The sequence below is a fragment of the Streptomyces sp. NPDC019937 genome (assembly GCF_040631655.1).
In the GTDB taxonomy this organism is placed as follows: domain Bacteria; phylum Actinomycetota; class Actinomycetes; order Streptomycetales; family Streptomycetaceae; genus Streptomyces.
Genome location: NZ_JBEYAL010000004.1, coordinates 168563 through 281568, shown reverse-complemented (window position 1 = coordinate 281568; position 113006 = coordinate 168563). Strand labels below are relative to the sequence as shown.

99 protein-coding genes and 2 pseudogenes (2 of these 101 running past the window's edge) are annotated in these 113006 nt (G+C 72.2%); 54 read left to right on the top strand and 47 right to left on the bottom strand.

The features are described from left to right. Positions 1-623, bottom strand: partial view of an SDR family oxidoreductase gene (locus tag ABZ562_RS05570; protein ID WP_361474432.1) — the 5' portion only. It extends 307 nt beyond the left edge of the window; the window shows 623 of its 930 coding nt (coding positions 1-623); it begins with the start codon at positions 621-623; its stop codon lies off the left edge, out of view. A 150-nt stretch (positions 624-773) separates the two neighbouring features. On the opposite strand from ABZ562_RS05570, the gene ABZ562_RS05565 reads away from it, so the two are divergent. Beyond that, the gene (locus tag ABZ562_RS05565) at positions 774-1292 is read left to right on the top strand and encodes a DUF4240 domain-containing protein (RefSeq protein WP_361474555.1); all 519 of its coding nucleotides are present in this window, start codon (positions 774-776) and stop codon (positions 1290-1292) included. A gap of 3 nt (positions 1293-1295) precedes the next feature. On the opposite strand, the gene ABZ562_RS05560 is transcribed toward ABZ562_RS05565, so the two are convergent. Continuing rightward, on the bottom strand, positions 1296-1826 hold the full coding sequence (locus ABZ562_RS05560) for a GNAT family N-acetyltransferase (RefSeq protein ID WP_361474430.1): 531 nt from the start codon (positions 1824-1826) through the stop codon (positions 1296-1298). 68 nt (positions 1827-1894) lie between these two features. Here ABZ562_RS05560 and ABZ562_RS05555 point away from each other — a divergent pair, with 68 nt between their 5' ends. The 4 genes from ABZ562_RS05555 to ABZ562_RS05540 all read left to right on the top strand — a co-directional run bounded on the left by ABZ562_RS05555 (position 1895) and on the right by ABZ562_RS05540 (position 5901). After that, the gene (locus ABZ562_RS05555) at positions 1895-2791 is read left to right on the top strand and encodes a TIGR01777 family oxidoreductase (protein WP_361474427.1); all 897 of its coding nucleotides are present in this window, start codon (positions 1895-1897) and stop codon (positions 2789-2791) included. 183 nt (positions 2792-2974) lie between these two features. Beyond that, the gene (locus tag ABZ562_RS05550; RefSeq protein WP_361474424.1) at positions 2975-4303 is read left to right on the top strand and encodes an NAD(P)/FAD-dependent oxidoreductase; all 1329 of its coding nucleotides are present in this window, start codon (positions 2975-2977) and stop codon (positions 4301-4303) included. Between the two features lie 34 nt (positions 4304-4337). Next, complete coding sequence (locus ABZ562_RS05545; protein ID WP_361474552.1) at positions 4338-5090, top strand: nucleotidyltransferase domain-containing protein; 753 nt, start codon at positions 4338-4340, stop codon at positions 5088-5090. A gap of 49 nt (positions 5091-5139) precedes the next feature. Continuing rightward, entirely contained in the window at positions 5140-5901 is a 762-nt protein-coding gene (locus tag ABZ562_RS05540; RefSeq protein ID WP_361474421.1) for a helix-turn-helix domain-containing protein, read from the top strand. Between the two features lie 145 nt (positions 5902-6046). Here the strand turns inward: ABZ562_RS05540 and ABZ562_RS05535 are convergent, their stop codons facing one another. Then, positions 6047-7567: a regulator gene (locus tag ABZ562_RS05535; RefSeq protein ID WP_361474419.1), complete on the bottom strand. Its 1521-nt coding sequence runs from the start codon at positions 7565-7567 to the stop codon at positions 6047-6049. A 190-nt stretch (positions 7568-7757) separates the two neighbouring features. Between ABZ562_RS05535 and lipB the strand changes: the two genes are divergently transcribed. From lipB to ABZ562_RS05515, 4 genes are all read left to right on the top strand, one after another. Next, positions 7758-8576, top strand: coding sequence for a lipoyl(octanoyl) transferase LipB (lipB, locus tag ABZ562_RS05530; protein WP_361474416.1), 819 nt, complete (start codon positions 7758-7760; stop codon positions 8574-8576). Between the two features lie 147 nt (positions 8577-8723). Continuing rightward, entirely contained in the window at positions 8724-9668 is a 945-nt protein-coding gene (gene lipA, locus ABZ562_RS05525) for a lipoyl synthase (RefSeq protein WP_361474413.1), read from the top strand. 233 nt (positions 9669-9901) lie between these two features. Further along, positions 9902-10099, top strand: coding sequence for a hypothetical protein (locus tag ABZ562_RS05520; RefSeq protein ID WP_179933831.1), 198 nt, complete (start codon positions 9902-9904; stop codon positions 10097-10099). A gap of 10 nt (positions 10100-10109) precedes the next feature. Continuing rightward, positions 10110-10790: a DUF4191 domain-containing protein gene (locus ABZ562_RS05515; RefSeq protein ID WP_055550980.1), complete on the top strand. Its 681-nt coding sequence runs from the start codon at positions 10110-10112 to the stop codon at positions 10788-10790. Between the two features lie 104 nt (positions 10791-10894). On the opposite strand, the gene ABZ562_RS05510 is transcribed toward ABZ562_RS05515, so the two are convergent. Next, positions 10895-11362 carry an RDD family protein gene (locus ABZ562_RS05510; protein ID WP_361474409.1) on the bottom strand — a complete coding sequence of 156 codons (468 nt, stop codon included), beginning with the start codon at positions 11360-11362 and terminating at the stop codon, positions 10895-10897. 187 nt (positions 11363-11549) lie between these two features. Between ABZ562_RS05510 and glnA (ABZ562_RS05505) the strand changes: the two genes are divergently transcribed. After that, entirely contained in the window at positions 11550-12959 is a 1410-nt protein-coding gene (glnA, locus tag ABZ562_RS05505; RefSeq protein ID WP_361474406.1) for a type I glutamate--ammonia ligase, read from the top strand. 89 nt (positions 12960-13048) lie between these two features. Here the strand turns inward: glnA (ABZ562_RS05505) and ABZ562_RS05500 are convergent, their stop codons facing one another. Continuing rightward, positions 13049-13639 carry an Ig-like domain-containing protein gene (locus tag ABZ562_RS05500; RefSeq protein WP_361474403.1) on the bottom strand — a complete coding sequence of 197 codons (591 nt, stop codon included), beginning with the start codon at positions 13637-13639 and terminating at the stop codon, positions 13049-13051. Between the two features lie 327 nt (positions 13640-13966). Then, a complete protein-coding gene (locus ABZ562_RS05495) occupies positions 13967-14695 on the bottom strand; it encodes an SDR family oxidoreductase (RefSeq protein WP_361474400.1) in 729 nt (242 codons plus the stop codon). 87 nt (positions 14696-14782) lie between these two features. On the opposite strand from ABZ562_RS05495, the gene ABZ562_RS05490 reads away from it, so the two are divergent. Both ABZ562_RS05490 and ABZ562_RS05485 read left to right on the top strand, forming a co-directional pair. Beyond that, a complete protein-coding gene (locus ABZ562_RS05490) occupies positions 14783-15316 on the top strand; it encodes a MarR family transcriptional regulator (protein WP_361474397.1) in 534 nt (177 codons plus the stop codon). 262 nt (positions 15317-15578) lie between these two features. After that, a complete protein-coding gene (locus ABZ562_RS05485; RefSeq protein WP_361474550.1) occupies positions 15579-17372 on the top strand; it encodes an ABC transporter ATP-binding protein in 1794 nt (597 codons plus the stop codon). Positions 17373-17382: 10 nt separating this feature from the next. Here the strand turns inward: ABZ562_RS05485 and ABZ562_RS05480 are convergent, their stop codons facing one another. Together ABZ562_RS05480 and ABZ562_RS05475 are read right to left on the bottom strand one after the other, a co-directional pair. Beyond that, the gene (locus ABZ562_RS05480) at positions 17383-17871 is read right to left on the bottom strand and encodes an inorganic diphosphatase (RefSeq protein WP_361474394.1); all 489 of its coding nucleotides are present in this window, start codon (positions 17869-17871) and stop codon (positions 17383-17385) included. Positions 17872-17924: 53 nt separating this feature from the next. Continuing rightward, on the bottom strand, positions 17925-18593 hold the full coding sequence (locus ABZ562_RS05475) for a TetR/AcrR family transcriptional regulator (protein WP_361474391.1): 669 nt from the start codon (positions 18591-18593) through the stop codon (positions 17925-17927). A 123-nt stretch (positions 18594-18716) separates the two neighbouring features. Between ABZ562_RS05475 and ABZ562_RS05470 the strand changes: the two are divergent. Continuing rightward, positions 18717-19229, top strand: a pseudogene (locus ABZ562_RS05470) (zinc-binding dehydrogenase); the annotation flags it as partial. 72 nt (positions 19230-19301) lie between these two features. Further along, positions 19302-19928 (top strand): GntR family transcriptional regulator, encoded by a 627-nt coding sequence (locus tag ABZ562_RS05465; protein ID WP_055550963.1) that lies wholly within the window; start codon positions 19302-19304, stop codon positions 19926-19928. Positions 19929-19966: 38 nt separating this feature from the next. Here ABZ562_RS05465 and ABZ562_RS05460 read toward each other — a convergent pair whose 3' ends face one another. From ABZ562_RS05460 to ABZ562_RS05450, 3 genes are all read right to left on the bottom strand, one after another. After that, positions 19967-20380 (bottom strand): cupin domain-containing protein, encoded by a 414-nt coding sequence (locus ABZ562_RS05460; RefSeq protein WP_361474388.1) that lies wholly within the window; start codon positions 20378-20380, stop codon positions 19967-19969. Further along, positions 20377-21183, bottom strand: coding sequence for a carbon-nitrogen hydrolase family protein (locus ABZ562_RS05455; RefSeq protein ID WP_361474385.1), 807 nt, complete (start codon positions 21181-21183; stop codon positions 20377-20379). Before ABZ562_RS05455 ends, ABZ562_RS05460 begins: the two co-directional genes overlap by 4 nt. Before the next feature lie 92 nt (positions 21184-21275). Then, the gene (locus tag ABZ562_RS05450) at positions 21276-22631 is read right to left on the bottom strand and encodes an MFS transporter (RefSeq protein WP_361474382.1); all 1356 of its coding nucleotides are present in this window, start codon (positions 22629-22631) and stop codon (positions 21276-21278) included. Positions 22632-22799: 168 nt separating this feature from the next. Here ABZ562_RS05450 and ABZ562_RS05445 point away from each other — a divergent pair, with 168 nt between their 5' ends. Further along, the gene (locus ABZ562_RS05445; RefSeq protein ID WP_361474379.1) at positions 22800-23513 is read left to right on the top strand and encodes a DUF2848 domain-containing protein; all 714 of its coding nucleotides are present in this window, start codon (positions 22800-22802) and stop codon (positions 23511-23513) included. 109 nt (positions 23514-23622) lie between these two features. On the opposite strand, the gene ABZ562_RS05440 is transcribed toward ABZ562_RS05445, so the two are convergent. Further along, positions 23623-24063: an SPW repeat protein gene (locus ABZ562_RS05440; RefSeq protein ID WP_361474376.1), complete on the bottom strand. Its 441-nt coding sequence runs from the start codon at positions 24061-24063 to the stop codon at positions 23623-23625. A gap of 199 nt (positions 24064-24262) precedes the next feature. On the opposite strand from ABZ562_RS05440, the gene ABZ562_RS05435 reads away from it, so the two are divergent. Further along, a complete protein-coding gene (locus tag ABZ562_RS05435) occupies positions 24263-24394 on the top strand; it encodes a hypothetical protein (protein WP_257231808.1) in 132 nt (43 codons plus the stop codon). Between the two features lie 137 nt (positions 24395-24531). Then, positions 24532-25134 (top strand): winged helix-turn-helix domain-containing protein, encoded by a 603-nt coding sequence (locus ABZ562_RS05430; RefSeq protein WP_361474547.1) that lies wholly within the window; start codon positions 24532-24534, stop codon positions 25132-25134. A gap of 64 nt (positions 25135-25198) precedes the next feature. Here ABZ562_RS05430 and ABZ562_RS05425 read toward each other — a convergent pair whose 3' ends face one another. Further along, positions 25199-27394, bottom strand: coding sequence for an MMPL family transporter (locus ABZ562_RS05425; protein ID WP_361474372.1), 2196 nt, complete (start codon positions 27392-27394; stop codon positions 25199-25201). Positions 27395-27648: 254 nt separating this feature from the next. On the opposite strand from ABZ562_RS05425, the gene ABZ562_RS05420 reads away from it, so the two are divergent. The 4 genes from ABZ562_RS05420 to ABZ562_RS05405 all read left to right on the top strand — a co-directional run bounded on the left by ABZ562_RS05420 (position 27649) and on the right by ABZ562_RS05405 (position 34992). Further along, positions 27649-28926 (top strand): sensor domain-containing protein, encoded by a 1278-nt coding sequence (locus tag ABZ562_RS05420; protein ID WP_361474369.1) that lies wholly within the window; start codon positions 27649-27651, stop codon positions 28924-28926. 85 nt (positions 28927-29011) lie between these two features. Then, complete coding sequence (locus tag ABZ562_RS05415) at positions 29012-29680, top strand: response regulator transcription factor (protein ID WP_361474366.1); 669 nt, start codon at positions 29012-29014, stop codon at positions 29678-29680. Positions 29681-29782: 102 nt separating this feature from the next. Next, positions 29783-32920, top strand: coding sequence for an alpha-N-acetylglucosaminidase (locus tag ABZ562_RS05410; RefSeq protein ID WP_361474363.1), 3138 nt, complete (start codon positions 29783-29785; stop codon positions 32918-32920). A gap of 95 nt (positions 32921-33015) precedes the next feature. Continuing rightward, the gene (locus tag ABZ562_RS05405) at positions 33016-34992 is read left to right on the top strand and encodes a hypothetical protein (protein ID WP_361474361.1); all 1977 of its coding nucleotides are present in this window, start codon (positions 33016-33018) and stop codon (positions 34990-34992) included. A gap of 6 nt (positions 34993-34998) precedes the next feature. On the opposite strand, the gene pulA is transcribed toward ABZ562_RS05405, so the two are convergent. The 5 genes from pulA to ABZ562_RS05380 all read right to left on the bottom strand — a co-directional run bounded on the left by pulA (position 34999) and on the right by ABZ562_RS05380 (position 42177). Continuing rightward, positions 34999-37653, bottom strand: a complete 2655-nt coding sequence (pulA, locus tag ABZ562_RS05400) for a pullulanase-type alpha-1,6-glucosidase (protein ID WP_361474358.1) — start codon at positions 37651-37653, stop codon at positions 34999-35001. Between the two features lie 39 nt (positions 37654-37692). Further along, positions 37693-39096, bottom strand: coding sequence for an alpha-amylase family protein (locus ABZ562_RS05395; RefSeq protein WP_361474355.1), 1404 nt, complete (start codon positions 39094-39096; stop codon positions 37693-37695). 23 nt (positions 39097-39119) lie between these two features. After that, the gene (locus ABZ562_RS05390) at positions 39120-39950 is read right to left on the bottom strand and encodes a carbohydrate ABC transporter permease (RefSeq protein ID WP_361474352.1); all 831 of its coding nucleotides are present in this window, start codon (positions 39948-39950) and stop codon (positions 39120-39122) included. A gap of 5 nt (positions 39951-39955) precedes the next feature. Next, complete coding sequence (locus tag ABZ562_RS05385; protein WP_361474544.1) at positions 39956-40831, bottom strand: sugar ABC transporter permease; 876 nt, start codon at positions 40829-40831, stop codon at positions 39956-39958. A gap of 71 nt (positions 40832-40902) precedes the next feature. Further along, positions 40903-42177 carry an extracellular solute-binding protein gene (locus ABZ562_RS05380; RefSeq protein WP_361474349.1) on the bottom strand — a complete coding sequence of 425 codons (1275 nt, stop codon included), beginning with the start codon at positions 42175-42177 and terminating at the stop codon, positions 40903-40905. 267 nt (positions 42178-42444) lie between these two features. Between ABZ562_RS05380 and ABZ562_RS05375 the strand changes: the two genes are divergently transcribed. From ABZ562_RS05375 to ABZ562_RS05355, 5 genes are all read left to right on the top strand, one after another. Then, positions 42445-44106 carry a glycoside hydrolase family 13 protein gene (locus ABZ562_RS05375; protein WP_361474346.1) on the top strand — a complete coding sequence of 554 codons (1662 nt, stop codon included), beginning with the start codon at positions 42445-42447 and terminating at the stop codon, positions 44104-44106. 25 nt (positions 44107-44131) lie between these two features. After that, positions 44132-45157 carry a LacI family DNA-binding transcriptional regulator gene (locus tag ABZ562_RS05370; protein ID WP_055550944.1) on the top strand — a complete coding sequence of 342 codons (1026 nt, stop codon included), beginning with the start codon at positions 44132-44134 and terminating at the stop codon, positions 45155-45157. 94 nt (positions 45158-45251) lie between these two features. Then, positions 45252-46130: a phosphatase PAP2 family protein gene (locus ABZ562_RS05365; RefSeq protein ID WP_361474343.1), complete on the top strand. Its 879-nt coding sequence runs from the start codon at positions 45252-45254 to the stop codon at positions 46128-46130. A gap of 180 nt (positions 46131-46310) precedes the next feature. Continuing rightward, positions 46311-47111: a Cof-type HAD-IIB family hydrolase gene (locus tag ABZ562_RS05360; protein ID WP_361474541.1), complete on the top strand. Its 801-nt coding sequence runs from the start codon at positions 46311-46313 to the stop codon at positions 47109-47111. 85 nt (positions 47112-47196) lie between these two features. Then, complete coding sequence (locus ABZ562_RS05355; RefSeq protein WP_361474340.1) at positions 47197-47853, top strand: PAS domain-containing protein; 657 nt, start codon at positions 47197-47199, stop codon at positions 47851-47853. Between the two features lie 6 nt (positions 47854-47859). Here the strand turns inward: ABZ562_RS05355 and ABZ562_RS05350 are convergent, their stop codons facing one another. From ABZ562_RS05350 to ABZ562_RS05340, 3 genes are all read right to left on the bottom strand, one after another. Then, entirely contained in the window at positions 47860-49437 is a 1578-nt protein-coding gene (locus ABZ562_RS05350; protein WP_361474337.1) for a hypothetical protein, read from the bottom strand. Next, positions 49434-51587: a hypothetical protein gene (locus tag ABZ562_RS05345; protein WP_361474334.1), complete on the bottom strand. Its 2154-nt coding sequence runs from the start codon at positions 51585-51587 to the stop codon at positions 49434-49436. The genes ABZ562_RS05350 and ABZ562_RS05345 overlap by 4 nt, the downstream gene beginning before the upstream one ends. A 105-nt stretch (positions 51588-51692) precedes the next feature. Beyond that, positions 51693-52370 carry a response regulator gene (locus ABZ562_RS05340; protein ID WP_361474331.1) on the bottom strand — a complete coding sequence of 226 codons (678 nt, stop codon included), beginning with the start codon at positions 52368-52370 and terminating at the stop codon, positions 51693-51695. Between the two features lie 159 nt (positions 52371-52529). Between ABZ562_RS05340 and ABZ562_RS05335 the strand changes: the two genes are divergently transcribed. From ABZ562_RS05335 to ABZ562_RS05315, 5 genes are all read left to right on the top strand, one after another. Continuing rightward, positions 52530-53525 (top strand): tripartite tricarboxylate transporter substrate-binding protein, encoded by a 996-nt coding sequence (locus ABZ562_RS05335; RefSeq protein ID WP_361474538.1) that lies wholly within the window; start codon positions 52530-52532, stop codon positions 53523-53525. 53 nt (positions 53526-53578) lie between these two features. After that, positions 53579-54061 carry a tripartite tricarboxylate transporter TctB family protein gene (locus ABZ562_RS05330; RefSeq protein WP_361474535.1) on the top strand — a complete coding sequence of 161 codons (483 nt, stop codon included), beginning with the start codon at positions 53579-53581 and terminating at the stop codon, positions 54059-54061. A gap of 3 nt (positions 54062-54064) precedes the next feature. Next, positions 54065-55558, top strand: a complete 1494-nt coding sequence (locus ABZ562_RS05325) for a tripartite tricarboxylate transporter permease (RefSeq protein WP_361474328.1) — start codon at positions 54065-54067, stop codon at positions 55556-55558. A 55-nt stretch (positions 55559-55613) separates the two neighbouring features. Next, entirely contained in the window at positions 55614-56162 is a 549-nt protein-coding gene (locus ABZ562_RS05320) for a GNAT family N-acetyltransferase (RefSeq protein WP_361474325.1), read from the top strand. An 88-nt stretch (positions 56163-56250) separates the two neighbouring features. After that, positions 56251-56880, top strand: a complete 630-nt coding sequence (locus ABZ562_RS05315; protein WP_361474322.1) for a maleylpyruvate isomerase family mycothiol-dependent enzyme — start codon at positions 56251-56253, stop codon at positions 56878-56880. Between the two features lie 23 nt (positions 56881-56903). Here ABZ562_RS05315 and ABZ562_RS05310 read toward each other — a convergent pair whose 3' ends face one another. Beyond that, positions 56904-57581: a histone-like nucleoid-structuring protein Lsr2 gene (locus ABZ562_RS05310; RefSeq protein WP_361474319.1), complete on the bottom strand. Its 678-nt coding sequence runs from the start codon at positions 57579-57581 to the stop codon at positions 56904-56906. After that, positions 57578-62311 (bottom strand): RHS repeat-associated core domain-containing protein, encoded by a 4734-nt coding sequence (locus ABZ562_RS05305; protein ID WP_361474316.1) that lies wholly within the window; start codon positions 62309-62311, stop codon positions 57578-57580. The genes ABZ562_RS05310 and ABZ562_RS05305 overlap by 4 nt, the downstream gene beginning before the upstream one ends. A 134-nt stretch (positions 62312-62445) precedes the next feature. On the opposite strand from ABZ562_RS05305, the gene ABZ562_RS05300 reads away from it, so the two are divergent. The 3 genes from ABZ562_RS05300 to ABZ562_RS05290 all read left to right on the top strand — a co-directional run bounded on the left by ABZ562_RS05300 (position 62446) and on the right by ABZ562_RS05290 (position 67998). Then, entirely contained in the window at positions 62446-63528 is a 1083-nt protein-coding gene (locus tag ABZ562_RS05300) for a hypothetical protein (protein WP_361474314.1), read from the top strand. After that, positions 63525-64649 carry a hypothetical protein gene (locus ABZ562_RS05295; protein WP_361474312.1) on the top strand — a complete coding sequence of 375 codons (1125 nt, stop codon included), beginning with the start codon at positions 63525-63527 and terminating at the stop codon, positions 64647-64649. Before ABZ562_RS05300 ends, ABZ562_RS05295 begins: the two co-directional genes overlap by 4 nt. 130 nt (positions 64650-64779) lie before the next feature. Beyond that, positions 64780-67998: a bifunctional [glutamine synthetase] adenylyltransferase/[glutamine synthetase]-adenylyl-L-tyrosine phosphorylase gene (locus tag ABZ562_RS05290; protein WP_361474310.1), complete on the top strand. Its 3219-nt coding sequence runs from the start codon at positions 64780-64782 to the stop codon at positions 67996-67998. Between the two features lie 64 nt (positions 67999-68062). Here ABZ562_RS05290 and ABZ562_RS05285 read toward each other — a convergent pair whose 3' ends face one another. The 3 genes from ABZ562_RS05285 to ABZ562_RS05275 form a co-directional block, all read right to left on the bottom strand. Then, positions 68063-68455 carry a universal stress protein gene (locus tag ABZ562_RS05285; protein WP_361474307.1) on the bottom strand — a complete coding sequence of 131 codons (393 nt, stop codon included), beginning with the start codon at positions 68453-68455 and terminating at the stop codon, positions 68063-68065. Between the two features lie 45 nt (positions 68456-68500). Then, the gene (locus tag ABZ562_RS05280; RefSeq protein WP_361474304.1) at positions 68501-69919 is read right to left on the bottom strand and encodes a sugar porter family MFS transporter; all 1419 of its coding nucleotides are present in this window, start codon (positions 69917-69919) and stop codon (positions 68501-68503) included. A 91-nt stretch (positions 69920-70010) separates the two neighbouring features. Continuing rightward, positions 70011-71042, bottom strand: coding sequence for a sugar phosphate isomerase/epimerase (locus tag ABZ562_RS05275; protein WP_361474302.1), 1032 nt, complete (start codon positions 71040-71042; stop codon positions 70011-70013). A 383-nt stretch (positions 71043-71425) separates the two neighbouring features. Between ABZ562_RS05275 and ABZ562_RS05270 the strand changes: the two genes are divergently transcribed. Then, positions 71426-72409, top strand: coding sequence for a LacI family DNA-binding transcriptional regulator (locus ABZ562_RS05270; protein ID WP_361474299.1), 984 nt, complete (start codon positions 71426-71428; stop codon positions 72407-72409). Positions 72410-72451: 42 nt separating this feature from the next. Here the strand turns inward: ABZ562_RS05270 and glnA (ABZ562_RS05265) are convergent, their stop codons facing one another. Further along, positions 72452-73813, bottom strand: coding sequence for a type I glutamate--ammonia ligase (gene glnA / locus ABZ562_RS05265; protein WP_361474296.1), 1362 nt, complete (start codon positions 73811-73813; stop codon positions 72452-72454). Between the two features lie 277 nt (positions 73814-74090). Further along, a complete protein-coding gene (locus ABZ562_RS05260; protein ID WP_361474294.1) occupies positions 74091-74228 on the bottom strand; it encodes a hypothetical protein in 138 nt (45 codons plus the stop codon). A 27-nt stretch (positions 74229-74255) separates the two neighbouring features. Between ABZ562_RS05260 and ABZ562_RS05255 the strand changes: the two genes are divergently transcribed. Both ABZ562_RS05255 and ABZ562_RS05250 read left to right on the top strand, forming a co-directional pair. Then, positions 74256-75911: a multicopper oxidase family protein gene (locus tag ABZ562_RS05255; protein ID WP_361474291.1), complete on the top strand. Its 1656-nt coding sequence runs from the start codon at positions 74256-74258 to the stop codon at positions 75909-75911. 86 nt (positions 75912-75997) lie between these two features. After that, entirely contained in the window at positions 75998-77758 is a 1761-nt protein-coding gene (locus tag ABZ562_RS05250) for an NAD+ synthase (RefSeq protein WP_361474288.1), read from the top strand. Positions 77759-78396: 638 nt separating this feature from the next. Here ABZ562_RS05250 and ABZ562_RS05245 read toward each other — a convergent pair. After that, on the bottom strand, positions 78397-78993 hold the full coding sequence (locus ABZ562_RS05245; protein WP_361474285.1) for a helix-turn-helix domain-containing protein: 597 nt from the start codon (positions 78991-78993) through the stop codon (positions 78397-78399). 80 nt (positions 78994-79073) lie between these two features. Between ABZ562_RS05245 and ABZ562_RS05240 the strand changes: the two genes are divergently transcribed. Next, positions 79074-80006, top strand: coding sequence for an NADP-dependent oxidoreductase (locus ABZ562_RS05240; protein WP_361474282.1), 933 nt, complete (start codon positions 79074-79076; stop codon positions 80004-80006). Positions 80007-80054: 48 nt separating this feature from the next. Here the strand turns inward: ABZ562_RS05240 and ABZ562_RS05235 are convergent, their stop codons facing one another. The 4 genes from ABZ562_RS05235 to ABZ562_RS05220 form a co-directional block, all read right to left on the bottom strand. Then, on the bottom strand, positions 80055-81260 hold the full coding sequence (locus tag ABZ562_RS05235; RefSeq protein ID WP_361474280.1) for an MFS transporter: 1206 nt from the start codon (positions 81258-81260) through the stop codon (positions 80055-80057). A gap of 139 nt (positions 81261-81399) precedes the next feature. Next, positions 81400-82425, bottom strand: coding sequence for an endonuclease/exonuclease/phosphatase family protein (locus tag ABZ562_RS05230; protein ID WP_361474277.1), 1026 nt, complete (start codon positions 82423-82425; stop codon positions 81400-81402). Positions 82426-82654: 229 nt separating this feature from the next. Next, a complete protein-coding gene (locus tag ABZ562_RS05225) occupies positions 82655-83257 on the bottom strand; it encodes a TetR/AcrR family transcriptional regulator (protein ID WP_361474274.1) in 603 nt (200 codons plus the stop codon). Then, a complete protein-coding gene (locus ABZ562_RS05220) occupies positions 83254-84849 on the bottom strand; it encodes a DHA2 family efflux MFS transporter permease subunit (RefSeq protein ID WP_361474272.1) in 1596 nt (531 codons plus the stop codon). Before ABZ562_RS05220 ends, ABZ562_RS05225 begins: the two co-directional genes overlap by 4 nt. A 189-nt stretch (positions 84850-85038) precedes the next feature. Here ABZ562_RS05220 and panB point away from each other — a divergent pair, with 189 nt between their 5' ends. From panB to ABZ562_RS05205, 3 genes are all read left to right on the top strand, one after another. Continuing rightward, positions 85039-85899 (top strand): 3-methyl-2-oxobutanoate hydroxymethyltransferase, encoded by an 861-nt coding sequence (panB, locus tag ABZ562_RS05215; RefSeq protein WP_361474269.1) that lies wholly within the window; start codon positions 85039-85041, stop codon positions 85897-85899. Between the two features lie 119 nt (positions 85900-86018). Then, positions 86019-87041 carry an ATP-binding cassette domain-containing protein gene (locus tag ABZ562_RS05210; RefSeq protein WP_361474266.1) on the top strand — a complete coding sequence of 341 codons (1023 nt, stop codon included), beginning with the start codon at positions 86019-86021 and terminating at the stop codon, positions 87039-87041. Then, the gene (locus tag ABZ562_RS05205; RefSeq protein ID WP_361474264.1) at positions 87038-87862 is read left to right on the top strand and encodes an ABC transporter permease; all 825 of its coding nucleotides are present in this window, start codon (positions 87038-87040) and stop codon (positions 87860-87862) included. Before ABZ562_RS05210 ends, ABZ562_RS05205 begins: the two co-directional genes overlap by 4 nt. An 8-nt stretch (positions 87863-87870) precedes the next feature. On the opposite strand, the gene ABZ562_RS05200 is transcribed toward ABZ562_RS05205, so the two are convergent. Continuing rightward, the gene (locus tag ABZ562_RS05200; RefSeq protein ID WP_361474261.1) at positions 87871-91242 is read right to left on the bottom strand and encodes a BTAD domain-containing putative transcriptional regulator; all 3372 of its coding nucleotides are present in this window, start codon (positions 91240-91242) and stop codon (positions 87871-87873) included. Between the two features lie 197 nt (positions 91243-91439). Between ABZ562_RS05200 and ABZ562_RS05195 the strand changes: the two genes are divergently transcribed. Further along, positions 91440-92237, top strand: a complete 798-nt coding sequence (locus ABZ562_RS05195) for a site-2 protease family protein (RefSeq protein WP_361474259.1) — start codon at positions 91440-91442, stop codon at positions 92235-92237. Here the strand turns inward: ABZ562_RS05195 and ABZ562_RS05190 are convergent. The 6 genes from ABZ562_RS05190 to ABZ562_RS05165 all read right to left on the bottom strand — a co-directional run bounded on the left by ABZ562_RS05190 (position 92227) and on the right by ABZ562_RS05165 (position 97686). After that, a complete protein-coding gene (locus ABZ562_RS05190; protein WP_361474256.1) occupies positions 92227-92427 on the bottom strand; it encodes a hypothetical protein in 201 nt (66 codons plus the stop codon). The genes ABZ562_RS05195 and ABZ562_RS05190 overlap by 11 nt on opposite strands. Positions 92428-92538: 111 nt before the next feature. Then, on the bottom strand, positions 92539-93276 hold the full coding sequence (gene npdG, locus ABZ562_RS05185) for an NADPH-dependent F420 reductase (protein WP_361474253.1): 738 nt from the start codon (positions 93274-93276) through the stop codon (positions 92539-92541). A 24-nt stretch (positions 93277-93300) separates the two neighbouring features. Further along, positions 93301-94179 (bottom strand): carbohydrate ABC transporter permease, encoded by an 879-nt coding sequence (locus tag ABZ562_RS05180; RefSeq protein WP_361474532.1) that lies wholly within the window; start codon positions 94177-94179, stop codon positions 93301-93303. Positions 94180-94301: 122 nt separating this feature from the next. After that, positions 94302-95246, bottom strand: coding sequence for a sugar ABC transporter permease (locus ABZ562_RS05175; RefSeq protein WP_361474251.1), 945 nt, complete (start codon positions 95244-95246; stop codon positions 94302-94304). Further along, complete coding sequence (locus ABZ562_RS05170) at positions 95243-96580, bottom strand: extracellular solute-binding protein (protein WP_361474248.1); 1338 nt, start codon at positions 96578-96580, stop codon at positions 95243-95245. The genes ABZ562_RS05175 and ABZ562_RS05170 overlap by 4 nt, the downstream gene beginning before the upstream one ends. Further along, on the bottom strand, positions 96577-97686 hold the full coding sequence (locus ABZ562_RS05165) for a sialidase family protein (protein WP_361474245.1): 1110 nt from the start codon (positions 97684-97686) through the stop codon (positions 96577-96579). The genes ABZ562_RS05170 and ABZ562_RS05165 overlap by 4 nt, the downstream gene beginning before the upstream one ends. Positions 97687-97906: 220 nt before the next feature. On the opposite strand from ABZ562_RS05165, the gene ABZ562_RS05160 reads away from it, so the two are divergent. From ABZ562_RS05160 to ABZ562_RS05150, 3 genes and pseudogenes are all read left to right on the top strand, one after another. Then, positions 97907-98515, top strand: a complete 609-nt coding sequence (locus tag ABZ562_RS05160; protein WP_361474242.1) for a hypothetical protein — start codon at positions 97907-97909, stop codon at positions 98513-98515. Between the two features lie 177 nt (positions 98516-98692). Beyond that, a pseudogene (locus tag ABZ562_RS05155) lies at positions 98693-99971 on the top strand (IS701 family transposase). 127 nt (positions 99972-100098) lie between these two features. Next, the gene (locus tag ABZ562_RS05150; protein ID WP_361474239.1) at positions 100099-100236 is read left to right on the top strand and encodes a hypothetical protein; all 138 of its coding nucleotides are present in this window, start codon (positions 100099-100101) and stop codon (positions 100234-100236) included. Positions 100237-100238: 2 nt separating this feature from the next. Here ABZ562_RS05150 and ABZ562_RS05145 read toward each other — a convergent pair whose 3' ends face one another. Genes ABZ562_RS05145 through ABZ562_RS05135 form a run of 3 tightly spaced genes read right to left on the bottom strand, consistent with a single transcriptional unit; the run spans position 100239 to position 101556 of the window. Continuing rightward, the gene (locus ABZ562_RS05145) at positions 100239-100979 is read right to left on the bottom strand and encodes an NUDIX domain-containing protein (protein WP_361474236.1); all 741 of its coding nucleotides are present in this window, start codon (positions 100977-100979) and stop codon (positions 100239-100241) included. After that, entirely contained in the window at positions 100976-101317 is a 342-nt protein-coding gene (locus ABZ562_RS05140; RefSeq protein WP_361474233.1) for an aldo/keto reductase, read from the bottom strand. The genes ABZ562_RS05145 and ABZ562_RS05140 overlap by 4 nt, the downstream gene beginning before the upstream one ends. After that, on the bottom strand, positions 101287-101556 hold the full coding sequence (locus tag ABZ562_RS05135; RefSeq protein WP_361474230.1) for an aldo/keto reductase: 270 nt from the start codon (positions 101554-101556) through the stop codon (positions 101287-101289). The genes ABZ562_RS05140 and ABZ562_RS05135 overlap by 31 nt, the downstream gene beginning before the upstream one ends. Positions 101557-101662: 106 nt before the next feature. Here ABZ562_RS05135 and ABZ562_RS05130 point away from each other — a divergent pair, with 106 nt between their 5' ends. Then, on the top strand, positions 101663-102973 hold the full coding sequence (locus ABZ562_RS05130) for an MFS transporter (protein WP_361474227.1): 1311 nt from the start codon (positions 101663-101665) through the stop codon (positions 102971-102973). A 33-nt stretch (positions 102974-103006) separates the two neighbouring features. Here ABZ562_RS05130 and ABZ562_RS05125 read toward each other — a convergent pair whose 3' ends face one another. Further along, positions 103007-103231: a hypothetical protein gene (locus ABZ562_RS05125; RefSeq protein WP_361474224.1), complete on the bottom strand. Its 225-nt coding sequence runs from the start codon at positions 103229-103231 to the stop codon at positions 103007-103009. A gap of 59 nt (positions 103232-103290) precedes the next feature. Between ABZ562_RS05125 and map the strand changes: the two genes are divergently transcribed. The 6 genes from map to ABZ562_RS05095 all read left to right on the top strand — a co-directional run bounded on the left by map (position 103291) and on the right by ABZ562_RS05095 (position 109299). Further along, positions 103291-104148, top strand: a complete 858-nt coding sequence (gene map, locus ABZ562_RS05120) for a type I methionyl aminopeptidase (RefSeq protein ID WP_361474221.1) — start codon at positions 103291-103293, stop codon at positions 104146-104148. Positions 104149-104223: 75 nt separating this feature from the next. Further along, positions 104224-104883, top strand: coding sequence for a biliverdin-producing heme oxygenase (locus ABZ562_RS05115; protein WP_361474218.1), 660 nt, complete (start codon positions 104224-104226; stop codon positions 104881-104883). 154 nt (positions 104884-105037) lie between these two features. Next, a complete protein-coding gene (gene efeO, locus ABZ562_RS05110) occupies positions 105038-106171 on the top strand; it encodes an iron uptake system protein EfeO (RefSeq protein WP_361474216.1) in 1134 nt (377 codons plus the stop codon). A 9-nt stretch (positions 106172-106180) separates the two neighbouring features. Further along, positions 106181-107437 carry an iron uptake transporter deferrochelatase/peroxidase subunit gene (efeB, locus tag ABZ562_RS05105; protein WP_361474213.1) on the top strand — a complete coding sequence of 419 codons (1257 nt, stop codon included), beginning with the start codon at positions 106181-106183 and terminating at the stop codon, positions 107435-107437. A gap of 31 nt (positions 107438-107468) precedes the next feature. Next, positions 107469-108440, top strand: a complete 972-nt coding sequence (efeU, locus tag ABZ562_RS05100; RefSeq protein WP_361474210.1) for an iron uptake transporter permease EfeU — start codon at positions 107469-107471, stop codon at positions 108438-108440. Then, the gene (locus ABZ562_RS05095) at positions 108391-109299 is read left to right on the top strand and encodes a hypothetical protein (protein WP_361474529.1); all 909 of its coding nucleotides are present in this window, start codon (positions 108391-108393) and stop codon (positions 109297-109299) included. Before efeU ends, ABZ562_RS05095 begins: the two co-directional genes overlap by 50 nt. Before the next feature lie 9 nt (positions 109300-109308). Here the strand turns inward: ABZ562_RS05095 and ABZ562_RS05090 are convergent, their stop codons facing one another. Further along, entirely contained in the window at positions 109309-110040 is a 732-nt protein-coding gene (locus ABZ562_RS05090) for a bifunctional DNA primase/polymerase (protein WP_361474207.1), read from the bottom strand. Between the two features lie 169 nt (positions 110041-110209). Between ABZ562_RS05090 and ABZ562_RS05085 the strand changes: the two genes are divergently transcribed. After that, the gene (locus tag ABZ562_RS05085; RefSeq protein WP_361474205.1) at positions 110210-111121 is read left to right on the top strand and encodes a glycerophosphodiester phosphodiesterase; all 912 of its coding nucleotides are present in this window, start codon (positions 110210-110212) and stop codon (positions 111119-111121) included. Here ABZ562_RS05085 and ABZ562_RS05080 read toward each other — a convergent pair. Further along, entirely contained in the window at positions 111108-111713 is a 606-nt protein-coding gene (locus ABZ562_RS05080) for a TetR/AcrR family transcriptional regulator (RefSeq protein ID WP_361474202.1), read from the bottom strand. The two genes, ABZ562_RS05085 and ABZ562_RS05080, sit on opposite strands and share 14 nt — an antisense overlap. 46 nt (positions 111714-111759) lie before the next feature. Between ABZ562_RS05080 and ABZ562_RS05075 the strand changes: the two genes are divergently transcribed. Then, on the top strand, positions 111760-112764 hold the full coding sequence (locus ABZ562_RS05075) for a small ribosomal subunit Rsm22 family protein (protein WP_361474199.1): 1005 nt from the start codon (positions 111760-111762) through the stop codon (positions 112762-112764). Position 112765: 1 nt separating this feature from the next. On the opposite strand, the gene ABZ562_RS05070 is transcribed toward ABZ562_RS05075, so the two are convergent. Then, positions 112766-113006, bottom strand: the 3' portion of a protein-coding gene (locus ABZ562_RS05070; RefSeq protein WP_361474526.1) for a serine hydrolase domain-containing protein. It continues 785 nt past the right edge of the window; the window shows 241 of its 1026 coding nt (coding positions 786-1026); the start codon falls outside the window, past its right edge — the gene reads right to left on this strand; the stop codon is at positions 112766-112768.

The following is a 113006-nucleotide window of genomic DNA, read 5'->3' as shown; positions in this document are numbered from 1 at the left end:
GAGAGGCACACCGCCGTGGCGTCGAACTCCTTCAGCTCCTGGGCCAGCCCGAACGCCGTGCGGATGGGGGTGTTCTTGGTGATGTCGAAGAAGAGGTTGATGCGGAATTCCTTGTTGAACTCCTCGTTCCCGTCGGTGATCTCGACCACCAGGCCACCGGGGTTCCGGACCAGCAGCGGCAGCGCGTAGTAGTGGGTGATCAGGTGGGTCTCGATGCCGAGCCGGAGCATCCGCAGCCCGCTCGTCAGGTTCGTCTCCCAGGTCTTCTTGTCGAACTCGATCAGCCCCTCACCGCCCCACACGTCGTTGACCAGGACGTCCAGCCGCCCCTGCTCCCGGTCGACGCGCTCGATGAGCGCCTTGACCTGCTCCGGCTCCAGGTGGTCGGTCGGCACCGCGTACCCCGTGCCACCCGCCGCGGTGATCAGTTCCGCGGTCTCCTCGATGGTCTCCGTGGCCCGCCCGACCTCGCTGACCCCGTTCCGGGTGGTGCGCCCCGTCGCGTAGACGGTGGCGCCCGCCGCGCCCAGCTCGACGGCCATCGCCCGGCCAGCGCCCCGCGTCGCGCCCGCGACGAGTGCGACCTTGCCCGCCAGTGGCCCCTGTGCGCCCTGTGTGCTCACGTACGTGTCCTCTCCGTGGAGCCGTCATCAGTGACGCGTTCGACCATCGCAAGGAAACCCGACATCTGCTGTCGCATATAACAAGAGGGCCGCATCTGGGTCGCTCCACGTGCGGGGGTGGGCCCGAGGGCCGATGCTGGTCCCGTGATGATGGACGAGACGGAGTTCTGGGGGCTGGTCGACAGCGCTCGGGAGGCCGCCGAGGGCGACCCCGAGGACCAGTCCGACCTGCTCGTCGAGAAGCTGTCACAGCTCGACCCGGACTCCGTGCTGGACTTCGCCCGGCACTTCGAGGCCCGCGCCAACCGGGCGTACCGGTGGGATCTGTGGGGCGCCGCGTGGGTGCTGCTGGGCGGCGTCAGCGACGACGCCTTCGAGGCGTTCCGCTACTGGCTGATCGGCCAGGGCCGGGACGTCTTCGAGGGCGCGCTGCACGACCCGGACGCCCTGGCCGAACTGCTCGAGGACTTCGACGAGCAGGTGGACGGCGACTGCGAGGACCTGGGGTTCGCGGCGGACGAGGCGTACGAGCAGCTGACCGGCGCGGTGCTGCCGGAGCTGGCGCTTCCGCCGCGGCCGGAGGAGCCGATCGGCACGACGGTCGACTTCGAGGACGACGCGGTGCTGGCGGAGCGCTATCCCCGGCTCTGGGAGCGCTTCCGAGGCTGACGCTCAGCCGGTGAGGGCGCGGCCCATCAGCACGTCGTCCACGTATCCGCCGTCCAGCAGGAACTCCCCCGGCAAGACGCCCTCGACCACGAAGCCCTCCGACTCATAGAGCCGCCGCGCCGGGAGGTTGTGCCCGAGCACCCGCAGGGTGATCCGGCTCGCACCCTGCCGCTGCGCCTCCTCGTACGCCGCGTTCAGCAGCGCCCGCGCGACGCCCCGGCCGCGCGCCTCCGGGGCCACCGCGAGCCCCTGTATCTGGCGGACGTGGGCGTTGCTGGCCAGCTGCGTCGGCGGGACGAGCCGCAGATAGCCGACGGGGCGGCCCTCCAGCTCGGCCACCGTGACGTGCACCGGGCGGTTGCGGTGGGTGAAGAACGCGTCGTACGGCGGCTCGGGGGCCGGCTGTACGGAGTGCAGCGTGGACCAGGTACGGCGCTCCAGGGCGACCAGCGCGTGCTCGTCGTCGAGCACGGCGCGCCGGATGAGCGGCACGGGCGGGGCCGATGGCTGGGGCGGGGCGGAGGACTCGGACATGCCGGCCACTCTGCCACGCGCTCCCCGACGTCCGACATCCCCCGGAAGATCGGGGGCAGGATGGGGCCATGCGCATCGCGGTCACCGGTTCCACCGGGCTCATCGGCACGGCCCTCGTCCACTCTCTGCGCCGGGACGGCCACCAGGTGGTGCGGCTGGTGCGGCGAACTCCCCGCGAGGAGGCGGAGGTCGAGTGGGATCCGCACCGGCAGTGGGTGGACACCGCCGGGCTGACGGGGTGTGAGGCCGTCGTCCACCTGGCGGGCGCGGGCATCGGCGAGCACCGCTGGACGGCGGCGTACAAGAAGGAGCTGCGGGACAGCCGGGTGCTGGGCACGGCCGCCATCGCCGAGGCCGTGGCCTCCCTGGACACCCCGCCCCGGGTGCTGATCAGTGGAAGCGCGGTCGGGTACTACGGGGACACGGGGGAGCGCGCGGTCGATGAGAGCGCGCCCCCTGGGCACGGTTTCCTACCCGACCTGTGCCAGGACTGGGAGGAGGCGGCCGCCGCGGCGCAGGAGGCGGACGTGCGCACGGTGTTCATCCGCAGCGGTCTGGTGATCGCGCCCGAGGGCGGGGCGTGGGGCCGCCTCTTCCCGCTGTTCAAGGCGGGCCTCGGCGGACGGATGGGCAACGGCCGGCAGTACTGGAGCTTCATCGCCCTGCACGACCACATCGCCGCGCTGCGCCACATCCTGGACACGGCGGACCTCAGCGGCCCCGTCAACCTCACCGGCCCCTCCCCCGTGACCAACCGTGAGATCACCGAGGCCATGGGCCGGGTGCTGCGCCGTCCCGCGCGCCTCCATGTGCCCGCCCCGGCCCTGCGGATGGCCCTGGGCGAGATGTCCACCGACATCCTCGGCAGCGTGCGGGCCCTCCCCCGCAAGCTGCTGGACTCCGGCTTCTCGTTCACCTATCCGCATATCGACGAGGCCCTGAAGGCGGCGGCCGGACGGCGCTGAGAATCCGCCGCCGGTCCAGCCGAGACGTTCACGAGGGCCCGAGAGGTCATCGACAGGCCGCACCCGATCAGCGTGCGACCGTTGTGCGCCCGTGCTCGGTCGATGCGCGTCTGTCATCGACCGTTTTTGCCCCTACCGTCGTGACCGTTCCGATCCGCTCCATCCCGTTCCCGGGGAGGGCATGTGTTCAGCAGCGCGCACCGCACGGACGTCGTCATCGTGGGAGCCGGACTCGCGGGGCTGGCCGCCGCCCAGCTGCTGACCGGCGCGGGGATGGAGGTCACCATCCTGGAGGCCGCGCCCCGGGTGGGCGGACGCATGACGACCGATACGGTCGACGGCTTCCGGCTGGACCGCACCGGGCAGCTGGTCAACACCTCCTTCCCCGAGCTGCGGCACACCCCGGGGCTCGACGCCCTCGCCCTGCGCCCCTTCTCCCAGGGGGTGCTGGTGCACGGCGACGGCCGCACGCAGCGGATCGGCGCACCCCGCGGCCCCCGGAGCACAAGGGGCGCATTCACCACGGCGCGCGCTCTCGCGAGCGCCGCCCGTGCGCCGCTGGGCGGCGGACTCGATCAGGCCCGACTCGGTGCCGCGCTCGGCAGGCTCGCCGCCCTGCCCGCGGACCGCCTCCTCGCCCGCCCCGACCGGCCGGTCCACGAGACCCTGGCGGGGCGGGGCCTTCCCGCTCGTACCGTCGAGAGCGTGCTGCGCCCGCTCCTCGTCTCGCTGCTGAGCGACCCGGGCCTGAACACGTCCAGCCGCTGCGCCGACTTGGTGCTGCGCGGCTACGCCCGCGGCCGGCTGTGCCTCCCGGCGGGTGGCGCCTCCACCGTCCCCGAGCTGCTGGCCGCCACGCTGCCGCCGGGGACGGTGCGCACCGACGTACGGGCCACCTCGGCCGCCACCACCACCGTGACCACCGCCGGACACGGCGAGATCCGCTGCCGCGCGGTGCTGGTGGCCACCGGGGCGCACGACGCCGCCGAACTCCTCCCCGGGCTGCGGCTGCCCGCCTTCCACCCGGTCACCGTGCTGCACCACACCGCCGATCAGCCGCCGCTGCGCGAACCCGCCCTGATCCTCGCCGCGGGCGGCCAGGGCCCCGTCGCGCACACCACGGTCGCGAGCGAGGTCGACCCCTCGCGCACCCCGCCCGGCCGGGTGCTGATCACCTCCACCGTGCTGGGCGCCGCCGCGGGCCTGCCGACCACCGAACTCGACCGGCAGGCCAGGGCCCAGCTCGCCGCGGTCTACGGCACCTCCACCGCCGGCTGGGAGCTGCTGGCCGCCCACCACGATCCGCACGCGGTGCCCGCCATGCCCGCGCCCCATGACCTGCGGCGCCCGGTGCGGCTGCTGTCCGGGCTGTACGTATGCGGCGACCACCGCGACGCCAGCACCGTGCAGGGGGCCCTCGTCTCCGGCCGCCGCGCCGCCCGCGCGGTGCTCCAGGACTTCGGCGCCACCCCCGGCTCCGACACCCCCGCCGTTCCCGCCGCGGCGGCCTGACCGCCGGGGCGCACGATCGGATTTCATGGCTCTCATGACCGACGACGACACCTTCCTCGACCACGCCGCCGACCGGCTGGCCGCCCTGCCCGGCGTGCACGCCGTCACCCTCGGCGGCTCCCGCGCCCAGCACACCCACACCCCGGACAGCGACTGGGACCTGGCCCTCTACTACCGGGGCGGCTTCGACCCGGCCGAGCTGCGCGCGCTCGGCTGGGAGGGCGAGGTCTCGGACATCGGGGACTGGGGCGGCGGCGTCTTCAACGGCGGCGCGTGGCTCACCATCGACGGCCGCCGCGTCGACGTCCACTACCGCGACCTCGACGTCGTGGAGCACGAACTCGCCGAGGCCCGGCAGGGCCGCTTCCACTGGGAACCGCTCCTCTTCCACCTCGCGGGCATCCCCAGCTATCTGGTCGTCGCCGAACTCGCCATCAACCGGGTGCTCCGCGGCGCCCTGCCCCGCCCCGCGTACCCGGAGGCGCTGCGCTCGGCGGCTCCCCCGTTCTGGCGCGACCGGGCCGCCCTGACGCTCCGGTACGCCGAGGGCGCGTACGTCCGGCGCGGCCAGGCGACCGAGGTCGCGGGCGCGCTGGCCACCGCGGCCCTGCAGACCGCCCACGCGGTGCTGGCGGCACGCGGTGAGTGGGTCACCAACGAAAAGCGGCTCCTGCGGCGGGCGGGCCTGGGCCACCTCGACACGATCATGGCCGGACTGCGGCCGGAGCCCGAGGCGCTGGCACAGGCGATCGCCGAGGCGGAGGAGGTGTTCGACGCCGCCGGGTGAACGCAACACTTCGCCGGGCGCCGAAGCGACCGCGTCCTAGGCTGGACTCATGGCCGCCTCCCCTGCCTCCCCCGCCCACGACGCGGACATCGCCCGCGCCGCCACCGCCCTCGCGGACGCCTCCCGCGCCCGGATCCTGCTGGCGCTGGCGGAGGGGCGGGCGCTGCCCGCGAGCGTGCTGGCCACCGAGGCGGGGGTGAGCGCGTCCACGGTGAGCGGTCATCTGGCGAAGCTGCTGGAAGCCGGTGTCGTACGCGTCGAACGGCAGGGGCGGCACCGCTACTACCAGTTGACCGGCCCCGCCGTCGGCGAGGCCATCGAGGCGCTGGCCAGGATCGCGCCGCCGCTGCCCGTCACCTCGCTGCGGGCGGCCACCCACGCGGGCGCCCTGCGCCGGGCCCGCACCTGCTACGACCATGTCGCGGGCGGCCTGGGCGTGGCGCTGATGGGCGCCCTGCTGGAGCGCGGCGTGCTGACCGGCGGCGACGGACGCCACCACCCGGAGACGGCCCGGAGCGACCGGCTGTCCGCCCCCGGCAACGACACCCCGTACCGGCTGACCGACCAGGGGCGGGCCGAGCTGGCCGCGTTCGGCGTGCACACCGACCGGCTCCGCGGCCGCCGCCCCCTGATCCGCTACTGCGTGGACTGGACCGAACAGCGCCACCACCTGGCGGGCGCCCTCGGCGCCGCGATCACCGACCGCCTCTTCGAGCTGGACTGGATCCGCCGGGGAACGCGGCGCCGGGCGATCGACGTGACGAAGGCGGGCACGGCGGGCCTGGCGCGCACGTTCGGGGTGACCGCCTAGGGGGTGTCGTGTGGATCAGGCCGGATCAGCGAGCGCGGGGCCGCGAGGTGCCGCCCGCCGCGGCAGCGGCTGATGTCACAGCGGCGTCGGGAGCCCGGCATGATCCACACGACACCCCCTGGACCCCACAGCGCGCTCGGCGGAGCTACCCCAGCGCCGCGACCCGCTCGCGGTAGCCGCGCACCGGGGCCGCGTCGCGGTACGGCTCCAGCCGGCGTTCGAAGTCGCGTACGTAGTCCAGCGCCCGCGCCGACCGCATCTCGGAGGCCTGCTGCGCCGCCTCCGCGCCCAGCGTGCACGCCTGCTCCAGCTCGCCGAGGCCCAGCCGGGCCGTGGCCAGCACCACCCGGCTGAAGAGGCGGCTGCGGGCGAATCCGGCGCCGCGCAGCCGCAGCGAGCGCTCCGCGTGCTGGGCGGCGGCCCGGTACTGCTGGAGGTCCCGGTGGCAGTGGCCGAACTCGTCGGCCAGCTGCGCCTCGTCGAAGGCCCGCGCCCAGTACGGCACGTCGTCGCCCGGCCGCGACGTCTCCAGCGCCCGCTCGGCGCGGGCGAGCGAGGCGGTGCAGGCCCGTACCTCGCCCAGCACCGCGTGCCCCCGCGCCTCGACCGCGTGCAGCAGGGACTGGAGCACCGGCGGGGCACCGCCGCCCACGCCCTGCTGGGCCACCCGGGCGAGCTGGACGGCCTCCCGGCCGTGGCCCAGGTAGACGGCCTGGCGGCTCATGGTCACCAGCACGTAGCTGCCGTACGGCCGGTCCCCGGCGGCCTGGGCGAGCCGCAGCGCCTGCACGAAATACCGCTGGGCCAGACCGTGCGCGGCGATGTCGTACGACGTCCACCCGGCCAGCCGGGTCAGGTCGGCGATGGCGCCGAACAGCCGCCGCCCGGTCGTCTCGCCGTAGGTGCCGCGCAGCATCGGCTCGCCCTCGTGCTCCAGGTAGCGCACCAGGGCCTGCCGGGCGTGGCCGCCGCCGTACGTCTGGTCCAGCGTCCGGAACAGCTCGCTGACCGAGCGCAGCGCCGCGATGTCGCCCGGGGTCACCCGGTGGCCGGGCCCGCGCTGGACCCGGTCGGCCTGCCGCTGCCGGGGCACGGGTGCCCGTTCGGCCCGGTCGGGGGTGGCCGCCCGGCCCGCGGCGGCTCCACGGCCGGTGGCGGGGCCCCGGCCGCCCTGGGCGGGGACCGTCGGGCCGCCGGTGGCCGGGGGCTCACCGCGCGCCACCCGGTCGTCGGGCCGCCCGATCAGCCAGTCCCGGCTGGGGACGACCAGCCCGGCCGGGGTGAAGGCGATCTTCCGCAGCTCCGCGTGGCTGCCGGAGTCCTTCCGCCACAGCCCGCTGACGATGTCCACCGCCTCCTGCGGGGTGGCGGCGAACTCCAGCCCCGCGTAGACCGGCGCACAGGCGTCGAGGCCCAGGTCCTGGGCGGTCAGCCGGCGGCCCAGGCGCCGGGTGAAGACCTCGGCGATCAGCGCGGGCGTGGTGCCGCGCGGCTGCTGGCCGCGCAGCCAGCGGGTCACCGATGTCTTGTCGTACCGCAGGTCGAGGCCGTGCTCGATGCCGAGCTGGTCCACCCGCCGGGCCAGCCCGGCGTTGGAGAAACCTGCCTCGGAAATCAGCGCGGCGAGCTGACGGTTGGGGATGCGCTGCGGGGGTCGTTCCGTCATCAGCCTGCCGGTCTCCCTGATTCGCTCTCTGGAACGGCGTGAATTTAACTGGCTGTAGCGGGCTGATCGCGCTCGTCGGACTCCTTTCATCCGATCGTGTGAGAACGAGCCGGATACGGGTCGGAAAGCGCGCGGTCGTACAGTGGCGGAGGCACCGCCCACTGTTACGAGGTCCGAAAAGGAGCTTGCCGTGACCGCAACGTCCCCGGGGACGACCCCCGCTTCGCAGCTGCGACTGCGCTACGTCCATCTGGGGTTCGGGGCGAACGCCGTCGACTACGAGGAGGCGTGGCAGGAGCAGCGGCGCGTGCACGCGGCCCGCTTCGCGGACGAGATCCCGGACACCTGTCTGCTGCTCGAGCACCAGGCCGTCTACACGGCGGGGCGGCGCACGGCCGACAACGAACGCCCGCTGGACGGCACCCCGGTGGTGGACGTGGACCGCGGCGGCAAGATCACCTGGCATGGGCCGGGGCAGCTGGTGGGCTATCCGATCCTCAAGCTGCCGCGCCCGGTGGACGTCGTCGCGCATGTCCGGCGGCTGGAGGAGGCCATGCTGCTGACCTGCGCCGATTTCGGCGTGGAGGCCACCCGGGTGGAGGGCCGCAGCGGGGTGTGGGTGCTGGGCGACCCGGTCGACCGGCGCCCGGCGCTCGGCGGGCTGAAGCTGGACTTCGACCCGCGGGTGGAGGACGAGGAGTTCGACCCGCGCCTCAACGGCCCGGAGTACGCCCCGTCCAACGCCGGGCAGCGCCGCGAGGACCGCAAGCTCGGCGCGATCGGCGTGCGGGTCGCCAAGGGCGTGACCATGCACGGCTTCTCGTTCAACTGCAACCCGGACAACACCTCGTACGACCGGATCGTGCCGTGCGGCATCCGGGACGCCGGGGTGACCTCGCTCTCGGCGGAGCTGGGCCGGGACGTGACGGTCGCCGAGGTGACCCCGGTGGTCGAGAAGCATCTGCGGGCGGTCCTGGAGTCCTCCGTCCCGCTGCCGCGCGCCGTGTAGCGGCGCCGCCGCCCCGGGGGAATGCGCCCCCGAGGTCGCCGGTTGCCCTGGACGTAAATCCGTACGAATGACGGGCGTACCCTGGTGACCGCCGACGATTCGAAAGCCGCGCCACCCAGACTCGCCAAGCAAAGAGGAGTGCCGGACGTGTCCGCAGTCGCACCCGACGGACGCAAGATGCTGCGTCTGGAGGTCCGGAACAGCCAGACCCCCATCGAGCGCAAGCCCGAATGGATCAAGACCCGGGCGAAGATGGGCCCCGAGTACACCGAGCTGCACGGCCTGGTGAAGCGGGAGGGCCTGCACACGGTGTGCCAGGAGGCGGGCTGTCCCAACATCTTCGAATGCTGGGAGGACCGCGAGGCCACGTTCCTCATCGGCGGCGACCAGTGCACCCGGCGCTGTGACTTCTGCCAGATCGACACCGGCAAGCCACAGCCGCTGGACCGCGACGAGCCGCGCCGGGTGGCCGAATCCGTGCGGACGATGGAGCTGCGGTACGCGACGATCACCGGCGTCGCCCGCGACGACCTCGACGACGGCGGCGCCTGGCTGTACGCCGAGACCGTACGGCAGATCCACTCCCTCATGCCGGACACCGGCGTCGAGCTGCTGATCCCGGACTTCAACGCGGACCCCGACCAGCTCGCCGAGGTCTTCTCGTCCCGTCCCGAGGTGCTCGCCCACAACGTCGAGACCGTGCCGCGGATCTTCAAGCGCATCCGCCCCGGCTTCCGCTACGAGCGCTCGCTCGAGGTCATCACCAAGGCCCGCGAGGCGGGGCTCGTCACCAAGTCCAACCTGATCCTGGGCATGGGCGAGGAGCGCGAGGAGATCAGCCAGGCGCTGCAGGACCTGTACGACGCGGGCTGCGAGCTGATCACGATCACCCAGTACCTGCGCCCCTCCGCCCGGCACCACCCGGTGGAGCGCTGGGTCAAGCCGCAGGAGTTCGTGGAGCTGCAGGAGGAGGCGGAGGAGATCGGCTACGCCGGTGTCATGTCCGGCCCCCTCGTCCGCTCGTCGTACCGCGCGGGACGCCTGTACCAGCAGGCCATCGACCAGCGGGAGAGCACCGCGCAGGCGGTGTGACGCCGGACCGGCGATGGCCGGTGTGACCAACACGCTGTGTGAGTACGGGCACACCGGCCACCCTGCCCGTTTCGGAAAGCCGCAGGTCACGGGTGCGATAGAAGCCCCACTAAAGGCTTCATCGGTGTTTGACCGGCCGGTCACACACTGGTAACACCATTGGGTAACGATAAAACCACGCACCGCTCACGGCCGCGTGTTTCGTGATAATCCACCGCTCCCGAGGGGTACCCATGCCGGCTGCGCCCGTACGCCCGTCCGTGACCGACGCGCTGCTCGCCCTGGAGGGACTGCTGCTGCGCGGGGGCCAGCGCACGGCCCGGCGCAACGCCTGGACCGCGGTCCTGGAGGACCGCCGCCGCGCCAAGGACCGGACCGAGGCCCAGCACGTACTGGAGGCCGTGTCCACCGGGGCTTCCCAGGCCACGTAAACTTCGCCTTATGGCGCGGAAGGAAACATCCGAGAACCCCGGGCGACTGAAGCAGATCGCCCTGACCTACAAGATGACCAAACGGGTCGACTCGAAGGTCGGCCTCGTGGTTGCCGGCGTGGGGATCATCACCTTCGGTGTCCTCCTCGCCATCGGCTTCCTGGTCGGTCACCCTGTCTTCCTGGGCATCCTGGGCTTCGTCCTGGCCTTCCTCGCGATGGCGATCATTTTCGGCCGCCGCGCCGAGCGGGCGGCCTTCGGCCAGATGGAGGGCCAGCCGGGCGCGGCCGCCGCCGTTCTGGAGAACGTGGGCCGCGGCTGGTCGGTGACCCCGGCGGTGGCGATGAACCGCAACCAGGACGTCATCCACCGGGCCGTCGGCAAGGCGGGCATCGTGCTCGTCGGCGAGGGCAACCCGAACCGGCTCAAGGGCATGCTGGCCGCCGAGAAGAAGCGCATGGCCCGCATCGTGTCGGACGTCCCGGTCCACGATGTGATCGTCGGCTCCGGCGAGGGCCAGGTGGAGATCAAGAAGCTCCGCACCAAGCTGCTGAAGCTGCCGCGGGTGCTGCCCGGCGCGCAGGTGACGGTCGTCAACGAGCGGCTGCGGGCGCTGGGCGACCTCATGAGCAACATGCCGATCCCGAAGGGCCCGATGCCCAAGGGCATGCGCATGCCGAAGGGCCGCTGAGCCACCGGGCGCACCGGGCGCCCACGGACGCCGAGACACCACACCATGTGACAAAGGCGGCCCGGGACACGAGTCCCGGGCCGCCTTTCGTATGCAATACGGGCTCAGACCCGGATCTGCACCGCCCGGGAGAGCCGGTCGTGCAGCCCGCGGGTGTCGCGGTCGAAGACGACCGCGGGGATGACGAGCACCAGCAGCACGCTGCGCAGCACGGCCCGCGGCAGGCTGAGCCGCGCCCCGCCCTCGCCGACCACCCGCAGCCTGAGCAGCAGCTTCCCGGGGGTCGCGCCGACGGTGCCCACGGTCAGCAGGCTGAGCACGAGGAAGACCAGCAGCGCCCAGTTCCCGGCGGCCTGCGGATTGCGGTCGGCCAGCAGCGCGTACGAGACGAGCACGCACAGGGCCCAGTCGATGAAGATCGCCCCGAAGCGGCGCCCGAGCGGTGCGGTCGCGCCCGGTCCGCTCTCGGGCAGTCCCAGCCCCTGGCCTCGGTAGCCCAGGTCGACACCCATCTCCTCGGCGGCCGCGCGGGGGCCGGAAAGCCAGGATCCGATTGCTTGCCTCTTGTCCACCCCTCATACGTTACTGGGGCCGCCCGCATACGCCCGTAACGGCCCCTGACCCGGTTAACCTGGGTGAAACAAATGGGTCATGCCCGGGAAATCCCGCCTGCTTATCGTCGGCGACAGCGCGCCATGCACACGGACCGCGCGACCGAACAAATCCCCGTCCCCCCGCGGCCGGGCTAGGAGGAGTTGGATGTTCCAGAACGCCGACGACGCTCGGAAGTTCATCTCGGACGAGGACGTCAAGTTCGTCGACGTCCGGTTCTGTGACCTTCCCGGCGTCATGCAGCACTTCACCGTACCGGCGGAGGCGTTCGACCCGAACGAGGAGCTGGCCTTCGACGGCTCGTCGATCCGCGGCTTCCAGGCGATCCACGAGTCGGACATGGCGCTGCGTGCCGACCTGTCGACGTCGCGTGTCGATCCCTTCCGCCGCGACAAGACGCTCAACATCAACTTCTTTATCCACGACCCGATCACGGGCGAGCAGTACAGCCGCGACCCGCGCAACATCGCCAAGAAGGCCGAGGCCTACCTCGCCTCCACCGGCATCGCGGACACGGCGTACTTCGGTCCGGAGGCCGAGTTCTACGTCTTCGACAGCGTGCGCTTCGAGACCAAGGCGAACGAGGCCTTCTACCACATCGACTCCGAGGCGGGCGCCTGGAACACCGGCGCGCTGCAGGACAACCGTGGCTACAAGGTCCGCTACAAGGGCGGCTACTTCCCGACCCCGCCGGTCGACCACTTCGCCGACCTGCGCGCCGAGATCAGCCTCGAGCTGGACAAGGCCGGCCTCCAGGTCGAGCGCCAGCACCACGAGGTGGGCACCGCCGGCCAGGCCGAGATCAACTACAAGTTCAACACGCTGCTGGCCGCGGCCGACGACCTGATGCTGTTCAAGTACATCGTCAAGAACGTGGCGTGGAAGAACGGCAAGACCGCGACCTTCATGCCGAAGCCGATCTTCGGCGACAACGGCTCGGGCATGCACGTCCACCAGTCGCTGTGGCAGAACGGCTCCCCGCTCTTCTACGACGAGCAGGGCTACGCGGGCCTGTCGGACACCGCCCGCTACTACATCGGCGGCATCCTCAAGCACGCCCCGTCGCTGCTGGCCTTCACCAACCCGACGGTGAACTCCTACCACCGCCTGGTCCCGGGCTTCGAGGCGCCGGTCAACCTGGTGTACTCGCAGCGTAACCGCTCGGCCGCGATGCGTATCCCGATCACGGGCTCCAACCCGAAGGCCAAGCGCGTCGAGTTCCGCGCCCCGGACTCCTCCGGCAACCCGTACCTGGCCTTCTCCGCGCTCCTGCTCGCGGGCCTGGACGGCGTCAAGAACAAGATCGAGCCGGCCGAGCCGATCGACAAGGACCTGTACGAGCTGGCCCCCGAGGAGCACGCGGGCGTCCCCCAGGTCCCGACCTCCCTCCCGGCCGTCCTCGACGCGCTCGAGTCCGACCACGAGTTCCTCCTCCAGGGCGGTGTCTTCACCTCCGACCTGATCGAGACCTGGATCGACTACAAGCGCACCAACGAGATCGCGCCGCTGCAGCTGCGTCCGCACCCGCACGAGTTCGAGCTGTACTTCGACGTCTAAAGACCCCGCGGGTCCTCGACGAGTGACTGAGCCCCGCCACTGCCCCTCGGGCGGTGGCGGGGCTCAGTGCTGATGGACCCGGGCCGGGGTCAGGAGGCGGGGATCACCGTGTGGGTGTCGATACCGGAGGACGGCAGGAAGCTGGAGTCACCGGTGTAGATGGCGACCACGGGGTGGGTCCCGACGCCCAGGGTGGAGAGGGTCAGGGTCGCCACCCCGGCCGTCACGGGCTGGGCGAAGATGCCGCCGCCCGAGCCGCCGATGACGAAGGTCATCGTGCCGGTCGGGGCGCCGGCGCCGGGGGCGACCGGGGTGACCGTGGCCGTGAACGTCACCGGGGCACCGAGGGTCGACGGGTCCGGGGTGGAGGTCACCGAGGTCGTCGTCGCGGACTGGATGACCGCGACGACGGTGGTGCCGGTGGAGGAGAGGAAGTTGGTGTCGCCGCTGTAGGTGGCGACGACGGGGTGGACACCGGCGCTCAGCCCGGAGACGGTGACCGAGGTGGTGCCGCCCGACAGCGTTCCGGTCAGGATGGGGCCGCCGGTGACGGTGAAGGTGACGGTGCCGGTGGGGGTACCGGGGCCGAGCGGGAGCACGGTGGCGGTGAGTGTGACCGTCTGCCCGAACGTCGACGGGTTCGGCGTCGCCGTCACCAGGGTGAGGGTGGGGGTAGCCATGATGGGCCCTCCAAGTGAGGTGAGGTGGTGGGCCGTTGGTCGCCAGGGCGGCGCCTTCGTCGGGCGCGGCGGCGCATCGGATACCAGGGGGTGCACACTTACGGCGATCGACGCCGGGGCCTGCCCGCGTCACCGTCCCCCGGCAGATGTGGAACCCACCGGTCTGTAGCACCAGTAGGCACGCGGGTGGTGGCACAACGCCAGGTACGAGGGGGCGAATTGCCCTGAATGGCGCAGCGCTCAGCGGCTCGCGCCGTGTGCGCCGCGCGTACCGTCGAGCGCGGGCGCGGCGGCACGGAGGGAGTCCGTACCGCCGCGTCGGCGCGGTCATCGCGTGGTGAAGGCCCCGCCGTTGACGTGGATGGTCTGCCCGGTGATGTGCCGGGCGCCCGGGGAGGCGAGGAAGCCGACCGTGCGGGCGATGTCATCGACCGTTCCCGGCCGCTTGTTGTGGGTCTCCTCCACGAGCGCGCGGCGCCGGTCATCGGTCATCTGGCCGCGGAAGAAGTTGGTGGCCTCGATGTATCCCGCGGAGATGACGTTGCAGGTGACGCCCTTCGGGGCGAGTTCGGCGGAGAGCGAGGCGTTCCACGCGGCGAGCGCGGCCTTGGCCGCTCCGTACGAGCCGCCTTTGCGCTCGGCGCCGATCGAGCCGATGCTGATCACGGAGCTGTCGCCGGAGAGCCCATCCCGCACCGAGGCGGTGGTCAGCACCGCGGTGAGCAGGTTCTGCGTCAGGCTGGAGTGCCACTGGGCGCGCAGCTCCTCGAGGGGCGACGCCTCGCCGGATCCGGCGTCGGGGAGCCCTCCGGCGGCGTTGACCAGGACGTCCAGTTCTCCGACGCGGGCGGCGAGTTCGGCGGCCTGCCCGGGGTCGGCCGCGTCGCAGACGACGCCGTGGACGACGCCGTGGGCGCTCAGCTCCTCGGCGGTCCGGGCGACGGTGTCGGAGTGGCGTCCGGTGATGAAGACCTCCGCCTCCTCGGCGGCGAAGCTCGCGGCGACAGCGCGGCCGATGCCGCTGGTGCCTCCGGTGACGAGTACGGTGCGGGGCACGGTTCCTCCTGCTCGCTGCTATGTTGAGTCCTACGTTTAGATCTAAACATATCCTACGCGAGGACAGGGGATCACACCGTGGCCGACATGACCACCACCGCACCGGGGGAACCCGAGCCCGCCCATTCCGCCGCCGGGATCGCCGCGGCCTGGCGGCGGGAGCGGCCGGGCACCCCGACCTCGTCGATCGAGATCGCCACGCCCATCTGGCAGTTGGCCAAGCTCTTCGCCGACGACCGCAACCGGGTGCTGCGCGAGGCGGGGATCGACGCGGCCACCCTGGACCTGCTGTCCGTCATCCGCCGCTCCGGGCCGCCGTACACGCTCAGCACCCGGGAGATCGCGCGGCGGACGCTGGTCACCGCGGGGGCGATTTCCCAGCGCGTCGCCCGCGCCGAACGCGAAGGACTGGTCGAGCGGGCGCCGGGGACCACCGGCCGCCGGACCGTTCTGGTGCGGCTCACGGCCGAGGGGCACGCGCTCATCGAGCGGTCCGTGGATCAGGTACTCGGCCAGGAGGCCGCCCTCGTCGAGGGCCTGCCGGAAGACGAACGCGCCACGCTCACCGCGCTGCTGAACAAGCTGCTGGCCGACGTACGACGGCGCACCGCCGCGTACTGAGCCGTCGGCCGGCGTTCGCGACCGTCCCCGATCGTGTGCACCTCCGTCGTACGCCTGCGGCCGGTGGGGCTTTGCGGCAAGGTGTCCGGCACCGCCGTGCTGGACCACACCGTCAGGGGGACCCGTGGCAGCGTCGCAGACCGCCGACCAACCGGCCGATCAACCGGCCGATCAATCGGCAGCACAACCCGACAGAGCCGCTGAGGAGTTGCGGTTCAGGCCGCCCACGCCGGTGGCCCTGGAGACGATCACCACCCGGGCCATGGCCCGCCGCCTGCCGCAACTGGTGCGCCGCTCACTGGGGTTGGCCTGGCGGGTGGACCGCAAGGCGGTCGTGACGCTGCTGCTGTGCCAGGCGCTCGCGGGGTTCTTCGAGGCGTTCGGGCTGCTGGCGACCACCGGCACCATCACGGCGCTCATCTCCTCCGGGCACATCGGCGAGCGGCTGCGGGAGGCGCTGCCGTCGATCGCGGTGCTGGCCGGGGCGGCGGGGTTGCGGGCGCTGCTGGGGATCGCGGTGTCGAACGTCTCCAGCAGGCTGTCGCCGCGGATCTCGCGGGAGGCCGAGACCCAGATGCTGGACGCGGCGATCAACGCGGAGCTGGCGGCGTACGACAATCCCGGGTTCAACGACAAGTGGGACGCGGCGGACCGGGGCGCGGAGGTCGCGCAGGATCTGATCGTCGAGTCGCAGCAGCTGATGGCGTGTCTGTCCTCGCTGGTCGCGGCGGCCGGGGTGGTGACCGTGCTGCATCCGGCCCTGCTGCCGCTGTTGCTGCTGGCCGCGCTGCCGCAGGGGATCGCGGGGATGAAGGGCGCGCGGGTGCAATACGAGACGAGCCGGGCGATGAGCGCGGACCGGCGCACGCTCGGGCTGCTGCGCTGGTACATGGTGGACAAGGACATCGCCGATCAGCTGCGCTCGGGCACCATGGCGTCGTTCCTCCTGGAGCGGTACCGGGCGATCGGCGCGCGGGTGGACGCCGCGACGGACAAGGCGGTGCACCGGGGCGCCCGGTACGCGGTGGCGGGGGCGCTGGCCGGGGGTTTCGCGTCGGGGCTGGTGTGGGCGTCGCTGGCGCTGCTGCTGGGGTCCGGGCGGATGTCGGTGGCCTCGGCGGGGACGGCGGTATTCGCGCTGCGGACGGTGGGCTCGTCGTTGCAGGGGATGGTCGGGTACGGGACGCGGCTGTTCCGTACGGGGCTGTACCTGGACGACTGGGCGGAGTTCATCGAGGAGGCGGGCGGGCACCGGATGCGGCGCGGCAGCCGGGTGCCGGACGTACCGCGGGTGATCCGCGCCGAGGGGCTGACGTACGCCTACCCGGAGTCCGAGGCTCCGGCGCTGGCCGAGGTGAGCCTGGAGGTGCGGCGCGGCGAAGTGCTGGCGCTGGTCGGGGAGAACGGCTCCGGCAAGACCACCCTGAGCAAGCTGCTGACGGGGCTGTATCTGCCCAGCGGGGGCGCGGTGACCTGGGACGGTACGAGCACCGCAGAGCTGGACCCGCAGGCGATGTGGCGGCACACCGCGGTCGTGCCGCAGGACTACGCCCACTGGCCGCTGTCCGCGCGCGACAACATCACCCTCGGGCAGCCGCACGGCGGGGACGAGGCGGTCCGGTCGGCGGCGGTCCACTCCGGGGCGCATGAGGTGGTCGACGGGCTGCGCAGCGGGCTGGACACGCTGCTGGCCCGGCAGTGGTGGGGCGGGGTGGAGCTGTCCGGCGGGCAGTGGCAGCGGATCGCGCTGGCCCGCGCGTTCCACCGGCCCGCCGGGCTGCTGGTGATGGACGAGCCCACCAGCGCCCTGGACGCGCGCGCCGAGCACCGGATCTTCGCCGGGCTGCGGCGGATGGCGCGGGACCGCGCGGTCGTCCTGGTCACGCACCGGCTGGCGAACGTGGCGGTGGCCGACCGCATCGTGGTGCTGGACCGCGGGCGGGTGATCCAGCAGGGCACGTTCGAGGAGCTGACCCGATCGCCGGGCCTGTTCCGGGAGTTGTGGGAGCTGCAGAACGACCGCGGGGTGCCCGCCCCTCGCGGCGAAACGCCCTGAGCGCCGCCGCCTATGCCGCGCGGGCGCGGGAGGCGGCGATCTCGGCGTACGCCCGCTCGCGGCCCTCCCAGTGGGATCCCTCGACGGACTTGCCGGGTTCGAGGTCCTTGTAGACGTCGAAGAAGTGGGTGATCTCCATACGGTCGAACTCGGGCACGTCGTCGATGTCCTGGACGTCCACGTAGCGCGGGTCGTGGGCGGGCACGCACAGGATCTTCTCGTCCGGCCCCTTCTCGTCGCGCATGCAGTACATCCCTATGGCCCGGCAGAGGATCACACAGCCGGGGAAGGTGGGCTCGCCGACGGTGACCAGAGCGTCGAGCGGGTCACCGTCGCGACCGAGGGTGTGGTCGATGTAGCCATAGTCGGCCGGGTATTTGGTGGCGGTGAACAGCATCCGGTCCAGCCGGATCCGGCCGGCCTCATGGTCCATCTCGTACTTGTTGCGGGACCCCTCGGGGATCTCCACGACGACATCGAATTCGGCGGCGGACTCCATCGCGACCTCCGGTCACCGGTGGGCGTGCTTCCAGTGTGCGCCGTGCGCGCCGCTTACGCACCGCGTACGAGGGCGCCGATCTCGGCCTCGAAGAGCGCTGCCGGATCGAAGCCCATCCCGCTGAACTGGCCCTGCACTTCAAGGCTGATCACCCCATGCAACCGGGTCCAGGTGGCCAGGGCGCGGCTCTTCAGCTCGCCGTCCGGCTCCGGTCCCGGGGCCCAGGGGGGGACGCCCTCCAGCTGCCGCGCCAGCTCGGCTTCGAGGGGGGTCGGCTCGGCGGCGCGGTCCAGGGCGGCGCAGGCGTCGAGGATGGTGCGCATCAGGGTGCCCGCGCTCTCGGTGGTCTCGGGGGGCGCCTGGTAACCGGGCACCGGGGTGCCGTAGATGAGCAGATAGCGGTCGGGCTGCCGCTTCGCCCAGTCGCGCAGGGCGTGGGCGAGGGCGCGGAAGCGGTCGGCGGGGGCCGCGCCGTCGGCGGCTTCGGCGGCCGCGACGGCCACCGCGGCCAGTTCGCGGTAGGCGTCGGTGATCAGCTCGGTCAGCAGCTCGTCCCGGCCCGCGAAGTAGCGGTAGAGCGCGGGGCCGGTCATGCCCATCGCCTTCGCGATCGCGTTCACCGAGATGCCCGCCGTGCCCGACTCGGCGAGCTGGGTCAGGGCCACGGCCTTGGCCTCCTCCCGGGTCTGCTGCCGGTAGCGCTCTCGCCGTGCTGTGGCCATGGGCGCCCTTCCCTTCTCGTAGCGGACCTCGTACGGACCTCGTGCGGGCCGGAAAAACGGGGCTTGACACATCGAGGGTAACAGGTTCATTGTTTCGTTAGAAGTTCTCACAGTCGATAGAAGTCGCCCCGCCACCACGACGCGGTGCGGGCGCTGGGCGCCACCCCCGTCGACTACCGCGACCCGGATCTGGCCGCGCGGGTGCGCGCGCTGGCGCCCGGCGGGGTGGACGCGGTGTTCGACCACGTCGGGGGCGAGGGCATCGTGGAGTCGTTCCGGCTGCTGGCCCGTGGCGGCACGCTCGTCTCGTACGGCACGGCGGCCACCCGGGACGTGCCGGGTTCGTCCCGGGCGCCGGTCCTGAAGCTGCTCGCCCGGCTCGCGGTGTGGAATCTGCTGCCCAACGGCCTGAAGGCCCACTTCTACAACCTGTGGGCGGGCAGGCGGCGGCGCGCCGCCCACCAGGCGCGGACGCGCGAGGATCTGGGCCAGGTGTTCGCGTTGCTGGCGAGCGGTGAGTTCACCGCCCAGGTGGCCGCGCGCGTCCCGCTCGCCGAGGCCGCGCGGGCGATGCGGCTGGCGGAGTCCGGCACGGTCACCGGCAAGGTCGTCCTCGTGACCGGCGAGACCTCATGAGTACCGGGCTCCGGGCCCTCCTCGCCGTGATAATTTTCGTATACGAGTGGTATGCGAGGAGGCATGGGCCCAGTGCAGTCCGGACGAGAAAAGGCGTACGCGTTCCTCAAGGAGACCGTGCTGACCGATCCCGACATGCAGGGCAGGTTCCTCACCGAGCAGGAGATCGCCGACCGGATCGGCATCTCCCGGACCCCCATCCGCGAGGCCCTGCTGCTGCTCGCGGCCGAGGATCTGGTGCAGTTGGTGCCCAAGCGGGGGGCGCACATCGCGCCGCTGTCCGGCCGGGAGATCACCGAGCTGATGGAGTTGCGCGGGATCGTCGAGCGCCATGCCGCGGAGACGGCCATCGAGCAGCGGAAGGTGCCGGTCGAGAAGCTGACGGAGCTGCTGGAGCGGCAGCGCGGGCTCAGCGGGCCCGAGCACGCCAAGGAGTTCATCGCCGTGGACCATCTCTTCCACGCGACCATGGTCGCCGCGGTGGGCAACGAACTCCTCAACCGGCACTACGACGGGCTGCGCAGCCGCCAGATCCGGGCCGGGGTGGTGGCGTTGTACAACCGGATCGGCCGCCAGGAGGCGGTGCTCGCCGAGCACCAGGCGATCCTGGACGCGGTGGCCTCCGGAGACCCGGAGGCGGCGCGCACCGCGATCAGCGGGCATCTGGAGTCGACGCTCAAGGTGCTGCTCGCGGGGTGAGCGGCTCCCCGGGACCGCACCGGTCCCGGGACGCCACATCAGGCTCCGGCCGGAGCCTCCGGACCGGCCGCCGAATCGGCCGCCGAATCGGCCGCCAAGTCGGCCTCCGGATAAGTGATCACCAGCATCGTCACCCCGTCGTCGGAGATCCACGGGCCGTGGGGCATGCCCGGCGGGCGGCACGCGTAGTCCCCCTGCGAAAAGGTCCGCCCCAGCGTCAGGTCGCGCATGCCGCCCTCGATCAGATAGACCTCCTCCCAGAAGTCATGACGGACGACTCCGGACCCCGAGGTGTCCGTGCCCGGCTCCCACCGGACGAGCGCCGTGCGGCGCGCACCGCTCCCGTCCGCGGCGAGGGTCTGCTCCCGGACCCCCGGGGCCGCCCCCTCGGGCACCTGCCAGGCGCCCGAGGGACGGTGGAATTCCAGCTCGGGCTTGGCGCGCCCGCTCATGCGCGAGTTCCCAGCTTGCGGTTGGCCAGGACGGACACCGTGCGTCGCACCGCGGCGACCTCCTCGGTGGCCACGTCCGCCACCAGCAGGCCGGGCGCCGCCTCCAGCCGCTCGCGCACCGTGCCGTCGGGGCCGACCAGGGTGCTGTACCCGATACCGGTGGGGGCGCTGGTCGAGGGGGCTTCGGCACCGCTCGCCGCCGGGTCGGCCTGCCCCACGGCGGCCAGCCACACGGTGGCGTCCAGCGCCCGCGCCCGGGTCAGCAGCTCCCACTGCTCACGCTTGCCGGGGCCCGCGCCCCAGGAGGCCGGAAGCAGCGACAGCACCGCGCCCGCGTCGGCGTGCGCCCGGAACAGCTCCGGGAAGCGCACGTCGTAGCAGGTGGCGAGGCCGATCCGGACACCGTCCAGCTCGAAGGTCACCACCTCCGAGCCGGGGGCCACGGTCTTGGACTCCGCGAAGCCGAAGGCGTCATACAGATGGATCTTGTCGTAGGAGGCCTCGACACCGGAGCCGGTGACCAGCAGGGTGTTGGTGACCCGCCCGTCCGGGGCCGGGGTGAACATGCCCGCCACGACCACCAGCCCGGCGTCCCGCGCGATCCGCCGGACCTCGGTGACCCAGGGGCCGTCCAGCGGTTCGGCGATCGGTCCCAGCCGGGTGCCGAAGCACGCCATGGCGGCTTCCGGGAAGACCACGATCCGGGCGCCGTCCGCCGCCGCGCGCAGGGCCTGCTCGCGCAGGGTGACGAGGTTCGCCTTCGGGTCCGGGCCGGTGGTGATCTGGCTCAGTGCGATGCGCATGGGGTGTGTACTGCCTTCCCTGGTTGGCGCGGTGGGTGACCTGGCGATGATGCCCCGGGCGGGGCGGGACCACCCGTTCCGGGGGTGGTGCGTCAGCCGATCGCGGCGGACGAGTGGGGCGATGCGGCCACGCCGTCCGGCTCCTCGTCCTCGGCGGGCGCCGCGTCCCGGCCCAGCCACAGCCCGGCGACCGTGGCCACCGCCGTGAGCGCGATGTAGAGCGCCAGCGGCAGCCAGGCGCGATACGTCCCCAGCAGCGTCGTGAACAGCAGCGGCGCGACCGCCCCGCCGACGACTCCGGCGAGGGTGTACGCGAGAGAGGAGCCCGTGTAGCGCAGCCGCGGCGAGAACTGCTCGGCGATGAAGGCCGCCTGCGGCCCGTACATCAGCGAATGGATCACCAGCGCCACGATCACGCCCAGCGTGAGCAGCGCCCAGCTCCCGCCCGCGACCAGCGGGAAGAAGACGAAGGGCCAGACGCCCGCGGCGACGGCGGAGACACCGTACAGCCACCGCCGGTTGACGCGGTCCGACAGTGCCCCGGCCAGCGGGATCAGGAAGATCTGGAGGGAGGAGCCGATGAGGACGGCGGTCAGCGCGGAGCCGCGCGACATGCCCAGCTCCCCGGTGGCGTAGGTGAGCACGAAGACGGTGAACATCGCGTACAGCACATCGGGGGCGATGCGGCAGAGGATCGCGGCGGTCAGCGCCCGGGGCTGGGAGGTGAACACCTCGCGCACCGGCGCCTCGGAGCGGTCCTGCGCGGCCTCCATGGCCCGGAAGACCGGGGTCTCCTCCAGCTTGGCGCGGACCCACAGCCCGAACACCACCAGCACACCGGAGAGGAGGAACGCCACCCGCCAGCCCCAGGACAGGAACTGGTCCTCCGTCAGCGTGGCGCCCAGCCCCGCGAGCACACCGTTGGCGAGCAGATTGCCCGCCGGCGGACCGACCTGCGCGGCCGAGGCGTAGAAGCCGCGCCGCCGTGGATCGCCGTACTCGCTGGACAGCAGCACCGCGCCGCCCCACTCGCCGCCCACGCCGACGCCCTGGGCGAAGCGCAGCAGCACCAGGGCGGCGGGGGCCGCGACGCCGACCGTGGCGTAGGTGGGCAGCAGCCCGATCAGCAGAGTCGCGGCGCCGATGAGCACCAGCGTCGCGATGAGCACCTTCTTGCGGCCGATCACGTCTCCGAGCCGGCCGAAGACGAACCCGCCCAGCGGGCGGGAGACATAGCCGACGGCGTAGGTGGAGAACGCCAGGAGGGTGCCGGTGAACGGGTCCTTGGAGGGGAAGAAGAGGTCGCCGAAGACCAGCGCCGCGGCGGCGGAGTAGACGGCGAAGTCGTACCACTCCAGCGCGGTTCCGGTCAGGCTGGCGACGAAGGCGCGGCGGACCGCGGATCCGTCCGCCCGCGGCTCTGGTGCGCTCGTGGAGGTGCGCTGCATGGTCCGTCCTCTGGGTGGTGCGGGGGTGGGTGCGTGATCGGTGGATGGGTGGCGATGGATCCGTGCGGGGTGGTTGCGCGATGCACGGCTTCCGGCATACTTGTTGTATACCAAGCGTATGCGCAACCCCCTTGAGGGAAGTTCCTCGCGATCTGGAGATCCCGCCCCATGACGACGCAGCCCCCGCAGTCCCCCCGCCCCGCCCTGACCTTCGCACTCCCCGACGGCTCCACCCGGCAGGTGGAGGTCGTCCAGGTGCTCAACGCGGGCTACGCCGGGCGCAGCCAGGAGGATGTGGCCGCCCATGTGGCCGAACTCGCCGAGCTGGGCGTCCCCGCCCCCAGCGTGACGCCCGCTCTCTACCCCGTCGCGCCCTACCTCGCCCAGCAGACCGGCCGGGTCAGCGTCCAGCACGGCCGCACCTCGGGCGAGGCGGAGTGGGCGCTGATCGTGGCCGAGGACGGGGAGCTGCTGCTCACCGCCGCCTGCGACCACACCGACCGGGAGCTCGAGGTCCACGGCGTGGCCTGGAGCAAGAACGCGGGCCCCGATGTGCTCGCCGCCCGCGCCTGGCGCCTGGCGGACGTCTCCGCGCGGCTGGACGAGCTGACCCTGCGGGCCTGGGTCACCCATGACGGCGAGGAGACCGAGCTGCAGAGCGGCACCCTGGCCGAGCTGCTCCCGCCCGCCTACTGGGTCGAGGTGCTGCGCGAGCGCGGCGGTCTGGTGCCGGGCACGGTGCTGATCTCCGGGACGATCCCGATGACGGAGGGTGTCGACCAATTCGCCGACCGCTGGCGGGTGGAGCTGGGCGATCCGGCCACCGGCGACATCATCGAATGCTCCTACGACGTGGTCCCGATGCCGGAGCCGATCGGCTGACGCCCCACACCTCAAGGCCGCCGGCCGCACCCCCCGCGAAGGGGAGTGCGGCCGGCGACCCTGTCCGTCGTGACGCGTGGCGTCCGATTCCGTGTCGTTCAGTTCTCGGTCAGGTCTCCCGTCCCTTCCGCATCACCACGCCTGCGGCGATCAGGCCGAACAGACAGGTGAGGGCGCCGACGAGCACGTTGTTCCAGATCATTCCGGCGTCCGGCCCCCTGGCAACGACCCAGGGGGAAATGATCATCCATACACCGATCGCGGACATGGCCCAGCAGAGGCTGTACATCCTCCTCGGCGCCGATGTGAGGCCGATGCCCAGCAGGGCGATGGCCAGGCCGAGGATGAGGTTGTTGACCATGAGGTTGGGGCTGGTGCTCGAGAAGTGCACCACCCAGGGGGAGATGGCGAAGTACAGACCGGTGAGCAGCACCGGCCCGTCGAGGAACACAACGTCCCGCGCATCCATCATGCGAGCGAAGCGCTCACGCATCTCGGACACGTCGGGGTGGCCCTTGAGATCACCTCGGGTACGTGAGACGTCGGCCATACGACTCGCCTCCTTCGTTCCATGCAAGTCTGACCGCGCAGTGCGGCAATATCACCGCACCACCATTGTGCGCCTCGCCTTGCTTTATAGGTAGATGTCTGTTTGAGGACGCTGTCCACCGGTCCGCCACGAATCCGCAGGGGCGGACAAGGCCGCCGGCTCGATGTGCCCCGGCCCGTTCTTCTGCTTCAATAGGGGCATGGTCAGCCTCATCAACGCCGCGACGGGTCGTCTCGACCTCGAGCCGTTCTGGCCGTCCCGGCAGGCGCACCACTTCGACCGCGAGTGTTGCCGCGCATCCGTTGCGCGGGCCCGCTCGCTCGGCTGCTGACGCCGCCCACCCGGCCGCTCAGCCTGCCGTCCGGCTCCGGGGCATCGTTCTCCCCGGCCCGGTTCCCCGGCCCAGTCCGCGCGCATGACGTCCACCGACGCCCCTCGAGCGCGAAAGAGCCGTCTCCCATGACGAACATGACGAACGTCCGTACCCTCTCCGCCTCCCCGGCCACCGCCCCCGCGGCCACCGTCACGGCCACCGCCGTGCCAGGGCGGGCCCCGCTCACCGCCCGCCAGCGGCTACGAGCCGTCGCCCGGGACGAGGTGCCCCCGGTCGACGACTTGCTGCACCCCGGCGCCACCTGGCTGCCCGCTCCCCCGCACACCGTCCCCGCCCTCCCCGGGCAGCCGCCGATGATCGGCTATCTGGTGCTGGTCCCGGCCGACCGGCGGGAACCCCAGACCCCCGCGGACACCACGCCCGCCGCCCCCGCCCCGCTCACCCTCGACGACGGGCCGGTGAGCATCGACCCCGAGCAGCGGACCGTGCGGGTCGCGGGGCGTCCGCTCGACCTCACCTATCTGGAGTTCGAGCTGCTGGCCCATCTCGTCGCCCATCCGCACCGCGTGCACACCCGCGATCAGCTGGTGACGACGGTGTGGGGGTACGGACACGTCGGCGACGGCCGGACCGTGGACGTCCATGTGGCCCGGCTCCGCCGCAAGTTGGGCGCGGAGCACCGGGCCTCGATCGTGACGGTGCGGCGCGTGGGCTACAAGTACGTCCCGACCGCGTAGCACGCGGCGAAGAGCGCCGTACGGGCCAGTGCTCGGCCCGTACGGCGCTCCCCGCGATCGGCGGTCAGCGTTCGGCGCCCACCAGCGGGCGGGACTCCTCGGCGGCCGGAGTGTCGCCGTGGCTGACGTTCGGCAGCCACCGCAGCGCGCGCGGCAGGTACCAGGTGCGCTCGCCGAGCAGCGCCATCAGCGAGGGCAGCAGCAACATCCGTACGAGGGTGGCGTCCACCAGCACCGCGACCGCGAGCCCGACGCCCATCTGCTGCATGTCCTGCATTCGCAGCAGCGCCAGGACCGCGAACACCGCGACCATGATGGTGGCCGCCCCGGTGACCGAGCCCGCCGTCGTGCGGATGCCCTCGCGGATCGCGTCCCGCGTGGTCAGGCCCCGCTCGTGCGCCTCACGGATCCGCGAGACCACGAAGACGTGGTAGTCCATCGACAGCCCGAAGAGGATGACGAGGACGAACAGCGGCATCCACGACTCGATCGCCCCGGCCGGTTCCATGCCCATCAGTTCCGCGCCCCAGCCGTGCTGGAAGACGGCGGTCATGGTGCCGTACGCGGCGCCCACCGACAGCAGGTTGAGCAGGATCGACACGATCGCGATCGGCAGCGAGCGGAAGCACACCAGCATGAGCAGGAAGGTGACCGCGGCGATGAAGAGGAAGACCGGTGCGATGTCGCTCTTCAGCTGGTCGGTGAAGTCGATGTTCGAGGCGAGTTCACCGCCCACGTACGCCTTGTCGGAGACCGGGCCGAGGACGTCCGGCACCAGGTCCTCGCGCAGGGTCTTCAGCGCCCGCCGCGACTCCGCGTTCTCGCCGTTGCCCGCGAGCGGCACCTCGATACGGGCCACGCCCTGCCGGGGGTGCAGATCGACCTCGACGGCCTTGCCGAACCGGCCGGAGTCGGCCAGCTGCTTCTTGAAGTCGGTGACGGCCGCGCCGAAGCGGGGCGAGGAGATGTCGTCGGCCCGCAGCACGACCCGGGCCGGGGCCGGGCCGCCCGGGAACGCGCCGGTGATCTCCTTGTACGCCACCGTCAGCGGGGCGTCCGAGCCGAACTGCTTCTCCATGCCGAGCTGTTCGGTCTTCATCCCGAGCGCGGGGGCGCACAGCACCAGCAGCAGGGCGGCCGAGATGGCGGCGAACAGCTTCGGCCGGGCCAGCACCGGCTTCATGAGGGTGCCGGAGATCCCGCCGCTCGCCTGGACGCCCTGCTTCCGGCGGCGATTGAGCAGCGGCACCCGTCCCTTGTCGACCCGGTCGCCGAGCCAGGACAGCGTGGCGGGCAGGACCGTCACCGACCCCAGCATCGCCATCAGGACGACCAGCAGGGTGGCGACCGCGAAGCCCTGGAAGAGCATCAGCCCGGACAGGAACATGCCCGACATCGCCAGCATGACCGTGATCCCCGAGACCAGTACCGCCCGGCCGCTGGTCTCCGCGGCGATGCGCAGCGCGGTCTGCGGGTCCCGGCCCGCGGCCCGCTCGTCCCGCTCGCGCCGCAGGTAGAACAGGCAGTAGTCGACGCCGACGGCCAGCCCGACCAGGAACATCACGGAGTTGGTGGAGTCGTACAGCGGCAGCTTGTGGCTGACCAGGGCCAGCAGTCCGAAGGTGCCGATGCAGGCGGTCACCCCGAGCAGCACCGGCAGCAGGGCCGCGACCAGCGCCCCGAAGACCACCAGCAGGATGCCCAGCGCCAGCGGCACGGCCGTGAACTCGGCCTTCTTGAAGTCGTCCTTCAGCATCCCGTCCAGCTCGTGCTGGGCGGTGGCGTCGCCGAACTCATGGACGGTGATCCCCTGGTGCGCGGACCCGGTCGCCGCCACCGCGTCCAGGACGGGCTTCACCCGCTCCCCAGCGGTGTCCGGATCGCCCTTCATCTGGAAGGTGACCAGCCCCTCACGGCCACTGGCCGAGCGCAGCGGCGGCTGGACGCGCGCGGTCTCGCCGGTCTTCTCCAGCCGGCCGGCGAGGTCGCCGGCCGCGGCCCGCCAGCCGTCCGGGTCCGCGCTGCGCAGCATCACCATCTCGCCGGCCGGGGTGGTGAGCCCGGCGTCCTCGAGGATCTTCTGGGCGCGTGCGGAGTCGCCCGCGCCGTTCTCGGAATTGGTCATCTGCCGGGATCCGGACATGCCGCCGACGACTGCGACGACGACCACGAACAGCAGCCATCCGATGATCGCGGACTTGCGGTGACGGGTGCTCCACCCGCCGAGCCGCACGGCCAGGCCTCGCCTCGTTGTGCTCATGGCGTCTCTCCCACTGGGGATGCGTACTGGATACGGACCGGATCGGTCATGTCATCGACGCTAGAAAAAGGCGCGCTCCCGCCCCAGCCGGTCAACACCCGAATCCCCGAGGCATAGGGCGAGGCCCGGGGGTGGTGTTAGGTGTACCCCCCGAACGGGGCGCGGCCCCCGTGACCGATCATGCGGCGTCCAGCAGACTTGAGCCATCGAAGAAGCAGGAAGCCGCACAGCTGAAGAACCCTGGAGGGCGTGCGATGAAGGTCCGCGACAGACTGTTGGCCTGTTTACGGGGGCTCGCCCTGACGTTCGTCACGATCGCGGGATCGATCATCCTGTTCGTGCTGACGGTGCTGTCCCTCGTCTTCATGCTGCTGGGCGTGGGTGTCCTCACCACCCCGGCGATGATCGACCTGGTGCGCAAGCACGCCAATCAGCGGCGGCTGCTGGCCGCCCAGTGGTCCGGGGTCCAGATCCGGCTGCCCTACCGGCCGCTGCCCGCCGACCGGCGTTCCGGTCTGACCGGGCAGGTGGAGCTGTGCACCCATCTGCTGAAGGACCCGGCGACCTGGCGGGACCTGCTGTGGCTGCTGGTCGACATGACGGCGGGCTGCGTCATCGCCATGCTCGCCTGCGTCTTCCTGCCGTACGGGGTCGAGGGGTGGGTGCTGGCCGCCGGGGTCTGGGAGCCGATCGTCGACGCGGGCGGCACGTACTGGTACGCGTTCGTCCCCGTGAAGTCGCAGACGACCGCCAACCTCGCCGCCCTGACCGGCGTGGGCTTCGCCCTCCTCGGGCTGTTCGCCTCGCCCGTGCTGCTGCGCGCCCACTTCCTGCTGGCCCGCGCCTTCCTCGCGCCCACCCCGCAGATGGCCCTCGCCGAGCGCGTCGAGCGGCTCACCGAGACCCGGCACGACGCCGTGGACACCTCGGCCGCCGAGCTGCGCCGCATCGAGCGCGATCTGCACGACGGCGCGCAGGCCCGGCTCGTGGCCATGGGCATGAGCCTGGGCACCATCGAGGCGCTGATCGAGAAGGACCCGGCCAAGGCCAGGGAACTCCTCGCCGCGGCCCGCACCAACTCCGCCGAGGCCCTGGCCGAGCTGCGCGACCTGGTCCGCGGCATCCACCCGCCGGTGCTGGCCGAACGCGGCCTGGGCGACGCGGTGCGCGCCCTCGCCCTGCGGATGACCATCCCGGTGGAGACCGAGGTGGAGCTGTCGGGCCGGTTCGAGGAGCCGGTCGAGGCGGCCGCGTACTTCGCCATCAGCGAGATCCTCACCAACGCGGCCAAGCACTCCGGCGCCGAGCGCATGTGGCTCGACATCCACCACGAGGCCGGAATGCTGCGCATCGCGGTCACCGACAACGGCAACGGCGGCGCCCGCATCGCGCCGGCCGGCGGCCTCAGCGGCGTCGAACGGCGGCTGGGCACCTTCGACGGCGTCCTCGCCGTCAGCAGCCCGCCCGGCGGGCCCACCATGGTGACGATGGAGATCCCCTGCGCCCCGACCGCCCCGCGACCGGCGGTCTGACCCCCGGCGGGAGCGCCGCGGCGGTACATTCGACGCATTCGGCCCGGAGTTCCGTTCCGGGCCCGATGACGTCATGGAGCCCGCCGTGCGCGTAGTCGTTGCCGAGGATCTGTTCCTGCTCAGGGACGGGCTGGTGCGGATGCTGGAGGCCTACGATTTCGAGATCGCCGCCGCCGTCGAGAGCGGGCCGGAGCTGACCCGGGCGCTGGCGGAACTGAAGCCGGACGTGGCCGTGGTGGACGTACGGCTGCCGCCGTCGTTCACCGACGAGGGCCTGCAGTGCGCGCTGGCGGCGCGGCGGGACCGGCCGGGGCTGCCCGTGCTGGTGCTGTCGCAGCACGTGGAGCAGCTGTACGCGCGGGAGCTGCTGGCCGACGGGAGCGGCGGCATCGGCTATCTGCTGAAAGACCGGGTCTTCGACGCGGACCAGTTCATCGACGCGGTGCGGCGGGTCGCCGAGGGCGGTACGGCGATGGACCCGCAGGTGATCTCGCAGCTGCTGACCCGGCGCTCGCAGGACCGGCCGATGGGGCATCTGACGCCCCGGGAGCGCGAGGTGATGGAGCTGATGGCGCAGGGCCGGTCGAACGCGGCGATCGCGGCGCAGCTGGTGGTGACCGAGCGGGCCATCGCCAAGCACACCTCGAACATCTTCGGGAAGCTCGGCCTGCCGCAGTCCGACGACGACAACCGCCGGGTGCTGGCCGTGCTGGCGTACCTGGACCGGGGGCGTGCGGAGGCGAGCGGCGGCTGACGGGCGCTTCCCCCGGCGCGCGCGCCCCATTGCTCCCGCCCCGCATCGCTGGTTAAGTGCCTCGCGCACCACAACCGTTGGCCGTTGTCCGTTGGGGGGCGCATGAGCGACCTGAGCAGACGCACGCTGATCGGAACCGCCGGAGCACTCGGGGCCGGGGCCGCGTGGGGGGCTCACTCCCCCGCGCTGGCCGACACCCCGCGGCCACCACAGGACAGCGCACAGGACACCGCCGTGACCGCCTTCGACACCGCGCCCGCGCACGCCGCGCTGCGGCGCCTGCTGCCCGAGCACGCCGGGCAGTTCCGGCTGGTGGCCCTTCCCCAGGGGCCCAAGGAACGGTTCGAGGTCACGGGCAAGGCGGGGCGGATCACCGTGGCCGGGACGAGCCCCGCGGTGCTGCTCACCGGCGTCCACTGGTACCTCAAGTACACCTGCCACGCCCAGATCACCTGGGCGGGCGATCAGCTGGACCTGCCGAAGCAGCTGCCCGCGCCGCGCGGCACCGTCCAGCGGTCGACCGCGCTGCCGCACCGCTTCGCGTTCAACGACACCCACGACGGCTACACCGCCCCGTTCGCCGACTGGGACCGCTGGGAACACCTGATCGACATCGCGGCCCTGCACGGCTGCAACGAGTTGCTGGTCACCGCGGGTCAGGAGGCCGTCTACCACCGGCTGCTCCAGGACTACGGCTACACGGACGCGGAGGTGCGCGCCTGGCTGCCGACCCCCGCCCACCAGCCGTGGTTCCTGATGCAGAACATGAGCGCGTACGGCGGCCCGGTGTCCACGGCGCTGATGGAGAAGCGGACCGATCTGGGGCGGCGCATCGCCGACCGGATGCGGGAGCTGGGCATGCGGCCCGTCTTCCCCGGCTACTTCGGCACCGTCCCCGACGGCTTCGCCGACCGCAACCCGGGGGCGCGCACCGTCCCGCAGGGCGACTGGAACGGGCTCCGGCGGCCCGACTGGCTCGACCCGCGCACCGACGCCTTCCACGAGGTGGCCGCGGCGTTCTACCGCCACCAGCAGGACCTGTTCGGCGAGTGCGACCTGTTCAAGATGGACCTGCTGCATGAAGGCGGCAATGCCGGTGACGTTTCGGTGCCGGACGCCGCGCGCGCCGTGGAGAAGGCGCTGCAGACCGCCCGCCCCGGCGCCATCTGGGTGATCCTGGGCTGGCAGGCCAACCCCCGGCGCGACCTGCTGGACGCGGTGAACCACGATCACATGCTGGTCGTGGACGGCCTGTCCGATCTGGACACGATCACCGACCGGGAGAAGGACTGGGGTTCGGTGCCGTACGCGTTCGGCACGATCCCCAACTTCGGCGGCCGTACGACGATCGGCGCCAAGACCCACATCTGGGCCCAGCGGTTCACCGTCTGGCGGGACAAGCCGGGCAGCAAGCTGGCCGGCACGGCCTACATGCCGGAGGCGGTCGAACGCGATCCGGCGGCGTTCGAGCTGTTCAGCGAGTTGGCGTGGCGGGATCAGGCGGTGGACCGGGACGAGTGGTTCCGTACCTACGCCGATGTCCGCTACGGCGCTCCGGACGGGAAGGCGCGGGAGGCGTTCGCGGCGCTGCGCGACACCGCGTACGAGATCAGCAGCAAGGACGGCCGCCCCCATGACTCCGTCTTCGCCTCCCGGCCCTCGGTCGCCGCGCGCTCGGGCACGTACTACGCCACCCATGTGCCCGCCTTCGACATCGCCCGCTTCGACGCGGCCCTGGCGGCGCTGCTGGGGGTAGGGGCCGGGCTGCGCGACAGCGACGCGTACCGCTACGACCTGGCCGACACGGCGCGGCAGGCGCTCGCCAACCGCTCCTGGCAGCTCGCCCCTCAGCTCTCGGACGCGTGGGCCCGCAAGGACCTGGACACCTTCCGGGCGCTGTCCCGGCTGTGGCTCAAGCTGATGCGGCTGAGCGACGACATCACCGGCACCCACCGGCGTCTCCTCCTCGGCCCCTGGCTGGAGGACGCCAAGCGGATGGCCTCGGGCGAGGAGGAGTCCGTCCAGCTGGAGTTCGCCGCGCGCGCCCTCATCACCACCTGGGCGGACCGGGGCGCCGCGGACACCGGCAAGCTGGCCAACTACGCCAACCGCGACTGGCACGGCCTCATCGGCGACTTCCACCTGCCCCAGTGGCAGTCCTACCTGGACGAGCTGGAGGACGCGCTCGCCGAAGGCCGCGCGCCGCGCGCCTTCGACTGGTACGCGCTCGAGGAGCCGTGGACGCGGGAGCGCAAGAGCTATCCGGTCCGGCCGGTCGCGGACGCGTGGCGGACGGCGCGCCGGGTGTACGAGGCGCTGGCCAAGGCCCCGTACCAGGGGACGCTGACCGTCGCCACGGAGCCGGGGACGCTGCCGCCCGGCGGCTCCGGGGTCATCACCGCGACCCTGCGCAACGTCAACGGGCTGCGGGCCACCGGACGCGTCGACTTCGACCTGTCCGTGACCGGCCTGGACCCGGCGCCGCAGGGCCCCACCTCCCTGCCGTCGGTGCCGGCGGCGGGCAGCGGCGCGGTCCACTGGCGGGCCACCGCGCCCGACGACCCGCCGGCCGATCCGCTGAAGCCGTATCCGTACGAACTGGCCGTACGGTACGGGCCGCGCGGCGAGGAGCCGGTGCGGGCGGTGCGCACCGGCACCCTGTGGGTGGCGGCCCCGCTGGCCGACGGCTGGAAGACGGTCACCAACAACGGCGCGGTGTTCGGGCAGCTGGGCGAGCGCTTCGCGATCGACGGGGCGGGCCAGGACCTGTGGAAGGCCACCGCCGAGTTCGGCGCGGCCTACCGGGAGGGCGCGCTGCGGGCGGGGGTGGCGGTGACGGTGAAGGTGGACGCGCAGGCCGTCACCGGGCCCTGGGCCCGCGCCGGGATCATCGTCCGCGACGCGCTGGCGACGGCGGGCTCCCCGGGGTTCCTGAACCTGTCGGTCACGCCCGCCAACGGGGTCGTCCTGTCGTACGACTCCACTGGCGACGGCACGCTCGACACCTACCAGCGGGTCACCGGCGTGAAGGCTCCGGTGCTGCTGCGGCTGACGCGCGCCTCCGCCACCTCGTACACCGGCGAGCTGTCGACCGACGACGGCGCGCACTGGCGCAAGGTGGCGACGGTGACCGTGCCCGGCGCGGCGGCCGCGCAGGACGCCGGGCTGTTCATGAGCGCGGCCCACGGCGGCAGCGGGGCGCGCGGCACGGTCGAGTTCAGCGGCTGGCGCGTGAGCTGACGCGTCACGCTTCCCCGTCAAGGCTCCGCCCCCGCTCGCCGTGGGCGGAGCCGCCCGCTCGGTGACCTACTGCTACCGCCGCTCGTTTACCCCACGTGGAGCAGCAGCAGGCGACAGCCAACCCCCTCGACGACACCGCCGACCTTGACGACACCGCCGAGGCCGCGGGCCCGATCGACGTCGAGCAGGCCGAGGCCGCCATCGTCGAGCACTATCCGCGGCTGGTGCGGCTCGCGTATCTCATCCTGCCGCCCGGAATGGGCCGCACCCGGCGCGTGCTGGCCGCGCACGCGCTGGCGCAGCGGGCACTGCCGCGCAACCAGAGCAGGCCCGAGGCCCAGGAGGTCGAACTGCCGTGGCAGCGCGGCACGAAGGGCGCGGCGGGCGACGCGGGATACGCCTATGTGCGGCTGCGCGTGCTGCGCTCCGCGCTGCGGGCCGCGCGGCCGCGGCGCCCGTGGGCGCTGGCCGCGCCGCTGCCCCTGGTGTGGGGGCTGCGGCTGTTCCCCCGCTCCGGCGGGGCCGATGAACTCGCCCTGGACAAGGCGCTGTCCGAGCTGTCGGGCCCCGGCCGGGCCGCGTACGTCCTGCGCGGGCTGGAGCGGCTGGAGGACCGCGAGGTGCGGGCGCTGCTGCAGGCCGCGGGCGTCGAGGACGTGCGGGACGCGCTCGACGAGGCGGACGAGGTGCCGGAGCCGGCGGGCAGCCGGGACGACGGTTCGCTGCTGGAGTCGGCCGAGTTCGACCCCTGTTCGCTGCAGGCGCGGCCCACCGATCTGATGCGCCGCCGCCAGCATCTGCGGGCGCTGCTGGTGACCGTGGTGGCGCTGGTGGTGTGCGGGTCGCTGCTGGGGATGCCGGGCGAGGGCTGGGGGCGGAGCGGCGCGGCGGCGCCGAGTTACGCCCGTAACCCATCCTCCGAACGGGCGCTGGACCCCGACCGGTTGACGCGCGCCGAGCCCGCCGCGTGGCGCACCGCGACCCGCGCGGACTTCTCGTCCTGGCCCGCCCGCGGCGACCGGCTCGGCGACACCGCGCTGCTGCGCCGCGCGCTGGCGGTCTGGGCGCGGCCGGGCCGTTCGGTGCGGGTGTCGGCGACGGCGGGCACCCAGTCGGGGCCGCCGTCCGGGCCGCCGCAGCTGCTGTACGCGGGCGTGGTGGACCAGGCGGCGGTGGTGCTGCTGTACGACGGGCTGCGGATCGCCCGGTACGCGGAGGGGCGCGGCAGCGACAGCGGTGCGGTGGCGCTGGACCTCGCCCGCCTCGACGCGGCGGACGCGGCCGCCTCGACCGCGCTGGTGCTGGGCCGCGCGGACGGCAACGTCCGCTATCTGGCCGCCCCCTGGGTGCGCCACGTCTCCGTACGGGACCTGCTGCGCCCCACCGACCGGCCGCGCCCGGTGCGCCTGGCCGCCGACGGGGTGACCGACCCGGTGCGCACCATGCCGCGGCTGCGCCCGTGCCGGGGCTGGCCCGCGCTGCGGTTCGGCTCGCGGCTGGTGGCCGACCTGGGCGAACTGGCCCCGGCGCGGCTGACGTACGGCGATCCCGGGGCCACATCGCGCGGCGGGCCGCACGATGTGGCGGGGCGGGCGGCCCGGTTCGACTGGGCGCGGACGGCCTGCCGGCTGCCGGTGATGGCGGGGCGCGGGGTGCGGTCGGTGAACGTCTGGCGGTTCGGGACCCAGCGGCTGCCCGAGGCGGGCGGCCGGGCGGCCTGGCTGTGCACCCGGGCCGAGACCTGGCGGGGCGCGGGCAGCAGGGTGCTGGCCCAGTTCCAGCCGTGGAACACCCGCCGGGGCTCGGCGGGCGCGGTCGCCGCCACGGCGGACGGCTCCCCCGCCTGCGGGCCGCGCGCTCCGCGTGTCCTGGCGGGCGTGCTGTGGAAGGCCCGGTCCGGCCACTGGTTCCTGCTGGCCGCGGGCAGCCACCAGGTGCACGGGATCGCGGCGAGCGGCGGCGTGAAGGGCCGGTCCCACGGCCGCGCCCTGACCGTGCCCGTCAAGCCCGGCGCCCACGCCATCCTCACGGCCCGCCTGAGGAACGGCGACCGGCTGGACTCCCTGCACTGAGCGCCGCTAGGGGGTGTCCCCGGCCGCGTAGACGGCGACGGTGCGGCCGGGGACGGTGAAGGTGCCGGTCGCGCGCTCGTACGTGGCGGTCTTCACCGTGGCGTCGGCGCCGTGCGCCTGGACCGGATGGAGGGCGTACGGGGTCCCGGCCAGGTCGGGGACGGTTTGCGGCTGCCGGGACGGGGTGGCGTTGAAGACCACGACGAGCCGCCCGAGCCGCATGGTGATGACACCCGGCGTCTCCCCGGTCCCGGACAGCGGGAAGGACAGCGCTTCCCGCACCCCCTCCGCCGTGGCCTGGCTGAACGCCCTCTCGGTGGTACGGATCCGCAGCAGGTCCCGGTAGGCCGCCGAGGCGCCCGTGATCTCGGGGCAGCCGGGGCGTGCCGCCGGGTTGGTCAACAGGGGCTTCGCGTAGGGCCACTTGGACGCGTTGTCCGCCGCCGGGGGCAGTCCCCGGCCGAAGCCGTTGCCGGACGCGCAATCCCAGTGGACGGCGTTGAACCAGTCCCCGCTGTCGTAGGAGTTGCGGTCCAGCGACTTCGAGCGCAGCAGATCGGTGCCCGCCTGGCTGAGCGCCGGGCCCTGGGAGAGGGCGGCAGTGGCCAGGGCCACCACCTGGGTCCGGGCGCGGTCGGCGGCCGAGGTGCGCTCGGGGAGCTTGTAGGCGAGCGCGTCGTAGAGGGTCTCGTTGTCATGGGCGTCGGCGTAGGCGAGCGCGTCGCCGGGGGCGGCGGCGTAGCCGGCCGGGGCGCCGTTGTAGTCGACCTCGGAGCCCTTGACCCGGCGTCCGGTGGTGTCGGTGAACGTGTAGTCGGCGAGGTTGCCGGAGAGCCCGACCTTGATCAGGTCCTGGGCGTGCAGCAGCCGGGCCCGCTGCTCGTCCCGGCCGCCGTTGGCCGGTGAGCCATTGGGGTCGGTGAAGAGCCCGGAGGCGAAGCCCTGGACGCGGGGGTCCTCGTCGAACGGCCCGCCGCCGCGCACCGCGTCCCGCGCCCGGTCGCTGAAGGTGGCGATGCCGGTGCCGGCCATGGTCCGCTGGGTGGCCTGGACGAAGCGGGCGTCGTCGGCCACCTCGCCGAAGTTCCAGCCCTCGCCGTAGAGGATGATCGATGTGCCGTCCACCCCGTCCTTGGCCGGGGTCAGGGCGTCGAGAGCCTTGCGTACGGCCAGGATGTTGGCCTTGGGGTGGTGGCCCATGAGGTCGAAGCGGAAGCCGTCGACCTTGTACTGCCTGGCCCAGGTGACGATCGAGTCCACCACCAGCTTGCCCATCATCGCGTGCTCGGGCGCCGTGCCGGGGCAGCAGGTGGAGGTGGCCACGCTGCCGTCGTCCAGCAGCCGCTGGTAGTAGCCGGGCACGATCCGGTCGAGCACCGACCGCTCGTCCTGCCCGGCGGCCGCGGTGTGGTTGTAGACCACGTCCATGACGGTACGCAGCCCGGCGTGGGCCAGGCCCCGCACCATCTGCCGGAACTCGCGGACGCGCGCCGGGCCGTCCGGGTCGCTCGCGTAGCCGCCCTCCGGCACGGTGTAGTGCAGCGGGTCGTAACCCCAGTTGTAGCCGTCCCTGGCCGCCGTCCCGGCCACGCACTTCTGCTGCTGGCCGGAGTCGGCGGGCAGGGCGGCCAGGTCGCAGCCGGGCCGGGCCTGGTCGGACCGCCGCTCCGGGACGGTCGCGAAGTCGAAGGCGGGCAGGAGATGGACGTACGAGGTGCCGGACCGGGCCAGTCGCGCGAGGTGCCGCATCCCGTCCGAGTCGCGGTCGGTGAAGGCGAGGTACTGGCCGGGGTGGGCGCTGGTGCGGTCCGCGATGGAGAAGTCGCGGATGTGCAGCTCCTGGATGCGCGCGTCGCGCAACGGCACGGCCCCGGGCTTCTTCAGCGAGGCCCAGCCGGCGGGGGCGAGCCGGGGGTCGGCCAGGTCGGTGACCAGGCTGCGGGCGGAGTCGGCGGTCAGGGCGGTCGCGTAGGGGTCGGTGACCTCGTTGGTGACGGTCTTCCCCACACTCGGCGCCCAGACCCGGACCCGGTAACGGTAGGGCTTGTCCCGCCAGTCGGGGCCGCCGGTCACGCTCCACACCCCGCTGCGGGCGTCCCGCCGCATGGCGACGGTGCGCCCGTCGAGGTCGAGCGACACGGACCGAGCGGTCGGCGCCCAGACGGAGAGGGTGGGCCGGCCCGCGTGGAAGACCGGGCCGAGGCGGGCCCGGCGCGCCCGGTCCGCGTAGAGATCGTCCAGGACGCCGGGGATCTGCACCCCGGTGCGGTGCCGTACACGGTCGCGGTCGCCGGCCGCGTACTGCACGGCGGTGAGGGGGCCGCGCAGCGCCGTGGCGGCCTTGTCGCGGTCGCGCGGGTGGAGGCGGTAGGCGGGACGCCCGGCCAGATGGGGGTAGGCGGCCTTCTGCGCGTCGGTCAGGGAGGCGGGGGCCAGCCGCAGGGTGCCGCCGTCCGCGGAGCGCAGCTCCTCGGCGGTCCCGGCGGTGTGCTGGACCTGCCAGACGACGGTGGCGCGGTCGATCCACTGCGCCTCGGCGGGCGCCCGTGTCCCGGTGGCGGGCGCCTCGGCCCGTGCGGTCCGCGAAGCGGCGGGCACGGCCGCCACGCCCAGCGCCAGGGCGGCGAGCGCGGCGGCCGTACGCAGCACGGTGGATGTCACGGGGCGGCTCCTTGAGTGGGTTGGGGGCGATGCCGGGGGTCAGCCACAGCTCCGTGCGTCCGTGTGGAGGGCCACCGCCGTGTTCGTGCCCAGGGTGGCGGTGAACCGGCCCGCGGAGTCGACCGTGACGGGCTTGCCGCTCTGTACGTCGCAGTAGCCGCCCGCCGGGAGCGAGGTCTGGAAGGTCCGGGTGAGGGAGCCGCTTTCGTGGTTGATGGCCACGTACGCCCTGTCGCCGCGTCCGAAGGCGATGGCGTCGTTGCCGTTGTCCCACCAGTTGGTCACCGCGGTGCCCCGGGCCGTGTTGCGCAGGGCGACCATGCTCATGATCTCGGGCCACTTGTGCTGGCACTTCCAGCCGTCCCGGTAGCAGCCGCTCACCGTGCCGCCGTTCGGCGGACCGGCGTCGTTGTCGCCGAACTCGTAGCCGGAGTGGACGTCCGGGGAGCCGTAGGGCCAGGCCAGCATGAAGACGCCTGCCAGGGTGTAGTCGGCGCCGTCCTTGTAGCTGAGGGTGGAGCCGTTGCGCTCGGTGTCCCAGTTGTCGACGAAGACACCGGACCGGCCGCTCGCCATATAGCCCCAGCCCTCGCCGAAGTTCTTCAGATACGCCAGCTTCTCGCCCTGGAACACCCGCTTGAGGTCACGGCCGTAGCGGAACTCCTGCACATCGCCGTTGCCCAGGTACTCCGCCGGGGAGACCGCCTCGCCCTCGCCGTAGATGACCTCCTGCTTCCAGTAGACGCCGGGGTCGCTCAGCCGGCTCTTGATGGCGGCCAGGTCCTCGGCGGGGATGTGCTTGGCGCCGTCGACGCGGAAGCCGTCCACGCCGAGCGAGAGCAGGTCGTCGAGGTACCGCGCGAGCCGGGTGCGGACGTACGGCTCGCCGGTGTCCAGGTCGGCGAGGCCGACCAGCTCGCAGTGCTGCACGTTCCAGCGGTCCCGGTAGTCGCTGATCTGCGAGGTGCAGTCGTCCATGTCCTGGGGCTGGTAGATCCCGGGGTAGGTGTACTTGGTGTACGAGGAGCCGCCGGTGCCGGTGCCGGAACCGGCGGACATGTGGTTGATGACGGCGTCGGCGACCACCTTGACGCCCGCGGCGTGACAGGTGTCGATCATGTTCTTGAAGGCGGTGCGGTCACCGAGCCGTCCGGCGATCCTGTAGCTGACGGGCTGGTAGGACGTCCACCACTCGCCGCCCTGGATGTGCTCGGTGGCCGGGGACACCTCGACGTAGCCGTATCCGGCGGGGCCGAGGGTGCTGGTGCACTCCGTGGCGACGGAGGCGTACGTCCACTCGAAGAGTTCGGCGGTGACGTCCTTGCTGCCGGGCGGCGCCGCGCGCGCGGGCTGCGGGGGCAGGGCGACGAGCGCCGTCGCGCCCGCCGCGAGGGCGAGGGCGGTGGCGGTGGCGGTGGCGAAGGGCGTGCGGCAGCGGGCCATCGTTCCTCCGTGGGGACGTCTCGTCATGACTTGGTCGCCCCCGCCGTGAGCCCCGCCACCAGATGCCGCTGCACCCAGGCGAACACCAGCGCCGCCGGGACGGCGATCATGACGGCGGCGGCGGTCATCGCGCCCCAGTCGGAGGTGTACTGGTTGACGAAGGTCTGGAGGCCCGCGGCGAGCGTCAGGTTCTCCTCGCCCGTCATGAAGGCGGACGCGTAGGCGACTTCGGCCCACGCGGTGATGAAGGTGTAGAAGGCGGTGACCGCGATGCCCGGCTTGGCGAGCGGTACGACCAGCCGCCAGAAGGCGCCGAAGGGATTGAGCCCGTCGACCCGCCCCGACTCGTCGATCTCGGCCGGGATGGTGTCGAAGTAGCCCTTCATCATCCAGGCGCAGAACGGCACGGCCACCGTCAGATAGGTGACGATGAGCGAGACCGGCTGGTTGAGCCAGCCGAGCGTCGACATGATCGTGTAGAGCGGCACGATGAGGATGGCCACCGGGAACATCTGGGTGATCAGCAGCAGCCACATCAGCGGCCGCATGCCGGGGAAGCGGAAGCGGCTGACGGCGTAGCCGGTGGTGGCCGCGATGAACACCCCCAGCACGGTGGTGCAGCCGACGACCAGAGCCGAGTTGCCGAACCAGGTCAGGAACTCCGTATCGCCCAGGACATGGGTGTAGTTCCGCAGCGTGGGTTCCTTGATCACTTCGGTGCTGAACGCCTCGCCCCTGGGCTTGAAGGAGGTCACCAGCAACCACAGCGGTGGGAAGACCGCGATGGCCGAGGCGAGGACCAGGGTCGTGTGCAGCCCGATCGAGGCGAGCGGGCCGCGTCTGCGGTCGCGCATGGCGGTCACACCTCTCCCTGCTTGCGGAGCGCGCGGCGGTAGACCACCGCGAAGAGCATGAGGATGAGCAGGATGAGGACGCCCCAGGCGGAGCCGCCCGCGTAGTCGCGGGGGCTGTTGACGAAGGAGATCCGGTACGCGTACGTCACCAGGATCTCCGTGGTGTCGCCGGGCCCGCCCCGGGTGAGCAGGTAGATCACCGGGAACATGTTGAAGGTCCAGATGGTGGAGAGCAGGACCACGGTGGCGGAGACCGGCCGCAGCCCGGGCAGGGTGATGTGGCGGAACCGCTGCCAGGGGTTCGCGCCGTCCATCTCGGCGGCCTCGTACCGCTCGCCGGGGATGGACTGGAGCCCGCCGAGCAGGGCGACCAGCATGAACGGCACCCCGATCCAGACGTTGACGGCGATCACCGAGACCTTGGCCAGGGTGGGGTCGTTCAGCCAGGGCACGGCGTCGATGCCGCCGCCGTCGAGGAGCTTGTTGAGGATGCCGTTCTTCTCGTTGTAGAGCAGCCGCCAGGCGAAGACGGAGACGAAGGCGGGCACCGCCCACGGCAGGATCAGCAGCGAGCGGTAGACGGCGCGCCCGGCGAACCGGCGGTTCAGCAGCACGGCGAGGCCGAGGCCCAGGCAGAAGGTGACGGTGACGCAGGAGACGGTCCAGGTCACGGTCCACAGCAGCCGGTCCAGGAAGACCTGGTCCTTCAGGACCGCGGTGAGGTTGTCGAGGCCGGTGAAGCGATAGGTGGCGGGGATGTGGTTGATGCCGATGGTGCGCTCGACATTGGCCTCGTTGGCGTCGGTGAGGGAGAGATAGACGCCGCGGCCCAGCGGATAGCCGATGATCAGACCGAGGACGATCACGACGGGAGCGACCATGGCCCAGGCGTACCAGTGGCGGGCCAGCGCGGTGCGGATACGGCCGGGGCCCACGGCCGTCGTCGGAGGGTTCACTTCCAGTCGCCCTTGAGGAGCTTGCGGTAGGCGTCCCCGACCGATGTCGCGGCCTTCTCGGGCGACGTCCGGCCGGCGAGCACGTTCGGCAACTGGACCAGGATCGCCTGGAAGAGGCTGTTGCCCTCGGGGATCCACGGGCGCTCCACGGCCTGGTCGACGGCGGCCTTGAAGAACTTCACGTTGGGGTTCGCGGCGACCGTCTTGTGGGAGTAGACGGAGGTGCGCGTGGGCAGCAGGCTCAGCTTCTCGGTGGTCTTGGCCTGCACCTCGGGCGAGCTCATGTACCGCGCGAAGGCGTAGGAGGCGTCGAGGTTCTTGGAGCCCGCGTAGACGGTGAGGTTGTGGCCGCCCTGCGGGGCGCCCCGGCCCTTGCTGCCGGCCGGGACGGGGACCACACCGAGGTTGGACCTGTCCTTGAACGCCTTGCCCGCCAGGGTGTCCTCGATCGCCCACGGCCCGTTGATCGTCATCGCGACGTCGCCGTTCTTGATGGCGTGCTGCATGGTGTCCCAGCCGTCGGTGGCGTCGGTCTCCGCCGCGCCGGAGGCGACCAGGTCGCGGGCGGTGGCGAACGCCTTGACGCCGGGCGCGTCGTCGACGGTGACCTTCTTCGCGCCGGTGTCGAGCAGGTCGCCGCCCTCCCCGTAGAGGAAGGGCAGATACCAGTAGGCGTCGTCGCCGCGCAGATACAGCCCGGTCTTGCCGGTCTTCTGCTTGATCTTCTTGGCCGCGGCCTTCAGCTCGGCCCAGCTGGTGGGCGGCCGCACCCCGGCGTCCTTCAGCATCGTCTTGTTGTAGAAGAGGCCGAGCGTGTCGATGACCTGCGGTACGCCGTAGGTCGCGCCCTTGAACTTCGTCCCGGCGGCCGCCTTGGGCAGGTAGTCGGACTGGTCGGCGAGGGCCGGGGTGCCGTCCAGCTTGGCGAGGTAGCCGATGTTGGCGAGGTCCTGGGTCCAGGCCACCTCGGTGCGCAGCACGTCGGGGGCGCCGGAGCCACCCGACCCGGCGGCGTTCTTGAACTTGGCCAGCGCCTCGCCGAACGGGACGTTGACGTACTTCACCTTCACGTCCGGGTACTTCTTCTCGAAGCCGTGGGCGAGCTGCTCGTACGTGCCCTTCTCGGCCTCGTTCGAGGTGTCCCAGTAGGTCACGGTGCCGGAGATCTTGCCTCCGGACCGCTTTCCGCCGCCGTCGCCGTCACCGCCGCACGCGGTCGCCGCGAGCGCGATGGCCGCGATCAGTGCCGTGGCCGTGATGCCGTGTCGCATGTGAACCCCTCCCGAACCGGCCTGCGGCGCCGTGGCGGCGCCGAATTGCGGAGGAACGTAACAGCGCGGCGGGACCCCGGAAAGACCCCCGGAAAAATCTTGCGGAGGTTTTCTGCAAGAGACCCGAATCGTTACGCCCGCGTATCCCGGTGGTAGCCGCCCAGGCGCTTGACAGGGGCGCCATAAGGCCCAGGAGTGCGCCTTTTGGCGCCACCCACCCCTGCAAGCTCTTCCGCAAGCCATTGCAGAGCTGTTACGTTCACCGGCATGACCCAGGAGCTCACGACCTCCCTCCAGGCCGAGCCGAGGCGATCGCCCGAAGCGGCCGCCTGGTGGCGGGACGCCGTCATCTACCAGGTGTACGTCCGGTCCTTCGCCGACAGCGACGGCGACGGGATCGGGGATCTGCGCGGCGCGCGCGAGCGGCTGCCGTATCTGGCCAGGCTCGGGGTGGACGCCGTCTGGCTGACGCCGTTCTACGCCTCGCCACAGGCCGACGGCGGCTACGACGTGGCCGACTACCGCGCCGTCGATCCGCTCTTCGGCACCCTCGGGGACGCCGACGATCTGGTGCGCACCGCCCATGAGCTGGGGCTGAGGGTGATCGTCGATGTCGTCCCCAACCACACGTCGGACCGCCATCCGTGGTTCGTCAGCGCGCTCGCGGACCGGCCTCGGGGGGCGGCCCGCGAGCGGTACCACTTCCGTCCCGGCCGGGGCGCGGACGGTGAACTGCCGCCGAACGACTGGGAGTCCGTCTTCGGCGGCCCGGCCTGGACCCGCACCACCGGACCCGACGGCACCCCGGGCGAGTGGTATCTCCACCTGTTCGCGCCCGAGCAGCCCGACCTCAACTGGGACTGTCCGGAGGTCCGCGAGGAGTTCGACTCGGTGCTGCGCTTCTGGCTGGACCTGGGCGTAGACGGATTCCGTATCGACGTCGCGCACGGCATGGTCAAGGCCCCGGGGATGCCCGACATCGGCCGCACCGAGCAGGCCAAGCTGATCGGCTCGCAGGTGCTGCCGTTCTTCGACCAGGACGGGGTGCACGAGATCCACCGCGGCTGGCGGCGGCTACTGGACTCCTACCCGGGGATGCGGATCGGCGTCGCCGAGGCCTGGGCGCCCAGCGCCGAGCGGCTGGCCCTGTACGTACGCCCGGACGAGCTGCACCAGGCGTTCAACTTCCAGTTCCTCAAGTGTCCGTGGGACGCGGCCGCGATGCGCGAGGTGATCGACGAGTCGCTGGCCGCCACCGCCTCGGTCGGCGCCCCCACCACCTGGGTGCTCTCCAACCACGACGTGGTCCGGCACCCCACCCGCTACGCCGACGGCGGCCCCGGGCAGGGGCTGCGGCGGGCCCGGGCCGCGGTCCTGCTCACCCTGTCGCTGCCGGGGTCGGCGTATCTGTACCAGGGCGAGGAGCTGGGCCTGCCCGAGGTGACCGACCTGCCGGACGAGGCCCGCCAGGACCCGGCGTTCTTCCGCACCTCCGCCGAGGGACAGGACGGCCAGGACGGTCAGGAGGGCCGCCGCGACGGCTGCCGGGTGCCGCTGCCCTGGTCGCGGTCGGGTCCCAGTTACGGGTTCGGGCCGGGCGGCAGCTGGCTGCCGCAGCCCGACGGCTGGGGCGACGCCTCCGTGGAGGCGCAGACCGGCGACCCGGCGTCCACGCTGGAGCTGTACCGCGGCGCGCTCGCGCTGCGCCGGGAGCTGCCGGGGCTGGGCGACGGGCCGATGAGCTGGCTGAACGCCCCGGCGGGGGTGCTCGCGCTGTCGCGCCCGGGCTTCGTGTGCACGCTCAACACCCTCGGGGAGGAGGTCGAGCTGCCGCTCCCGGGGCGCGCGCTGCTGTCCTCCGCGCCGCTGGCCTACGGCGCCGGCACGGTGCGCATTCCTCCCGAATCCTGTGCGTGGTGGGCAATCTGACATGCGACCGGTAAGGTCCCACTCCATGACCGCACGGCTTGCCGACATCGCAGCCCAGGCGGGGGTCAGCGAAGCCACCGTCAGCCGCGTCCTCAACGGCAGGCCGGGCGTGGCCGCGGCCACCCGCGAGTCCGTCCTCGCCGCCCTGGACGTCCTCGGCTACGAGCGGCCGGTGCGGCTGCGGCAGCGCAGCGCCGGGCTGGTGGGACTGATCACGCCCGAGCTGGAGAACCCGATATTCCCCGCGCTCGCCCAGGTGATCGGGCAAGCGCTGACCCGCCAGGGCTACACCCCGGTGCTGGCCACCCAGACCCCCGGCGGCTCGACCGAGGACGAGCTGACCGAGATGCTGGTGGACCGGGGCGTGGCCGGGATCATCTTCGTCTCGGGGCTGCACGCGGACACCTCGGCCGATATGCAGCGCTATGACCAGCTGCGTGGCCAGGGCGTGCCGTTCGTACTGGTGGACGGCTTCTCGCCGAAGGTGCGGGCGCCGTTCATCTCCCCCGACGACCGGGCGGCGATGCTGCTGGCCGTCACCCATCTGGTCTCCCTCGGGCACACCCGGATCGGGCTCGCCCTCGGGCCCAGGCGGTACGTGCCCGTGCTGCGGAAGATCGAGGGCTTCCAGCACGCGATGCGGGACCGGCTGGGCATGCCTCCCGAGGAGTCGGAGGAGCTGATCCAGCATTCGCTGTACTCCCTGGAGGGCGGTCAGGCGGCGGCGGGCGCGCTGATCGACCGGGACTGTACGGCGGTGGTGTGCGCGAGCGACATGATGGCGCTGGGCGCCATACGCGCGGCCCGCCGGCGGGAGCTGCGGGTCCCCCAGGACGTCTCGGTGGTCGGTTTCGACGACTCCCCGCTGATCGCCTTCACCGATCCGCCGCTGACCACCATCCGCAAGCCGGTGCAGTCGATGGGGCAGGCGGCGGTGCGGGCGCTGCTGGAGGAGATCGGCGGCACCCCGGCGCCGCCCAGCGAGTTCGTCTTCCTGCCCGAACTGGTCGTCCGCGGGTCGACCGCCGCGGCGCACGGCGCCCACCCGTAACGGGACACAAGCCCACCCCGTACCGGGCATAAGCGACGAAGAAGCGACCTGAGGGTGGCATCCGGATGGACGCCGTCTGGCAGACTGTTGCCCCATGGGTGAAGCGACATCTCGGACCACGGCGGGCCAAACGGCCACCCCGTCACCCATCGAGGAGCCGGAGGCGCGACGGGCCGCGGGCCGGACCGCGATGGACCGGCTGCGCGCGCCCCGCAGACCCCGGCTCTGGTTCGAGGTCGCCCTGATCGCGGCCGCCTACTGGACGTACTCCCTGATCCGCAACGCCGTCCCCGAGCAGCGCGCCGAGGCGCTGCGCAACGCGAGCTGGGTCTGGGACTGGGAGCACCGGCTCGGGATGGGCTTCGAACGCGGCGTCAACCATGCGGTCGAATCGATCAGCTGGTTGATCGTCGGCATGAACTACTACTACGCCACGCTCCACTTCATCGTGACGCTCGGCGTGCTGGTGTGGCTCTACCACTGGCATCCGGGCCGCTACGCCGCCATCCGGCTGGCCCTCTTCGCGACCACCGGCGTGGCCCTGCTCGGCTACTACCTCTTCCCGCTGGCCCCGCCCCGGCTCATGCACGGCGGTCACTTCATCGACACGGTCGTGGTGCACCACACCTGGGGCTCGATGGCCTCGGGGAACCTGGCCACCATGTCCAACCAGTACGCGGCGATGCCCTCGATGCACATCGGCTGGTCGCTGTGGTGCGGTCTGACCATCGCCACCCTGGCCCGCCCGGTGTGGGTGCGGGTGCTGGGTCTGCTGTACCCGACGGCGACGCTGCTGGTGATCGTCGCGACGGCGAACCACTTCTGGATGGACGCGGTCGGCGGCGTCGTCTGCCTGTCCTTCGGCTTCGGTCTCTCGTACGCCTGGTACGGGGCGCTGCCGTACCGGCTGCCGAAGCAGGTGACCGGGCGGCGGCGGACGCCCGAGCGGGAGGGTGAGCTGCGTACGGCCTGATCGGCGCCTGCCTGCACGGTTTGATCGTCCCCTGCCGACCCGCCATTCTGATGCACCGTGTACATCGCTGACGCCACTTCCGCCGCTCCCGCCGCTCCGGAAGCCGCTCCTGAAGCCGCTCCGGAAGTCTCGTCGGGAGTCCTGCTTCCGCGCCCCCGAGCCGCGGGGCCGCGCTTCCGGCTGGTGGCCACCGACCTCGACGGCACCCTGCTGCGCGGCGATCTGACGGTCTCGCCCCGCACCCGGGCGGCGCTGGCCGCCGCGGTCCGCGCCGGGGCGCGGCATCTGGTCGTCACCGGGCGCCCGGCCGCGTCCTGCCGGGAGTTCCTGGTGGCGATGGGCTACCGGGGGCTCGCGGTGTGCGGGCAGGGCGCGCAGCTGTACGACGCGACCGCGGACCGGCTGCTGGTCTCGGCCGCGCTCGACCGCGACCTGGCACGGTCGGTGGTGGAGCGCACCGAGGAGGCGCTGGGGGCGGGGCCGCTGGAGCTGGCCGTGGTGACCGCCGCGCCGGAGAACCGCTTCGTGGTCACGGCCGGGTTCGCCGACGGGCGGCGGCCGGGCTGGGACGAGATGGTGGAGCGCGAGGCGTTGTGGGCGCGGCCGATCGAGAAGGTGCTGATGCGCCACCGGGAGGTGGCGGACGACCGGGTCGCGGCGGCCGCGGCGCGGGTGGGCGCGGGCGAGGTGTCGGTGACGCACTCGGAGAAGGGCATGATCGAGGTGCTGCCCGCGGGCATCACCAAGGCGGTGGGGCTGGAGCTGGCCGCGGAGCGGATGGGGTTCACCCCCGCGGACACGGTCGCCTTCGGCGACATGCCGAACGACATCCCGCTGCTGGGCTGGGCCGGGTACGGGGTCGCGATGGGCAACGCCCATCCGGACCTGATCGCACTGGCCGACGAGGTGGCGCCGCGCAACGACGAGGACGGGGTGGCGGTCGTGCTGGAACGGCTGTTCGCGCACGTCGCGCCCGCTTGAATGGACCTTGTTCCCCGCTTGCCTTCCACTTGAGTGGCCCCAAGAGCCCTTGACCGTAGTTTCACAACTAAACAGAATGTCCAAGGTGCGAGCCGAACCACAGGAGCCGCGCGACAGCGCCGAGGACGACCTGCTGCTGCGCGAGGCCGAGAAGATCGTCACCGCCATCGGCCGGATGTTCCCCGGCCTGTGCGAGGTGGTGCTGCACGATCTGCGCCGCCCCGACCAGGCCATCCGGGCCATCGAGTCCAACCTCTCCGGCCGGTCGGTCGGCGACCCGGCCACCGAACTCGGCCTCGCCCGCATCGAGGACCCCGACTTCCCCGGCATCGTCCAGAACTACTCCAACCGCTTCCCCGACGGCCGCCCGGCCAAGAGCACGTCCATCGGCATCAAGAACAGCGCGGGCACCTACATCGCCGCCATCTGCCTCAACCTGGACGTCTCCCTCTTCGCCAGCGTCGCCCGCAGCCTCAACAACCTGGTCCGCACCGACGATCAGGAACAGCCCCTCCTGGAGACCCTGAGGGCCCGGACCGTCACCGAGCTGCGCACCGTCGTCGAGGAATTCGCCGCCGCCCGCGGGCACACCCCGCGCGGTCTGGGCACCGCCGCCAAGAAGGAACTCGTCCGCTCCCTCCAGACCCGCGGCTTCCTCCAGGTCAAACACTCGGTGCGGGTGGTCACCGAACTCCTCGGCGTCTCCCGCGCCACGGTCTACAACTACCTCCGCGCGCCGTGAGCGGTCTCAGTCCGGTGCGGCCGTGCACTGTTCGGCGGGCGGGTGGCCGTCCGGCCAGGCCAGCTTCTCGAACTCGATGTGCCGGTCCTTCCTGGGCGACAGCTTCACGATGGCCACCGCCTTGTCGTACGGCGTCCCGTACCCGTTGAGGCAGATCCAGCCGCCGGCCCCGCGCACCATCTGGTCCCCGTGCAGCCGTGGCCACGCCGCCGCGATGGAGTCCAGGTCCGGCACCTGCCCCTTGGTGGTGGTGCGGTTGCGGATGCCCGCGATGGCCGTCATCGCGGAGTCGTAGGTGGTGATCGTCCGGCCGTCGGCGAGCCCGGTCGGGCCGATGTCGCCGACCGCCGAGGACTTGCCACCGCCGCCGACGAGGGTGCTGAGGGCCCGGAAGTCGGCGGCCGAACCGCCCGTCGCGGGCGGGTTGCCGGTGGTCCAGGCGCTCTCGTGGGTGATGGTCGCGTACTCGACGGTCAGCCCGGCGCCGTAGGAGAAGGCGTCCCAGTCCATCGCCGGGTCGTACGCCAGCGTCGACGCGCCCGAGACCGTGACCACGCGGTAGTGCTGGTCCGCGCAGCCGCGCTTGCCCAGGGCCCTGATCAGCTGGGCGAGCGCGGGCGGGCGGCCGGAGAAGTAGATGGTGGTGGCCCGGGAGTCACAGAGGTTGTTGACCATCTGGACGAAGTCGTTCGGGATGGCCTTCGAGGAGTCGTACTGCTCGGAGTACGGCGTTCCCGTGGTCTCCGCGCGGAAGGCGGCGCGCAGCGACCTCGCGTAGAGGTCGTCCGCGTGGGTGTCCTCCACCAGGAAGGTGTCCCGGGGCTTCACCTTCAGATGGTGGGTGAGCGCCCGCGCCTGGTCGCGGTTGGACGGAACGATCTTCGCGAGGCCGGGGTATCTCCGGGGGTGCTCCCGGTCGTTGCCCAGATCGTCCGCGGTGATCGGGCCGCCCACGACCGCGATGCCCTTCTCCCTGGTCAGATAGGCGATGGTCTGTTCGGTCCGGGTGACGCTGAGGTTGAACCCGAACACCGCGCGCAGCCGGTCCTTCCCGGAGTGCGCCATCCCCGCGAGCTGGTCGGACACCTCCTTCCAACGGGTCATGTCGCGGCCGGGGTTGGCGAGCACCAGGCGGATCGACGGCTCGTCGCCGCTCTCGTGGTTCGCCCGGTACTGGGCGAGATAGGCGCCCTGGACCTCCCGCACCACCTGGGCCCGCTCCGCCACGTCGTCCTTCGTGAACGTCATCGGGATCATCAGGGCGATGGTGGCGTACGCCTTGCCGCTCTTGGTGACCTTGCTGTTCTCGGCCTTGATGCGGTCCGAGACCGGGCCCAGTTCGGCCATGAAGGAGTAGCCGCCGTCGGTGACGCCCGTGCACTCCTGGTCGCCCGGGCGCTTGTCGACCCCGGCGCCGCACGAGCGGTCGGGTGTCAGCGTGACGATGCCGACCGCCACCAGACCGCCCACGGCCAGCCCCACCAGCAGCCAGTTCAGGACCCGGCGGATCGGCGGAAGGGCGGAGTGCCGGCTCCGGACGGCTCTGAAGGGACGGGCCAGGGCGTGGGTCAGGGCGTGGATCATCGGCTACTTCCCTTGACTGGAAGATCAGGGGCCTGCACCCCGCTGACCAGGGCGTCGATCCAGCCGCCGTCGGCGATGGCGTCGACGTACGCGTTGTACGCCCGCTGGCGGCGCGGGCTGTTGCCGTAGTCGGAGCACAGCGCTTCCAGAGCGGTCCGCACATGCACCAGGTCGGCGTCCCGGTAGCTCGGCGGCACCGCCGACAGCGGCGCGGACAGCCGCCATACGGTGGCCAGCAGCAGCCGGATCGCGGCATGGACCCGCTGATCGGCGCCGGGCTCGCAGGACGCGCAGCCGGGAGCGTCGTCAGGCGGGTCCCCGGGGGCGAAACCGGCCCACGCCGGGGGCGCGGCCGCGATCAGATTGAGGTCGCCCAGCCACTCGGCGGGGGTGCGGTGCAGATACCGGTAGTGCATCGCCCGCACCACCAGGGTGTCGATGCGGCCCTGGGCGAGCGCGTGGTGCAGATAGCGCCGGTCGTGCCGGTCGGATTCGTCCGACCGCACGTCCCCGTCGTTGTAACGGGCGGCCGACAACGCGTGCAGGCCGGTCCAGCGCGCCTCGTCGGCCCCGGTTCTGAGGCGATGCAGCAGCAGCGCGCGCAGCGCCCGGTCGGTGATCAGCGGCGTCCGCTCGGAGTGCCCCGTCGGCCAGGGCCGGTGGTCCCAGTGCGGCCGCTCCAAGGTGGCGTCCCGCAGCCGTCTGACGCGCAGTTCGGGGCTGATGCCGGGCAGCGCGGCCCGGTCGGCCCGGAGCAGCCGCGCCGCGGCCTCCGCGTCCAGCGCGGGCGCGATCCGCAGCACCTCCTCCCGTATGTCCGCCTCCGGCAGCAGCCGCTCCAGCAACCGCGCGCCCACCGGCTCGGCCGAGCCGGGGACGGCAAGGGACAGCAGCCGGTCGAGGGGGAAGGGGCCCGGCTCGTCCAGCCGCGCGGTCGCGGCCCCGGCGAGCAGCAGGGCGTCGCCCGTGCGCCCGCCGCTCAGCCGGGCGATGACATCGGGCAGCGACGGCGGGTACGCGGCGTCGCCGAGCATCGAACGGATCTCCGTGTCGTCGACCTTGGGGATGCCGAGCCGCAGCAGCCACACGCGCGGCGGGCACCGCTCCGGCTTCGTCCACGGGGGCGCGTCGGTGGTGAGGGACGGCGGGGCCGAGCCGTCCCCGAGCGAGGTGGCGAAGACGACCGGAAGCATGATCCGCCCGCGCCCGCGCCACCCCCCGCTGTCCCGCGCGTACCGGTCGACGAACGGGTCGAGGAAGCGCTCGCGCAGTGCCTCGTCCACGTTGTCCAGCAGGATCAGCGGCGGATGCTGGGTCCTGCGCTTCCAGGGGCCGTACGCGCCGTTGATGTCCGCCAGCAGGGCGGCGATCAGATCGGCCTCCACCTCGGCCCGGGCCGCTCCCCCTCGGCGGAACTTCCGCACCAGCGCGAACAGCCGCTGCACGGCGTCGCCGTCGATACGGTCCAGGTGGGAGCGCCACCACGACGAGCCGTCCCGGCCGTCGTCGCTCCGGGCGAGCAGGGTGTCGGTGGCGGCGCTCAGCACCTCCTGGAGCCCCGGCACCCCGGGCAGCAGCCCCGCCACGACCCCACCCAGCGCGTTCAGCCACCGCCCGACGACCACCTTCCGCGCCTGCGGGTCGGGGTTGCGCTGCGCGAGGATGTCCCCCAACTCCTCCTCCGCCGCGACCAGATCGGCGGGCGCCACGTCGTCACGGTGCGGAGAGTCACGGTGCGGGGCGTCGCGGTCGCGCGCGTCGCGGTCGCGGGACTCCGGCCGCCACGCGCTGATCACCAGCAGCGCGGGCGCGAGCCGGGGGAAGGTCAGGGTGTGCTTGCTGCCGTCGCGTTCGTAGCCGAGCTGGTGGGAGACGGTGAAGAGCAGATTGGTCACCGGGGACGCGTTCGCGGTGTCCAGCCGGGCCCGGTCCCCCGGATCGTCGGCCGAGTACGGGGCCTCCCCCAGGTCCACCCGGGCCGTGGGCACCGAGGCGTGGTAGCCGTCGTACAGCGCGTCCAGCAGCGCCGTCTTGCCGGTGGCCCGGCCGCCGACGATCTCCACCACCGGTTCGCCCGCCGGAAACGTGCGCTTCCCCCACGGCCCGCCGCCCGGCGGCATCCCGAGCAGCGCGGGAGCCAGCGTGTCCATGACCCGACTGAGGTTGTACAGGCCGCTCCCCATCGTGCCCCCCGTGGCTCGCCCTTCCCCCGCTATACCCGGGGAACGCCCGCCTATACCAGGGCTCAGGGCGTGTCAGGCGATCCAGCGGTAGCGGTGCTCGGGGCGGCCCGTGCCGCCGTAGCGCAGGGTGACCTCGGCCTGGCCCGTATCGGCGAAGTACTCCAGATAGCGGCGCGCGCTCACCCGCGAAAAGGCGCCCACCTCGGCGCATTCGGCGGCGGACAGCCCGTCGGCGTGGGCCCGCAGGGTCCGCTCGACGAGGTCGGCGGTGTGCGAGGCCAGCCCCTTGGGCAGCTCGCGGGAGGCGCGCGGGCGCCCGCCGAAGATCTGGTCCACGTCCTCCTGCCGTGCCTCGCCGAGGGTGTCGAGCCGGGCGCGCAGGGCCGCCGCGTGCCGCAGCTGGTCCTGGAGCGCGGCCCGGTCGAACGGCTTGATCAGGTAGTGCAGCGCCCCCGCGCGCAGCGCCTCCCGCACGAGATGCGCGTCCTTGGCGGCCGTCACGAACAGGGCGTCCACGTGGTGCCCGCCGTCCTCCCTCGCGCGCAGCTCGCGCAGCACGCCGATGCCGTCCATGTCCGGCAGATAGATGTCGAGGAGCACGAGGTCGGGGCGCAGCTCATCGGCGGCGCGCAGCGCCTCGGCCCCGGTGTGCGCGACCCCGACGACGGTGAAGCCGTCCGTGGCCGCCACATAGCGGCTGTGCAGCTTGGCGACCATGAAGTCGTCCTCGACGACCAGCACTGTCGTCACCGACCGGCCCCCTTTCTCGCGACCCCTTCGTGCGACCACAACGACCACAAAATCTTTTAATACCGGAAGCGAGACAGCCCGGTAACCCATAGGCAACATGTGGCGCACCTCACAGGCAAGTCCGAAAGGTGGTGTCACCAGGTGCGACAGCGTCCGAGTCTGCCGCTGCCTTCTGCCCTGCGTACCCCGCTGGCCGTGCTCTCGGCGGCCCTGCTCGTCCTCCTCGCCCCGCCACTGCTCAGCTCCGGGGACGGCTCCGCGGGCGGTACCCACATACCGGGCCTGCGCTTCATGGTGCCCAACACTCCCGGCGGCGGCTACGACATCACCGCCCGTACGGCCGCCAAGAGCGCCGAGGACGCCGACCTCGCCAGCAACATCGAGGTCTTCAACCTCCCCGGCGCCGGCGGCACGGTCGGGCTGAGCCAGCTCGTGGCCGAGCGCGGCAACGGAAAGCTCGCGATGTCGATGGGGCTGGGCGTCGTCGGCGCCGTCCACACCAACCACGCGCCCTCCTCGCTCGCCGACACCACGCCCGTGGCCCGGCTCACGGAGGAGCCGGACATCGTGGTCGTCGCCAAGAACTCCAAGTACCGGACCTTCGAGCAGCTCCTCGCGGACTGGCGCGGGAAGCCCCACTCGCTCCCGGTGGGCGGCGGCTCCTCGCCCGGCGGGCCGGACCATCTGGCCCCCATGCTCATGGCCAAGGCCGCCGGGATCGCCCCGAAGACCGTCAACTACATCGCCTACGACGGGGGCGGCGAACTCCTCGCCTCCGTCCTCGGCGGCAAAGTCGCCTTCGGCGTCTCGGGCATCGGCGAATACCTCGACCAGATCAAGTCCGGCGATCTCCGGGTGCTCGCGGTCACCAGCGCCGAGCGGCCGAAGGGGCTCGACGCGCCGACGCTCAAGGAATCCGGGCTGGACGTGACGTTCACCAACTGGCGCGGCATCGTCGCCCCGCCCGGCCTGAGCGACAGCGAACGCGACAAGCTCACCGGCCTGATCGCGAAGCTGCACGCCTCGAAGGAGTGGAAGGACGCCGTCGAGCGCAACCAGTGGACCGACGCCTATCTGCCGGGCGAGGACTTCGGGCGCTTCCTGGACGCGCAGGACAAGCGCGTGGACACCGTGCTGAAGGAGCTGGGCCTGTGACCGACACCGCCGACACCCCCGACACCCCCGGCAGCCCCACGCTCGCCGAGCGCCTGCGCGGCCGCTCCGAACTCGGCGTCTGCGCGCTGCTGCTCGTCCTCGGCGTCCTCGTCCTCTCCGACGCCCTCACCATGGACGCCGGCTTCACCCAGCGCGGCCCGGTCGGCCCCAAGACCGTGCCGCTCGTGGTCGGCGCGGGGCTCCTCCTCGTCGCCGTCCTGCTCGCCGTGGACGTGCTGCGCGGCGGGCGGGGCGAGGCCGAGGGCGGCGAGGACATCGACCTGAGCGCGCCCGGCGACTGGCGCACCGTGCTCCTCCTCACCGGGGTCTTCCTCGGCAACGCCGTCCTCATCCAGCCCCTCGGCTTCCCCGTCTCCGGCGCGCTGCTCTTCTGGGGCTCCGCGTACGCGCTGGGCAGCCGCTCCTTCCACCGTGACCCGATCGTCGCGGCGGTCCTGTCCGTGGCCACCTTCTTCGTCTTCGACCGGCTGCTCGCGGTGCCGCTGCCCGGCGGCCCGCTGATGGGGGTGCTCTGACCGATGGATTCCCTGAACCACCTCCTCGACGGATTCGGCACCGCCCTCTCCCCCATCAACCTGCTGTGGGCGGCCGTCGGTGTGCTCCTGGGCACCGCGATCGGCGTCCTGCCCGGCATCGGCCCGGCGATGGCGGTCGCGCTGCTGCTGCCCGTCACGTACGGGCTCGATCCCACGGCCGCGTTCATCATGTTCGCGGGCATCTACTACGGCGGCATGTTCGGCGGCTCCACCACCTCCATCCTGCTCAACACCCCGGGCGAGACGGCGGCCGTGGTCGCCGCCATGGAAGGCCATCCCATGGCCAAGTCCGGGCGCGGCGCGCAGGCCCTCGCCGCCGCCGCCATCGGGCACTTCGCGGGCGGCATGATCGGCACGACGCTGCTGGTCTTCCTCGCCCCGACCGTCGCCGACCTCGCCGTCGACATCGGCGCCCCCGACTACTTCGCCATCATGGTCCTGGCGTTCGTCGCCGTGACCTCCGTCCTCGGCAGCTCCCGCATCCGCGGCTTCGCCTCCCTGCTCATCGGCCTCACCCTCGGCCTCGTCGGCCTGGACCGGCTCACCGGGCAGCAGCGACTCACCTTCGGTTCGCTGCAACTCGCCGACGGCATCGACGTCGTGATCGTCGCCGTCGGGCTCTTCGCCATCGGTGAGGCGCTGTGGGTGGCCCTGCACCTGCGCACCCGCCCCGACCAGCCCATCCCCGTCGGCCGCCCCTGGCTCGGCAAGGCCGAACTGCGCCGCACCTGGCGCCCCTGGCTGCGCGGCCCCGCCATCGGCTTCCCCTTCGGCGCGATCCCCGCGGGCGGCGCCGAAATCCCCACCTTCCTCTCCTACGTCACGGAGAAGCGGCTCTCCAAGCACCGCGACGAGTTCGGCAAGGGCGCCATCGAGGGCGTCGCGGGCCCCGAGTCGGCGGCCTCCGCGTCCGCCGCGGGCACGCTCGTCTCCATGCTCACCCTCGGCCTGCCCACCACCGCCGTCGCCGCGGTGATGCTGGCCGCGTTCCAGCAGTACGGCATCCAGCCCGGCCCGCTGCTCTTCGAACGCGAACCGGACCTCGTCTGGGGACTCATCGCCTCCCTCTTCATCGCCATGGGCCTGCTGATCGTCCTCAACCTGCCCCTGGCCCCGGTCTGGGCCAAGCTGCTCCGCATCCCCCGCCCCTACCTGTACGCGGGCATCCTCTTCTTCGCGGCCGTCGGCGCGTACGCGGTCGGCGGCGAGCCGCTGGACCTGGTCATCCTGCTCATCATCGGCCTGCTGGGCCTGCTGATGCGGCGCTACGGACTCCCCGTCCTGCCCGCCGTCATCGGCGTCATCCTCGGCCCCGGCGCGGAACTCCAGCTGCGCCGCGCGCTCCAGATCAGCGACGGCAGCCTCACGGGCCTGGTCAACACGCCGTTCGCGGTGACCGTGTACGTGGTGATCGCCCTGATCGTGGCCTGGCCGGCGATCCGGAAGCTGCTCCCGGTGGCGAGGACGGGAGCCTGAGGTGCCGACGTCCCGGCCTTGCTCCGCGGAGCGGGCCGGGGCAGCATCCCCGAGCATGGGACACCCTGCCGAAACCCTCCGCAACGGCCCCGTCGAACTGCGCCGTTGGCGTGCGCGCGACCTCGAGCCCTTGCGCCGGGCGATCGAGGAATCGCTTGATCACCTCACACCGTGGATGCCCTGGGCCGCCGTCCAGGAGCGGCAGCAGACGGCCGCGTACCTGGAGCGGAGCGAGAGGGAGTGGGATGCGGGCGAGGTCTACGGCTACGCCATCGTCACAGAAGACACGGTGGTCGGCAGTTGCGGGCTCGCACGCCGGATCGGTCCCGGCGGGCTCGACATCGGCTACTGGCTCCACCCCGCGTGGACCGGCCGGGGCCTGGCCACGCTGGCGGTGGCGGCGCTGGTCCAGCAAGGGTTCGCACTGCCGGGGATCGACCGGCTCGAGATCGTCCACGACGAGGCCAACGGGCCCAGCGCCGCCATCCCGCGCCGCCTGGGCTTCACCGAGGCCGCACGTCACCAGGTCCCCGGCGGCCCGGCCGCCCCCGGCGAGGTGGGAGTCGATGTGATCTGGCGGATGCACAAGCCGACCACCGCGTGAGCGGAACGGGCCCCATACCCCGCGCTTCTGCCCACCAGAAGAACCAGCTCTTGGACGTATGGTCCCGGCGGCCGTCACTCTGACATTCATGGAGACCACGGGGAACGTCAGGGACGCGATCGCGGCCGAACGGCAGGAGCTGGCCGACCTGTTGGACACCCTCACCCCCGCGCAGTGGGACGCCCCCTCACTGTGCGCCGGGTGGCGGGTCCGGGAGGTGGCGGCGCACATGTCGCAGGGATTCCGCTACCCGCTGCCCCGCACCCTGCTCGAACTCCTCAAGGCGCGCGGCAGCCTGCACCGGATGACCGACCGCCTCGCCCGCGCGGACGCGGCCACCGCCTCGACGGACCAGCTGGCCGCGTACCTGCGCGACAACGCCCACCACCCGTGGAAGCCCCCGGTCGGCGGTATCACTGCGGCGCTGGGCCACGACGTGATCCACGGCCTGGACATCACGGTCGCGCTGGGCCTGGACCGCCGGGTCCCGGAGGCCCGCCTGCGCCCCCTCCTGGCGGCCATCGCCCCCAGAACCCTGACGTTCTTCGGCGCCGACCTCGCCGGCGTCCAACTCCGCGCCGACGACCTCGACTGGTCCTACGGCACCGGAACTCCCCTGACCGGCGCCGCCCAGCACCTCCTGCTGGTCGCCTACGGCCGCAAGCTTCCGCCGGGCCACCTCCACGGCGAAGCCGGCGGCCGATTCGTCACCGCCTGAGGACAAGTTCGACACTTGCGGTTTCAGGAGGGGTGGGCTCGCTCCCAGGCCTCGCGGACTTCCGCAGGGACACGCCCGCGAAAGGGCACCTTGTAGCCGTTGGCGCGGCCCCACTCCCGGATGACCTCAAGGTCGACGGAGGACTTGGGCGGGGTCTGCGTGGGCTGCCGGGCGCTTGGTGTTGCGCGGGTGAATCCGACTGGTTCGTCAAGGAGGTCATCGGGGAACTGCGGGACGGTCGTTTCCCCACTCAGGACGGAGAAAAGGAATTCGGTAATCGTCCCGTCGAAGGTGAACCACCTCGGTCCACGCGCCTCGTTCACGGCAATACGCCAGGCGTCAGGGGCATCATTTGGATCGGCGATCCAGAAGAGATAGTTACCGTTGTCGGTGACACCCATGGTGAAGAGGTAACGCGGATCGTACGGCACAGGATAGGTGCCCCGGTCGTAGTCGAGTTGCAGCTGCTCTCTGATCCTGGCGGGCATGGGGCCGGTGAGGTCGACGTATTCGGTGTGGCCGTGCGGGTGGTAGACGTGGAGGAAGTCGGCGAACCTGCCGGTGCCGTATGTGCCCGCGAGCTGCTTGTAATCGGTAGGCAGCCTCAATCCGAGGGCGGCTTCGACGGTGTCCCAGTCGATCGGGAGTGGCCGATCGGCAGGTGGTGGGCAGAGTCGGGTGAGTGCGTTGATGGCGTTCACGGAGTCCCTAGGCGACGTCGGTGCTGTTGTTCCGTGTGATCAGGGTTCTCGAAATCGGCGCGGATATGGAATCCGCCGTCCCCGTCTGCCTCCATAGTGATCCACTTGGGAACAGAGTCCTTCTTGTCGTCTGTGTACTCAAGATAGACGCTGTACTGGACGATCTGGCCGGGGATGCCGCGAGCTGGGTCGCCCGCCACAGCACGGTATATCGCATCCTCCACCTTTGACATATCGGGAGTGTTGGTGGGATTCTGCGTGATGGTGAACAAATTATCCAGAGTGTCTCCGGATCCGCCGAGCCTGTTCGCCAGCATGTGCCCACGCGCGTGACCCTCGTCGCCGTGGATAAAACCGGGTGGCCTTAGTGAATTTCTTGCGTCGGTCCCTTCGTCGAGCATGTCCCGAGTAATGGTTGCATGCATCTCGAAGGGACGCTTCGTGCCGTCTTCCCGGACGAACTGCACGCGCCCGCCCCACGTGGGGTCGGCCTCGCATCCGGCGAGACCGAGCGGGTCGATCAGGGTTAAGGGGTTGGCGACGTAGGCGTAGTGGTTGGCCGCGGGGGCGAGGCCGAGTGGGTCGGGGGTGATGTACCGGCCCAGGCCGGGGTCGTAGTAGCGGTTGACGTTGTAGTGCAGGCCCGTTTCGGCGTCGAAGTACTGGCCGGGCCAGCGCAAGGGGGTGTAGGCGGTGCTGCCACGGCTCCGCTGGGTGGCGCCCCACGCGGTAGCGCGGGTCCGCCAGGCGAGGGAACCGTCAGGGGCGAGGAGTTCGGTGGGACTCCCGGACAGATCGCTGACGATCGCGAAGAACCGGCGATCGATCTCCCGCTGCTCGCTGTCGGTCTTCCGCTCGCGCTGTGCCAGCGGTCGCAGCCCGGTGTAGTCCCAGACGAGCGTGGTGTCGTCCGTGCGCTGCTCGGCCAGCTGGGCCCCGTCCCAGCAGTAGTCCATGGCCTCGACGGTTCTGCCTTCGTCGTCCAGACGGCGTTTACCGATCCGGCGGCCGGTCGCGTCGTAGACATAGCGCCACCGGACCCCGCCAGGGGCCTCGACGTGGGTGAGCCGGTCCTCGGCATCCCATGTGAAGTGCCAGGTGAGACGCTTGCCGCTGAGGGTGGTCATCTGGCGTAATGTGATGCGGCCCTGTGCGTCATAGCCGTACCGGGTCCGCCCGGCGCGGGTGAGGCGCGTGCCGTCGTAGACCCGGTCGCCGGCGCTCTCCTGGCCCGGTGCGCGTGCGGGCAGCGCGGTATGGGTCTGGTCGCCGGCGGTGTTGTACGCGTACTGCTCACTCCACCCGCGCGCTTGGACCGCGGTGATTCGGCTTGCCGCGTCGAGCGTGTAGGTGCGGCGGCCCGAGAGGCTGTCGTCGATGGCGACGGGAGCGCCATCGGCCTGGTAGGTGAAGGCCCGCTCCAGAAGGTCGGCCTCGGTGGTGCTGACCTTCTGGTGGACGAGCCGGCCCACCGGATCCCAGTCCTGGCGGAGAGCGAGACCGTTGTCCAGGTGGCGTGCGGTCTCACGTCCCAGGGGGTCCCGGTCGAAGTGGAAGGTGTGGTCCCCGGCCGTGTAGGCGGCCAGCCCACTGTGGGTGTACGCGAGGGTGCTGTCGGCTCCGGACGGGGTGCGCCGGTGGGTGCGGCGGCCGAGTGCGTCGTAGGCGAGGGTGAGGGTGCGGCCGTTGACGGTCTCGGCGACCACGCGTCCAGCCCGGTCATGGTCGAGTGTGATGCGGGCGTGGGGGTTCGTGATCTCGCGGACGTGGCCGGTCTCGTCGTAAGCGATGGAGGAGAGGGAGCCGTCGTCGTGCTGGAGCCCGGTGACCCGGCCGAGGACATCGCGTTGGTAGGTCAGGCTCTGTCCGGCGGCATTGGTGCGGCGTACCAGGCGGCCAACGGCGTCGTGCTCGTAGGAGAGGGTGCGGCCGTCGAAGTCCGTCTCCGCTATCAGGCGACCCGCCGCGTCATAGGTGTACTGCCACTCCAGTCCCTGCGGGTTGGTGACCTTCGTCAGGCGCAGCTCCGTGTCGTGGGTGTACTGGTAGGTACCCCCGTCCTGGGCCTGGGTGGTGGCGGCGCGGTCGAAGTGGGTGACCGTCTGCGCGGTGGTCCGGCCCATGCGGTCGGTGTGCGTCAGAAGGTTGCCTTCGCCGTCCCATGTCCACACTTCACGGGTGCCGTCGGCCAACTCACGCCAAGCGGGCTTCCCTTCGACGGTCCACTCCTGGCGCACGCTGCCGCCCAGGGCGTCGGTGACGGTGGTGATGCGGCCGAAGGGATCCCGGCTGCAGGTGGCCGTTGTGCCGTCCGGTGCGGTGATGTGCATGGGGAGACCGGCCCGGTTCGTGGCGAACCGGGTGACGTCGCCGACCGCGTTGCGTAGGGCGGTCAGGTGTCCGCGGTGGTTGAACTCGTACTCGGTCCGCGCTCCTGTCGGCTCGATGGATGCCGTGAGGTTGCCGCGGTCGTCGTAGACGTAACCGTGCTGGATGCCGCCGCGCTCGATGACCTCGATCGGCAGGCGCAAGGCGTTGTACGTGGCCGTGGTGCGCACCCCGTCGGGGGCGATCAGGCCGACGACGCAACCGTGGGTGTCGCGTTCGAGGCGGGTGGTGTGGCCGAGGGCGTCGGTCTGCGCCAGGAGCCTGTCGTAGAGGTCGAACTCGAAGCGAGTGGTCGCGCCCAGCGGGTCGGTTTCAGCGACGACCTGCAGTCGTTCGTTGAGCTGGTAAACGCTCGTCGCGCCCGTGGAGTCGGTGTAGTGGGTTGTCCGCGCCTCGGTGTCGTAGGTGAAGGCGGAGGAGAGGTATCCGTCCGGGCCGGTGGTGCGGGCGATGCGTCCTGCCGTGTCGTAGAGGTACTGGTAGGTGGAGTTGTTGCGGTCGGTCCATGAGGTGATGCGGCCGTCCGGGTCGTAGGTGAACCGCAGCGGCAGGCCGCTGGAGTTGGTGACCGCGTCGAGGTTGCCCTGCTCGTCGTAGCCGTAGGTCATGACGGTGACCGGACCGTCTGGGGTGCGCAGGGCGAGTTCGCGTATTCGGCTGTCCTGGACGTTCAGCAGCGCCTGGTAGCCGCCGTCGTGCGTGACGGCGATCGGGGAGCCGTCACCGCGGCGGTCGAAGGCGATCCGGTTGTTGTTGCGGTCCTCGATTTCGCTGAGCCAGTAGGCGATGGACGCGCTGTAGGGGCTGCCCGTGAACCACCTGGTCAGCCCGGTGTCCGGGTCGGTGATGCGATAGCTGGTCTCGGCGTTGCTCTCCTCGCCGAACGACAGCGGCAGCCGTGGCCCTTCCAGCGGCATGACCGGCTCGGGGTCCTGCGGACGTGGCAGGCGTGGGTAGACCAGGAGCGAGCCGTCCTCACGGGCCCAGATGGCGCCGCCACCAAGCGGGTCGAGTTCGATGCGCTCGTCGAGTGTGGAGGCCCAGCTCCTGCCGAACCATTGGCCGTAGCGGTAGCTGGAGATGTGGGTGCGCCGCAGGACGAGGGGCAGCACGCCGGGCAGGGCCAGGTCCGTCTGGGGCAGCACCATCTCGCCCGACGCCAGGTCGACCGGATCGGTCAGGCAGCGCCGCTTGTTGAGCGGGATGCCCTTGCCTCGCGGGTCGTCCTTGGCGTCGCGCAGCGAGTTGGGTTTGACGTGGGAGGCGCCGCCCTTGCCGCCCTTGGGGGCTTGCCGGCCGTCGTCGTCGCGCCTCTTCTTGCCGAAGGTCGCGCCGATGTCGATGTCGTTGTTCTTGTTGTCGGTGGAGATCTGCTTGACGGCCTTGGGCAGCTTGGTGCTGACGTGGTCGCCCATGGTCTTGAGCGCCTTCTCCAGGGCGTCCATGGCCTTGTCCGCGACCGGGTCGATGGCCTCCGCGATGCTGTCCCGCCCACGCGTGCGACCGTGATGCGATTTCGCCTTGCTCAGCTTTCCGGCGGTCTTGGTATGGAAGTTGACGCTCAGGCCGCTGAGCTGGGTGGAGGCGTGGTCGTGCTCGCCGTGGTCGATGCGCAGGCCCTTGGCGTTGCCGCCACCGCCACCAGCAGGGGCTCCCGCGGAGGCCAGGTGCATGCCCTCCTTCGCTCCCTGCACCCCGTCCTTGAAGCCCTCCTTGCCCGCCTGCTGCGCCTGCCCCAGATCCACGCCGTCCCGCAACCCCATGGCGGTGGCGCCCACTTGGACCACCAGGTCGGCGGCAAGGTTTTCCAGCGCGGCCACGGCCGGTTCGGTCAGGGCCGCGACGATGTAGCCGACCGCCTCCTCCGCGCACTCCTTGATCAGGCGCCGCACCGCCTCCTGCGTCGCCCGTATCGCCCCCGCACCCAGCAGCGCCGACAGACCACCGGTCACCGGGATCAGCGACAGCGCGATACCGGCCTCACTGGCCAGATACCCGAGCTGGACGATGGCCGCGCCCTTCATCCCCTCGACCGCCGTCGCGGCCGTGTCCAGCGCACCGGCGATCGTGCGCGCCGCCGACGCGATGTCCTTGATGTGGGTGCCCTTGACCTTGCCCCAATGGAGATTGAGCGCGTCCAGCGCCTCCCCGTACCCCGACGACAGCAGCCGCTCCACATGACCGTTGGCCAGCTGCCCGTCGTCCTCGAGGTCTTCGGCGAACTCCCGCAGCGAGTCCGCCATGTCGCGGTACGCGTCCTCGTCGATGTTCGGCCACGAAACGCCGATCACATCCAGCAGCGTGTCGGCCCAGTCCGGCACCGTGACGGCCACGTAGCCCATCCCCCCGATTGTGCATGTGTGTTCGCTGAAAATAAGTGCGAACTAAGTTTCACATCTATCCACTTCCGACCGCAGAAGGCGCACCGGGAGCCCCTGGGTAGGATCAGCCCCCACACGGGGGACGGGGATGGACGATGAGGCGATTCGTACGCGCGCGCCGCAGGACCGCTTGGGCGGGTGTCGCCATCGCGGTGGCGGTGGCGGCGGGGTTGGGTACGTGGGCCACGGGCACGTGGCCGTTCGACGGCGGGGACACGTACTGCTGGGGCGCGTGGGAAGAGGACAGCGGGCCTAAGTTCCTGAGCGGTGAGGCCGAGCGTGCGGCCGAGGAGACCGCGCCGACCGCGGGGCGGCCGCGCGGCCGGTGCACCGTCGCGCTGCGTGCCGAGGACGTCGGCAGTGATGGCGAGAAGAACGTCGACACGACCGAGATCAGGGTCGGTTACGGCCCCGCGCCCGAGGGTGCCGCGCGGCGTATGACGTGGATCGGCGGGTATCTCAACGGCCGTGCGATGCCGCTGCCGGACGGGCTGCCGGGCGTCACGGACGGCAAGCACGCGCTGTTGGTGCTGCCCGAGCGGTGCGACACGCGGGACGGACGGCCGACCGCCGTCACCCTGGACGCGAAGGCGGAAACGACCTGGAGCGGCCGCACGTTGCCGGCCGACCCGGGGCTCGGCGACGCCCGTTCCGTGGCCGAGCTGCTGGTGGCGGCCGCCAACCGGGGTATGGAGGCGGCGGGGTGCGCCGCGTCGGAGCCGCTGCGGGTCGTCTCGCCGGTGCTCACCCTGCCCGAGGACGTGGAGTCCTTCCGTTCCCCCATGTGCCGGATCAGGGGACTGGACCTCGGCGCGGCGGCGGAGGACCTGGAGTACCAGGTCGGTGCGGTCACCCGGGACCTCCAGTTCTGTTCGGTGCGGACAAGGCCCGGCGGTGACCCGTACTTCGACGCCCTGATGGTCGCCCAGCCACGGCTCTCCGCGCTGTTCGACGGCGCCACGGGCGGCAAGGCGCCCGCGCGTGGCTGGCGCGGCACGGGGGTGTTCGCCGACGACTACAAGGTCGTACGGGCCGACTGCGCGGGGCGCCCCGCCACCTTCGCGATGCTGGCCCCGTCCCTGCGGCGCCAGACCGCACCGCACTTCGTCGCCTTCACCAACGCCGTGACCCGACGCATCGGTTGCGCGCCCGTCGCACCCGGGGGGTCCGGCCGATGACCGACGTGGACAGCGGCGAGGACAACCGGTGGTGGCGGCGTCTGACCCGCGGACGGCTGCGGCTCGCCGTGACCATGGGGGTGGCCGGAGCCGTCGCCGGGGCGCTGCTCGGCGGCGCGGGGGTCGCCTGGCAGGCGGAGACGGGCCCGTTCGCGGACGACCGGGCCTGCTGGGGCGCGCTCGCCGGGGACGACGTGGCGGCGCTGTTCGACGGCAAGACGGACATCGAGACGTCCGAAGTGCCCCTCACCACCGGCCGCGCGGGCAGTGAGGGACCGTCGGGCATCTGCCGTCTCACCTCGCCGCGCGGCTGGCGGATCACCGTCCAGGCGCACCGGCTGGACTCCCGGTTCGGCGGGGCGGGCGACCGGTGGGCCGATGAGTACCTGTCCTCCCGGCTCACTCCGCTGGGCGGCGGCCTGCTGGGCATGGCCTCGGACACCCGGGCGTGGCTGGCGGTGCCCGAGGGCTGTGCCGGCCGGCAGGCCGATATCGACGGCCCCGTGGTGATCGACATGGATGCGGGCTGGACCATCTACGACGACGAGGTCAACACCGCGGCCCGCGATCGGCTCGCCCGCGCGGTGGTGAAGCTCGTCAACGGCTACATGGCCGACCGGAGGTGTTCCGGCACCCTGGCCGACCCGGTGGACCGGTTGCCGAAGCCGGCGCGGTTCCTGGACGAGAAGCCGGACGCCCTGTGCGGTATCGAGGGGCTGCGGTTCCCCGGCGCGGGCGAGCGCGACGCGCTGGGCCGTCCCATGGTGACCCGGGGCGCGGGCCCGGTGCGCACCTGCGACCGCCATGTGCTCTTCGGCCACCCCGAACTGCGGCTGATGACGGTCGAGGACCCACGGCTGGCCGCGCTCTACGGGCCCCTGTCCCTGGACGGCGCCGCCCACCGGATCAGGGCCCGTGGCCAGGACGGAACCGGGTTCGTCCGCGACGACCTGGGCCTGTTCCAGGCCGAGTGCCAGACCGGGGACGTCACCTTCCTGGTGCGGGCGGACGACGGCAGCCGTCCCGGTGCCATCCGGGCGCTCCTCCCCCGCTATGTGGCCGCGGAAGCCGACCGCATCGGCTGCGGGCCGCTCCGTATCACCGTGCCCGGGGACGCCTGACGGGCCGGGGCTCCGGCCCTCCCGGAGGGGGCCGGACCTGCCGCCGTGCGGGGCTCGTCGCTTAGGCTCGGCAGCGGGCCTTGATCACGGCAGGGCGTGGGACGCCAGACACGGGACGGAGGCGGCGCGCATGGCCGTACCGCAGGGACGCAGGAGCAGCACCTTCACCCGGCTGCTCCGGCACGGCTTCACCGACCCCTCCGCCGCTCAGCGGCTGCTGGACTCGCCCGAGGTGGCGGGCGTACGGGCCGACTCGGTGCTGCTGGACGCGCTGGGCGGGACCGCCGATCCGGATCTGGCGCTGCGCGGTCTGGTGCGGCTGGTGGAGGCGCTGCCGGAGGACGCCGGGGACGGCGAGGAGGCGGGGTCGCGGCAGGCGTTGCTGGACACGCTGGTCACCGCCAAGCCGCTGCGGGACCGGCTGCTGGGGGTGCTCGGGGCGTCCGAGGCGCTGGGCGATCATCTGGCGCGGCATCCGCAGGCCTGGCACGCGCTGCTGACGTACGAGCCCGCGGATCTGCATCCGGCGACGCCCGAGTTCGAGCAGGCACTGGCCGAGGGGATCTGGGGCGGGCCGGGGGCGGGGATGCCGCGGCCGGACGCGCTGCGGGTGGCGTACCGCAAGGCGCTGCTGGCGATCGCGGCGCGCGATGTGTGCGGGACCACCGATGTCACGCAGGCGGCGGCCGAGCTGGCGGATCTGGCGACGGCGACGCTGCGGGCGGCGCTGGAGATCGCGGCCGAGGAGCAGCCCGAGGACGCCGCCGCGTGCCGGCTGGCGGTGATCGGGATGGGCAAGTGCGGCGGGCGCGAGCTGAACTACGTCTCGGACGTCGACGTGATCTTCGTGGCGGAGGCCGTGGACGGGGTCGAGGAGGGCAAGGCCGTGCAGGCGGCCACCCGGCTGGCCGCGCGGCTGATGCGGATCTGCTCGGATGTGACCATCGAGGGCACGATCTGGCCGGTGGACGCCAATCTCCGGCCGGAGGGGCGCAACGGTCCGCTGGTGCGGACGCTCTCCAGCCATCTGGCCTACTACCAGCGGTGGGCCAAGACGTGGGAGTTCCAGGCGCTGCTGAAGGCCCGGCCGGTGGCGGGCGACGGCGCGCTGGGGCAGGCGTATGTGGACGCGCTGGCGCCGCTGGTGTGGCAGGCGTCCGAGCGCGAGAACTTCGTACCCGATGTGCAGCAGATGCGCCGCCGGGTCGTCGAGAACATCCCGGTCGCGGAGATCGACCGGGAGCTGAAGCTGGGCCCCGGGGGCCTGCGGGACGTCGAATTCGCCGTGCAGATGCTGCAGTTGGTGCACGGGCGGAACGACGCGTCGCTGCGCAGCGGCACCACGCTGGACGCGCTCGCCGCGCTGGCGGCGGGCGGCTACGTGGGGCGTTCGGACGCGGCCGCGCTGGACGAGGCGTACCGCTTCCTGCGCTCCATGGAGCACCGGATCCAGCTGTACCGGCTGCGCCGCACCCATCTGGTGCCGGAGGACGAGGCGGATCTGCGGCGGCTGGGCCGGTCGCTGAACTTCCGTACGGAGCCGGTGGCCGAGCTGGGGGCGGCGTGGCGGCGGTACGCGCGCGAGGTGCGGCGGCTGCACGAGAAGCTGTTCTACCGGCCGCTGCTGGACGCCGTCGCCCAGCTGGAGCCGGGTGAGGCCCGGCTCAGCTCCCGGGCGGCGGGGCAGCGACTCGAGGCGCTGGGCTACGCCGATCCGGCCGGCGCGCTGCGTCATCTGGAGGCGCTGGCGTCCGGGGTGAGCCGCAAGGCGGCCATTCAGCGGACGCTGCTGCCGGTGCTGCTGGGCTGGTTCGCCGATTCCGCGGACCCGGACGCCGGACTGCTGGGCTTCCGCAAGGTCTCGGACGCGCTGGGCAAGACGCCCTGGTACCTGCGGCTGCTGCGGGACGAGGGCGCGGCCGCGGAGAATCTGGCGCGGGTGCTCTCGGCGGGACGGCTCGCTCCCGATCTGCTGCTGCGCGCCCCGGAGGCGGTCGCCCTGCTCGGCGATCCGGAGGGGCTGCGGCCGCGCGGCCGGGACCATCTGGAGCAGGAGGTGCTGGCCGCGGTGGGCCGCGCGGACGGGGCCGAGCAGGCGGTGGCGGCGGCGCGCGGGGTGCGGCGGCGCGAGCTGTTCCGTACGGCCGCGGCGGATGTGATCGAAAGCGCGCGGCTGGCCAACGGGTCGGTACGGCCCACCGTGAGCTGGCCGCCGCCGGGCGGCGAGGAGACCCCCGCCGCGACGAAGGCCGCCGCGACCGCCGCCGTACCGTCGAGGACGCCGGAGGTGCCCCGCGCGCTGCGCGACTCCGAGCCCCACGTGCCGGCCCGCCCCGCGGGCCATGCGCCCCCGGCCGAGGAGCACCGGGACGCGGCGGCGCTGGCCGACCTGGTCGGCGACGCCGTCTCCGACCTCAACGCGGCGACCATCGCGGGCGCGCTGCGCGCCGCGGTCCGCGACACCTGGGGCGACGAGCTGCCCACCCGCTTCGCCGTGATCGGCCTGGGCCGGTTCGGCGGCCATGAGCTGAGCTACGGCTCGGACGCGGACGTGCTCTTCGTCCACGAGCCGCGCGAGGGCGCCGACGAACAGGAGGCATCGCGGGCCGCGTTCGCCGTGGCCAACGAGATGCGGCGGCTGCTGCAGCTGCCCACCGTCGATCCGCCGCTGCTCATCGACGCCGATCTGCGCCCGGAGGGCAAATCCGGCCCGCTGGTGCGCACGCTCGCCTCGTACGCCGCGTACTACCGGCGCTGGTCGCTGGTCTGGGAGAGCCAGGCGCTGCTGCGCGCCGAGCCGGTCGCGGGCGACCCGGACCTCGGGGCGCGCTTCATCGAGCTGATCGACCCGCTGCGGTATCCGGCCGAGGGGCTGGGTGAGGACGCCATCCGCGAGATCCGCCGGCTGAAGGCGCGGATGGAGTCCGAGCGGCTGCCCCGGGGCGCCGATCCGACCACCCACACCAAGCTGGGCCGCGGCGGTCTCAGCGATGTGGAGTGGACGGTGCAGCTGCTCCAGATGCGCCACGGCTGGGAGCAGCCGGGCCTGCGCACCACCCGCACCCGCCGGGCCCTGGCCGCGGCGCACGCGGCCGGGCTGATCGGCACCGAGGACGCCCAGACCCTGGACGAGGCGTGGGTGCTGGCGACCCGGGTCCGCAACGGCGTGATGCTGGTCCGCGGCCGCCCGGGCGACACCTTCCCCAGCGACTCGCGCGAACTGGCCGCGGTGGGCCGCTACCTGGGCTACGGCCCGGGGCATGTGGGCGAGATGCTGGACGACTACCGCCGTACGACGCGCCGGGCGCGGGCGGTGGTGGAGCGGCTGTTCTACGAGTACGAGGCCTGACGGCCCTGCCGCCGCCCTGGCCTCGCCGGCCCGGCGGCGGCAGGGGGCCACGTGCGGCGGGACGTCAGCCCGGCGAGCCTGCCCCGGAGCGGTCCGACGGGGCCGGGGGCTTGACCGCGAGGACGGGGACGGGGCTCTGCAACAGCAGCCGCTGGCTCACGCTGCCCAGCAGGGCCTTGCCCACCGGTGAGCGGCGGCGGATGCCGATGATGAGCCGGTCGACGGCGGGGCGGGCCTCGATCTCGTCCAGGACGGCGTCGACGGGGTCCCGGTCGCCGGGTCCGCTGCGCTCGACCAGCGTGACCTTGAGGTCTTCGGGCAGGCCGGAGTGGTCCAGTGCCGACAGGCGCAGGTTGACGACCACCAGATCGGTGCCCAGCAGCCGGGCTTCGGCGATGCCCGCGGCCAGGGCGTGGTCTCCTTCGCGGCCCTCGGCGACGGCAGTCATGACGGTCATGTGGGGTGAACCCTTCTCTCGGGGCGGGTGTCGGCGCGGGGCGGGTCAGGAGTAGCGGGCGCGGAAGTCGTCCTCCAGCTCCTCCAGCGAGCGGTCCTTGGTCTCGGGGACGCAGGTCCCGATGAAGACGAGGGCCAGCACCCCGAAGGCGGCGAAGGCGAGGAAGGTGTTCGAGATGCCCAGGGCCTTCACCACGGGCGGGAAGCCGAGGGCGACCAGGGCGTTGGCCATCCACAGGACGAAGATGCTGATGCCGATCGCCATGCTGCGGATCTTCAGCGGGAACATCTCGGAGAGGATGAGCCAGACCAGCGGGCCGATGGTGGCCTGCATGGAGAAGACGAAGAGCACGACGAACACCAGGATGAACCAGGCCTTCGCGCCGCCGTCGGGCATCAGCATCGCGGAGAGGCCGACGAGCAGGTGGAACGTCGTGGTCAGGGTGAACCCGCCGAGCAGCATGGTGCGCCGCTTGACCTTGTTGATCACGGCCAGGCCCACGGTGATGCCGATGACGCTGAAGGCGCCGTTCAGGGTGTTGGCGATGATGGCCGAGTTGCCCGAGAACCCGGCGTCGCCGAGGAGCTGTGTGCCGTAGTACATGACGGAGTTGATGCCGGTGAACTGCTGGCAGATGCCCAGCGCGGCCCCGATCAGGATGAGGACGCGGACCCATCGCACCCCGAGGTCGACCGCGCCGGCGGTCTTGGCGGCCCGCTCCTCCTCGGCGAGCCGGTGGACCTCGGCCATCTCGGCGCGGGCGCGTTCGTCGGTGCGGACCTGGGAGAGGACCGCGAGCGCCTCCTCGTCGCGGCCCTGGGCGACCAGCCAGCGCGGGCTCTCCGGCAGCCGCAGCATGCCGATGAACAGCCCGATCGCGGGCAGGACGGCGACCAGGAGCATGAGCCGCCAGATGCCGTCGGTCTCGCCCCAGACGTTGAAGATGAGCGCGTTGATGACGAACGCGGCGAACTGGCCGCTCACGATCATCACTTCGTTGCGGGTGACGATGCTGCCCCGGCGTTCGACCGGGGCGATCTCGGCCAGGTAGACCGGCACCGTCGCGGAGGCGCCGCCCACGGCGAGCCCGAGGATGAACCGGAACAGGGCGAGGATCTGCCAGTTCGGCGACAGGACGCAGCCCAGGGTGCCGAGCATGAACACCAGGGCCAGCACGATGATGTTGTGGCGGCGGCCGTACCGGTCGGACAGGGCTCCGCCGATCATGGCCCCGAAGGCGGCGCCGAAGACCAGGATGCTGACGACCACTCCCTCGGTGAACGCGGTGAGACCGAGATCGGCGGTGAGCGGTTCGAGAGCACCGTTGATCACGCCGGTGTCGTAACCGAACAGCAGGCCGCCGAAGGTCACGATGACGGAGACCAGGCCCAGCCGTCGCGCATGGGGGCCCGGTGCGTCCGGGGGGAGGCCGAGGGAGGCGGGGCTCGGGCTGATCCTGGTCATGCCGGTGGCTCCTCTTCGGGCGTTCGTGAGGCGTGAGGGAGATGAGGGGGGCGGGTCCGCCGGGCCCGCGGGGTCGGCCGGGTCCGCCCGGTCACCGTGGCGCCGCGGCCGGTTCGGCCGGTTCGGCCGGTTCGGCCGGTTCGGCCGGTTCGGCCGGTTCGGCCGGTTCGGCCGGTTCGGCCGGTTCGGCCGGTTCGGCCGTGAGTGCCGCGCGCAGCAGGCCGACCGAGCGGCGGACGCCGTCGGTGGGCGTGCGGGCGAGGTCTTCGTGCTCGATGCTCAGCGTCCCGGCGTAACCGGAGGCCCGGAGTGCAGTGATGAACGCGGCCCAGAAGGCGGTGCCGCCGGGGTGGCCCTCGCCGAGGGTGACGTAGTTCCAGGACCGCTCGTGGACGCGGTCGAACGGCAGGGTCTCCAGCCGCGACGTCAGCCCCTGCCGCTCGGAGGCGAGCCGGGTGTCCTTGGCGTGTACGTGGTAGACGGCATCGCCGAGCGCCTCGACGCTCCGGATGGGATCGGCGCCCATCCACATCAGATGGCTGGGGTCCATGTTGGCGCCGACGACGGGGCCGACCGCCTCGCGCAGCCGCAGCAGGGTCGGGGCGTTGTAGACGAGCTGGTGGGCGTGCATCTCCAGGGCCAGCCGCACGCCATGGTCGCGGGCGAAGCCGGCGAGCCGCCGCCAGTAGGGAACGGCGGCCTCCCACTGGCGTTCCAGCACCTCGGTGTTCTCGGGCGGCCAGCAGGTGGTGATCCAGTTCGGGGTGGTGTCGCCCGGCGCGGCCGGGAGCCCGGACATGAGGACGACCGTGTCCACGCCGAGCAGACCGGCGAGCCGGATCGTGCCGTGGACGACGCGGTCGTGCTCGGCGCCGGTGACCGGGTGGAGCTGGTTCCCGTTGGCGTTGAGCGCCGAGACGCGCAGCCCCCGGCGGCTCACCGCCGCGCTCAGTTCGGCACGGGCGGTCTCGTCGGCGAGCAGACGGTCGAGGTCGACATGGGGCGCGGTGGACCAGTTGCCGGTGGCGAATTCGACGGTGTCGAGCCCCAGGTCGGCGGCGAGGTCCAGCGTCTGGGTCGTGCTCAGCGCCGCGACGCTGTCGGTCATCAGTCCGATGTCCATGCTCGTGTCTCCTCGTTGAGGCGTGGGGACGTGGTGCGGGGGCCGTGTGTGCGGGCGGGGGAGGTCGAGGGAGCCGTGGTGAGGGGGCTCGGAAGGCGGCAGCGGTGATGGCGGGGTGGCCTCGGCGGATGCGGTGGGCCCGGTGCCGAGTGGGTGCGGGCATCGGGCAGGGTTCCGCCGCTGCGGCAGCGCCCGCGGCGTCGTGGGTGACGCACAGCCAGGCGCTTGTTCGTACTACTAATACGTACTAGTTCCCCGGTACTATGTGCCTCGGTGCTATGCATGTCAATACCTGAACGCGGGAGGCGCACATGCGGGATCCAGAGGTCACCGGCCGGCCGGGCGAACTCGGATCCCCTCCGGGGCGCCCGAAACGCCCCACCATGTCCGATGTCGCGGCGCGCGTCGGGGTCTCACAGGCCCTCGTATCGCTGGTGTTCCGCAATCAGCCCGGCGCGAGTTCCCTGACCCGCCAGCGCGTGTTCCAGGCGGCCGAGGAGCTGGGCTACCGCCCGGACACCGCCGCCCAGCTCCTGCGCCGCACCCGCAGCCGCCAGTTGGGCGTGCTGTTCACCATGCGCCACCCGTACGACGTGGGCATCGTCGAAGCCCTCTACCCCGCCGCCCAGAAGCACGGCTACCACCTCGCGCTCAGCGCCATGGTCGCCACCCGGGACGAGCGCCAGGCGGTGGAGCAGCTGCTCGGGCTGCGCAGCGAGGCCATCATCATCATCGGCGCCGAGTCCAGCCCGCAGCACCTGGTCACGGTCGCGGGCCACACGCCCCTCATCGAGATCAACCCGTGCACGAGGGCCGCCGGCGTGGACGTCGTGCGGACCGCCAACAGCAAGGGGATACGGGAGGCCGTCGACCACCTCACCGCGCTCGGCCACCGCGCCATCACCCACATCGACGGCGGCACGATGCCCGCCGCCGACGAGCGGCGCCGCGGATACCGCACCGCCATGCGCCGCCATGGGCTGGCCGAGCACATCCGGATCCTGCCCGGCGACTACACCGAGGAGTCCGGGGCCCGGGCGGCCCGGGACCTCCTGCGGCAGGGCGAGCTGCCCACCGCGATCATCGCGGGCAACGACCGCTGTGCCCACGGCGTGCTGAACACGTTCCTGCGCGCGGGCCTCACCGTGCCGACGGACGTGTCCATCGTCGGCTACGACGACAGCCAGCTCGCCCAGCTGTCGTTCGTCGACCTCACCTCCGTGCGCCAGGACGCCGCCGAGGTGGCCGGGCTCGCGGTCCAGGCCGCCGTCGAACGTCTCGACGAGGGGCGCACCGCGGACCGTGACATCGTCATCGACCCCACCCTCGTCGTCCGCGGCAGCACCGGTCCGCCCCGCGACCGGTAGGCCCGGCACACGGCGCGGACCGGGCCGTACCGCCGCGCGGGCTTACAGCACCGGCAGGCTCTTGCGCAGCTCGAAGGGGGTCACCTCGGAGCGGTACTCCTCCCACTCCTGCTTCTTGTTGCGCAGGAAGAAGTCGAAGACGTGCTCGCCCAGGGTCTCGGCGACCAGTTCGCTGCGCTCCATGAGGTTGATGGCCTCGCCCAGGTTCTGCGGCAGCGGCTCGATGCCGAGCGAGCGGCGCTCGGCGTCGGACAGCGCCCAGACGTCGTCGTCGGCGCCCGCCGGGAGTTCGTAGCCGCCCTCGATGCCCTTGAGGCCCGCGGCCAGCAGCACGGCGTAGGAGAGGTAGGGGTTGGCGCCGGAGTCGAGGGAGCGCACCTCGACCCGGGTGGAGCCGGTCTTGCCGGGCTTGTAGAGGGGGACCCGGACGAGGGCGGAGCGGTTGTTGTGGCCCCAGCAGATGTACGAGGGGGCCTCGCCGCCCGCGCCCGCGGTGCGCTGGGAGCCGCCCCAGATGCGCTTGTAGGAGTTGACCCACTGGTTGGTCACGGCGGAGATCTCCCCGGCGTGGCGGAGCAGCCCGGCGATGAAGGAGCGGCCGACCTTGGAGAGCTGGAACTCGGCGCCCGACTCGTAGAACGCGTTGCGGTCGCCCTCGAAGAGGGAGAGGTGGGTGTGCATGCCCGAGCCGGGGTGCTCGGAGAACGGCTTCGGCATGAAGGTGGCCTGGACGCCCTGCTCCAGCGCGACCTGCTTCATGACCAGGCGGAAGGTCATGATGTTGTCGGCGGTGGAGAGCGCGTCGGCGTAGCGCAGGTCGATCTCCTGCTGGCCGGGGGCGCCCTCGTGGTGGGAGAACTCGACCGAGATGCCCATCGATTCGAGCATGGTGATGGCCTGGCGGCGGAAGTCCATGCCGATGTTCTGCGGGGTGTGGTCGAAGTAGCCGGAGGAGTCGGCGGGCACCGGGCGGGTGCCGTCCATGGGCTTCTGCTTGAGCAGGAAGAACTCGATCTCGGGGTGGGTGTAGAAGGTGAAGCCGAGGTCGGAGGTCTTGGCGAGGATGCGCTTGAGCACGTAGCGCGGGTCGGCGAAGGAGGGGGAGCCGTCCGGCATGAGGATGTCGCAGAACATCCGGGCGGTCCCGGGGGCCTCGGCGCGCCAGGGCAGGATCTGGAAGGTGCCCGGATCCGGCTTGGCGATCATGTCGGACTCGTAGACCCGGGCGAAGCCCTCGATCGCGGAGCCATCGAAGCCGATGCCCTCGTCGAAGGCGCCCTCCAGCTCGGCGGGGGCGACGGCCACGGACTTGAGGAAGCCGAGGACGTCGGTGAACCACAGCCGCACGAACCGGATGTCGCGCTCTTCGAGGGTACGGAGCACGAACTCCTGCTGCTTATCCATGGTCCCCTATCCTTGCAGGTCAAACGGCTCTTTCAGCGGGCGCGGGGCACCTCGACGTCCCCAGTATCACGCGGCGGGGTTTCGGCGAGGTTTCGGACCCGTCCGGACCCGCTCCTCGCGCTCCTCCCGCTCCGACACGATGTGTGCATCGTACTTTCATGCGGCCCGCCGGCGGACCCGCGCCGGGCCCGCGCTGATCGCGGCACGGGGACGCCCCCGGCCGCACGATGCCCCCTTTCATACCCCTTGGGGGTAAGCTGTCGTATTGTCACGATCATCAGAGGATGAGACCGGGGAGACGGCGGTGCGCGAACGCCACCGGCTGCTGGTGCAGCGCATATAGCGGCGCGTCCGCCGCCTCCCGCCCCGATGCGGCGCGGGACGCGGCGGACGCGGCCGCCGCCCATGCGCACATCTCCCACCAGCATTGGGGTCCCCACTCATGCACGCACACTCTCGCCGCGCCGTGCTCGGCGCGGGAATCGCCGTCGCGAGCGGCGGTCTGCTCGGCGCCTGCAGCCCCTCCGGCGGCGGAAACGGAATGGACAGCTCCGGGCTGGACGGGCAGGCGGGACCGGCCGCGGCAACCCCGTCGGAGTACATCTCCCCGCACGGCCCGGAGGTCCGGGACCGCGAGGACCGGCGCGGCCCGGGGCCAGTCCGGCGGCTCCAGCTCACCGCCACCGCCACCACGCTGGACCTCGGCGCCCGCCAGGTGAAGTCCTGGGCGTACGAGGACCAGCTGCCCGGCCAGGCGATCCGGGTCACCGCGGGCGAAACCCTCGCCCTCACCCTGGTCAACCAGCTGCCGCAGCCCACCACGCTGCACTGGCACGGCATCCGGCTGCGCAACGACATGGACGGCGTCCCCGGCATCACCCAGCCGCCGATCGCCACCGGCGCGGCCTTCGACTACCGCTTCACGGCGATCAACCCGGGCACCTACTGGATCCACCCCCACGCCGGTGTCCAGCTCGACCGGGGGCTGTACGCGCCGATGATCGTCGAGGACCCGCGGGAGCCGCTGAAGTACGACAAGGAGTGGATCGTCGTCCTCGACGACTGGCTCGACGGGGTCGGCGGCAACACCCCCGACAAGGTGCTGGCCCGGCTGAACGGCGGCCGGCCCATGGCCCACGGGACGGACGCCCAGCCGATGGCCCACGGGACGGCGGCCCGGCCGCCGGGCCAGGGGCCGGAGACGGCCGCGAGCGGTATGCCGCCGATGTCCCGGCCCGGCGGCGACCCGTCCCCCTCCCCCACCCGCTCCGCCCCGTCCGGCCTGCTGACGGGCGCCCCGAGCGAGCTGCTGGGCGGTGAGGCGGGCCATGTCGCCTACCGGTACTACCTCATCAACGGGCGCACCCCCGACTCCCCGCAGGTCTTCCGGGCCAAGCGCGGCGACCGCATCCGGATCCGCATCATCAACGCGGGCGGCGACACCGCCTTCCGGGTGGCGCTCGGCGGCCACCGGATGACCGTCACCCACACCGACGGCTATCCCGTGCGGCACACCACCACCGACGCGCTGCTGCTGGGCATGGGCGAGCGGTACGACGTGCTGGTCACCGCGAAGAGCGGGGTGTTCCCGTTCGCCGCCCTCGCCGAGGGCAAGAGGCGGTCCACGCTGGCCGTGCTCCACACGAGCGGCAAGGGCGCCAGGAAGTTCAAGCGCCCCAAGGAACTGGACGGCGAGCTGGTCCGGGCCGACCAGCTGAAGGCCGCGGAATCGGTACGGCTGGAGCCGCGCCCGCCGGACCGCACGCTCCGGCTGCGGCTGACGGGGTCGATGCGGAAGTTCGACTGGGCGATCAACGACAGGCCGTACGAGCCGACGCAGCGCTATCCGGTGCGGGAGGGCGAACGGGTCCGGCTGACCTTCATCAACGCCACCGAGATGTGGCACCCCGTGCATGTGCACGGCCACACCTACGAGCTGCCGGACGGCGGGCCGCGCAAGGACACCACGATCCTGCTGCCGCACCGGAAGGTGAGCGTCGACTTCGACGCGGACAATCCGGGGCTGTGGATGATCCACTGCCACAACGTCTACCACTCGGAGTCGGGGATGATGACCGTCCTCGGCTACCAGAAGTAACCACGGCCGGTGGGGGCCGGGGCCCGGGCAGGAGACCTCGGACACGCACCGGTTATCGCGTCAGACAGACGATTACACTGGGCGCCGTGCCTCAACTTCGCCTCGCTCTGAACCAGATCGACTCGACCGTCGGCGACCTCGCCGGGAACGCCGAGTCGATAGTCCACTGGACCCGGCACTCCGCCGAGCAGGGCGCCCATCTGGTGGCGTTCCCCGAGATGGCGCTGACCGGGTACCCCGTCGAAGACCTCGCGCTGCGCTCCTCCTTCGTGGAGGCGTCACGCGCCGCGCTGCGCGCGCTGGCCGAGCGGCTGGACGCCGAGGGCCTGGGCGAGCTGCCGGTGATCGTCGGCTATCTCGACCGCAGCGAGCGGGCCCGGCGCTACGGCCAGCCCGCCGGCTCCCCGCAGAACGCCGCCGCCGTGCTGCACCGCGGCTCCGTCGTCCTCACCTTCGCCAAGCACCACCTGCCGAACTACGGCGTCTTCGATGAGTTCCGTTACTTCGTGCCCGGCGACACCATGCCCGTCGTCCGCGTCCACGGCATCGACGTCGCGCTCGCCATCTGCGAGGACCTGTGGCAGGACGGCGGCCGCGTGCCCGCCGCGTGCTCCGCCGGGGCCGGACTGCTGCTGTCGATCAACGCCTCGCCGTACGAGCGCGAGAAGGACGACACCCGGCTGGACCTGGTCCGCAAGCGCGCCCAGGAGGCGGGCTGCACCACCGCCTACCTCGCGATGATCGGCGGCCAGGACGAACTGGTCTTCGACGGTGACTCGATCATCGTCGGCCGCGACGGTGAAGTGATCGCCCGCGCCCCGCAGTTCGCCGAGGGGTGCGTCGTGGTCGACCTCGACCTGCCCGCCGCCGACCCGGACGCCGTCCCCGAAGGCATCGTGGACGACGGCCTCCGCATCGACCACCGCACCCTCTCCGCCGCCCCGCTCCCCGCCTACGACCCGGAGCCGGGCCTCGCGGGCGGCGAGGCGGAGCGGCTCGACGACGACGAGGAGATCTACACCGCGCTGGTGGTCGGGCTGCGGGCCTACGTCGCGAAGAACGGCTTCCGCAGCGTGCTGATCGGGCTCTCCGGCGGCATCGACTCCGCCCTCGTCGCGGCGATCGCGTGCGACGCGGTCGGCGCGCAGAACGTCTACGGCGTGGCCATGCCGTCCCGCTACTCCTCCGAGCACTCGATCGCCGACGCGACCGAACTGGCGCGGCGCACCGGGCTCAACTTCCGCACCGTCCCGATCGCCCCGATGTTCGACGCCTACATGGGGTCGCTGAACCTCACCGGGCTCGCCGAGGAGAACCTGCAGTCGCGGCTGCGCGGCACGATGCTGATGGCGCTCTCCAACGAGGAGGGCCACATCGTGCTCGCCCCGGGCAACAAGTCCGAGCTGGCGTGCGGGTACTCGACGCTCTACGGGGACTCCGTGGGCGCGTACGGCCCCATCAAGGACGTCTACAAGACGTCCATCTTCCGGCTCGCCAAGTGGCGCAACCGCGCCGCGGAAGAGCGGGGCCAGACCCCGCCCATCCCCCAGAACTCCATCACCAAGCCGCCGAGCGCCGAACTGCGGCCGGGCCAGGTCGACACCGACTCCCTCCCGGACTACGACGTGCTCGACCGCATCCTGGAGCTGTACGTGGACCGCGACCAGGGGCGGCAGGAGATCGTCGCGGCGGGCTACGACGAGGAGCTGGTGACGCGGATCCTGCGGCTGGTCGACACGGCGGAGTACAAGCGCCGCCAGTACCCGCCGGGGACGAAGATCTCCGCGAAGGGCTTCGGCAAGGACCGCCGCCTCCCGATCACGAACCGCTGGCGCGAATCCGGCTGAGCCGGCGTGCGGGGTTCCGGTGCGGGTGCGGGGTGGGTACGCCTGGGGTTTGCTCCCGGTGCCGGGTGCGGGGCCTCCGGGGCAGGGCCCTGGACCGTATATTTACGGCGCCGCTGACGCAGAGCGTGTCGTGAACGTCGAGCGATCGGCGCCACACATACACGTCAGCGTCCAGGACCCCACCCCTGCGACCCCGCCCCCTCCCGCGTCGTAGGCGTCCACCCACCGGTGGCCCCGTCCCGGCCCACTTCCGGCCCGCCGGGAGGGCGGGCATCTGGAGGGGCCAGGCGTCCCGGGCCCCTCCCAACTCGGCCCCGCCCCGGCTCAGGGGCGCTGGACGGGGCAGGGCGCCCCGCCTCTCGCGCGTCGTAGCGGCCACTCATGGGTGGCCCCGGTTCCGGCCCGTTTCCGGCCCGCCGGAAGCGGGTGCCGGGCGGCGGCGCCACCCACGAGCCGCGTTCGGCCCGGCCTGGGGGGAGGTGCCACGCCCCTTCCACCGCATCGGCGGCCACCCGCCACCGGCCCGGCCCACGGCCCACTTCCGGCCCGCCGGGGACCGGGGCGCACCCTTCCGCGGGGTCCAAGGGCGCGGCTCCCTGGTTTCGGGGAGGGGCGGGGTGGGGGCTGAGTCCCCGGGGTCACGACGGGGGCGGGGGCAAGGGGGCCGGTGGGTCGGTGGGATGGGCCTGGAGTGACTGGAGCAGCAGGGCCACGAGGCGGCGGGAGGCGGCGGCGGAACCGATGCTTCCGTTGGCCATGATCAGCAGCTTGATGTCGCCCGGTACGAAGTCGGGCCGCAGCTGTCCGCTCCGCTGGGCGCGGCGCGTCAGCTCGGCGAAGCGGCGCACGTTGTGGTCGCGGACGCGCTCGAAGTCGGTGGCCAGGGAGTCGGGGAGGGTGGCGAGGAAGGCGGCGGTGAAGCCGCGGTCCGTGGCCTGCATGGCGCACACCTTCTCGATGAGCGCGCAGAAGCCGTGCCAGGGGTCGGGGTCGGCGAGGGCGGCGTCGAGGGACGCCACGCACTGGGCCAGCTGCTCGGCGAAGGTCTCGGTGACCAGCGCCTCCTTGGTGGGGAAGTGGCGGTAGAGGGTCGCGGGTCCGATGCCGGCGCGGCGGGCGATGGCGCGCATCGGCACGTCGAGCCCGTGCGCGGCGAAGGTGTGGTGGGCGACCTCGAGGATGCGGTGGCGGTTGCGCCGGGCGTCGGTGCGCTTCCGAGACGGTTCGTCGGCCATGTCTCTCACTTTACGCAGAAACGGACGCCCTGTTCCGATTCGTTGTTAGCGTCGGTGGAAGTCGAGCGAGAGGTACCGAAATGTTTGCTTTGCAGTACTCCGAGCTGGGCCCGCCGGAGGTGCTCACCGTCGGCGAGGCGGACGAGCCGCATGCCGGGCCCGGTGAGATCCGCATCGCCGTACGGGCCACTGGGGTCACCCCGAGTGACTGGAAGCTGCGGGCGGGGGCGATCCCAGCCGGGTTCCTGCCCGACCTGCCGCTGCCGCACATCCCCGGGATGGACGCCGCGGGGGTCGTGGACGAGGTCGGGGAGGGCGTCAGCGGGGTGGCGGTCGGGGACGCGGTGTTCGGGATCGTCGCCACCGACCGGCTCGGGGGCGCGGCCGCCGAGTTCGCCGTGCTGACCGCCTGGGCTGCCAAGCCGGACGCGCTGAGCTGGGAGGAGGCGGGCGGGGCGGCGGGCAACGTGGAGACCGCGACCCGCGCGCTGAACCTGCTGGGCGTCACCGCGGGTACGACGCTGCTGGTCGAGGGCGCGGCCGGGGGCGTCGGCACGGCGGTGGTGCAGCTCGCGGCCGCGCGAGGGGCCACCGTGATCGGTACGGCTCGGGAGATGAACCACGCGTTCCTCGCCGGGCTCGGGGCGACGCCCACCACGTACGGGCCCGGCCTCGGGGAACGGGTCGCGGCGCTGGCGCCCGGCGGGGTCGACGCGGTGCTGGACGCGGCGGGCTCGGGCTCGCTGCCGGATCTCGTCGCGATCGCGGGGGACGCGCGGCGGGTGGTGTCGGTGGCCGACATGGCCGCGCACGAGCACGGCGTGCATATGACCTGGGCCGGCAGCGGGGACGCGCCCGGCCACGACGGGCTCGCGGTGGCGGCGGCCCTGGCCGCCGAGGGCCGGTTCCGGGTGCCGCTGCACGGGGTGTTCCCGCTGACGGACGCGGCGAAGGCGCACGAGCTGAGCGCCACCGGCCGCACCCGGGGGAAGATCGTGCTCACGGTGCCGTAGACGCACGCATGCGCCCCCGCCGTGCGGCGGGGGCGCATGGACAGAAGGTCAGCGCACCTCGGACAGCGTGGGCACCGAATCGCTGCCCGCGACGACGCGGGACTTCTCCGAGGAGCCGCGGTCCAGCAGGCCCGCGGTCACGGCTATCGCCAGGCCGACCACCGCGAGCGCCGCGCCGACCAGGGTCGGGGAGGTCCAGCCCCAGCCGGCCGAGATGGCGGCGCCGCCGGCCCAGGCCCCGCCCGCGTTGGCGAGGTTGAAGGCCGAGTGGTTGGAGGCGGAGGCGATGGTCGGGGCGTGCTTCGCCTTGTTCATGACGAGCATCTGCAGCGGCGTGGTGGTCATGAAGCCCACCGCGCCGAGCAGGACGACCGAGACCAGCGCCGCCCACTTGATGTGCACGGTGAAGTCGAACACCACCAGCATCACGGCCAGCGCGGCCAGCGACCCGTACAGCGTGGGCCGCAGCGCGCGGTCGGTGAGCGGTCCGGCGACCAGCGCGCCGAGGGTCATGCCGATGCCGAAGAGGGCGAGCACGATCGTGACGGAGGACTCGGCGAAGCCGGTGACCTCGGTCACCATCGAGGCGAGGTAGCTGTAGACGGCGAAGACGCCGGCGAAGCCGAAGACCGCGGTGAGCAGCCCGAGCAGCACCTGCCGGTTGCCGAGGGCGCGCAGTTCGTGCGCGAGGCCGCCGTGCTGGTTCTGCGGCACCTGCGGGACGAGCCGGGCGAGGGACGCCATGGCGACGACGCCGATGCCGGTGACGACCAGGAAGGTGGCGCGCCAGCCCAGGCCCTGGCCGAGCGCCGTGCCCACGGGGACGCCGACGATGTTGGCGATCGTCAGGCCCAGGAACATGGTGGCGACCGCGCGGGCCTGCTTCTCCTCGCTCACCAGCCGGGAGGCGACCACCGCGCCGACACCGAAGAACGCGCCGTGCGGCAGCCCGGCGAGCACCCGCCCGGCGAGCAGCAGGCCGAACGAGGGGGCGAGCGCGGAGGCGAGGTTGCCGACCGTGAAGAGCGCCATCAGCAGGACGAGCATGCGTTTGCGGGGGATGCGCGCACCGAGGGCGGTGAGCAGCGGGGCGCCGATGACGACGCCGATGGCGTAGGCGGAGACGAGGTAGCCAGCGGTCGGCACCGAGGTGCCCAGATCGTCGGCGACGTTGGGCAGCAGGCCCATCATCACGAATTCTGTGGTGCCGATACCGAAGGCAGAGATCGCGAGAGCGAGCAGTGCCAGGGGCATGAGAGACCTTTCACAAGCGGTAAGGAAGGAGAGCGTGCGATCGTGCGTATGTTCTCTATCGGAACAAAGTCTCTCACGCACTTATTTCCTGGGCACCATCCTCAAGGTGAACAGCGTGTTAGATCTTCGATTAGCAGGCTCAGAGCGCGACGGACGCCGCTAGCGGAAGGTGGTCGCTGCCGGTCTGCTGCAGTGTCCAGGCCGAGACCGGGTTCACCCCGCGCACCATGATCTGGTCGATGCGGGCCATCGGGAACGAGGCGGGCCAGCTGAAGCCGAAGCCGTCCCCCGCGGCGCCCTGCGCGGAGCGCATCTGCGAGGTGACGGGGGCCAGCGAGCGGTCGTTCATCGTGCCGTTCAGGTCGCCGAGCAGGATCACCTTGTCCAGCGGCTCGTCGCGGATGGCCTCGCCCAGCGCGTCGGCGCTCGCGTCGCGCTGCCCGGCGGTGAAGCCCGCGTTGAACTTCACGCGCACGGAGGGGAGATGGGCGACGTAGACGGCGACCTCGCCGCTCGGCGCGCTGACGGTGGTGCGCAGCGCCCGGGTCCAGCCCATCTTGATGTCGACCGGCTTGGTCCCGGACAGCGGGTACTTGCTCCACACCCCGACCGTGCCCTGCACGGCGTGGTAGCGGTAGGTGCCCGCGAGCGCCTTGGTGTACGTCGGTACGGCCTTGGCGCTCAGCTCCTCCAGCGCCACCACCTGCGCGCCCGAGGCGGCCACGTCCTTCGCGGTGGCCACCGGGTCGGAGTTGTCGGCGTTGACGTTGTGGGTGACGACGGTCAGGTCGCCGTCGCCGCCGGACTTGTCGGAGAACATCAGCCCGCCGAAGAGGTTCAGCCAGACGGCGACCGGCAGCACCAGCGCCACCAGGGCGCTCGCCGACCGCCGCACCAGGCCGAGCACCAGCAGCACCGGGAGGAACACCCCGAGCCACGGCAGGAAGGTCTCCAGCAGGCTGCCGAGGTTGCCGACGCGGTTGGGGATGTCGGCGTGGAAGATCATGACCAGCGCGAGCAGGATCGCGAACGCCGCGAGCAGCAGACCGCGCCGCCAGATTCCGCGGCTGTGCCGGAGCCGGTCGCGCAGGCGGTCGAACCGGGAGCCGGTCCGCTGGGGTGCGCCCCCGGACTGTCCCGTCTCCTGCGTGTACGCCTGCACCATGCGCTGTCCGTCCCTCACTTGCCGCTGCCGCCGATCGCTCAAGACCCTAGGCGATGACCAGGGCATTCCCGACGCCCCCACCGGGCGTCCCTGCCCGGTGGACGCCCGGGCGGTACGCGGGGGTTCCGCATCCCGCGACAACGGGGGCGGTTGTGACGCAACAGGCACAAAGCAACGGGCGCCACGGCGCCGGGACGCGCCGTGGCGTCCTACGCTCGCACACGCCGTCTCAGCCGCGCGCCGAGACCCCCTCCAGAACGGTGTCCACGATCCGCTCGGCCAGCCCCTCCGGCAACTCCCGCCGCTCGTGGAGGATCGCGCGCGCGAGCATCGGGCCGGTGAACAGGTCGGCCAGCAGCTCGGGATCGGTGTCCGCCCGGATCTCACCGCTGGCGATGCCCCGCCGCAGCACCGACCGCAGCGTCTCCCGGCGGACCTCGATGACGTTCTCCTCGTACGCCCGCCACAGCTCCCGGTGGGCGTGCGCCTGGGCCAGGACGCTGCGCATCAGGGCGGAGTCGCGCTTGGCCAGCCCGCGCCGCCGCAGGAACTCCAGGAGGGTGACGAGGTCGTCGCGGGCCGAGACCCCGGCCGGTTGGGGGCCCGGTTCCTCCAACGACCGCAGGACGTCCAGCATCAGCGCGTTCTTGTTGGGCCAGCGGCGGTAGACGGTGGCCTTGGCCACCCCCGCCGCGCGCGCGATCCCCTCGATGGACAGCGCGCCGACGGTCGAGCCCTCCTCCAGCAGCCGCAGCGCGGCCTCGATGATCGCGGCGTCGGTGGCGGCGCTGCGCGGCCGCCCACGTGCCGGGACGGCGTGCGGCGCCGTCATCGGTCGGCCCCCGCCCCGGCCTTCTCGCGCGGCCGCCCGCTGCCGGGGCCGCCGCCGTCCGCGTCCTTGCCGGGCAGGAAGGCCGCCACGACCAGCGCGCCGAACAGGGCGACACCGGAGGAGCCGAGCGCGGTGAGGTGCATCGCGTGGATGAAGGAGTCGTGCGCGGGGCCCACCAGCGCCCGCCCGGCGGGCCCCAGGTGCGCGGCGAGGCCGAGGGTGGCCTCGACGGACTCGCCCGCGGAGTGCCGCGCGGAGTCGGAGAGACCGGGGACGGCGGCGAGGGTGCTCTGGATGCCGTCGCGGTACGTCGCGGAGAGCACCGAGCCGAGGACGGCGACCCCGAGCGCGCCGCCGACCTGCCGGAAGGTGTTGTTCAGGGCCGACCCGGAACCGGCCTTCTCCCGCGGCAGCGCCTGCATGATCGCGGTGGTGACCGGCGGCATGATGTGCGCCATCCCCGCGCCCTGGAAGAAGAACAGCACCTCCAGCACCCACAGCGGCGAGTCGGTGTCCAGCAGCAGGAACCCGGCCATGGTGGCGGCCACCAGCAGCATCCCGCACGTGCACACGGCGCGGGCGCCGAACCGCTCCACGACCAGCCGGGCGCGCGGCGCGAACAGCAGCTGCGCGGCCGCCAGCGGCAGGAGCAGCAGCCCGGAGTCCAGGGCGCTGAAGCCGCGCACGCTCTGGATGTAGAAGACCATGAAGAAGGTCACGCCCATGAGCGCGAAGAAGACCAGCGCGACGGCGGCGATGGCGGCCGAGAAGGCGGGGTTGCGGAAGTAGTCGACGTTGATCGCCGGATGGTCGCTGCGCTTCTCGTGCCGGACGAACAGGGCCAGCACGAGGAGTCCGGCGCCGATCGTGGCCAGCACCTGGGCGTCGGTGAAGTCGGCGAGCTGGCCGCCCTTGATGATCCCGTACACCAGCAGCACCAGGCCGATGACGGACAGCAGCACGCCCAGCGGGTCCAGCCGGCCGGGCGCGGGGTCCCTGGAGTCGGGGACGAGCAGGATCATGGCGATGATCCCGGCGGCCACGACGGGCACGTTGACGAAGAAGACCGAGCCCCACCAGAAGTGCTCCAGCAGCACACCGCCGGTGATCGGCCCGATGGCGATGGCGAGGCCGACCGCGGCGACCCAGATGCCGATGGCCTTCGCCTGCTCCTCGCGCTCGAAGACGTTCACCAGGATGGCCAGGGTGGCGGGCATCACGAAGGCCGCGCCCAGGCCCATCAGCGCCCGGAAGCCGATCAGCTCGCCGGGCGAACCGGAGAAGGCGGCCAGCACCGAGCCCATACCGAACACGGTCATGCCGCCGAGCAGCATCTTCTTGCGGCCGAGCCGGTCGCCGAGCAGCCCGGCGGTGAACAGCAGCCCCGCGAAGACCAGCGTGTAGGCGTTGATGGCCCACTCCAGCTGGCTCTGGGTGGCGCCGAGACCGGTGGGCTTGGGGGTGGCGATGGTCTTCATCGCCACGTTGAGTATCGAGTTGTCCAGGACGACGACCAGGACGCTGAACATGAGGACGACCAGGATCGCCCACCGTCTGCGGTGAATCGCCTCGGCGGAAGGGGCTGCTGCCATATGGCCCAGGCTAGAACCGTTCCGATACGGTCCCGTCTCGTATGGGAAAGACTTTGCGAGCCTTTGTCCATCGAATGCTCATCCGTGCGCGAATGTCCCCACTTTCGCAGCGTCGGGAGGCGTGCCAGCATGGGGGTGGTCCGGGGACGCCGTCAGGGCGCCTCGAGATGACGAACAGGAGCCGTCGTAATGACGCACGTCAGCCCTGCGCAAAAGCAGTCACCGAAGGCGCTGTACGGGGGGACGAGTTCCCGCCGCGTCACCGTCCGTGACCTCGCCGCCGCCAAGGAGCGCGGCGAGAAGTGGCCCATGCTCACCGCCTACGACGCGATGACCGCCTCCGTCTTCGACGAGGCGGGCATTCCCGTCATGCTGGTCGGCGACTCGATGGGCAACTGCCACCTCGGCTACGAGTCCACGGTGCCCGTCACGATGGACGAGATCGCCCTGCTGTCCGCCGCCGTCGTACGCGGCACCAAGCGCGCCCTCGTCGTCGGCGACCTGCCCTTCGGCTCGTACCAGGAGGGCCCGGTCCAGGCGCTGCGCAACGCCACCCGGCTGGTCAAGGAGGCCGGGGTGGGCGCGGTCAAGCTGGAGGGCGGCGAGCGCTCCGCCCACCAGATCGACCTGCTCGTCCAGTCCGGCATCCCGGTCATGGCGCACATCGGCCTCACCCCGCAGTCCGTCAACGCGTACGGCGGCTACCCGGTGCAGGGGCGCGGCGAGGAGGCCGCCCAGCAGCTGCTGCGCGACGCCAAGGCCGTGCAGGACGCGGGCGCCTTCGGCGTCGTCCTGGAGCTGGTCCCGGCCGAGCTGGCCGCCGAGGTCACCCGCTCGCTGCACATCCCGACCATCGGCATCGGCGCGGGCGCGGAGTGCGACGCCCAGGTGCTGGTGTGGACGGACATGGCGGGCATGACCGGCGGCCGGGTACCGCGCTTCGTCAAGAGTTACGCCCGGATGCGGGAGGTGCTGGGCGACGCGGCGCGCGCCTTCGCCGAGGACGTCGTCGGCGGGGCGTACCCCGCCGAGGAGCACTCCTTCCACTGATGTTCCACTGAGGCACGACGAGCCATCGCGGTACATCGACAGCCCGCCGACCGTCCCCCGTCGGCGGGCTGTCTGCCGCTTGTCGGTGATCTGTCGGCGCCGGGTGTCACTCTTACGACATGACGCGACAGGAACACAAGATCAGGGACGGCAACGCCGTCGAAGTACGGGGGCTGATCAAGCACTTCGGCGACACCAAGGCGGTCGACGGGGTGGATCTGGACGTGCCGGAAGGCACCGTCCTCGGTGTCCTCGGCCCCAACGGAGCCGGGAAGACCACCCTCGTCCGCTGTCTGTCCACCCTGCTGGTGCCGGACGCCGGCACCGCCGTCGTGGCGGGGTACGACGTGGTGCGGCAGCCCCGGCAGCTGCGCCGCACGATCGGCCTGACCGGGCAGTACGCCTCGGTCGACGAGAAGCTTTCCGGCTGGGAGAACCTGTACATGATCGGGCGGCTGCTCGATCTGCCCCGCAAGGAGGCCCGGGCGCGCGCGGACGCCATGCTGGAGCGGTTCTCGCTGACGGACGCCGCGAAGCGGGCCGCGGCCACCTACTCCGGCGGGATGCGCCGCCGGCTGGACCTGGCCGCCTCCATGATCGGCCGCCCCGCGGTGCTCTATCTGGACGAGCCGACGACCGGTCTCGACCCGCGCACCCGCAACGAGGTGTGGGACGAGGTCAAGCGCATGGTCGCCGAGGGCTCCACGGTGCTGCTGACCACCCAGTACATGGAGGAGGCCGAGCAGCTGGCGCACGACCTCACGGTCATCGACCGAGGCAAGATCATCGCCGAGGGCCGGGTCAACGAGCTGAAGGCCAAGGTCGGCGGGCGCACCCTGCAGATACGCCCCTCCGACCCCGGTGAGCTGAACCGCATGGTCGGCGCCATCGCGCAGGCCGGGCTCGACGGCGTCGGCGGCGCGACCGCGGACGTGGAGGAGGGCCTGGTCAACGTGCCGATCATCAGCGACGAGCAGCTGACGGCGGTGATCGGCCTGCTCGGCGAGCGCGGCTTCGCGATCGCCGGGATCGACACCCATCTGCCCAGCCTGGACGAGGTGTTCCTGGCCATCACCGGCCAGAAGGCCTCGACGCCCGAGCCCAGCAAGAACGACACGTCCCTTGAGGAGGTTGCCGCGTGAGTACGGCAACGGTGACCGCTTCGGCGAAGGACCTGCCCGGCGAGGGGCGGATCGGGCTGCGCGCCAATCTCCGGCACATCGGCGCCCTGGTGCGGCGGAACGCGCTGCAGATCAAGCAGGACCCGGAGTCGATGTTCGACGCGCTGCTGATGCCCATCGTCTTCTCGCTGCTGTTCACCTATGTCTTCGGTGGCGCGGTGTCGGGCGGCGACCGCGGCGAGTACGTCAACTACTTCATCCCCGGGATGATGGCGATGGGCGGGCTCAACATCGCCATGTCGGTCGGCACCGGCGTCAACGACGACTTCCGCAAGGGAGTGATGGACCGCTTCCGCACGATGCCGATCGCCCGCTCCTCGGTGCTGATCGCCAAGCTGATCGTGGAGACCGGTCGGATGCTGGTGTCCACCCTCATCCTGCTGGCCATGGGCTTCATCATGGGCTTCGAGCTGAAGACCGGCCCGGCCGAGCTGGCCGCCGCTGTCGTCCTGGCCCTGATCTTCGGGTCGTCGCTGACCTGGGTCTTCATGCTGCTGGGGCTGTCGCTGAAGACACCGCAGGCGGTGCAGGGCCTCGGCTTCCTGGTGATCATGCCGCTGCAGTTCGGCTCGTCGATCTTCGCGCCGACCAACACCATGCCGGGCTGGCTGCAGTCCTTCACCAAGTACAACCCGCTCTCCCAGCTCGCCGACGCGGCGCGCTCGCTGACCAGCGGCCACGGCCCGCTCGCCCATCCGGTGACCGTCGCCCTGGTGTGGGCGCTGGCCATCACGGTGGTCATGGCGCCGCTGGCGGTGCGCAAGTTCCGTACGAAGACCTGAGTGGTGGCTCAGACGAGGGCGGCGGCCTCCTCCACGGTGAGGCCCCCGCCCTCCGCGTACGCCCGCTCGAAACTCCCGTCGTCCAGCCAGGCCCGTATCGCCGCCACGCCCGCCGCCCGGTCCGCCCGCTCCTTGGCGGGGATCCGCTGGAGGCCGGGCCGCAGCGCGTCGTAGGCGCCGAGCAGCCGTGCCCCGACCTCGGCCCGCTCCGCGCCGCCGAGGGCGGCCAGTGCCCGCGCGGCCGTCAGCAGCTGGATCACGGGCACCTGCGGGGCGACCACCTGGGACATGAGGTCACCGGTCTTCGACAGCGCCCCGCGAATCCGGGTCAGCGCCTCCCCCGGCTGCCCCTCCATCAGGTCCAGCCAGGCCATCATCCCCTCGACCAGGCCCTCGAACAGTTCCAGCGCCCGGTTGCCGAACTCCTCGTGCAGCACCGCCAGATGCTCCCGGGCCTCGGCCACCCGGCCCGTGACGCCGCACCGGTGGGCCAGGTGCATCCGGACGTACGTCGCGGCCTCGGTACCCGCCTGCTGCGGCTGCTCCAGCAGCTCGCGCAGGACCCGCTCGCCCTCCGCCGCCTCCGGCTCGTCCCCGTGCTCGACGTGCAGCCCCGCCAGCCGGGCCCTGAGCAGCGAGACGTGGGAATGCGCGTCCAGCTCCTCGACGTAAGCGATCGCCGCCCGGTAGTCGTCGGCCGCGGCCCGGCCGTCGCCGATCAGCTCCAGGGTCTCGCCGCGCCCGGACAGCGCCTCGGCCGTGCCCCAGGCGTCACCGAGGCTCTTGAAGATTTCCAGGCTCTCGTCGGCGTCCCGGCGCGCCTGCTCCCCGAGATCGCCTCCGCCGCGCTGGGTCATGACCTTGGCCCGCATCTGGAGGGTGAAGGCCAGCTCCCAGGTGTAGCCCAGCTTCCGGCTGGTGCGCACCGACGCGTCCACGACCTCCCGCATCAGGGCGAGGTCGCCCGTCAGCAGCACCGCGAAGAACCACATGACGCCGGGAATCCGGCAGGTCTGCGGCAGCCCCGGGCGGTAGGCCTCGACGATGCCCCGCATCTCCTGCCGGAGCACCTCGTCGTCCATGGCCCTCATGTTGCCTTCGAGGTTGGCCAGAGCGAACAGCCGCACCCCGCGCCGCGCCTCCTGAAGCAACTCGGGCTCCATCGGCGGCGGTTCGTCCGTGCAGCTCCGGTGCAGCGGGGGCGCCGGGGTGACCGGCGGCTCGAACGGGTTGGGGCCCAGCCGCGCCACGGCCGTCGCCCAGTGGCGTGCGTCGCCGCGGTGGCCGCGCAGGTTCCAGAACCAGCCGAGCGACAGCACCAGGCACAGCGCCTCCTGCTCGTCGCCCGCCGCGACGGCCCGGCGCAGCGCGGTGCGCAGGTTCTCGTGCTCGGTCTCCAGCCGGGGCAGCCAGACGCGCTGTTCGCGGCCGCGCAGCAACGGGTCGGCGGTACGGGCCAGCTCCCGGTACGCGACCAGGTGCCGCCGTTCGACCACGGCCCGCTCCCCCGCCTCGTCCAGCCGCTCGGCCGCGTACTCGGCGACGGTCTCCAGCAGCCGGTAGCGCATCTCGCCGTCCGTGCCGGGCGCGGCGACCACCAGCGACTTGTCGACCAGGGACCCGAGCAGCCCGGCGACGTCCCGGGGGTCGACGGGCCTGCGGTCGCGCGGGTCGCCGCAGACCGCCTCGGCCTCGGTGAGGTCGCAGCCGCCCGCGAAGACGGAGAGGCGGGCGAGGACGGTGCGCTCGCGGTCGTCGAGGAGGTCCCAGGACCAGTCGACGACGGCGCGCAGCGTCTGCTGGCGGGGCAGCACGGTGCGGCTGCCGCTGGTCAGCAGGCGGAAGCGGTCGTCGAGGCGGTCGGCGATCTGCCGTGGGCCCAGCAGCCGCAGCCGGGCGGCGGCCAGTTCGACGGCCAGCGGCAGGCCGTCCAGGCGCCGGCAGATCTCGGCGCACGCCGCCGGGTCGTCGTCGGCGCGGAAGCCGGGGCGGGCCGCCGCGCCCCGCTCCTGGAACAGCCGCAGCGCCACCGGGTCCGGCAGCGGCTCCACCGGGCGCACCAGCTCGCCGGGGACGGCGAGCGGTTCGCGGCTGGTGGCCAGGACGGTGACGCCGGGGCAGCGGGCCAGCAGGGAGTCGGCGAGCCGCGCCGCAGCCTCGACCAGATGCTCGCAGTTGTCGAGCACGATCAGCATCCGGCGCGGTTCGCAGTGCTCCACGAGCCGCGCGAGCGGATCGTGGGCGGTCGGGTCGGCCGCGGCGCGCAGCCCCTCGGCGGCGCTGCCGCGGATGACGGTCTCGCGCGCGCCGAGCGCGGTGAGCACGGTCTCGGGCACGGTCTCCGGGTCGTCCACGGGGGCGAGTTCGGCCAGCCACACCCCGTCCGGCCAGGCGGTCGCGACCGACTCGGCGGCCTCCTGGGACAGCCGGGTCTTCCCCGCGCCGCCGGGCCCGAGGAGGGTGACCAGCCGGTGCGCGGCCAGATCGGTGCGCAGCGCGGCCAGATCGGCCTCCCGGCCGACGAAGCTGGTGAGCCGGGCCCGCAGATTGCCGCCGCGCGCGGGGCGCTCCGGCCGTTCGGGGCGCGCCGGGCGCTGCGCCCCGTACGGCGGCCGTGGCGGGCGGGCGGGCGCCGGGGCGGGGTCCAGCAGCTCCGCGTGCAGGGCGCGCAGCTCGGGGCCCGGGTCGGCGCCCAGCCGGTCGGCGATCTCCACCCGGAGCGCCTCGTACGCGGCCAGCGCCTCCGCGGTCCGGCCGGTGTCCCGCAGGGCGCGGATGCGCAGCGCGTGCAGCGGCTCGTCCAGGGGGTGCGCGTCGCACAGCTCGGCGAGCGCGGGGAGGGCCTGGGCGGCGTCGCCGAGGGCGAGGCCGGCGGCGATCCGGCCGCGCCGGGCGTCCAGCCGCTGGGCCTCGGCGCGGGCGGCCGCGGCCATCGCGTCGGGAAGGTCGGTGAGCGCCGGGCCGCGCCACAGGGCGAGGGCCTCGTCGTACGCCGCGGCGGCCTTGGCCGGGTCGCCGTCGGCGAGGGCGCGGGCGCCCTCCTCCGCGAGCCGTTCGAAGCGGTGCAGATCGACGTCGTCGGGCTCGGCGCACAGCCGGTAGCCGCCGGGGCCGGACGCGATGGCCGCCTTGCCGACGGCCCGCCGCAGCCGCGCGACGAGGGCCTGCAGCGCGCCGTTCTCGTCGGCGGGCGGGTCGGTGTCCCAGACCTCGGCGATGAGCGCGCCGTTCGTCCGCAGCCGCCCCGGTGTCAGGGCGAGCGCGGTCAGCAGGGCGCGCAGCCGTGCGCCGCCGAGGTCGACGGGGGTGCCGTCGTCGTGGTGGGCCTGGGTGGTGCCGAGGATGGCGTAGCGCACGGCCCCATTGTTGTCGACGGTCACGGCTCCCGGTTCACCCGCTCCCGGACCTCGCCCGTCCGCTTGTCCGCCGGGTGTCCGGTGGCCGGGGGTGACGATGTGGATGGCGGCATGGGTCCACTCTGCCCGGAACTCCCGGCACCCCGTCCAACGTTTTCCGGGCGTCGAGCGGGGCACCGTACGACGCACCATGACCGGTACCGGACGGAGAAACCTCGCGCATGACCACCGCCATCAGCCGCCGTGAGCGGCGGATCAGTCCCGTCTTCCTCGGTCTGGTCGCCATCATGGCCGTGTCCGCGTGGGCGGTGTGGACGGACTACTCCTCCAGCCCCGGCTTCGCGGTCTTCCTCTTCGTGGTCTCCGGCTGGGTCGTCTCGCTGTGCCTGCACGAGTACGCGCACGCCCGTACCGCGCTGCACGGCGGCGATCTGTCGATCGAGTCGAAGGGCTATCTGACCCTCAACCCGCTGAAGTACACGCATGTGGCCCTGAGCATCGTGCTGCCCGTCATCTTCGTGATCATGGGCGGGATCGGGCTGCCGGGCGGGGCGGTCTTCATCGAGCGGCACCGGATCCGGGGCCGCTGGCGGCACAGCCTGATCTCGGCCGCGGGACCGCTGACGAACGTGCTGTTCGCCGCCGCGCTCACCGCCCCGTTCTGGCTCGGCGGCGCGGGCCAGGTGCCGCTGGTCTTCCGCTTCGCGCTCGCGTTCCTGGCGCTGCTCCAGGTCACCGCCGCGATCCTGAACTTCCTGCCGGTGCCGGGGCTCGACGGCTACGGGGTGATCGAGCCGTGGCTGTCCCACCGGATCCGGCGGCAGGTCGAGCCGTACGCTCCGTTCGGGCTGCTCGCGGTCTTCGGCATCCTGTGGATACCCGAGGTCAACCAGGTCTTCTTCGACGCGGTCGACGCGATCATGCGGGGGCTCGGGGTGACGCCGTTCGAGACCTACTTCGGCCAGGAGTTCTTCCGCTTCTGGCAGGGCGCGCCGCAGTTCCCGGGGATCAGCTCGTAGCGCCCGTGGCCTCGCGCTCGGCGTCCCGCTCGGCCTTGGCCCTGCGTACGTAGAACCAGGCCATGTTGGACGAGATCCCGGCGAGCAGGACCCAGACGACGCCGAGCCAGCTGCCCCGCGCGAACGAGACGACGGCCGCGGTGACGGTCAGGGCGCAGACGAGGAGGGCGTAGACGGCGAGGCGGGGCATGGGGGTGGCTCCTGTGGGGTTCTGTCGGGGGTGCGCTTGTCGACATTGTCGCCCATGCCCCGCCGGGGCGTACGGCGCGGGCTCCGCTCGGACGTCCGCTCGGACGTCCGCTCAGACGTCCGTGACGCGCAGGCCCGCGTGGGCCTTGTAGCGGCGGTTGACCGAGATCAGGTTGGCCACCAGGGACTCGACCTGGTGGGCGTTGCGCAGCCGGCCCGCGAAGACGCCCCGCATGCCGGGGATGCGGGCGGCCAGCGCCTGCACCAGGTCGGTGTCCGCGCGGGACTCGCCCAGCACCATGACGTCCGTGTCGATCTCCGCGATCTCCGGGTCCTGGAGCAGCACGGCCGACAGGTGGTGGAAGGCGGCGGTGACGCGGGAGTCCGGGAGCAGGGCCGCGGCCTGTTCGGCGGCGCTGCCCTCCTCCGGCTTCAGGGCATACGCGCCCTTCTTGTCGAAGCCCAGCGGGTTGACGCAGTCGATGACGAGCTTGCCGCTCAGCTCCTCCCGCAGCGCCTCCAGCGTCTTGCCGTGGCCCTCCCACGGGACCGCGACGATCACGATGTCGCTGCGGCGCGAGCACTCGGCGTTGTCCGCGCCCTCGATGCCCAGCCCGGCGCCGCCCAGCTCCTCGGCCGCGGTCTGTGCGCGCTCGGCCGCGCGGGAGCCGATGATCACCTTCTGTCCGGCCCGGGCCAGCCGGTAGGCGAGGCCGCGGCCCTGGTCGCCGGTGCCGCCGAGCACGCCGACGACCAGGCCGGAGACGTCCGGGAGGTCCCAGGGGTCCTTGGCGGGGGCCTTCTTGGCGGGGGCTTCGTTCGGGGCGGTCGTGCCGTCAGGAGTAGTCATGACAGCGATACTGTCACGCCCACGTCAGGCCTTCACGCTCCCCTCCGTGAGCCCCGTGCGCCAATACCGCTGGAGGACGCCCATCAGCACCATCAGCGGCAGCACGGACAGGAAGGCGCCGCCGACCGTGTACTGGTACAGCTCCGGCTGCCGGTCCGCGTATCCCGTCCAGGAGGTCAGGCCGAGCTGGATCGGATAGAGGTCGGAGTCGGAGAGCATGACCAGGGGGAGGAAGAAGTTGTTCCAGATGTGCACGAACTGGAACAGGAAGACGGTGACCAGGGCCGGGGTCATCAGCCGCAGCCCCACCGTGGAGAAGATCCGCGCCTCCCCCGCCCCGTCGATCCGCGCCGCCTCCATCAGCGAGTCGGGGACGGCGGCGGCCGCGTAGATCCGGCAGAGGTAGACGCCGAAGGGGCTGACGACGCTGGGGACGAGGACGGCCCAGTAGGTGTTGGCCAGGCCGATGCGGCTGAAGAGGAGGTAGAGGGGGAGGGCGAGCGCGGTGCCGGGGATGAGGACCCCGGCCAGGATGACGTTGAAGATCCCCTCCCGCCCGGGGAAGCGGAACTTGGCGAGGGCGTACCCGGCGGCGGCCGACAGCAGGGTCGCGGCGAGGGCGCCGACGCCCGCGTACATCAGGCTGTTGGCGAACCACCGTGCGTAGATGCCGTCGTCGTATGTCAGTACCTGGCGCAGACGGCCGAGGGGGTCGGGGTCGTGGAACCAGAAGCCGAAGGTGCCGAAGAGGTCGCTGCTGGACTTGGTCGAGGAGACGACGAGCCAGTAGACGGGCGTGAGGAAGTAGACGGCGGCGACGGCGAGCAGCGAGACGGTGATGACGCGGTACCGCAAGGCGGGCCGCCGACCGCGCTCCGCGCGTCGGCGGTCCGGGTGGGCCACGCCGGGCGCGGGGCCGCCGCCGGGCGCGGGGCCGCCGCCGGGCGCGGGGTCCGGGGGTCGTTCGGCCACGCCCGCGCCGGTGGCCGGTTCCGCGCCCTGCCGGCCCGGGTCGTCCGCCTGGCTCACCGGTCCTCCCCGCCCTTCCCCCGCTGGCCCACCAGCCGCAGGAAGCCGAAGGACAGCACGCACGCCACGACCGCGAGCAGCACCGCCTCGGCCGCCGCGATGTGCTGGTTGTTGCTGGTGAACGCCTCGTTGTAGGCGGCCAGGTTGGGGGTGTAGCCGGAGTCGATCGAGTTACTGAGCGGTTTGAGCACCTTGGGCTCGGCGAACAGCTGGAGGGTGCCGATGAGGCTGAAGACCGTGGTGAGGACGAGGGCGGGCCTGATCAGGGGGAGCTTGATGTGCAGGGCGATCTGCCCGGCACTCGCGCCGTCGATCTTCGCCGCCTCGTACAGCTCCCCCGGCACCGCCTTGAGCTGCGCGATCAGCACCAACATGTTGTAGCCGGTGAACTGCCAGGTCACGATGTTGGCGATGGACCACAGCACGGTGGAGCGGCCCAGGAAGTCGACGTCCCAGCCCGCCGAGTGCGCCATTTCCACCAGCGGGCTGATCCCCGGTACGTAGAGGAAGCCCCACAGGATCGAGGCGATCACCCCGGGCACCCCGTACGGCAGGAAGAAGGCGGTGCGGAAGAAGCCGACCCAGCGCGCGGACGCCGCCTCCAGCAGCAGCGCCAGCGCGGTGGCGAAGGCAATCATCACCGGGATCTGGACGGCGCCGAAGAGCAGCACCCGCCCGAATCCGGCGGTGAAGTGTCCGTCCTGGAGGGCGTGGGTGTAGTTGGCGAGGCCCGCCCAGACGTCCTTCGTCTCGCCGCCGAGGCCGAGCGGGCCGGTGCGCTCGACCTTCAGCAGGCTCTCGTAGAGCGCGAAGCCGATGGGGGCGATGAAGCAGAGGAGGAACAGCGCGAGGAACGGCAGCAGGAAACCGGCCGCCGCCCGCGCGCCGCGCGCCTCGGCCCGCGTCAGGTGCCACCCGCGGCGCCGCACCGGGCTCGTCATCCGGCCTCCGCCTTGAGGCCCTTTTCCTTGAGGTCGCTGATCGTGTCCCGCTGCACCTTCGTCAGCACCGACCGGAACGACGATCCGTCGCCGATGGCCGCCGTGAAGGCGTCGCCGAGCCGCTGGTAGAGGGTGTCGGTGGCCGGGCCCCACTTCCAGCTGGTGTCCACGCCCTTGCTCGCGTCGTCGAACACCTTGCTGTACGCCTGCCCGCCGAAGAAGTCCTTGTGGACGTCGAGGTCGGAGGTGGCGTAGCCCTGCTTGGCGCCGGGGGTGCCGTAGCCGTTCTCGATCAGCAGCTTGATCGACTCGGGGTCGGTGTTGAGCCAGACCGCGAACGCCAGGGCGTCCTTGGGGTACTTGGACTTGGCGAAGACGGCGGTCGTGGAGCCGCCCCAGTTGGCGTACGCCCCGTCCCCCCGCTTCCACTGCGGCATGGGGACGACCCGCCACTTCCCGGCGGTCCTGGGCGCGTTGCCGACCAGCAGCGCGTCGCCCCAGCTGGCGCCGAGCCAGGAGGCCATCGCGCCGGTCTGGACGTCCTTGTACCAGGCGTTCTGCCGGTCCGGGATGGTCTTGATCAGCTTCTGCTTGACCAGCGCGTCCCAGTAGTCGGCGACCTTGACGGTCGGCTCGTCGTCGATCGAGACGGTCCAGGTGTCGCCCCGGGCGCCGAACCAGCGCGCCCCGGCCTGCCAGGCGAGGCCCGCGAAACGGTTGCCGTTGGTCGCCGAGAACGTCTCGATCCAGGCGCCCTTCTTCCGTATCGCCTTGGCCGCCGCCTCGTACTCGTCCCAGGTGGTGGGAGGCTCCACGCCCCACTTGTCGAACAGGTCCTGACGGATGAACAGCCCCATCGGCCCGGACGCCTGCGGTACCGCGTACACGCCCTTGCCGAACACCGACTGCTGCCACTGCCAGCCGACGAACTTGTCCTTGTACCGCTCGATCCCGTACTTCGTGAGGTCGAGCAGCCCGTTGTCGATCAGGAAGCTGGGCACCACCGGGTACTCGATCTGGCCGAGGTCGGGCGGGTTGCCCGCCTTGATCGCGGCGTGCATCTTCGCGTATTGGGCGCCCTCGACCGCCGACACCTTCTCGACCTTGACCCGGACCTCGGGGTTCTTGCTGTTCCACAGGTCCACGGGCTTGTCGATGCCCGGCACCCAGGACCAGAAGGACAGGGTGATCTTCTCGCCCTTCTTGCGGCCCTTGGGCTCGTCGCCCCCGTCGTCGTCCCCGCCGCATCCGGCGAGGGCGAACCCGGCCGCCGCGGCGGCCGCGCCGCCGAGGACGGCACGCCGGCCGAATCCCGCGTTTTCTGACATGCTCATACCAGCTCCTCCACCGGAATGCGCCGGAATGTGATGGTCGAGTAGGCGCTGAAGTCGCCGGTCTCGTAGAGCAGTCCGACCGTGTCCCGATCGATCCTGACCAGGTCGGAGTAGGCGGCGGGCAGCCCGTCCACGGTGTGCGCCACCTGCCAGGTGACCCCGCCGTCGCGGCTCGCCCGCACCGTCATCAGGGCCCGGAAGCCGGGCGCGGCGGGCCCGGAGTACAGCAGGACATCCGGGTCACCGAGGTGCAGCACACAGCCCTCGACCACCGGCGTCACCAGCCCGGCCTGCGGCCGGAAGGGGGTGGCCAGGGTCGCGCCGCCGTCGCGGGAGCAGGCGTCGGCGCGGGTGCCGGGCGCGGTCGCGTCGTTGCGGGTATTGAAGTAGACCCGGCCGTCGGGGAGTTCGGCGGCGGTCGTCTCGTTGACGTTGATGTAGCCGTCCGGGTCGTCGTCCACGTACCCGATCCGCCAGGTCTCGCCGTCGTCGTCGCTCAGCAGGTCGTGCCCGCCGTTGTAGCGGCCCTCGGTGCCGATGTCGCCGGGGACCGTCGGGGGGAGGGAGTGGTTGGCCGGTACGACGATCCGGCCCGCGTGGTCGCCGTGGCGTAATCGCAGCGCGTGACCCGGCGTCGTGGCGTACCAGCGCCACTCGGGGCGCTTGGCCTGCGCGGTGATCTCGCGGGCCGCGCTCCAGCTCACGCCGTCGTCGTCGCTGTACGTCAGCCACACCCGCCGCCCGTCCTCCGCGGACACCTCGCCGCGGCGGATCCGGTCCTCGGTCGCGGAGGCGGCGCTGCGGACGTGCACCAGGACGATCCGGCCCGCGTGCGGTCCGTCCTCCAGCACCACCGGCGCAGGGTTCCCCGCCGTTCCGTCCCCGTTGCGCGCGACGACCGCGGGCGCGCCCCAGGTCCGGCCCCCGTCGGCGGACCGCTTCAGCACCAGGTCGATGTCCCCGTGATCGGCGGACGACCCCACCCGCCCCTCGGCGAAGGCCAGCAGCGTCCCGGCGCGCGTGACCACCACCGCCGGAATCCGGTAGCTCGCGTACCCCCCGACCCCGGCCCGGAACGGGACGGAGACCTCGTACGGGCATGCCATGCGGACCCTCCCGATGCGCCGTTGCAATCGATCGAGTGCTCAGCCAGAAAAATGGGACGTAGGACGTCCCTTGTGTCCGGCGACCATAGGGTTTGCCTCACAGAGCGTCAAGAGTCGGCACAATGAACAGTTGTCGCCGCATGGTGCCCGTGCCCTCGAAGGGGTGACCGTCCCCCGTTCCTCCGGCCCCCTCGCCCCACCCACGGCAGGATCCGGTGCCATGGACGCCGTACGGGTCGCGCTGCTGCGCGAAGTGCTCGCCGGGACCGAGTGGTTGCAGTCCACCCGCCGCTTCGCGGGCTCCCTGCGGGCCTCGATCGGCTCGCGCGAGGGTGGATTACTGCTCGTGGGCAGCGAGGAGTACGAACCCTGGCACCTGGCCGCGCACCTCGACGACGAGGCCGCCTGGTCCGGTCTCCCGGAGCTGTCCCCGACGCTCGTCCGCCACCGGGTCCCGGCGGGCCGCGCGGTCCCGGCCCATCTGTCGGTCGGCCTGGGCCGCCTGGAGGCCGCCGGGCGCGGCGAGACCCTGCTCGTCGTCACCCCCGGCGACCCGGGCGCCGGGCTGCTGGAGCGCGTCAACGACGCCCGCCGGGGCGGCGCCACCGTCCTCGCCCTCGACGGCGGCGACGCCGAACTCCACGCCCTGGCCCACGACGCGCTGTCCGCCCCCGAGGGCGCCGACCTCGACCTCGATACGGTCCAGCACCTGGTCAGCGCGGCCGCCGGGGAGAACACCCTCCCGCCCCGCCCCGGCCGCCGCCGCATCCGCGACCGCCTGGCCCGCCTGGCCGACCAGCTGACGTCCCCGCCCCCACCCCCGTGGTGAGTGGTTCACCCGTGGTTGCTAGTACTCCAGCCGTAGATCGTGATCTTGCTGATGGGGGTCGGTGCGGAGACAGGTGCGGCCACCGCTGATCATCGGTGTGTGAAGACAGAAGATCCTGCGGTGGCCGCAGGTCACAGCGTAGTGCCTGCCCGCTGGCAGGCGATGTTTGAAAACCTGATGAGCCGGATCGCGGGCCGCTTCGCGCGGGTGGAACCCAGGCGTCGGACGCGACAGTTGATGCTGGGGCTGCTGGCAGACCTGCCGCGCAAGAACTGTTGGACGATCGCCGAGCACACTGGGGACGCCACGCCGGACGGGCTGCAGCACCTGCTCGGGCGGGCGAAATGGGACGCCGACCTGGTACGCGACGACCTGCGCGAGTTCGTGCTGGACAACCTGGCCGACGACCAGGCCGTACTCGTGGTCGACGAAACCGGTGACCTGAAGAAGGGCACCCACACGATGGGAGTGCAGCGCCAGTACACCGGCACCGCCGGCAGGATCGAGAATGCCCAGGTCGCCGTCTACCTCACCTACACTTCCCGGCACGGCCACGCCGGCATCGACCGCGCCCTCTACCTGCCACCCCAAGTCCTGGACTGGTGACCAGGAACGCTGCGAGCTGGCCGCCGTCCCGCAAGATGTGGGCTTCGCGACCAAGCCGCAACTGGCCTGGCAGATGATCGAACGCGCTCTGGACGCCGGAGCCCGGGCCGCGTGGGCGGCCGGCGATGACGTCTACGGCAACAACCCGAAACTTCGCGCGGCGCTGGAAGACGTGCTCGCGGTCTCCCGCACCCACCACGTCACCACCCCCGCCGGACCCCAACGGGCCGACCATCTCGCCGAGCGCATCCCGCGCCGGGCCTGGCAGAAGCTCTCGGCCGGACACGGCGCGAAGGGACATCGCTACTACGACTGGGCACTGATCGCCATCACCGCAGGTGATACGGCCGGCCATCAGCACCTGATGATCCGCCGCTCCCGCACCACCGGCGAACTGGCCTACTACCGCTGCTACTCGCCCTGCCCGGTCCCGCTGTCCACACTGGTCAAGGTCGCGGGAAGCCGATGGACAGTAGAGGAGACATTCCAGAGCTCAAAGACACTGACGGGACTGGACGAGCACCAAGTACGCCAGTGGGGCTCCTGGCACCGCTGGGTCACCCTGGCCCTGATCGCGCACGCCTTCCTCGCCGTCACCACCGCCCTCGAACGCCGCGACCAAGCCCCGGCCGGCGACGGGACCAGCCCTGACGGACTGATTCCGCTCACCTGCAACGAGATCCAGCGCCTGTTCACCGCCCTCATCACCCGGCCCGCCCGCGACACCGCCCACCGAATACGCTGGTCCACCTGGCGACGACGTCACCAAGCCCGCGCCCGCCACAGCCACTACCGCCGCCAGGCAGCCCTGTTGGCAGCCAGCTCTGATTCCCCGTCCGCGGCCAGTTAGCGGGGAGCCATCCGGCCGCGGCTACGCGCGCATCGTCGCCCTGGACCTTGTCGCGGGCGCGGAGGCGCACCTCAAGCGCGGCAGCATCGAGCAGGCGTGCGCCACCTGGCACCGGGCCATCGACCACATGGGCGGTGTCCGCTCCGTCCGCACGCGGAAGGCGGTCTCCCGCATGCGCGGCGACCTCTCCCGCTTCCGGGCCCGTGGCCTGCGGTGCGTGGCCGAGCTCGACGAACGGGCGCGCGACTTCCTCGCAGGCATCTGACGTCAGCGGCGCCCGGAGAAGCGGCGGACGATCGGCTCCAGGTAGTCCGCGTGCGGACCGGAGAGACCGGCCAGTTCGTCCGATGAGCGCACCAGGGCGATGTCGTCGAGTTCAGGTTCGCGACCCTGGGCGCGCTCGGCTGCCGCAGCAGCGGTGAAGCCTGCGCGTAGCGTTGCCTCGGGAAGGGCCGGTGCCAGGTAGGTCAGGCCGATACTGCCGTTCTCGCCGCGGGTGACGACCCATGGCTGCAGGTCCTCGAAAGCCGCGCCGATCCCCAACTCCTCGGTGAGCTCTCGCGCGGCCTGGCCGGCCAGTGCTGACGTGTCAAGCACCGCCCCGTCCGGAGGAGGCTCCACAGACCCCCCTGGCAGCTGCCAGCGGCCCGGGGCGGCCGTAGAAGGGGACATCCTCGCTGCCAGTACACGGCCGTCATCGGTCGGCTGGACGACGTTCACGAACAACGAGGGCAGTGCGGTGGCGCCGGGAACGCGACGCAATGCGTAGTGCCGGTACGTCACACGCACCCATGACAGACGCAGGACATGCAGGTCTGTCCACTCCAGACCCCCGCACGCCACCACAGGCCCGTCGAAGAGGGCGGGGTTGGCCCGCACCGCCATGTCCCACACCCGGTCCCGGGCCTCAGCATCCCGGGGCGGCAGCGGCGGCTCCGTGGCTTCGGCCAGCAGAAGCCGTTCAACCTCGAAGAGGTCAATGCCCACGGGGGGCAGTGTCTCGGTCACGGGCCCATCGTAGAACCCACTCCGGCTCGCATCCGTCGCCGTCCTGCGCGACTGGCTGACCACCTGGGAGAACGCGGGCCGTCCCGCATCCGGGCAGGCCGACTCCCGACACCACGAACCCCAACGTCCGAGGAAGCTGGCGACCCGCGTGCCGGGCGGGGCTGCTGGTCGCGCCGGTACTTGCCGGTGAGCCGCCCCTGCCCCAGCGGGCCGTACAGCAGCGTGCCCAGGCCGGCGTCCACACCGGCCGGAAGGATCTCCCACTCGACCGCGCGGGCCAGCAGGCTGTACTGGACCTGCCGGGAGATCAGCGGTGGGTCGCCCCACTGCGCCAGCACCCGCGCCAGCTTGGCGACCTGCCACCGCCGAAGTCGCTCACGCCGGCGTGGCGAGCCTTGCCCGCGGCGACGATCCCGGCGAGGAAATCGACGATCTCCTCGACCGGGTGCTCGTCGTCCGGGCCGTGCGGCTGATAGAGGTCCACCTGCTCGACTCCGAGCCGGGAGAGGCTGGCATCGAGCGCGGTGCGCAGATACGCCGCCTTCAGGCTGCCCGCTTCGACGTACGCGTCGGGCATCTAGTGGGCTGGCAGTTGGAGTGCGCTCCAGGGCAACGCCCCGCAGGCGGACCGTAATTCGGTTGCCGCGCGGGGCGGCGCGTCCGGACCATGTGCACTCGTGACCTTGACCGACGAAGACGGCCATTCCGCGCCGGAACCACCGGGCCGGAGGAGACGTTCCCGCGCGCTGCTGCCGGACCTCGCGCCCTGGCGCTCCTCCCGCGACTTCCGCCTCATGTGGACGGCGGGCCTGGTGACCGCCTTCGGCAGCTTCCTGACCGTGGTGGCGCTGCCGCTCCAGATCAAGGAGCTGACCGGCTCCACGGTGGCCGTCGGCGCGATCGGGGCCGTGGAGCTGGTCCCGTTGATCGTCTTCGGGCTGTACGGCGGGGCGCTCGCCGACGCCGTCGACCGCCGGAAGCTGATCCTCGCCACCGAGGCCGCGCTCGGGCTGCTCTCCGTCCTGCTGCTGGCCAACAGCCTTCTGCCGCACCCCATGCTGTGGCCGCTGTACGTCGTCGCCGCGCTGAGCAGCGCGCTGATGGGGCTGCAGCGCCCGGCCCTCGACGCGGTCGTGGCCCGTATCGTCCCGCACGACCAGCTCACCGCGGCGGCCGCGCTGAACGCGATGCGCTGGCAGCTGTCGGCCATCGCGGGCCCCTCGCTCGCCGGTGTGGTCGTCGCGTACGCGGGTCTGCCGCTCGCCTACGGCCTCGACCTGCTGACCTTCGTCGCCTCCCTCCTCCTCGCGGTCGGCCTCACCCCGGCCCCGCCCGCCCATGACGCCGAACCGCCGTCACTGCGGGCGATCGCGGAGGGCGCGCGGTACGCGTGGCGGCGCAAGGAGCTGCTGGGGACGTACGCGGTGGACATGGCCGCGATGTTCTTCGCCTTCCCCAACGCGATCTTCCCCTTCCTCGCCGACACCCTGGACGCCCCCTGGGCGCTCGGCCTGATGTACGCGGCGGGTTCGACCGGCTCGGTAGCGGTCAGCGCGACCAGCGGCTGGACGTCCCGCGTTCACCACCACGGCCGGATGGTGGTCCTGGGCGCGGCGGTCTGGGGCGGGGCGATGGCCGCCGCCGGGTGGCTGTCGAACATCTGGCTGGTGCTGCTGTGCCTGACGGTGGCGGGCGGCGGCGACACGGTGAGCGGACTGTTCCGCTCCACGATCTGGAACCAGACGATCCCCGACAAGATCCGCGGCCGCCTGGCGGGCATCGAACTGCTCTCGTACGCCACCGGCCCCCAGCTGGGCCAGGTCCGCGCCGGGACCGCGGCCGGTGTCATGGGCGTACGGACCGCGGTGTGGTCGGGCGGCCTGGCCTGCGTGGCCTCGGTGGCCCTGCTGGCCCTGGCCCTCCCCCGGCTGATGGCGTACGAGGCGCGTACGGACGCCCACGCGAAGGCCGTCCGCGAGGCCGCGGCCGACTGAGAGCCTTCGAGCGGCCGGCGGGCCGGACAGGGCCTAGGAGCCGCCGCCCGGGGCGTCGTCCTGCCAGCGGGGGTCGTTCTGCCACTGGGCGTTCCGCTCCTGCGCGGTCTCCAGCGCGCGTCCCGCCTCCGCCGGGGTGGCGTACGGGCCCAGGCGGTCCGCCGCGCGGCATTCGGGGCCCTCTTCGACCTTGTGATGCTTGACGCAGTAGTACCACTCGCCCGGCTTTCCGACGGGCCCCTTCCTGAACAGCGCCATTCCGGCCTCCTCTTCCTCGCGGCCATGGTGCCCGATCCGGCGCCGATACACTCGCTGATATGTCTGGCCAGTCACTCCTTGTTCCGGGGAAGCTCTCCCCCGCCCGCCCCGTCCCCGCCTCGATCCCGCGGCCCGAGTACGTCGGGAAGGAGGGTCCCGCGCCGTACGAGGGGCCCGAGGTGCAGGATGCCGAAACGATCGAGCGGATGCGGATCGCGGGGCGGATCGCCGCGCGGGCGATGGAGGAGGCCGCGAAGCTGATCGAGCCGGGGGTGACGACGGACGAGCTGGACCGGGTCGCGCACGAGTACATGTGCGACCACGGCGCGTACCCGTCCACCCTCGGCTACCGCGGCTTCCCGAAGTCGCTGTGCTCCTCGGTCAACGAGGTCATCTGCCACGGCATCCCGGACACCACCGTCCTGCGCGACGGCGACATCGTGAACCTCGACGTCACCGCCTTCATCCACGGCGTGCACGGCGACAACAATGCCACCTACCTGTGCGGCGACGTGGACGAGGAGTCGCGGCTGCTGGTGGAGCGGACGCGGGAGTCGCTCAACCGCGCGATCAAGGCGGTCAAGCCGGGCCGGCGGATCAACATCATCGGCCGGGTCATCGAGTCGTATGCCAAGCGCTTCGGCTACGGCGTGGTCCGCGACTTCACCGGCCACGGCGTCAACACCTCGTTCCACTCCGGCCTGATCGTGCCGCACTACGACAGCCCGCACCACACGACCGAGATCAAGCCGGGCATGACGTTCACGATCGAGCCGATGCTGACGCTCGGGACGTACGAGTACGACATGTGGGAGGACGGCTGGACGGTCGTCACCAAGGACCGCAAGCGGACGGCGCAGTTCGAGCACACACTGGTGGTGACGGACACCGGGGCGGAGATCCTGACGCTCCCCTGAGCCGGGAGGGGTTTTGCCGACAGGGCGTCGGGAAAGGGTGGGGTCAGGTCGCCCTCACCCACCACGGAGGCCGTTTTGGACGCCGCGCCCACGCCCTTCTCCGCACTCCTCCGCGCCGCCTCGCACGAGCAGCACACCGAGGTCGCCGGGTCGGCCTTCATGGGCGATCTGCTCGGCGGGCGGCTGGGCGTGGACGCCTACCGGCGGTATACGGAGCAGCTCTGGTTCGTCTACCGGGCCCTGGAGACGGTCCCCGGCCGCCTCGCCGAGGACCCGGTCGCGGGTCCGTTCGTCACGCTCGACCTGGCCCGCACCCGGGAGCTGGAGCGCGATCTGACCCACCTCGGCGGCCCTCGCTGGCGCTCCGGCCTGGAGCCGCTGCCCGCCACGGAGCGGTACGCGGCCCGCGTGGAGGCGTGCGTGCGCGACTGGCCCGCCGGGCTGGTCGCCCACCACTACACCCGCTATCTCGGCGATCTGTCCGGCGGCCAGATCGTCCGCGGGATGGCCGAGAAGACGTGGGGCTTCGACCGCAAGGGCGACGGGGTGCGGTTCTACGTCTTCGAGTCGATCGACAATCCGGCCGCCTTCAAGCGCGACTACCGCGCCCTGTTGGACGCGCTGCCGGTGGACGACCTGGAGAAGCAGCGCGTGGTCGACGAGTGCAAGCGCGCCTACGGGCTCAACAGCGCGATCCTCTGCGACCTGGGCCGCCGCTTCCCGCTCAGCGCCTGAAGGTCGCGAAACGTCTCCATACCACGATCAGGCCACTTGGCCGAAACTTTGCCATGCGCAAACGGATCTTTGGAATTACTCAGGCGACACACAGGTAAGGCTCAGTTAAGTTAGGTCGGCCTTATTCGTCCCCTGAGTCGTGTCTGGAGCCCGCATGCGAGCCGCTCGCACCCCCGTCGTCGCCGCCATATCGGCGTTGACGACACTCACCGCCGTCGCCGGCTGCGCCGAGAAGTCCGACGCGAAGGGGTCGGACGCCGTCCAGGTCACGGCCTCGGACAGCGCGTGCGAGGTCTCCCGGACGTCGTTCCCGGCCGGGCATGTGAAGCTCGCGGTGGAGAACAAGGGCTCCAAGGTCACCGAGGTCTACGTCTACGCCCCCGGCGACCGGATCGTCACCGAGCGGGAGAACATCGGGCCCGGCACCAACGCCGTGATCAACGCCGAGGTGAAGACCGGCTCGTACGAGATCGCCTGCAAGCCCGGGATGAAGGGCCACGGCATCCGGCAGAAGGTGTCCGCCACGGGTAAGGGCGCGGCGGCGAAGCGGGATCCGCGGCTGGACAAGGCGGTGGCCGCCTACCGGGCGTACACACGGCGGCAGGCCGACGAGACGCTGCCGAAGGCCCAGGCGTTCGCCGACGCGATCAAGAAGGACGATCTGGAGGCCGCCAAGAAGGCGTACGCGCCCTCCCGCGTCGGCTGGGAGCGCACCGAGCCGGTCGCGGAGTCGTTCGGCGACATCGACCCGAAGGTCGATGTGCGCGAGGACGGGCTGGAGAAGGGCCAGAAGTGGACCGGCTGGCACCGGCTGGAGAAGTCGCTGTGGCAGACGAAGAAGATCACCAAGGCCGACCATGACCTCGCCGACCAGCTGATCAAGGACCTCAAGGACTGGCGGAAGCGGGTCGGCACCGCCGAGATCACCCCCACCGGCATGGCCAACGGCGCCAAGGAGCTGCTGGACGAGGTGCAGACCGGCAAGGTCACCGGCGAGGAGGAGCGCTACAGCCACACCGACCTGGTGGACTTCGAGGGCAACGTCGAGGGCGCCGAGACCTCGTACAAGCTGCTGAGGCCGGTGGCCGCGAAAAACGACCCGGCGCTGGCCAGGGAGCTGGACAAGCAGTTCGCCGCGGTGCGGAAGCTGCTGGACGAGTACCGCGAGGGCGACGGCTTCGTCTCGTACGACACCGTCTCGGAGAGCAAGCGCAAGGAGCTGTCGGACGGGGTCAACGCCCTGGCCGAGCCGCTGTCCAAGCTCGCCGCCGCCGTCGTCTCGAAGTAGGAGAAGGTCATGACCGACGAGGCCACGACCTCCCACTCCCGCCGCACCCTCCTCGGCTGGGGCGGTGCCGGGCTCGCGCTCGGCGCCGCGGCCGCCGGGGGCACCGCCGCCGCGCTGGGCACCGACGACGGCCCCCGGCAGGCGGCCGGCAGCGGCGGCGCCGTCCCCTTCCACGGGGCCCACCAGGCGGGCATCGCCACCGCCGTCCAGGACCGGCTGCACTTCGCGGCCTTCGACGTCACCACCGACGACCGCGCCGAGCTGATCGACCTGCTCAAGGAGTGGACGAAGGCGGCGGCCCGGATGACCCAGGGGCACGCGGTCGGCGGCGGCGCGGTCAGCGACCTGGTCGAGGCGCCGCCGGACGACACCGGCGAGGCGCTGGGCCTCAAGCCGTCCCGGCTCACCCTCACCTTCGGCGTCGGCCCCACCCTCTTCAAGGACAAGAAGGGCAGGGACCGGTTCGGGATCGCGGGGCGCCGCCCCGAGGCGCTGATCGACCTGCCCGCCTTCCCCGGCGACGACCTCGAGGCCGCCCGCAGCGACGGCGATCTGTGCGTCCAGGCGTGCGCCGACGACCCGCAGGTGGCCGTGCACGCGATCCGCAACCTGGCCCGCATCGGCATGGGCAAGGTCGCCGTCCGCTGGTCGCAGCTGGGCTTCGGCAAGACGTCCTCGACCACCCCGGACGCCCAGACGCCGCGCAACATGATGGGCTTCAAGGACGGCACCCGGAACATCCCCGGCACCGACACCGCCGCCCTGGACAAGCACGTGTGGGTGAGCGAGAAGGCGGGCCCGGCCTGGATGGCGGGCGGCTCGTACCTGGTGGCGCGGCGCATCCGCATGCACATCGAGACCTGGGACCGCACCTCGCTCAAGGAGCAGGAGGACGTGTTCGGGCGGGACAAGGGCGAGGGCGCGCCGTACGGCAAGCAGCACGAGCGCGATGCGCCCAACCTGAAGGCGATGCTGCCCGACGCGCACGTCCGCCTCGCCCACCCGGACTCCAACGGCGGCATCCGCATCCTGCGCCGCGGCTACTCCTTCACCGACGGTACGGACGGTCTGGGGCGGCTGGACGCGGGGCTGTTCTTCCTCGCGTACCAGCACGACGTACGCGAGGGCTTCGTACCGCTGCAGCGGCGCCTGGCGCGCTCCGACGCGCTCAACGAGTACATCCAGCACGTGGGTTCGGCGCTGTTCGCCATCCCGCCGGGCGTCCGGAACGCGGACGACTGGTGGGGCAGGGCGCTTTTCACCTGACCGGACAGAGAACGAGAGGAAGGCGAACCCCGTGTTCGGCAATTATCTGATCGGGCTGCGCGAAGGGCTCGAAGCGAGCCTGATCGTGTGCATCCTGGTCGCCTACCTGGTCAAGACCGGTCGCCGGGACGCGCTGCGGCCGGTGTGGCTGGGCATCGGCGCGGCGATCGCGCTGGCCCTGTCCTTCGGCGCGGCCCTGGAGTTCGGCTCGCAGGAGCTGACGTTCGAGGCCCAGGAGGCGCTGGGCGGCTCGCTGTCCATCGTCGCGGTCGGCCTGGTGACCTGGATGGTGTTCTGGATGCGGCGCACCGCCCGCCATCTGAAGCGCGAGCTGCACGGCAGGCTGGACGCGGCGCTCGCCATGGGCACCGGCGCGCTGGTGGCCACGGCGTTCCTGGCGGTGGGCCGGGAGGGCCTGGAGACCGCGCTGTTCATCTGGGCCGCGGTGCGGGTGGGCAACGACGGCTCGGCGGACCCGCTGATCGGGGCGGCCCTGGGCCTGCTCACCGCGGTGGTGCTGGGCTGGCTGTTCTACCGCGGCGCGCTGCGGATCAACCTGGCGAAGTTCTTCACCTGGACGGGCGGCATGCTGGTCGTGGTGGCGGCGGGCGTCCTCGCGTACGGCTTCCACGACCTCCAGGAGGCGAACTGGCTTCCGGGGCTGCACTCCCAGGCGTTCGACATCAGCTCCACGATCGCGCCGGACACCTGGTACGGCACCCTGCTCAAGGGCGTCTTCAACTTTCAGCCGGACCCGACATGGCTCCAGGTCACAGTGTGGCTGCTGTATCTGGTCCCCACGCTGACCTTCTTCTTCGCCCCGGGTAGGGTGGCGCCGTCCAACGCAGCCCCGAAGGAGCCGCAGCCCCATGACACGCAGGTCACCCCGCCGGCCGTCCGTCCTTCCGACCGCAGCGGCGGTACTGGCGCTGGGCATGACGCTGACGGGGTGCATGACGGTGCACGGCGAGCGGGAGAACATACCGTCCGTGGACAAGGCTGAGGCCGCCGAAACGCTCAAGGACTTCACCGCCACCTACAACAAGGCGTACCAGGAGCTGGATCCGTCGGTGGTGAGCGAGGTGGAGACCGGCCCGCTGAAGGAGATCAGCACCGCCGACCTGAAGGCCCAGCACGCCAACTCCCCGCAGGGCAACCCGAACTACCCGCCGCTGAAGCTGTCCGACGCGAGCTTCCACATCCCCCGGCAGATCGGGTGGCCGAAGTTCTTCGTGGCGGACACCGACAGCAACCGGGACGCCAACCGGTGGCTGGTGGTCTTCACCCGGGAGGGCGCCGATCAGCCGTGGAAGGCCGCGTACCTGTCGATCCTCAGCCAGGACGAGGTACCGGCGTTCGCGACCGACAAGGACGGCTGGGCCAAGCCGGTCAAGGCCGCGGGCGCCACGCCCCGGCTGGCGGTGCGGCCGGACAAGCTGAGCGGCGCGTACACCGACTACCTGATGACGGGGAAGGGCGACACGTTCGCGGACGGTTCCGCGACGTCGGGGATGCGGGAGTCGCGGGCGAAGTTCAAGAAGACGCCGAAGTTCTGGACGCAGTACATCGACACCCCGGCGGCCGGCGGCGGCTCCGAGGCCCCGGTGGGGCTGCGGACGAAGGACGGCGGCGCGGTGGTCTTCTTCACCTCGCACCACCGCCAGAAGCAGACCATGGCGAAGGGTTTCCGGCCCAACCCGGATCCCCAGGTCAAGGCGCTGATGACGGGCGAGGCGAAGAGGGCGGTGACGCTGACCCGGGTCGCCGAGTCGGCCGTCCGCGTGCCCGCGAAGGACGCGGCGGACCCGAAGGTGGTCTTCCTCAACCGCCTGGAAGGCGTCACGGGGGCCGCGGGCGAGTAGCGCGACCCGCTACCGCCCTATCGGCCACGCCGCGCCCTCGTACTCCTCCTCCACGGCCAGGCGGCACGCGTCGGTCAGCGCCTCCAGCAGCGTCAGCGGATCCGGCAGCGGCCGCTCCGGCCCGAGGAGCCACGCCACGTGCCCGTCCCCCGGCAGCCGGGCGGGCGGTACGAGCACATAGCTACCGCGGCAGTGCCACCGCAGCCCCGGGTGCTCGTCCATCGTCTCGGGGTGGCAGTCCAGCTCACACGGCCACCACTCGTCCTCGTCCTCCGGCGTGCCACGCGTGGCCGTGAAGAACAGCATCCGGCCCTGCCGCAGATCCGCGCCGCTCGTCGCGACGGGCCCCACCTCCACCTCCGAGGCCCCCAGCCGCTCCAGGGCCTGCCGCCCCGCCTCGACGGGGACGTCGAGCACGTCGTGGACGAGGCCGGTGGCGGTGATGAAGTTCGCCTGCGGGTCGGCGCGCAGCCACCGGGTGACCTGCTCCGGGTCGGTCGACGCCTGCGTCGCCCAGGCGAAGGAGACGGGGTGCCGGGCGGGGGTCGGACAGCCGATGCGGTCGCAGGAACAGCCGTAGCCGGAGGGGTACGCGGCGGGCGCGAGCGGGAATCCGGCGGCGGCCGCGGCCAGGAGCAGGTCCTCGCGGGCGCCCGCGGCGCCCGCCCCCGAGCCGGTATCGCCGCCCGTCGCGCTTCTCGGCCGGCGCAGCCACTGGGTGAACCTGCTCTTGCGTTCCATCTATCGCCTCGCTTCACCACCGCGACCGGCGGTACCGCCGGTACCCGATCAATGCTGCCACCATCCTGCTCCCGAAGTGGCCGGTGTCCGCATCCGGGGTGATGCCGGGACCCACGTCCGGGTGTCGATATCAGGACATAACCGAACGAGCACCCCTAGCGTTCGCTTTATGATCACCAGGTATTTTCTGACCGGTGTGGCGGTCCTCACCCTTTCCATACCGGCGGCCGTCCTGGCGTACCCCACCGCCCGTCCGGCCGTCTCCCCCGCCACCCGCCCGCCGGAACCGCGCCTCGACGACCGGTCCGCCGCCCTCCCCGCGGCCCCGCGGATCATCTACACGGCCCACCGCGGCGGCGCCCTCGAAGTGCCCGAGAACAGCATGGCCGGGCTGACCACCGCCCTGGCCCGCAAGGACGCCCAGGTCCTCGACTTCGACGTCCGCAGCCTGCGCGACGGCACGCTCGTCGTCATGCACGACGCGACGCTGGACCGTACGACGTCCCGGACCGGGCCCGTGAACGCCCTGACCGCCGCCCAGTGGCGCACCGTGCGCCTCCGCCCCGCCCCCGCCCTGCGCGGCGCCTGGAAGCCCGAGCGGCCGCCGACGGTGGCCGAGGCGCTGGACCGGCTCGGCGGCCGCACCACGCTGATGATCGAGGCGAAGGACCCGGCCGGGCTGCCCCGGCTGGCCCGCATGATCCGCGACCGGGGCCTGACCCGCTCGGTCTACGTGAACTCCAACCACCCGGACGTGGCCCGCAAGGCCCACCGGATGGGCCTGCTGGCCCAGCTGTGGCGGTCCGCCCGGCAGATGCGCCACGACCACCCGGGCGACTGGCGCGGGTTCGTGGACCTGCTGGACGTCGACTACCGGGCCCGGGACGCGGACATCCGGCGGGCCATCGCCTCCGGCGTACCCCATGTGTGGGCGCACACCGTCAACGCCCCCCGGCAGCGCGACCGGATGGTGCGGCTGGGATGCGACGGGATCATCACGGACACCCCGAGCCTGATGATCACCACCCCGGTGCGGCTGCGGGCCGACGGAGGACCCGGCGGGGGCCTCAGCGGGGGCTGAGCCCGCGCAGCGCCATCTCGACGACGGCGTCCGCGTAACGGTGGCTGAGCGGCAGCGTCCGCAGCAGCCAGCGGGCGGTGACCGGGCCGGTCACCAGCTCCACAGCGATCCGCGGATCGAGGTCGGCCGCGACCTGCCCGGCCCGCTGGGCGGCGCGCAGCCGCTCGACGTAGAGCTGGAGCGACGGCTCCATGACCCGGCTCACGAACTCCGCCGCGATCTCCGGGTTCACGATGCCCTCGGCGGCCAGCGCCCGGTACGGCACGTCGTACGTGGGCGACCGCAGCTCGTCGACCGTCGCGCGCAGCACGAACTTGAGGTCGGCCTCCAGGTCGCCGGTGTCGGGGAACGCGTGCGGCGCCTCGCCTCCCGCCTCCCGCGCGGCCCGCTCGCCGAGGGCGACGAAGGCGTCCAGGAGGACGGCCGCCTTGGAGGGCCACCAGCGGTAGATCGTCTGCTTGCCGACCCCGGCGCGGGCGGCGATGGCCTCGATGGTGAGTTTGGGATAGCCCAGTTCGGCGACGAGTTCGAGTGCGGCGTCGAGGATCGCGCGGTGCGAACGTTCACTGCGGCGGGTCGCGTTGGGAGCCATGCCGGTCAATGTAGCGGCCCCCTTTCGGCCCCGTAGAATCGGCGGAATGCACGCCCCGCACGCCGCCCCCACCGCCGAGACGCTGCGCACCGCGCTCGCCGGGCTCCTCGACGGGCTGCCGCCCCGCCAGGCGGCCCAGGCGGTCGACCGGCTGATCGCCAACTACCGGGGCCGCACCCCGACCGACGCGCCCGTTCTGCGCGACCGCTCCGATGTCGCCGCGTACGCCGCGTACCGGATGCCCGCGACCTTCGAGGCCGTGCGCGCCGCCCTCGACGCCCTGCGCGAGCGCGCCCCCGCGTGGGTGCCCGCCTCGCACCTGGACATCGGCGGCGGCACGGGCGCGGCGAGCTGGGCCGTGGCCGCCGCGTGGCCGGAGGGCGGTCACACCACCACCGTCCTGGACTGGGCCGAGCCCGCGCTCGCGCTCGGCCGCGAGCTGACCCGGCGCTCCCCCGCCGCCCCGCTGCGCGAGGCCCGCTGGCAGCGGCGGGCCCTGACCGCGGACCTCACCCTCCCCGACGCGACGGACCTGGTGACCGTCTCCTACGTGCTGGGCGAGCTGACCGCCGCCGACCGCGGCGCGGTCGTCGGCGAGGCGGCCCGGACGGCCCGGGCGGTGGTGCTGGTCGAACCCGGCACCCCCGACGGCTATCTGCGCATCCGCGAGGCCCGCGACCAGCTCGTGGCGGCGGGCCTGGACATCCTGGCCCCGTGCCCGCACAGCGCCGCCTGCCCCATCGAACCGGGCGCCGACTGGTGTCACTTCGCGGCGCGGGTGAGCCGTTCGTCGCTGCACCGCCAGGTGAAGGGGGGCTCGCTGGGACACGAGGACGAGAAGTTCGCGTACGTCGTGGCGACCCGCTTCCCCGCCCCGGCCCCGGCCGCCCGCGTCACCCGCCACCCCCAGACCCGCAAGGGCCAGGTCCTGCTGGACCTGTGCACCCCCGACGAGGGCCTGACCCGCCACACCGTGACCAAGCGCCACGGCCCCCTGTACCGCGCCGCCCGCGACACCGCCTGGGGCGACACCTGGCCGCCCGCCGGGTGACCTAGAGGGCGCGGGCCAGGGCGGTGGCGGCCGCCGCGCGGGGCGTGCTGTCGCCGGGGCGGCGGCGGGGGTGGACGGTGTTGGCCAGGAGGATCAGATAGCAGTCCCGGGAGCGGTCCAGCACGAGGCTGGTGCCGGTGAAGCCGGTGTGCCCGGCCGCGCCGCGGCCCGCCAGCCCGCCCATGAACCACGGCTGGTCGACCTCGAAGCCCAGCCCCGGCGCGGTCAGCATCAGGTCCACC

What these genes read in the sequence shown, in the direction of transcription:
- ABZ562_RS05565 (WP_361474555.1), top strand. Translation starts at nt 774, where the DNA reads ATGGACGAGACGGAGTTCTGGGGGCTGGTCGACAGCGCTCGGGAGGCC.
- ABZ562_RS05560 (WP_361474430.1), bottom strand. Translation starts at nt 1,826, where the DNA reads ATGTCCGAGTCCTCCGCCCCGCCCCAGCCATCGGCCCCGCCCGTGCCG.
- ABZ562_RS05555 (WP_361474427.1), top strand. Translation starts at nt 1,895, where the DNA reads ATGCGCATCGCGGTCACCGGTTCCACCGGGCTCATCGGCACGGCCCTC.
- ABZ562_RS05545 (WP_361474552.1), top strand. Translation starts at nt 4,338, where the DNA reads ATGACCGACGACGACACCTTCCTCGACCACGCCGCCGACCGGCTGGCC.
- ABZ562_RS05540 (WP_361474421.1), top strand. Translation starts at nt 5,140, where the DNA reads ATGGCCGCCTCCCCTGCCTCCCCCGCCCACGACGCGGACATCGCCCGC.
- ABZ562_RS05535 (WP_361474419.1), bottom strand. Translation starts at nt 7,567, where the DNA reads ATGACGGAACGACCCCCGCAGCGCATCCCCAACCGTCAGCTCGCCGCG.
- ABZ562_RS05520 (WP_179933831.1), top strand. Translation starts at nt 9,902, where the DNA reads ATGCCGGCTGCGCCCGTACGCCCGTCCGTGACCGACGCGCTGCTCGCC.
- ABZ562_RS05515 (WP_055550980.1), top strand. Translation starts at nt 10,110, where the DNA reads ATGGCGCGGAAGGAAACATCCGAGAACCCCGGGCGACTGAAGCAGATC.
- glnA (WP_361474406.1), top strand. Translation starts at nt 11,550, where the DNA reads ATGTTCCAGAACGCCGACGACGCTCGGAAGTTCATCTCGGACGAGGAC.
- ABZ562_RS05500 (WP_361474403.1), bottom strand. Translation starts at nt 13,639, where the DNA reads ATGGCTACCCCCACCCTCACCCTGGTGACGGCGACGCCGAACCCGTCG.
- ABZ562_RS05490 (WP_361474397.1), top strand. Translation starts at nt 14,783, where the DNA reads ATGACCACCACCGCACCGGGGGAACCCGAGCCCGCCCATTCCGCCGCC.
- ABZ562_RS05485 (WP_361474550.1), top strand. Translation starts at nt 15,579, where the DNA reads ATGGCCCGCCGCCTGCCGCAACTGGTGCGCCGCTCACTGGGGTTGGCC.
- ABZ562_RS05480 (WP_361474394.1), bottom strand. Translation starts at nt 17,871, where the DNA reads ATGGAGTCCGCCGCCGAATTCGATGTCGTCGTGGAGATCCCCGAGGGG.
- ABZ562_RS05475 (WP_361474391.1), bottom strand. Translation starts at nt 18,593, where the DNA reads ATGGCCACAGCACGGCGAGAGCGCTACCGGCAGCAGACCCGGGAGGAG.
- ABZ562_RS05460 (WP_361474388.1), bottom strand. Translation starts at nt 20,380, where the DNA reads ATGAGCGGGCGCGCCAAGCCCGAGCTGGAATTCCACCGTCCCTCGGGC.
- ABZ562_RS05455 (WP_361474385.1), bottom strand. Translation starts at nt 21,183, where the DNA reads ATGCGCATCGCACTGAGCCAGATCACCACCGGCCCGGACCCGAAGGCG.
- ABZ562_RS05450 (WP_361474382.1), bottom strand. Translation starts at nt 22,631, where the DNA reads ATGCAGCGCACCTCCACGAGCGCACCAGAGCCGCGGGCGGACGGATCC.
- ABZ562_RS05445 (WP_361474379.1), top strand. Translation starts at nt 22,800, where the DNA reads ATGACGACGCAGCCCCCGCAGTCCCCCCGCCCCGCCCTGACCTTCGCA.
- ABZ562_RS05440 (WP_361474376.1), bottom strand. Translation starts at nt 24,063, where the DNA reads ATGGCCGACGTCTCACGTACCCGAGGTGATCTCAAGGGCCACCCCGAC.
- ABZ562_RS05435 (WP_257231808.1), top strand. Translation starts at nt 24,263, where the DNA reads ATGGTCAGCCTCATCAACGCCGCGACGGGTCGTCTCGACCTCGAGCCG.
- ABZ562_RS05430 (WP_361474547.1), top strand. Translation starts at nt 24,532, where the DNA reads ATGACGAACGTCCGTACCCTCTCCGCCTCCCCGGCCACCGCCCCCGCG.
- ABZ562_RS05425 (WP_361474372.1), bottom strand. Translation starts at nt 27,394, where the DNA reads ATGAGCACAACGAGGCGAGGCCTGGCCGTGCGGCTCGGCGGGTGGAGC.
- ABZ562_RS05420 (WP_361474369.1), top strand. Translation starts at nt 27,649, where the DNA reads ATGAAGGTCCGCGACAGACTGTTGGCCTGTTTACGGGGGCTCGCCCTG.
- ABZ562_RS05410 (WP_361474363.1), top strand. Translation starts at nt 29,783, where the DNA reads ATGAGCGACCTGAGCAGACGCACGCTGATCGGAACCGCCGGAGCACTC.
- ABZ562_RS05395 (WP_361474355.1), bottom strand. Translation starts at nt 39,096, where the DNA reads ATGGCCCGCTGCCGCACGCCCTTCGCCACCGCCACCGCCACCGCCCTC.
- ABZ562_RS05390 (WP_361474352.1), bottom strand. Translation starts at nt 39,950, where the DNA reads ATGCGCGACCGCAGACGCGGCCCGCTCGCCTCGATCGGGCTGCACACG.
- ABZ562_RS05385 (WP_361474544.1), bottom strand. Translation starts at nt 40,831, where the DNA reads ATGGTCGCTCCCGTCGTGATCGTCCTCGGTCTGATCATCGGCTATCCG.
- ABZ562_RS05380 (WP_361474349.1), bottom strand. Translation starts at nt 42,177, where the DNA reads ATGCGACACGGCATCACGGCCACGGCACTGATCGCGGCCATCGCGCTC.
- ABZ562_RS05375 (WP_361474346.1), top strand. Translation starts at nt 42,445, where the DNA reads ATGACCCAGGAGCTCACGACCTCCCTCCAGGCCGAGCCGAGGCGATCG.
- ABZ562_RS05370 (WP_055550944.1), top strand. Translation starts at nt 44,132, where the DNA reads ATGACCGCACGGCTTGCCGACATCGCAGCCCAGGCGGGGGTCAGCGAA.
- ABZ562_RS05365 (WP_361474343.1), top strand. Translation starts at nt 45,252, where the DNA reads ATGGGTGAAGCGACATCTCGGACCACGGCGGGCCAAACGGCCACCCCG.
- ABZ562_RS05350 (WP_361474337.1), bottom strand. Translation starts at nt 49,437, where the DNA reads ATGATCCACGCCCTGACCCACGCCCTGGCCCGTCCCTTCAGAGCCGTC.
- ABZ562_RS05345 (WP_361474334.1), bottom strand. Translation starts at nt 51,587, where the DNA reads ATGGACACGCTGGCTCCCGCGCTGCTCGGGATGCCGCCGGGCGGCGGG.
- ABZ562_RS05325 (WP_361474328.1), top strand. Translation starts at nt 54,065, where the DNA reads ATGGATTCCCTGAACCACCTCCTCGACGGATTCGGCACCGCCCTCTCC.
- ABZ562_RS05320 (WP_361474325.1), top strand. Translation starts at nt 55,614, where the DNA reads ATGGGACACCCTGCCGAAACCCTCCGCAACGGCCCCGTCGAACTGCGC.
- ABZ562_RS05315 (WP_361474322.1), top strand. Translation starts at nt 56,251, where the DNA reads ATGGAGACCACGGGGAACGTCAGGGACGCGATCGCGGCCGAACGGCAG.
- ABZ562_RS05305 (WP_361474316.1), bottom strand. Translation starts at nt 62,311, where the DNA reads ATGGGCTACGTGGCCGTCACGGTGCCGGACTGGGCCGACACGCTGCTG.
- ABZ562_RS05300 (WP_361474314.1), top strand. Translation starts at nt 62,446, where the DNA reads ATGAGGCGATTCGTACGCGCGCGCCGCAGGACCGCTTGGGCGGGTGTC.
- ABZ562_RS05295 (WP_361474312.1), top strand. Translation starts at nt 63,525, where the DNA reads ATGACCGACGTGGACAGCGGCGAGGACAACCGGTGGTGGCGGCGTCTG.
- ABZ562_RS05290 (WP_361474310.1), top strand. Translation starts at nt 64,780, where the DNA reads ATGGCCGTACCGCAGGGACGCAGGAGCAGCACCTTCACCCGGCTGCTC.
- ABZ562_RS05285 (WP_361474307.1), bottom strand. Translation starts at nt 68,455, where the DNA reads ATGACCGTCATGACTGCCGTCGCCGAGGGCCGCGAAGGAGACCACGCC.
- ABZ562_RS05280 (WP_361474304.1), bottom strand. Translation starts at nt 69,919, where the DNA reads ATGACCAGGATCAGCCCGAGCCCCGCCTCCCTCGGCCTCCCCCCGGAC.
- ABZ562_RS05275 (WP_361474302.1), bottom strand. Translation starts at nt 71,042, where the DNA reads ATGGACATCGGACTGATGACCGACAGCGTCGCGGCGCTGAGCACGACC.
- ABZ562_RS05270 (WP_361474299.1), top strand. Translation starts at nt 71,426, where the DNA reads ATGTCCGATGTCGCGGCGCGCGTCGGGGTCTCACAGGCCCTCGTATCG.
- glnA (WP_361474296.1), bottom strand. Translation starts at nt 73,813, where the DNA reads ATGGATAAGCAGCAGGAGTTCGTGCTCCGTACCCTCGAAGAGCGCGAC.
- ABZ562_RS05260 (WP_361474294.1), bottom strand. Translation starts at nt 74,228, where the DNA reads ATGTGCGCATGGGCGGCGGCCGCGTCCGCCGCGTCCCGCGCCGCATCG.
- ABZ562_RS05255 (WP_361474291.1), top strand. Translation starts at nt 74,256, where the DNA reads ATGCACGCACACTCTCGCCGCGCCGTGCTCGGCGCGGGAATCGCCGTC.
- ABZ562_RS05245 (WP_361474285.1), bottom strand. Translation starts at nt 78,993, where the DNA reads ATGGCCGACGAACCGTCTCGGAAGCGCACCGACGCCCGGCGCAACCGC.
- ABZ562_RS05240 (WP_361474282.1), top strand. Translation starts at nt 79,074, where the DNA reads ATGTTTGCTTTGCAGTACTCCGAGCTGGGCCCGCCGGAGGTGCTCACC.
- ABZ562_RS05235 (WP_361474280.1), bottom strand. Translation starts at nt 81,260, where the DNA reads ATGCCCCTGGCACTGCTCGCTCTCGCGATCTCTGCCTTCGGTATCGGC.
- ABZ562_RS05230 (WP_361474277.1), bottom strand. Translation starts at nt 82,425, where the DNA reads ATGGTGCAGGCGTACACGCAGGAGACGGGACAGTCCGGGGGCGCACCC.
- ABZ562_RS05225 (WP_361474274.1), bottom strand. Translation starts at nt 83,257, where the DNA reads ATGACGGCGCCGCACGCCGTCCCGGCACGTGGGCGGCCGCGCAGCGCC.
- ABZ562_RS05220 (WP_361474272.1), bottom strand. Translation starts at nt 84,849, where the DNA reads ATGGCAGCAGCCCCTTCCGCCGAGGCGATTCACCGCAGACGGTGGGCG.
- panB (WP_361474269.1), top strand. Translation starts at nt 85,039, where the DNA reads ATGACGCACGTCAGCCCTGCGCAAAAGCAGTCACCGAAGGCGCTGTAC.
- ABZ562_RS05210 (WP_361474266.1), top strand. Translation starts at nt 86,019, where the DNA reads ATGACGCGACAGGAACACAAGATCAGGGACGGCAACGCCGTCGAAGTA.
- ABZ562_RS05195 (WP_361474259.1), top strand. Translation starts at nt 91,440, where the DNA reads ATGACCACCGCCATCAGCCGCCGTGAGCGGCGGATCAGTCCCGTCTTC.
- ABZ562_RS05190 (WP_361474256.1), bottom strand. Translation starts at nt 92,427, where the DNA reads ATGCCCCGCCTCGCCGTCTACGCCCTCCTCGTCTGCGCCCTGACCGTC.
- npdG (WP_361474253.1), bottom strand. Translation starts at nt 93,276, where the DNA reads ATGACTACTCCTGACGGCACGACCGCCCCGAACGAAGCCCCCGCCAAG.
- ABZ562_RS05175 (WP_361474251.1), bottom strand. Translation starts at nt 95,246, where the DNA reads ATGACGAGCCCGGTGCGGCGCCGCGGGTGGCACCTGACGCGGGCCGAG.
- ABZ562_RS05170 (WP_361474248.1), bottom strand. Translation starts at nt 96,580, where the DNA reads ATGAGCATGTCAGAAAACGCGGGATTCGGCCGGCGTGCCGTCCTCGGC.
- ABZ562_RS05165 (WP_361474245.1), bottom strand. Translation starts at nt 97,686, where the DNA reads ATGGCATGCCCGTACGAGGTCTCCGTCCCGTTCCGGGCCGGGGTCGGG.
- ABZ562_RS05160 (WP_361474242.1), top strand. Translation starts at nt 97,907, where the DNA reads ATGGACGCCGTACGGGTCGCGCTGCTGCGCGAAGTGCTCGCCGGGACC.
- ABZ562_RS05150 (WP_361474239.1), top strand. Translation starts at nt 100,099, where the DNA reads ATGGGCGGTGTCCGCTCCGTCCGCACGCGGAAGGCGGTCTCCCGCATG.
- ABZ562_RS05135 (WP_361474230.1), bottom strand. Translation starts at nt 101,556, where the DNA reads ATGCCCGACGCGTACGTCGAAGCGGGCAGCCTGAAGGCGGCGTATCTG.
- ABZ562_RS05125 (WP_361474224.1), bottom strand. Translation starts at nt 103,231, where the DNA reads ATGGCGCTGTTCAGGAAGGGGCCCGTCGGAAAGCCGGGCGAGTGGTAC.
- map (WP_361474221.1), top strand. Translation starts at nt 103,291, where the DNA reads ATGTCTGGCCAGTCACTCCTTGTTCCGGGGAAGCTCTCCCCCGCCCGC.
- efeO (WP_361474216.1), top strand. Translation starts at nt 105,038, where the DNA reads ATGCGAGCCGCTCGCACCCCCGTCGTCGCCGCCATATCGGCGTTGACG.
- efeB (WP_361474213.1), top strand. Translation starts at nt 106,181, where the DNA reads ATGACCGACGAGGCCACGACCTCCCACTCCCGCCGCACCCTCCTCGGC.
- ABZ562_RS05095 (WP_361474529.1), top strand. Translation starts at nt 108,391, where the DNA reads ATGACGGTGCACGGCGAGCGGGAGAACATACCGTCCGTGGACAAGGCT.
- ABZ562_RS05090 (WP_361474207.1), bottom strand. Translation starts at nt 110,040, where the DNA reads ATGGAACGCAAGAGCAGGTTCACCCAGTGGCTGCGCCGGCCGAGAAGC.
- ABZ562_RS05085 (WP_361474205.1), top strand. Translation starts at nt 110,210, where the DNA reads ATGATCACCAGGTATTTTCTGACCGGTGTGGCGGTCCTCACCCTTTCC.
- ABZ562_RS05080 (WP_361474202.1), bottom strand. Translation starts at nt 111,713, where the DNA reads ATGGCTCCCAACGCGACCCGCCGCAGTGAACGTTCGCACCGCGCGATC.
- ABZ562_RS05075 (WP_361474199.1), top strand. Translation starts at nt 111,760, where the DNA reads ATGCACGCCCCGCACGCCGCCCCCACCGCCGAGACGCTGCGCACCGCG.